128 protein-coding genes and 20 pseudogenes (2 of these 148 running past the window's edge) are annotated in these 112,260 nt (G+C 43.3%); 25 read left to right on the top strand and 123 right to left on the bottom strand.

Going from position 1 to position 112,260, the window contains the following annotated elements:
• Positions 1-795: the 3' portion of a cation:proton antiporter gene (locus JCM10519_RS03495; RefSeq protein ID WP_347843019.1), read on the top strand. Its footprint begins 276 nt before the window's first position; the window shows 795 of its 1,071 coding nt (coding positions 277-1,071); its start codon lies beyond the left edge, outside the window; its stop codon occupies positions 793-795.
• Between the two features lie 98 nt (positions 796-893).
• On the opposite strand, the gene JCM10519_RS25975 is transcribed toward JCM10519_RS03495, so the two are convergent.
• The 10 genes and pseudogenes from JCM10519_RS25975 to JCM10519_RS03465 all read right to left on the bottom strand — a co-directional run bounded on the left by JCM10519_RS25975 (position 894) and on the right by JCM10519_RS03465 (position 7,351).
• A complete protein-coding gene (locus JCM10519_RS25975) occupies positions 894-1,427 on the bottom strand; it encodes a TIM barrel protein (protein ID WP_347843207.1) in 534 nt (177 codons plus the stop codon).
• Positions 1,384-1,725, bottom strand: a complete 342-nt coding sequence (locus JCM10519_RS25970) for a hypothetical protein (RefSeq protein ID WP_347843018.1) — start codon at positions 1,723-1,725, stop codon at positions 1,384-1,386. The genes JCM10519_RS25975 and JCM10519_RS25970 overlap by 44 nt, the downstream gene beginning before the upstream one ends.
• 14 nt (positions 1,726-1,739) lie before the next feature.
• On the bottom strand, positions 1,740-2,558 hold the full coding sequence (locus JCM10519_RS25965) for a glycosyl hydrolase family 28 protein (protein WP_347843017.1): 819 nt from the start codon (positions 2,556-2,558) through the stop codon (positions 1,740-1,742).
• Positions 2,539-2,763, bottom strand: a complete 225-nt coding sequence (locus tag JCM10519_RS25960; RefSeq protein WP_347843016.1) for a glycosyl hydrolase family 28 protein — start codon at positions 2,761-2,763, stop codon at positions 2,539-2,541. Before JCM10519_RS25960 ends, JCM10519_RS25965 begins: the two co-directional genes overlap by 20 nt.
• Positions 2,696-3,292: a glycosyl hydrolase family 28-related protein gene (locus JCM10519_RS25955; protein WP_347843015.1), complete on the bottom strand. Its 597-nt coding sequence runs from the start codon at positions 3,290-3,292 to the stop codon at positions 2,696-2,698. The genes JCM10519_RS25960 and JCM10519_RS25955 overlap by 68 nt, the downstream gene beginning before the upstream one ends.
• 146 nt (positions 3,293-3,438) lie before the next feature.
• On the bottom strand, positions 3,439-4,290 hold the full coding sequence (locus JCM10519_RS03480) for an ABC transporter permease subunit (RefSeq protein ID WP_054737962.1): 852 nt from the start codon (positions 4,288-4,290) through the stop codon (positions 3,439-3,441).
• Between the two features lie 5 nt (positions 4,291-4,295).
• Positions 4,296-5,197 (bottom strand): annotated as a pseudogene (locus tag JCM10519_RS03475) (sugar ABC transporter permease).
• Positions 5,198-5,201: 4 nt separating this feature from the next.
• Complete coding sequence (locus JCM10519_RS03470) at positions 5,202-5,870, bottom strand: hypothetical protein (protein WP_054737961.1); 669 nt, start codon at positions 5,868-5,870, stop codon at positions 5,202-5,204.
• A 96-nt stretch (positions 5,871-5,966) separates the two neighbouring features.
• Positions 5,967-6,368, bottom strand: coding sequence for a hypothetical protein (locus tag JCM10519_RS25950; protein ID WP_347843014.1), 402 nt, complete (start codon positions 6,366-6,368; stop codon positions 5,967-5,969).
• 41 nt (positions 6,369-6,409) lie between these two features.
• Positions 6,410-7,351: an ABC transporter substrate-binding protein gene (locus JCM10519_RS03465; RefSeq protein ID WP_347843013.1), complete on the bottom strand. Its 942-nt coding sequence runs from the start codon at positions 7,349-7,351 to the stop codon at positions 6,410-6,412.
• Between the two features lie 230 nt (positions 7,352-7,581).
• Between JCM10519_RS03465 and JCM10519_RS03460 the strand changes: the two genes are divergently transcribed.
• Complete coding sequence (locus JCM10519_RS03460; protein ID WP_054737960.1) at positions 7,582-8,274, top strand: AraC family transcriptional regulator; 693 nt, start codon at positions 7,582-7,584, stop codon at positions 8,272-8,274.
• 239 nt (positions 8,275-8,513) lie between these two features.
• Here the strand turns inward: JCM10519_RS03460 and JCM10519_RS03455 are convergent, their stop codons facing one another.
• From JCM10519_RS03455 to map, 14 genes and pseudogenes are all read right to left on the bottom strand, one after another.
• Positions 8,514-9,650, bottom strand: a complete 1,137-nt coding sequence (locus JCM10519_RS03455) for a glycoside hydrolase family 88 protein (RefSeq protein ID WP_054737959.1) — start codon at positions 9,648-9,650, stop codon at positions 8,514-8,516.
• Between the two features lie 238 nt (positions 9,651-9,888).
• Positions 9,889-10,861 (bottom strand): annotated as a pseudogene (gene pfkA, locus JCM10519_RS03450) (6-phosphofructokinase).
• A gap of 65 nt (positions 10,862-10,926) precedes the next feature.
• Positions 10,927-14,412 (bottom strand): annotated as a pseudogene (locus JCM10519_RS03445) (DNA polymerase III subunit alpha).
• A 202-nt stretch (positions 14,413-14,614) separates the two neighbouring features.
• The gene (locus JCM10519_RS03440; RefSeq protein ID WP_024291282.1) at positions 14,615-14,872 is read right to left on the bottom strand and encodes an HPr family phosphocarrier protein; all 258 of its coding nucleotides are present in this window, start codon (positions 14,870-14,872) and stop codon (positions 14,615-14,617) included.
• Positions 14,873-14,900: 28 nt separating this feature from the next.
• Positions 14,901-15,869 (bottom strand): DNA-binding protein WhiA, encoded by a 969-nt coding sequence (gene whiA / locus JCM10519_RS03435; protein ID WP_054737958.1) that lies wholly within the window; start codon positions 15,867-15,869, stop codon positions 14,901-14,903.
• Positions 15,870-15,871: 2 nt separating this feature from the next.
• Positions 15,872-16,754, bottom strand: a pseudogene (rapZ, locus tag JCM10519_RS03430) (RNase adapter RapZ).
• Positions 16,755-16,773: 19 nt separating this feature from the next.
• Positions 16,774-17,685, bottom strand: a complete 912-nt coding sequence (gene murB / locus JCM10519_RS03425) for a UDP-N-acetylmuramate dehydrogenase (RefSeq protein ID WP_054737957.1) — start codon at positions 17,683-17,685, stop codon at positions 16,774-16,776.
• An 8-nt stretch (positions 17,686-17,693) separates the two neighbouring features.
• Positions 17,694-18,626 (bottom strand): HPr(Ser) kinase/phosphatase, encoded by a 933-nt coding sequence (gene hprK, locus JCM10519_RS03420; protein ID WP_054737956.1) that lies wholly within the window; start codon positions 18,624-18,626, stop codon positions 17,694-17,696.
• Positions 18,627-18,689: 63 nt separating this feature from the next.
• Positions 18,690-20,490 (bottom strand): annotated as a pseudogene (gene uvrC / locus JCM10519_RS03415) (excinuclease ABC subunit UvrC).
• 78 nt (positions 20,491-20,568) lie between these two features.
• Positions 20,569-21,147, bottom strand: coding sequence for a DUF1653 domain-containing protein (locus JCM10519_RS03410; protein ID WP_347843012.1), 579 nt, complete (start codon positions 21,145-21,147; stop codon positions 20,569-20,571).
• A 3-nt stretch (positions 21,148-21,150) separates the two neighbouring features.
• The gene (locus JCM10519_RS25945; RefSeq protein WP_347843011.1) at positions 21,151-21,369 is read right to left on the bottom strand and encodes a hypothetical protein; all 219 of its coding nucleotides are present in this window, start codon (positions 21,367-21,369) and stop codon (positions 21,151-21,153) included.
• 41 nt (positions 21,370-21,410) lie between these two features.
• Positions 21,411-22,369 (bottom strand): annotated as a pseudogene (locus JCM10519_RS03405) (putative glycoside hydrolase).
• Positions 22,370-22,796: 427 nt separating this feature from the next.
• Positions 22,797-23,361: pseudogene (locus tag JCM10519_RS03400) on the bottom strand (DNA-3-methyladenine glycosylase I).
• Positions 23,358-24,230 carry a type I methionyl aminopeptidase gene (gene map, locus JCM10519_RS03395; protein ID WP_054737955.1) on the bottom strand — a complete coding sequence of 291 codons (873 nt, stop codon included), beginning with the start codon at positions 24,228-24,230 and terminating at the stop codon, positions 23,358-23,360. Before map ends, JCM10519_RS03400 begins: the two are co-directional and overlap by 4 nt.
• 208 nt (positions 24,231-24,438) lie before the next feature.
• Here map and JCM10519_RS03390 point away from each other — a divergent pair.
• Positions 24,439-25,916: pseudogene (locus JCM10519_RS03390) on the top strand (DUF1846 domain-containing protein).
• A 115-nt stretch (positions 25,917-26,031) separates the two neighbouring features.
• Here JCM10519_RS03390 and JCM10519_RS03385 read toward each other — a convergent pair.
• From JCM10519_RS03385 to JCM10519_RS25935, 7 genes and pseudogenes are all read right to left on the bottom strand, one after another.
• On the bottom strand, positions 26,032-26,538 hold the full coding sequence (locus JCM10519_RS03385) for a CarD family transcriptional regulator (RefSeq protein WP_054737954.1): 507 nt from the start codon (positions 26,536-26,538) through the stop codon (positions 26,032-26,034).
• Positions 26,539-26,819: 281 nt separating this feature from the next.
• Positions 26,820-27,487 (bottom strand): annotated as a pseudogene (gene deoC / locus JCM10519_RS03380) (deoxyribose-phosphate aldolase).
• A 17-nt stretch (positions 27,488-27,504) separates the two neighbouring features.
• A pseudogene (locus JCM10519_RS03375) lies at positions 27,505-28,831 on the bottom strand (pyrimidine-nucleoside phosphorylase).
• Positions 28,828-29,270, bottom strand: a pseudogene (locus JCM10519_RS03370) (cytidine deaminase). The pseudogenes JCM10519_RS03375 and JCM10519_RS03370 overlap by 4 nt, the downstream one beginning before the upstream one ends.
• Before the next feature lie 109 nt (positions 29,271-29,379).
• Complete coding sequence (locus JCM10519_RS03365) at positions 29,380-29,715, bottom strand: cyclic-di-AMP receptor (protein WP_013271785.1); 336 nt, start codon at positions 29,713-29,715, stop codon at positions 29,380-29,382.
• A 138-nt stretch (positions 29,716-29,853) separates the two neighbouring features.
• Complete coding sequence (locus tag JCM10519_RS25940; protein WP_347843010.1) at positions 29,854-30,054, bottom strand: hypothetical protein; 201 nt, start codon at positions 30,052-30,054, stop codon at positions 29,854-29,856.
• Positions 30,041-30,406 carry an NUDIX domain-containing protein gene (locus tag JCM10519_RS25935; RefSeq protein ID WP_347843009.1) on the bottom strand — a complete coding sequence of 122 codons (366 nt, stop codon included), beginning with the start codon at positions 30,404-30,406 and terminating at the stop codon, positions 30,041-30,043. Before JCM10519_RS25935 ends, JCM10519_RS25940 begins: the two co-directional genes overlap by 14 nt.
• 93 nt (positions 30,407-30,499) lie before the next feature.
• Here JCM10519_RS25935 and JCM10519_RS03355 point away from each other — a divergent pair, with 93 nt between their 5' ends.
• Positions 30,500-30,943, top strand: a complete 444-nt coding sequence (locus tag JCM10519_RS03355; protein WP_347843008.1) for a hypothetical protein — start codon at positions 30,500-30,502, stop codon at positions 30,941-30,943.
• Between the two features lie 208 nt (positions 30,944-31,151).
• Here JCM10519_RS03355 and JCM10519_RS25930 read toward each other — a convergent pair whose 3' ends face one another.
• From JCM10519_RS25930 to JCM10519_RS03340, 5 genes are all read right to left on the bottom strand, one after another.
• The gene (locus tag JCM10519_RS25930; RefSeq protein WP_347843007.1) at positions 31,152-31,403 is read right to left on the bottom strand and encodes a hypothetical protein; all 252 of its coding nucleotides are present in this window, start codon (positions 31,401-31,403) and stop codon (positions 31,152-31,154) included.
• Positions 31,384-32,331: a hypothetical protein gene (locus JCM10519_RS25925; RefSeq protein WP_347843006.1), complete on the bottom strand. Its 948-nt coding sequence runs from the start codon at positions 32,329-32,331 to the stop codon at positions 31,384-31,386. Before JCM10519_RS25925 ends, JCM10519_RS25930 begins: the two co-directional genes overlap by 20 nt.
• Positions 32,332-32,446: 115 nt before the next feature.
• Positions 32,447-33,070, bottom strand: coding sequence for a hypothetical protein (locus JCM10519_RS25920; RefSeq protein ID WP_347843005.1), 624 nt, complete (start codon positions 33,068-33,070; stop codon positions 32,447-32,449).
• A 359-nt stretch (positions 33,071-33,429) separates the two neighbouring features.
• A complete protein-coding gene (locus JCM10519_RS25915) occupies positions 33,430-33,744 on the bottom strand; it encodes a hypothetical protein (protein WP_347843206.1) in 315 nt (104 codons plus the stop codon).
• Between the two features lie 22 nt (positions 33,745-33,766).
• Positions 33,767-33,994, bottom strand: a complete 228-nt coding sequence (locus JCM10519_RS03340; RefSeq protein ID WP_054737952.1) for a hypothetical protein — start codon at positions 33,992-33,994, stop codon at positions 33,767-33,769.
• Between the two features lie 717 nt (positions 33,995-34,711).
• On the opposite strand from JCM10519_RS03340, the gene JCM10519_RS03325 reads away from it, so the two are divergent.
• From JCM10519_RS03325 to JCM10519_RS03290, 7 genes and pseudogenes are all read left to right on the top strand, one after another.
• Positions 34,712-35,488, top strand: coding sequence for a TRAP transporter substrate-binding protein (locus tag JCM10519_RS03325; RefSeq protein WP_347843004.1), 777 nt, complete (start codon positions 34,712-34,714; stop codon positions 35,486-35,488).
• Between the two features lie 94 nt (positions 35,489-35,582).
• Complete coding sequence (locus JCM10519_RS03320; RefSeq protein ID WP_054737948.1) at positions 35,583-36,110, top strand: TRAP transporter small permease subunit; 528 nt, start codon at positions 35,583-35,585, stop codon at positions 36,108-36,110.
• A 1-nt stretch (position 36,111) separates the two neighbouring features.
• Entirely contained in the window at positions 36,112-37,446 is a 1,335-nt protein-coding gene (locus JCM10519_RS03315; RefSeq protein ID WP_054737947.1) for a TRAP transporter large permease subunit, read from the top strand.
• 4 nt (positions 37,447-37,450) lie between these two features.
• Entirely contained in the window at positions 37,451-38,470 is a 1,020-nt protein-coding gene (locus JCM10519_RS03310) for an alcohol dehydrogenase catalytic domain-containing protein (RefSeq protein ID WP_054737946.1), read from the top strand.
• Between the two features lie 241 nt (positions 38,471-38,711).
• Positions 38,712-39,089, top strand: coding sequence for a GntR family transcriptional regulator (locus tag JCM10519_RS03300; protein WP_038284718.1), 378 nt, complete (start codon positions 38,712-38,714; stop codon positions 39,087-39,089).
• Between the two features lie 2 nt (positions 39,090-39,091).
• Positions 39,092-39,954: pseudogene (locus tag JCM10519_RS03295) on the top strand (ABC transporter ATP-binding protein).
• Positions 39,951-40,607, top strand: coding sequence for an ABC-2 transporter permease (locus JCM10519_RS03290; protein WP_054737944.1), 657 nt, complete (start codon positions 39,951-39,953; stop codon positions 40,605-40,607). The pseudogene JCM10519_RS03295 and the gene JCM10519_RS03290 overlap by 4 nt, the downstream one beginning before the upstream one ends.
• Here the strand turns inward: JCM10519_RS03290 and JCM10519_RS03285 are convergent.
• Together JCM10519_RS03285 and JCM10519_RS03280 are read right to left on the bottom strand one after the other, a co-directional pair.
• A pseudogene (locus JCM10519_RS03285) lies at positions 40,567-41,092 on the bottom strand (8-oxo-dGTP diphosphatase). The gene JCM10519_RS03290 and the pseudogene JCM10519_RS03285 overlap by 41 nt on opposite strands.
• Positions 41,082-41,987 (bottom strand): LysR substrate-binding domain-containing protein, encoded by a 906-nt coding sequence (locus JCM10519_RS03280; RefSeq protein ID WP_054737943.1) that lies wholly within the window; start codon positions 41,985-41,987, stop codon positions 41,082-41,084. Before JCM10519_RS03280 ends, JCM10519_RS03285 begins: the two are co-directional and overlap by 11 nt.
• Positions 41,988-42,111: 124 nt before the next feature.
• Here JCM10519_RS03280 and JCM10519_RS03275 point away from each other — a divergent pair, with 124 nt between their 5' ends.
• The 4 genes from JCM10519_RS03275 to fdhD all read left to right on the top strand — a co-directional run bounded on the left by JCM10519_RS03275 (position 42,112) and on the right by fdhD (position 45,049).
• Entirely contained in the window at positions 42,112-42,837 is a 726-nt protein-coding gene (locus tag JCM10519_RS03275; RefSeq protein ID WP_347843003.1) for an AzlC family ABC transporter permease, read from the top strand.
• Positions 42,830-43,135: an AzlD domain-containing protein gene (locus JCM10519_RS03270; RefSeq protein WP_054737941.1), complete on the top strand. Its 306-nt coding sequence runs from the start codon at positions 42,830-42,832 to the stop codon at positions 43,133-43,135. Before JCM10519_RS03275 ends, JCM10519_RS03270 begins: the two co-directional genes overlap by 8 nt.
• Positions 43,136-43,378: 243 nt before the next feature.
• Positions 43,379-43,984: a response regulator gene (locus JCM10519_RS03265; protein ID WP_054737940.1), complete on the top strand. Its 606-nt coding sequence runs from the start codon at positions 43,379-43,381 to the stop codon at positions 43,982-43,984.
• Between the two features lie 255 nt (positions 43,985-44,239).
• The gene (gene fdhD / locus JCM10519_RS03260; protein ID WP_054737939.1) at positions 44,240-45,049 is read left to right on the top strand and encodes a formate dehydrogenase accessory sulfurtransferase FdhD; all 810 of its coding nucleotides are present in this window, start codon (positions 44,240-44,242) and stop codon (positions 45,047-45,049) included.
• 22 nt (positions 45,050-45,071) lie between these two features.
• Here the strand turns inward: fdhD and JCM10519_RS25910 are convergent, their stop codons facing one another.
• The 52 genes and pseudogenes from JCM10519_RS25910 to JCM10519_RS03040 form a co-directional block, all read right to left on the bottom strand.
• Positions 45,072-45,521: a substrate-binding domain-containing protein gene (locus tag JCM10519_RS25910; RefSeq protein ID WP_347843002.1), complete on the bottom strand. Its 450-nt coding sequence runs from the start codon at positions 45,519-45,521 to the stop codon at positions 45,072-45,074.
• A 38-nt stretch (positions 45,522-45,559) separates the two neighbouring features.
• The gene (locus tag JCM10519_RS03255) at positions 45,560-46,978 is read right to left on the bottom strand and encodes a molybdopterin biosynthesis protein (protein WP_347843001.1); all 1,419 of its coding nucleotides are present in this window, start codon (positions 46,976-46,978) and stop codon (positions 45,560-45,562) included.
• 27 nt (positions 46,979-47,005) lie between these two features.
• Complete coding sequence (locus tag JCM10519_RS25905) at positions 47,006-47,251, bottom strand: hypothetical protein (RefSeq protein ID WP_347843205.1); 246 nt, start codon at positions 47,249-47,251, stop codon at positions 47,006-47,008.
• 75 nt (positions 47,252-47,326) lie between these two features.
• Positions 47,327-48,156 (bottom strand): annotated as a pseudogene (locus JCM10519_RS03250) (molybdopterin molybdotransferase MoeA); the annotation flags it as partial.
• A gap of 65 nt (positions 48,157-48,221) precedes the next feature.
• Entirely contained in the window at positions 48,222-48,449 is a 228-nt protein-coding gene (locus JCM10519_RS25900) for a hypothetical protein (protein ID WP_347843000.1), read from the bottom strand.
• A gap of 423 nt (positions 48,450-48,872) precedes the next feature.
• Entirely contained in the window at positions 48,873-49,559 is a 687-nt protein-coding gene (locus JCM10519_RS03240; protein WP_054737937.1) for an ABC transporter permease, read from the bottom strand.
• On the bottom strand, positions 49,496-50,047 hold the full coding sequence (locus JCM10519_RS25895; RefSeq protein WP_347842999.1) for a substrate-binding domain-containing protein: 552 nt from the start codon (positions 50,045-50,047) through the stop codon (positions 49,496-49,498). The genes JCM10519_RS03240 and JCM10519_RS25895 overlap by 64 nt, the downstream gene beginning before the upstream one ends.
• A gap of 11 nt (positions 50,048-50,058) precedes the next feature.
• Entirely contained in the window at positions 50,059-50,256 is a 198-nt protein-coding gene (locus JCM10519_RS25890) for a substrate-binding domain-containing protein (RefSeq protein WP_347843204.1), read from the bottom strand.
• A gap of 5 nt (positions 50,257-50,261) precedes the next feature.
• Positions 50,262-50,522 (bottom strand): hypothetical protein, encoded by a 261-nt coding sequence (locus tag JCM10519_RS25885; RefSeq protein ID WP_347842998.1) that lies wholly within the window; start codon positions 50,520-50,522, stop codon positions 50,262-50,264.
• A 29-nt stretch (positions 50,523-50,551) separates the two neighbouring features.
• Complete coding sequence (locus JCM10519_RS03230) at positions 50,552-50,788, bottom strand: hypothetical protein (protein WP_054737936.1); 237 nt, start codon at positions 50,786-50,788, stop codon at positions 50,552-50,554.
• A 168-nt stretch (positions 50,789-50,956) separates the two neighbouring features.
• Positions 50,957-51,505: a hypothetical protein gene (locus JCM10519_RS03225; RefSeq protein WP_054737935.1), complete on the bottom strand. Its 549-nt coding sequence runs from the start codon at positions 51,503-51,505 to the stop codon at positions 50,957-50,959.
• A gap of 175 nt (positions 51,506-51,680) precedes the next feature.
• Positions 51,681-51,854: a hypothetical protein gene (locus JCM10519_RS25880; RefSeq protein ID WP_347842997.1), complete on the bottom strand. Its 174-nt coding sequence runs from the start codon at positions 51,852-51,854 to the stop codon at positions 51,681-51,683.
• A 40-nt stretch (positions 51,855-51,894) separates the two neighbouring features.
• A complete protein-coding gene (locus tag JCM10519_RS03220) occupies positions 51,895-52,314 on the bottom strand; it encodes a PIG-L family deacetylase (RefSeq protein WP_054737934.1) in 420 nt (139 codons plus the stop codon).
• A gap of 27 nt (positions 52,315-52,341) precedes the next feature.
• Complete coding sequence (locus tag JCM10519_RS03215; RefSeq protein ID WP_054737933.1) at positions 52,342-52,710, bottom strand: hypothetical protein; 369 nt, start codon at positions 52,708-52,710, stop codon at positions 52,342-52,344.
• Positions 52,700-53,041, bottom strand: a complete 342-nt coding sequence (locus tag JCM10519_RS03210; RefSeq protein WP_054737932.1) for an NAD-dependent epimerase/dehydratase family protein — start codon at positions 53,039-53,041, stop codon at positions 52,700-52,702. The genes JCM10519_RS03215 and JCM10519_RS03210 overlap by 11 nt, the downstream gene beginning before the upstream one ends.
• A gap of 14 nt (positions 53,042-53,055) precedes the next feature.
• The gene (locus JCM10519_RS25875; RefSeq protein ID WP_347842996.1) at positions 53,056-53,220 is read right to left on the bottom strand and encodes an NAD-dependent epimerase/dehydratase family protein; all 165 of its coding nucleotides are present in this window, start codon (positions 53,218-53,220) and stop codon (positions 53,056-53,058) included.
• 43 nt (positions 53,221-53,263) lie between these two features.
• On the bottom strand, positions 53,264-54,049 hold the full coding sequence (locus JCM10519_RS03205; RefSeq protein ID WP_347842995.1) for an efflux RND transporter periplasmic adaptor subunit: 786 nt from the start codon (positions 54,047-54,049) through the stop codon (positions 53,264-53,266).
• Complete coding sequence (locus tag JCM10519_RS03200; RefSeq protein ID WP_054737930.1) at positions 54,009-54,584, bottom strand: biotin/lipoyl-binding protein; 576 nt, start codon at positions 54,582-54,584, stop codon at positions 54,009-54,011. Before JCM10519_RS03200 ends, JCM10519_RS03205 begins: the two co-directional genes overlap by 41 nt.
• A gap of 184 nt (positions 54,585-54,768) precedes the next feature.
• The gene (locus JCM10519_RS03195; protein WP_347842994.1) at positions 54,769-55,359 is read right to left on the bottom strand and encodes an FtsX-like permease family protein; all 591 of its coding nucleotides are present in this window, start codon (positions 55,357-55,359) and stop codon (positions 54,769-54,771) included.
• A gap of 22 nt (positions 55,360-55,381) precedes the next feature.
• On the bottom strand, positions 55,382-56,776 hold the full coding sequence (locus JCM10519_RS03190) for an FtsX-like permease family protein (RefSeq protein ID WP_054737928.1): 1,395 nt from the start codon (positions 56,774-56,776) through the stop codon (positions 55,382-55,384).
• A 165-nt stretch (positions 56,777-56,941) separates the two neighbouring features.
• Positions 56,942-57,649, bottom strand: a pseudogene (locus JCM10519_RS03185) (ABC transporter ATP-binding protein).
• Positions 57,650-57,662: 13 nt separating this feature from the next.
• Positions 57,663-58,361 (bottom strand): 4'-phosphopantetheinyl transferase superfamily protein, encoded by a 699-nt coding sequence (locus tag JCM10519_RS03180; RefSeq protein WP_054737927.1) that lies wholly within the window; start codon positions 58,359-58,361, stop codon positions 57,663-57,665.
• 6 nt (positions 58,362-58,367) lie between these two features.
• Positions 58,368-58,829 (bottom strand): flavodoxin domain-containing protein, encoded by a 462-nt coding sequence (locus tag JCM10519_RS03175; protein WP_347843203.1) that lies wholly within the window; start codon positions 58,827-58,829, stop codon positions 58,368-58,370.
• 90 nt (positions 58,830-58,919) lie between these two features.
• Complete coding sequence (gene rfbB / locus JCM10519_RS03170) at positions 58,920-59,906, bottom strand: dTDP-glucose 4,6-dehydratase (RefSeq protein WP_054737925.1); 987 nt, start codon at positions 59,904-59,906, stop codon at positions 58,920-58,922.
• 63 nt (positions 59,907-59,969) lie between these two features.
• A complete protein-coding gene (locus JCM10519_RS03165) occupies positions 59,970-61,136 on the bottom strand; it encodes a beta-ketoacyl-[acyl-carrier-protein] synthase family protein (protein WP_347842993.1) in 1,167 nt (388 codons plus the stop codon).
• 17 nt (positions 61,137-61,153) lie between these two features.
• Positions 61,154-62,254, bottom strand: a complete 1,101-nt coding sequence (locus JCM10519_RS03160; RefSeq protein WP_347842992.1) for a 3-hydroxyacyl-CoA dehydrogenase family protein — start codon at positions 62,252-62,254, stop codon at positions 61,154-61,156.
• Positions 62,255-62,261: 7 nt separating this feature from the next.
• Positions 62,262-63,659 carry a cobalamin-dependent protein gene (locus JCM10519_RS03155; RefSeq protein ID WP_054737923.1) on the bottom strand — a complete coding sequence of 466 codons (1,398 nt, stop codon included), beginning with the start codon at positions 63,657-63,659 and terminating at the stop codon, positions 62,262-62,264.
• Positions 63,660-63,674: 15 nt separating this feature from the next.
• The gene (locus JCM10519_RS25870) at positions 63,675-63,959 is read right to left on the bottom strand and encodes a hypothetical protein (RefSeq protein WP_347842991.1); all 285 of its coding nucleotides are present in this window, start codon (positions 63,957-63,959) and stop codon (positions 63,675-63,677) included.
• A 72-nt stretch (positions 63,960-64,031) separates the two neighbouring features.
• Positions 64,032-64,787, bottom strand: coding sequence for a hypothetical protein (locus JCM10519_RS03150; protein WP_347842990.1), 756 nt, complete (start codon positions 64,785-64,787; stop codon positions 64,032-64,034).
• Between the two features lie 138 nt (positions 64,788-64,925).
• The gene (locus JCM10519_RS03145; RefSeq protein ID WP_347842989.1) at positions 64,926-65,243 is read right to left on the bottom strand and encodes an enoyl-CoA hydratase/isomerase family protein; all 318 of its coding nucleotides are present in this window, start codon (positions 65,241-65,243) and stop codon (positions 64,926-64,928) included.
• Complete coding sequence (locus JCM10519_RS03140; RefSeq protein ID WP_054737921.1) at positions 65,188-65,559, bottom strand: enoyl-CoA hydratase-related protein; 372 nt, start codon at positions 65,557-65,559, stop codon at positions 65,188-65,190. Before JCM10519_RS03140 ends, JCM10519_RS03145 begins: the two co-directional genes overlap by 56 nt.
• Complete coding sequence (locus tag JCM10519_RS03135; RefSeq protein ID WP_054737920.1) at positions 65,556-66,179, bottom strand: hypothetical protein; 624 nt, start codon at positions 66,177-66,179, stop codon at positions 65,556-65,558. The genes JCM10519_RS03140 and JCM10519_RS03135 overlap by 4 nt, the downstream gene beginning before the upstream one ends.
• The gene (locus tag JCM10519_RS03130) at positions 66,169-66,603 is read right to left on the bottom strand and encodes an acyl-CoA thioesterase (RefSeq protein WP_347843202.1); all 435 of its coding nucleotides are present in this window, start codon (positions 66,601-66,603) and stop codon (positions 66,169-66,171) included. Before JCM10519_RS03130 ends, JCM10519_RS03135 begins: the two co-directional genes overlap by 11 nt.
• A gap of 19 nt (positions 66,604-66,622) precedes the next feature.
• The gene (locus tag JCM10519_RS03125) at positions 66,623-67,156 is read right to left on the bottom strand and encodes an enoyl-CoA hydratase-related protein (RefSeq protein WP_054737918.1); all 534 of its coding nucleotides are present in this window, start codon (positions 67,154-67,156) and stop codon (positions 66,623-66,625) included.
• A gap of 41 nt (positions 67,157-67,197) precedes the next feature.
• Positions 67,198-67,359 (bottom strand): hypothetical protein, encoded by a 162-nt coding sequence (locus JCM10519_RS25865; RefSeq protein ID WP_347842988.1) that lies wholly within the window; start codon positions 67,357-67,359, stop codon positions 67,198-67,200.
• A gap of 2 nt (positions 67,360-67,361) precedes the next feature.
• Positions 67,362-67,626 (bottom strand): annotated as a pseudogene (locus JCM10519_RS03120) (phosphopantetheine-binding protein).
• Positions 67,627-67,731: 105 nt separating this feature from the next.
• Positions 67,732-68,346, bottom strand: a complete 615-nt coding sequence (locus JCM10519_RS03115) for an indolepyruvate oxidoreductase subunit beta (protein ID WP_054737917.1) — start codon at positions 68,344-68,346, stop codon at positions 67,732-67,734.
• Between the two features lies 1 nt (position 68,347).
• Positions 68,348-70,079: pseudogene (iorA, locus tag JCM10519_RS03110) on the bottom strand (indolepyruvate ferredoxin oxidoreductase subunit alpha).
• A gap of 7 nt (positions 70,080-70,086) precedes the next feature.
• Positions 70,087-70,506, bottom strand: a complete 420-nt coding sequence (locus JCM10519_RS03105; protein ID WP_054737916.1) for a hypothetical protein — start codon at positions 70,504-70,506, stop codon at positions 70,087-70,089.
• Between the two features lie 23 nt (positions 70,507-70,529).
• Positions 70,530-71,042 (bottom strand): hypothetical protein, encoded by a 513-nt coding sequence (locus JCM10519_RS03100; RefSeq protein ID WP_054737915.1) that lies wholly within the window; start codon positions 71,040-71,042, stop codon positions 70,530-70,532.
• Entirely contained in the window at positions 71,039-71,476 is a 438-nt protein-coding gene (locus JCM10519_RS03095) for a GNAT family N-acetyltransferase (RefSeq protein ID WP_054737914.1), read from the bottom strand. The genes JCM10519_RS03100 and JCM10519_RS03095 overlap by 4 nt, the downstream gene beginning before the upstream one ends.
• Positions 71,477-71,500: 24 nt before the next feature.
• Entirely contained in the window at positions 71,501-71,728 is a 228-nt protein-coding gene (locus JCM10519_RS03090; protein ID WP_054737913.1) for a hypothetical protein, read from the bottom strand.
• A 23-nt stretch (positions 71,729-71,751) separates the two neighbouring features.
• Positions 71,752-72,168, bottom strand: a complete 417-nt coding sequence (locus JCM10519_RS03085) for a 3-oxoacyl-[acyl-carrier-protein] synthase III C-terminal domain-containing protein (RefSeq protein WP_054737912.1) — start codon at positions 72,166-72,168, stop codon at positions 71,752-71,754.
• Between the two features lies 1 nt (position 72,169).
• The gene (locus JCM10519_RS03080; RefSeq protein ID WP_054737911.1) at positions 72,170-72,721 is read right to left on the bottom strand and encodes a hypothetical protein; all 552 of its coding nucleotides are present in this window, start codon (positions 72,719-72,721) and stop codon (positions 72,170-72,172) included.
• Between the two features lie 23 nt (positions 72,722-72,744).
• A complete protein-coding gene (locus JCM10519_RS03075) occupies positions 72,745-73,398 on the bottom strand; it encodes a nucleotide disphospho-sugar-binding domain-containing protein (RefSeq protein ID WP_347842987.1) in 654 nt (217 codons plus the stop codon).
• Entirely contained in the window at positions 73,317-73,952 is a 636-nt protein-coding gene (locus tag JCM10519_RS03070) for a hypothetical protein (protein WP_054737909.1), read from the bottom strand. Before JCM10519_RS03070 ends, JCM10519_RS03075 begins: the two co-directional genes overlap by 82 nt.
• Positions 73,953-74,036: 84 nt before the next feature.
• Complete coding sequence (locus tag JCM10519_RS03065) at positions 74,037-74,690, bottom strand: sugar phosphate nucleotidyltransferase (RefSeq protein ID WP_054737908.1); 654 nt, start codon at positions 74,688-74,690, stop codon at positions 74,037-74,039.
• A gap of 140 nt (positions 74,691-74,830) precedes the next feature.
• On the bottom strand, positions 74,831-75,202 hold the full coding sequence (locus JCM10519_RS03060; RefSeq protein WP_054737907.1) for a hypothetical protein: 372 nt from the start codon (positions 75,200-75,202) through the stop codon (positions 74,831-74,833).
• Between the two features lie 24 nt (positions 75,203-75,226).
• The gene (locus JCM10519_RS25860) at positions 75,227-75,358 is read right to left on the bottom strand and encodes a hypothetical protein (RefSeq protein ID WP_347842986.1); all 132 of its coding nucleotides are present in this window, start codon (positions 75,356-75,358) and stop codon (positions 75,227-75,229) included.
• A 25-nt stretch (positions 75,359-75,383) separates the two neighbouring features.
• Positions 75,384-75,599 carry a hypothetical protein gene (locus JCM10519_RS03055; protein ID WP_347842985.1) on the bottom strand — a complete coding sequence of 72 codons (216 nt, stop codon included), beginning with the start codon at positions 75,597-75,599 and terminating at the stop codon, positions 75,384-75,386.
• Between the two features lie 156 nt (positions 75,600-75,755).
• Positions 75,756-76,673 (bottom strand): aldehyde ferredoxin oxidoreductase C-terminal domain-containing protein, encoded by a 918-nt coding sequence (locus JCM10519_RS03045; protein ID WP_347842984.1) that lies wholly within the window; start codon positions 76,671-76,673, stop codon positions 75,756-75,758.
• Positions 76,624-77,283 (bottom strand): aldehyde ferredoxin oxidoreductase N-terminal domain-containing protein, encoded by a 660-nt coding sequence (locus JCM10519_RS03040; protein WP_054737903.1) that lies wholly within the window; start codon positions 77,281-77,283, stop codon positions 76,624-76,626. Before JCM10519_RS03040 ends, JCM10519_RS03045 begins: the two co-directional genes overlap by 50 nt.
• A 775-nt stretch (positions 77,284-78,058) precedes the next feature.
• Between JCM10519_RS03040 and JCM10519_RS25855 the strand changes: the two genes are divergently transcribed.
• The 3 genes from JCM10519_RS25855 to JCM10519_RS03025 all read left to right on the top strand — a co-directional run bounded on the left by JCM10519_RS25855 (position 78,059) and on the right by JCM10519_RS03025 (position 82,125).
• Entirely contained in the window at positions 78,059-79,312 is a 1,254-nt protein-coding gene (locus JCM10519_RS25855) for a glycosyl hydrolase family 18 protein (protein ID WP_347842983.1), read from the top strand.
• Positions 79,313-79,384: 72 nt separating this feature from the next.
• Entirely contained in the window at positions 79,385-80,188 is an 804-nt protein-coding gene (locus JCM10519_RS25850; protein WP_347842982.1) for a carbohydrate-binding protein, read from the top strand.
• 254 nt (positions 80,189-80,442) lie between these two features.
• A complete protein-coding gene (locus tag JCM10519_RS03025) occupies positions 80,443-82,125 on the top strand; it encodes a S8 family serine peptidase (protein ID WP_054737901.1) in 1,683 nt (560 codons plus the stop codon).
• A gap of 115 nt (positions 82,126-82,240) precedes the next feature.
• Here the strand turns inward: JCM10519_RS03025 and JCM10519_RS03020 are convergent, their stop codons facing one another.
• The 6 genes from JCM10519_RS03020 to JCM10519_RS02990 form a co-directional block, all read right to left on the bottom strand.
• The gene (locus JCM10519_RS03020) at positions 82,241-82,849 is read right to left on the bottom strand and encodes a phosphate acyltransferase (RefSeq protein WP_347843201.1); all 609 of its coding nucleotides are present in this window, start codon (positions 82,847-82,849) and stop codon (positions 82,241-82,243) included.
• On the bottom strand, positions 82,849-83,094 hold the full coding sequence (locus JCM10519_RS03015) for a hypothetical protein (protein WP_054737899.1): 246 nt from the start codon (positions 83,092-83,094) through the stop codon (positions 82,849-82,851). The genes JCM10519_RS03020 and JCM10519_RS03015 overlap by 1 nt, the downstream gene beginning before the upstream one ends.
• A 73-nt stretch (positions 83,095-83,167) precedes the next feature.
• Positions 83,168-84,196 carry a butyrate kinase gene (buk, locus tag JCM10519_RS03010; RefSeq protein WP_347843200.1) on the bottom strand — a complete coding sequence of 343 codons (1,029 nt, stop codon included), beginning with the start codon at positions 84,194-84,196 and terminating at the stop codon, positions 83,168-83,170.
• Positions 84,197-84,529: 333 nt separating this feature from the next.
• Complete coding sequence (locus tag JCM10519_RS03000; RefSeq protein WP_054737896.1) at positions 84,530-85,129, bottom strand: bile acid:sodium symporter; 600 nt, start codon at positions 85,127-85,129, stop codon at positions 84,530-84,532.
• Positions 85,130-85,285: 156 nt separating this feature from the next.
• Positions 85,286-85,981: a hypothetical protein gene (locus JCM10519_RS02995; RefSeq protein WP_054737895.1), complete on the bottom strand. Its 696-nt coding sequence runs from the start codon at positions 85,979-85,981 to the stop codon at positions 85,286-85,288.
• Positions 85,902-86,444: a hypothetical protein gene (locus JCM10519_RS02990; protein WP_054737894.1), complete on the bottom strand. Its 543-nt coding sequence runs from the start codon at positions 86,442-86,444 to the stop codon at positions 85,902-85,904. The genes JCM10519_RS02995 and JCM10519_RS02990 overlap by 80 nt, the downstream gene beginning before the upstream one ends.
• Positions 86,445-86,696: 252 nt before the next feature.
• Here JCM10519_RS02990 and JCM10519_RS02985 point away from each other — a divergent pair, with 252 nt between their 5' ends.
• On the top strand, positions 86,697-86,879 hold the full coding sequence (locus JCM10519_RS02985) for a MerR family transcriptional regulator (protein ID WP_054737893.1): 183 nt from the start codon (positions 86,697-86,699) through the stop codon (positions 86,877-86,879).
• Between the two features lie 4 nt (positions 86,880-86,883).
• Complete coding sequence (locus JCM10519_RS02980; protein ID WP_054737892.1) at positions 86,884-87,498, top strand: cupin domain-containing protein; 615 nt, start codon at positions 86,884-86,886, stop codon at positions 87,496-87,498.
• Positions 87,499-87,820: 322 nt separating this feature from the next.
• Here the strand turns inward: JCM10519_RS02980 and JCM10519_RS02975 are convergent, their stop codons facing one another.
• From JCM10519_RS02975 to JCM10519_RS02940, 12 genes and pseudogenes are all read right to left on the bottom strand, one after another.
• Complete coding sequence (locus JCM10519_RS02975; protein WP_347842981.1) at positions 87,821-88,819, bottom strand: GHKL domain-containing protein; 999 nt, start codon at positions 88,817-88,819, stop codon at positions 87,821-87,823.
• A 1,322-nt stretch (positions 88,820-90,141) separates the two neighbouring features.
• A pseudogene (tnpA, locus tag JCM10519_RS02970) lies at positions 90,142-90,648 on the bottom strand (IS200/IS605 family transposase).
• A 430-nt stretch (positions 90,649-91,078) separates the two neighbouring features.
• Positions 91,079-91,156 (bottom strand): hypothetical protein, encoded by a 78-nt coding sequence (locus JCM10519_RS25845; protein WP_347843199.1) that lies wholly within the window; start codon positions 91,154-91,156, stop codon positions 91,079-91,081.
• The gene (locus JCM10519_RS25840; protein WP_347842980.1) at positions 91,140-91,880 is read right to left on the bottom strand and encodes a hypothetical protein; all 741 of its coding nucleotides are present in this window, start codon (positions 91,878-91,880) and stop codon (positions 91,140-91,142) included. The genes JCM10519_RS25845 and JCM10519_RS25840 overlap by 17 nt, the downstream gene beginning before the upstream one ends.
• A gap of 2 nt (positions 91,881-91,882) precedes the next feature.
• Entirely contained in the window at positions 91,883-92,158 is a 276-nt protein-coding gene (locus JCM10519_RS25835; protein WP_347842979.1) for a hypothetical protein, read from the bottom strand.
• 33 nt (positions 92,159-92,191) lie between these two features.
• Positions 92,192-92,386, bottom strand: coding sequence for a hypothetical protein (locus JCM10519_RS25830; RefSeq protein WP_347842978.1), 195 nt, complete (start codon positions 92,384-92,386; stop codon positions 92,192-92,194).
• Between the two features lie 1,242 nt (positions 92,387-93,628).
• Positions 93,629-94,225, bottom strand: a complete 597-nt coding sequence (locus JCM10519_RS02960; protein WP_054737890.1) for an accessory gene regulator B family protein — start codon at positions 94,223-94,225, stop codon at positions 93,629-93,631.
• A 3-nt stretch (positions 94,226-94,228) separates the two neighbouring features.
• Complete coding sequence (locus JCM10519_RS25825) at positions 94,229-94,372, bottom strand: cyclic lactone autoinducer peptide (protein ID WP_347842977.1); 144 nt, start codon at positions 94,370-94,372, stop codon at positions 94,229-94,231.
• A 377-nt stretch (positions 94,373-94,749) separates the two neighbouring features.
• Positions 94,750-95,226, bottom strand: a complete 477-nt coding sequence (locus JCM10519_RS02955) for an LURP-one-related family protein (RefSeq protein WP_054737889.1) — start codon at positions 95,224-95,226, stop codon at positions 94,750-94,752.
• The gene (nth, locus tag JCM10519_RS02950) at positions 95,223-95,771 is read right to left on the bottom strand and encodes an endonuclease III (protein WP_347842976.1); all 549 of its coding nucleotides are present in this window, start codon (positions 95,769-95,771) and stop codon (positions 95,223-95,225) included. Before nth ends, JCM10519_RS02955 begins: the two co-directional genes overlap by 4 nt.
• A gap of 183 nt (positions 95,772-95,954) precedes the next feature.
• A pseudogene (locus tag JCM10519_RS02945) lies at positions 95,955-97,191 on the bottom strand (endonuclease Q family protein); the annotation flags it as partial.
• Positions 97,192-97,214: 23 nt separating this feature from the next.
• Positions 97,215-98,175: pseudogene (locus JCM10519_RS02940) on the bottom strand (YafY family protein).
• A gap of 151 nt (positions 98,176-98,326) precedes the next feature.
• On the opposite strand from JCM10519_RS02940, the gene JCM10519_RS02935 reads away from it, so the two are divergent.
• The gene (locus JCM10519_RS02935) at positions 98,327-98,554 is read left to right on the top strand and encodes a hypothetical protein (RefSeq protein ID WP_054737888.1); all 228 of its coding nucleotides are present in this window, start codon (positions 98,327-98,329) and stop codon (positions 98,552-98,554) included.
• Positions 98,555-98,612: 58 nt separating this feature from the next.
• On the opposite strand, the gene JCM10519_RS02930 is transcribed toward JCM10519_RS02935, so the two are convergent.
• Together JCM10519_RS02930 and JCM10519_RS02925 are read right to left on the bottom strand one after the other, a co-directional pair.
• Positions 98,613-99,137, bottom strand: a complete 525-nt coding sequence (locus JCM10519_RS02930) for a DUF1266 domain-containing protein (RefSeq protein WP_054737887.1) — start codon at positions 99,135-99,137, stop codon at positions 98,613-98,615.
• Positions 99,116-99,295: a hypothetical protein gene (locus tag JCM10519_RS02925; protein WP_054737886.1), complete on the bottom strand. Its 180-nt coding sequence runs from the start codon at positions 99,293-99,295 to the stop codon at positions 99,116-99,118. The genes JCM10519_RS02930 and JCM10519_RS02925 overlap by 22 nt, the downstream gene beginning before the upstream one ends.
• 601 nt (positions 99,296-99,896) lie before the next feature.
• Between JCM10519_RS02925 and JCM10519_RS02910 the strand changes: the two genes are divergently transcribed.
• Positions 99,897-100,856 (top strand): hypothetical protein, encoded by a 960-nt coding sequence (locus tag JCM10519_RS02910; RefSeq protein WP_054737883.1) that lies wholly within the window; start codon positions 99,897-99,899, stop codon positions 100,854-100,856.
• A 47-nt stretch (positions 100,857-100,903) separates the two neighbouring features.
• On the opposite strand, the gene JCM10519_RS02905 is transcribed toward JCM10519_RS02910, so the two are convergent.
• The 3 genes from JCM10519_RS02905 to JCM10519_RS25815 all read right to left on the bottom strand — a co-directional run bounded on the left by JCM10519_RS02905 (position 100,904) and on the right by JCM10519_RS25815 (position 102,696).
• Positions 100,904-101,326, bottom strand: a complete 423-nt coding sequence (locus JCM10519_RS02905; RefSeq protein WP_347842975.1) for a GyrI-like domain-containing protein — start codon at positions 101,324-101,326, stop codon at positions 100,904-100,906.
• Positions 101,327-101,469: 143 nt separating this feature from the next.
• Positions 101,470-101,694 carry a hypothetical protein gene (locus JCM10519_RS25820; protein ID WP_347842974.1) on the bottom strand — a complete coding sequence of 75 codons (225 nt, stop codon included), beginning with the start codon at positions 101,692-101,694 and terminating at the stop codon, positions 101,470-101,472.
• A 228-nt stretch (positions 101,695-101,922) separates the two neighbouring features.
• Complete coding sequence (locus tag JCM10519_RS25815; RefSeq protein ID WP_347842973.1) at positions 101,923-102,696, bottom strand: MFS transporter; 774 nt, start codon at positions 102,694-102,696, stop codon at positions 101,923-101,925.
• Positions 102,697-102,811: 115 nt separating this feature from the next.
• Here JCM10519_RS25815 and JCM10519_RS25810 point away from each other — a divergent pair, with 115 nt between their 5' ends.
• Complete coding sequence (locus tag JCM10519_RS25810; RefSeq protein WP_347842972.1) at positions 102,812-103,873, top strand: AraC family transcriptional regulator; 1,062 nt, start codon at positions 102,812-102,814, stop codon at positions 103,871-103,873.
• Here JCM10519_RS25810 and JCM10519_RS02895 read toward each other — a convergent pair.
• The 5 genes from JCM10519_RS02895 to JCM10519_RS02880 form a co-directional block, all read right to left on the bottom strand.
• On the bottom strand, positions 103,860-104,612 hold the full coding sequence (locus JCM10519_RS02895) for a PfkB family carbohydrate kinase (protein ID WP_347842971.1): 753 nt from the start codon (positions 104,610-104,612) through the stop codon (positions 103,860-103,862). The genes JCM10519_RS25810 and JCM10519_RS02895 overlap by 14 nt on opposite strands.
• Positions 104,613-104,639: 27 nt before the next feature.
• Positions 104,640-104,855 carry a hypothetical protein gene (locus tag JCM10519_RS25805; protein ID WP_347842970.1) on the bottom strand — a complete coding sequence of 72 codons (216 nt, stop codon included), beginning with the start codon at positions 104,853-104,855 and terminating at the stop codon, positions 104,640-104,642.
• A gap of 200 nt (positions 104,856-105,055) precedes the next feature.
• On the bottom strand, positions 105,056-105,610 hold the full coding sequence (locus JCM10519_RS25800; RefSeq protein ID WP_347842969.1) for an SIS domain-containing protein: 555 nt from the start codon (positions 105,608-105,610) through the stop codon (positions 105,056-105,058).
• A 40-nt stretch (positions 105,611-105,650) separates the two neighbouring features.
• Positions 105,651-107,096: a putative basic amino acid antiporter YfcC gene (locus JCM10519_RS02885; protein ID WP_054737882.1), complete on the bottom strand. Its 1,446-nt coding sequence runs from the start codon at positions 107,094-107,096 to the stop codon at positions 105,651-105,653.
• Positions 107,089-108,663 carry an amidohydrolase family protein gene (locus JCM10519_RS02880; protein WP_054737881.1) on the bottom strand — a complete coding sequence of 525 codons (1,575 nt, stop codon included), beginning with the start codon at positions 108,661-108,663 and terminating at the stop codon, positions 107,089-107,091. The genes JCM10519_RS02885 and JCM10519_RS02880 overlap by 8 nt, the downstream gene beginning before the upstream one ends.
• A 269-nt stretch (positions 108,664-108,932) precedes the next feature.
• On the opposite strand from JCM10519_RS02880, the gene JCM10519_RS02875 reads away from it, so the two are divergent.
• Both JCM10519_RS02875 and JCM10519_RS25795 read left to right on the top strand, forming a co-directional pair.
• Positions 108,933-109,421 (top strand): GntR family transcriptional regulator, encoded by a 489-nt coding sequence (locus tag JCM10519_RS02875; protein ID WP_347842968.1) that lies wholly within the window; start codon positions 108,933-108,935, stop codon positions 109,419-109,421.
• The gene (locus JCM10519_RS25795) at positions 109,402-109,668 is read left to right on the top strand and encodes a UTRA domain-containing protein (RefSeq protein WP_347842967.1); all 267 of its coding nucleotides are present in this window, start codon (positions 109,402-109,404) and stop codon (positions 109,666-109,668) included. Before JCM10519_RS02875 ends, JCM10519_RS25795 begins: the two co-directional genes overlap by 20 nt.
• Positions 109,669-109,788: 120 nt before the next feature.
• Here the strand turns inward: JCM10519_RS25795 and JCM10519_RS02870 are convergent, their stop codons facing one another.
• The 5 genes from JCM10519_RS02870 to JCM10519_RS02845 all read right to left on the bottom strand — a co-directional run.
• Entirely contained in the window at positions 109,789-110,007 is a 219-nt protein-coding gene (locus tag JCM10519_RS02870) for a hypothetical protein (RefSeq protein WP_054737880.1), read from the bottom strand.
• 6 nt (positions 110,008-110,013) lie between these two features.
• A complete protein-coding gene (locus JCM10519_RS02865) occupies positions 110,014-110,277 on the bottom strand; it encodes an ROK family protein (RefSeq protein ID WP_054737879.1) in 264 nt (87 codons plus the stop codon).
• On the bottom strand, positions 110,277-110,918 hold the full coding sequence (locus tag JCM10519_RS02860; protein WP_054737878.1) for an ROK family protein: 642 nt from the start codon (positions 110,916-110,918) through the stop codon (positions 110,277-110,279). The genes JCM10519_RS02865 and JCM10519_RS02860 overlap by 1 nt, the downstream gene beginning before the upstream one ends.
• Before the next feature lie 308 nt (positions 110,919-111,226).
• The gene (locus JCM10519_RS02850; protein ID WP_347842966.1) at positions 111,227-112,132 is read right to left on the bottom strand and encodes a TDT family transporter; all 906 of its coding nucleotides are present in this window, start codon (positions 112,130-112,132) and stop codon (positions 111,227-111,229) included.
• Positions 112,125-112,260: the end of a C-GCAxxG-C-C family (seleno)protein gene (locus tag JCM10519_RS02845; RefSeq protein WP_054737875.1), read on the bottom strand. Its footprint extends 365 nt past the window's final position; the window shows 136 of its 501 coding nt (coding positions 366-501); its start codon lies beyond the right edge, outside the window; its stop codon occupies positions 112,125-112,127. Before JCM10519_RS02845 ends, JCM10519_RS02850 begins: the two co-directional genes overlap by 8 nt.

Raw genomic sequence — 112,260 nt, 5'->3', positions numbered from 1 at the left:
GTAGCTGCACTCGATGACGCTGTGTGTCTTATCGCTTTCAGCTTAGCCTCTGCTTTTGTTAATGCGGAAGCCGGAGCAGGTATTTCCGGCTCTGAAATCATATTGCCTGTCATTTATAATATTGGTGCATTGGTAATCGGTTTTATAAGCGGAGTTTTATTAAGCAGGCTAATGACTCCGGCAAGGAGTGAAGATAACAGGCTGATTTTAACAATTTCACTTCTTCTTGGAATTGCGGGTCTATGCGCCTCCGTAGATATTTCACCTTTACTTTCCTGTATGCTCTTTGGCACAACTTATATCAATATGACGAAAGACAAAGAATTATACAGGCAGGTTGAAAGGTTTACTCCGCCTATTTTATCCATGTTCTTTGTTGTATCAGGAATGAGTTTGAATATTCGCTCGTTTGGAACTCTGGGGATAATTGGAGCATCCTATTTTATAATACGAATTGCAGGAAAATACCTTGGTGCTTTTGGGGGTTGTATGATAGCTAAAACAACAGCAACAGTACGAAACTATTTAGGGTTAGCCTTGATCCCACAAGCGGGTGTTGCTATTGGCCTTGCTTTTATGGGTAAAAGAGTTTTGCCCGATAGTATGGGTAATATGTTGCTTACGATAATATTATCCTCTTCGGTTTTGTATGAGTTAATTGGACCAGTCTGTGCTAAAATCGCTCTAATTCATTCTGGATCCATAAAAACAGAAAAAGTTGAAGCCTGTAACCATAAAATTGAACAAATAACCGATAGAACACAAGAGAGTCAAAATGTTATAAACTTGACATAGTTATGGGAAATAATAAGTTCATTTAATCAGCAGAGCAAACAAAACGGTGAGGACAAAAGCCTCACCGTTCTCTTCTGCTGCATTTTTAAGTTATCTTTTCAGCAACTATAATTCTCAAGAAATTTTCTTGACCACTCTGCATTATCCGGCTTACTATCCTCAATGGTCATCTGAATGTATGGCTTTTCCTCTTTCACAAAATCCATAATCACGTCATATTTCATGGCTCCTGTCCCAGGAGCACCGGAAACGATGCGGCCGTCTTCCACCTTAAAGTCCTTCATATGAAGAACATCTGTATACCCGCCTAAATCCTCAATGGCTTCCTTTATTACCTGTTCGTAATGATCACTGTTTTCCACTGACAAAAGATTTACCGGATCCAGGATGATCCTTAAATTAGGAGAATCAATGGCCTTAAGTACCTTCAGAGCCTGTTTGGAATTGTATACAATGTGGCTCCATACCGGTTCAATTGCCAGAATCACACCGAATTTTTCTGCGCACTCTACTACCGGACGCAGATTTGCAATAAATGTTTGAAGGGCTTCCTCTGTATGGCAGGCCGGTTCATAACAATATTCCTTATTAGGTGCGCCGGTTTCCGTTCCTACAACGCTGCATCCTAATATAGAAGCAAAACGCAGATGAGCATAATAACGCTCCTGGATTTTTTTTGATTTCTGACCGGTCTGGATGGGCCAGATTCAGATAACAGCCCAGGACTGCGATATCCACATCATGTTCTGCAAATTTTTTGCGCAGATACGCAGCATAGCCTGGCGTCAGGGCGGAATTCTCCACGGAATGTTCTTGTACGGTCTTTGCCAGGGCCAAATGGGCACAGGCAAACCCTTGTTCATGGGCGATCTTCACCCGTTCCTCCAGGGTCCCAGGTGCGATGTCGTGCAACCGGATTCCGATCTGCATAGTAAACTCCTCCTTTATCTCACTTTATAATGATTGATGCTGCTCAGCTCAAAGGCTTCCCCTTCCTGGCCGGAAATCTTCACATGATCGAAGATCAGGGTGTCCACATTGCTGATGAGAAACCCTTTTTTCCTGCACTCTCCCACTCCGGACAGCATGGCTGGGACTCCTGGGGTCGCCTGGTCCCCAAAGGAAATATCAACGTTTTTAAATTCAACGCGCTCAATTTTCCTCTCCGGAAGTCCATAGAGGAAGGCTGCAGCTACATGGCAGTTTTCTGCCTTAATGTTGGTAAAGTACAGCCTCTTGATCTCAGGGGTCCGCTCATCCACGGTCAGGGCATCACGGCACTGTACATAATCGGATTTTCCATCAGGATCACAGAAATAAAAACTGTTTACAACAAATGGCGTCATGACATGATCCATGTGTATGTGGTCAAAATAAATCTCAGAGAGCACGGAGTCCTTTCCCCTGCCTCTTCTGGTCTTGATCCGAAGGCCCCTGTCCGTATTGGAAAACAGGCAGCGTTCCACGCGGATATTCTTAACGCCAGCCCCCACTTCGCTTCCCACAGTAACCGCACCATGACCGTTTTCCATCAGGCACTGGCGGATCACGATGTTTTCTGAAGGAGTCTTATACCTGCGGCCCATATAGATTTTTCCGGACTTGACCGCGATGCAGTCATCCCCTAAAGAAAAGTGCAGGCCCAGTATTTCCACGTCCTTGCAGGATTCCGGATCCAGACCATCGGTGTTGGGGGAATCGGCCGGATTACTAATATCCAGATTCAGGAATTTTAAGTTCTGGCTAAAATATGGATGAAGCACCCAGGCAGGGCTGTTTTTTTAATGAAAAGCCCTGAAGGGCCACATTTTTACATCTCTCTAAAAATACCAGACGGGGACGGAATGCTGCCTTCATCTGGCGGACATCATCCCACCAGTTATCAAAGGAAGCCTGACCGTTAATCAGGCCAGGTCCATAGACCACCACATCCTCTACATCGATTCCGGTTATGATTCCAGCAAACATTGGGAGAGGATTTCCTTCCCATGTACAGATTGTAATCCTCTTTTTCATCGTAGCTTTCGATCATTCCGGGAAACCTGGGATATTTATACCGGTCCGTATCTGCCAGAAGCTCCGCCCCCTCAGCCAGTTCAAGCCTTAAATGACTCTTTAAAAACAGGCTGGTGATCCGGTACCTTCCCTTTGGAATCAATACCCTGCTCTCCTTTGGGCAGGCCATAATCGCCGCCTGGATAAAGGCGGTATCATCCTGGATTCCATCGCCTCTGGCTCCCATATCTTTTACATTTAATGTTACAAATTCATAGTCGGTATGGAAACTGGCTTCCGCCCTTTCTCCATTTCTTTTCAGGGAAATATTATAATCCATATCCGGCTTTAAGTTAAACAGCGTAAAGACGACCCGGTTCGTTTCTCCAAAGGCTTTTCCGTTTACCAGAATCTTTCCCGGTGTTTCAAATGCATAGATCTGTTCCGTCACCGTCTCCACGGTCACGGACCGTGCCGTTTTAAAGACAATTTTTAATTCCATTCTGACTTTACCTCACCTGTAAAATTTTCCTATTAGATAAAGAGTCTGCTTTACTGACTCTTGCGCCGGAGCGCGGCTGCTTTAGCAGCCATATTTCCTATGATATAAAAAGGGCGCAGCAATTATTTACCGCGCCCGTCTTTTCATTATCCTTTCACGCCTCCTGCCGCGATACCGTCAATAAAAGCATCCTGGGCACAGAAGAATACGATCAGGGAAGGAATAATGGAGATTAAGGACATCGCCAAAATCCGGTTCCACTGGAATCCTACATCACCGTCCATGGACATGCGCAAATAAATGGAGTTCGTGTATTTGGGCATATCGGAAACGTAAATAAGCGGTCCCATAAAGTCGTTGGAGGTCCACATGAACTGGAACAGTGCAACAGATACCAGGGATGGCTTTAACATGGGAACAATCACGTGCCATAAGGTTTTAATGGAACTGCAGCCATCAATTTTGGCGGCTTCCTCCAGCTCCTTGGGCACGCCTCTTAAAAACTGGATCAGCATGAATAAGAAATAGGTATCACCTGCAAACAGGGATGGAACCACCAGGGGTAAGTAAGAATTGTCCCAGCCCCACTTGTTGAACATAATATACTGGGGTGCATTTAACACTACCTGAGGCAGGAATAAGGTGGAAATCATAAGAGAGAACAGAATTCCTTTTCCCTTAAATTCAAACCGGCCAAAGCCATAAGCCGTAATAGTGGCTGATACGACTGTGAAAAGTACCTTTGGCACAACAATTTTATATGTGTTGAGCATGGATTTGATCAGGTTGATCTTTCCGCCGTAGTCTACAAATGCGTTGGCATAACCATCTGTCACAGGCTTTTTAGGCCAGAACCATGCGCTGGTGAAAATCTCCGAGTTCGTCTTAAAGGTAGCACCCACCATCCAGATCAGGGGGTATACCATAATAAAGCCCACAAGGATCAGTAATGCATAGCGGATCATTGTGCTGATCTTTCTCTTGGTCTCTTTCGTCATGTCATTTACCTCCCGTCCTCATCTGAATAGTAAACCCACTTTTTCTGGCTTACAAACGCTACTACCGTAAAGGTCATAACAATAAGGAACAGGATCCATGCCTGTGCACTTGCCATACCCATTTTATGACGCAAGAATGCATTGTTGTAAATCAAGATTGAGATCAAAGTGGTTGCTCCGTTGGGTCCGCCCTTTGTTACAAGGAATGGCCCGTTGAATTCCTGGAACGCCTGGCATAACTGCGTAATCAGGTTATAGAAAATAACCGGCGTAATTAAGGGAACCGTAATTTTGAAAAACTGTGTCCACTTTCCAGCCCCGTCAATGGAAGCCGCTTCGTATAAATCTACGGAAACTCCCTTTAAGGCTGCAAGGAAGATCACCATGCAGAACCAAACTGCCAGACCCTTAACAGTACGATAACAGTCAGAGCACCGCCTCCGGTCGCCATCCAGTTGATTTTTTTCAACACCAAATGCGCCAAGAACGGTATTGATCAGGCCGTCTGTATTGAATACGGCTCTCCACAAAATCGCAATGGCAATGGAGCCGCCCAGGATAGACGGAATGTAATATGCAGTCCGAAAGAAATTAACTCCTTTTAGCTTAAAATTCAGAATATATGCAATAAACAAAGCGAATATAAGCTTTAAGGGCACATCAAAAATTGCATATTTAAATGTAACAAAAAAAACGCCTTCTTAATATCGGAATCTGTGAAAATCTTATTATAGTTCATCATACCTGTCTTCGTTATGCCGTTAAACAGATCATAGTTTGTAAAGCTATAGTACAGTGAAGAGGCGAAGGGATAAACTTTAAAAAGTATAAATCCAATCAGCCATGGTAAGATGAAAAAGAACCCTGCATTGTCTGCCAGGACCTTACGGATACCCTTTGACTTCATTGTCTTATTCCTCCTGTTTTTTTAAGATTGTATATTGCGCTTTCAGCATTTCCTGTAAGCCTGCGCATGTATTTTTATCGTTGCTTTCGATCGTTTTCCATATAAATTCCCCGTAATCACTGTATTTCTCTCTTTGAAGCACGCCCATATTACATGCTTTTAAGATGGAATAACCGATTTCCAGAGCTTCAGAAGAATCCGGGAGCGCCTTTATTTTCTCCCTGACTGTGCTTTTAAACAAATCCTTTAATTCCCTGTAATATTCATAGATTTCTTCTGACATCTGTCCAATTGTTTCTATGAGAGCTATCAGATCATTTCCTGTAAGTCTCTCTTCTCCCCGGAATAAAGCTGCAATCTCATTATAATGTTCTTTTCTTTTATACCTGGTCTCGTATGCTGTTACAAAGGGCATAAAATCCAGGGTCCAATCATTCTGCCTGATCAGTGACTGGATCATCTGTCCGTATTTTTCATTTCCAGTCTGGTCCAGAGCAAAAAAGCAGGCCAGGCTATCCTGTATCGGCAGACTTTCTGCTAGCCTTTCCGGAGCTTCTATCCTGCTCAGACAGGTTACTGCAAAATCCTTATAGACCTCCCCGCCGGTAGCTTCATACATTTGTATTGCCCCCATCAGCTGGTATGGCTTCCATATCTTATTTCTGCATTCCATAACTTTTGTCTGCCCTTTTCTTTATGGGAGCCGCCATAAAATTATGGCGGCTCGTATGAAATATGTATCACTTATTCAAACTATCTGAAATCTTTATTAATTCTCAAGAGTTTCGGTAATGCCCTTAATCAGCTCACTTGCTGCCTGCCTGGAATCAATTTCTCCTGTGCTTAACTTACCAAATACTTTATAGTAAACACCGTCTGGATTTGCTTTTAAATCGTTATGCTCAAACTTGCTGTCCAGGTTGAACTTGCTGTAATTCATAACCTTTGTATTAGCCTCAATGGTCAGAGAATCGCCAAGTCCGTTGGCCTCAAGAAGCTTTAAGCCCTCTGTGGAGCAGGGAATGCCTCTCTCTGTGGAACAGATCTTAACACCTTCCTCTTCATTTAACAGGAAGTTGATCAGCATTGCTGCTTCCTTTGGATGCTTGGAATTTCCTGCAACTGCAAATGCCATGGAAATCTTTGTAAAGCCTCCGTTGTTATCGCCCATCTTAACGAACTCGCCGACTGTGAACTCCTGGCCTGGCTTGTTTACACTGCCTTCCAGTGCACTCTTAAATTTGGAAGCAGAGGAATCCCACTCAAAGATACCTGCATACTTGCCGTCGATCCATTTTGCGTTCTTATCAAGAGAGTCAGCATATCACCCTGAATGGTTGCCAGCGTTGGAATGACATGCTTTGCTTCCAGCTCTGTAATGAAGTCCATGCCGTCTTTTACTTCATCTTCTGTGTAATTGACCTGGCCTTCTTCAACCCAGTTTCTGCCGTACTTGGATTCCAGATAATAAACCATTAAAATCATACGGTCATATTCACCAAGGGCTAACGGATACATATCAGGATCCTTGGCTTTAAATGCTGCACCTGCTGCATACAGAGAATCCAGGTCAGTAGGAATGTCGCAGCCTGCTTCTTCAAATGCAGTCTTATTCCAGTAAAATACACGTCCTGTTAAAGAAATCGGAACAGCCATTAACTTTTGGTCAACCTTGCAAAGATCAAGGCTTTCCGGTGTAAACTGCTTTAAATCAAGAACATCGGAGTAATCTTCCAGGTTTGCAAAAGCTTTTCCTCCCTGGCTGTAGGATTCGATCCAGTTCCAGTTGATCTGCATAACGTCAGCAGCATTTCCGCCTAAGATATTTAAGGACTGTTTCTCTTCCCAGCCGGTCCATGCGCCATACTCAGGAGTTACCTTGATGTTTGGATATTTCGCTTCAAATGCCTTAATAGCTTCTTCTGTTGCAGCATGTCTGCTGTCACCGCCCCACCAGGAAAACTTAAGCTCTACCGGTTCACCTGAAGTACTTGGTGCTGGTGCTGCTGTTGCCGCCTCATCTCCTGCTGCTGAAGTGGTCTCTGCTCCTGTAGAAGCTGTCTCACCTGTGCTCTTGCCTCCGCCGCAGGCGCTTAAGGACACTGCCATAACAGTCGCTAACCCCATCGCAGCCCACTGTTTGATCTTTTTCATATTTCTCTCTCCTTTTTCTATCCCTCATAAATGAGTTCTTTAAAGCCTGTGTAAGTATTTTCACTTTTTCTACATTTTTTTGACTCCTTTGCGTAAGCGCTTACACTTTGCTTTTTTCTTATTATAACATCCAACAAACCATAATTCATTTCAAATCCGGCACAAAACATTGCAAATATTGACATCCTATGGTATAGTTCTAGTATAATCAGATAAGGAATTTACGTTTTATGAAAGTACTTACCACTTTTTCAGAAGGAATTGAACACTGCATGGCCTCCCGGTATTTCTCCATTGTACATCTGCGCAGGGATACAGGAGTTTTAAGCATGCACAGCCACCTCTGCCATGAATTTTATTTTTCCTTAAGCGGAGGCTGCACGTTTATGATAGACGACAAAAATTACCGGGTCGAACCGGGGAGCTTATTCATGGTCAACCAATATGAACGGCACCAGCTGCTGCAGATGGATACCTCCATCCCACAGGAACGGTTTGCCATATTCATAGATCCCTCCTATCTGGAAAGCATTTCCACGCCACGGACGGATCTGACCTACTGTTTCACCCACAGGCCGAAGAATTTTTCTCACCGCATTGTTTTAAGCCATGGACAGCAGCGTCGTTTCATTTATTATTTTAATAAACTGGCTGCGGAAGAAGGATTTGGCCAGGATGTGGAAGAACGCTCTGCCTTTGCCGAGTTCATGGTTTTCATTACAAAACTGGCCACAGAGGCCTTTCATGGAAGGGAATCAGAAGAACAGAGACAATATTTCAGCAGCAAAGTGACCGATATCATCACCTATATCCATCACAACATTGATTCCCAGTTAAGCATCGGAGATATTGCGGCCCATTTTTATTTAAGCACCTCTTACCTGTGCAGGCTTTTCAAAAAAAAGTACCGGTACCACCATTAATTCCTACATAATTTCCCGCCGCATTGAACTGGCCCAGAAGCTTTTGTCAGCCGGCTACAGTGTCAATGAGGTCTACAGCATGTGCGGATTTAATGATTACAGCAATTTTTTTTAAAGCATTTACAAAAAAAGGTGGGGATTTCACCGAAGAAATATGCACAGAACAGCTTGAGATGATATGTTTTGGGGATTGGTGCCCAGTGATCCTGGCCCCAATCCCCATATATTTTCCTGTTTCGTTATTGATTATATGTCCAGCCAGTTCTTCTCATTTCCGTATAAGCTAAGAGGAAAGGCCCTACCCCCTTGGCATCATCCTTTACAACTTTCTCGGACATGTAATAGTCGTAAGTTCCATTTCTCTTATCTTTGCCTCCAAGTCCGGCCACCAGGCAGATCCCTCCCAGACTCATATTTCCCTCTTCCAGGTGAAGATAGGTATCACAGATTCCCTGGAAAGCCTTTTTGCCATACTTGGAATAGGATTCGGGAAGATAGCCTAAACGGACTCCCTTTAAAATGGCATAGGAGAAAATGGCGCTTCCGCTGGTCTCCAGATAATTCCGTTCCATGCCGCCCAGGTTTACCACCTGATACCACATACCGCTTTCATCCTGGTATTTCAGCATGGAGTCTATCAGGTCACAAAACGCTTTCCCCATCTCCTTTATGCTTTCCCTGTCCGACGGATCAGACTTGTCCATGGTATCTAAAAGGGCCATGGCATACCAACCTAATGCTCTCAGCCAGAAATTCTGGGACAGCCCTGTCACCTTATCACACCAGAACATCTCTCTGGAGGAATCATATGCATGGTAGTAAAGGCCGGTTTCCGTATCCCTCATAAGCTTCACCACATTGGTGAACTGGCTGTAAATATCCCCGCAGTTTTTCTTATGATTGAACCGGGTTTCGTATTCCATATAAAATGGCTGGCACATGTACAGACCGTCAAGCCAAACCTGGTTTGGATAGATATTCTTATGCCAGAAGTTCCCTTCTTTTGTCCGCGGCATCATTCCGATCTGGCTGTAGACCACATCAATGGCTTTTCTGTATTTTTCCTTTCCAGTCAGATCGTAAAGCTCGAACAGGGTTTTTCCCGCATTGACATTATCAATGTTTCGTTCTTCCACATCATAGCCGTCAATGGACCCGTCTTCTTTCACTCTGTAATCGATAAATGTATCGGCAAAATCCAGATATTTTATATCTCCGGTAATGGCATACATTTCCAAAATGGATTTGATCATACAGCCGTCTATGTAATTCCATCCAGCCTTCTCTCCCTGAAGCAGCTTCTCAATGTTCCATACCGGGCGGTCCGGTGTGCTCTTTTCCATCAGTTCATTGATATACTTTTCAATTGCATCCATGCTCTATCTCTCCTTGTTTCCTGTCCCTTTTTGAGCCCTGAGGCGCTTGTTTTGCTGTGGTCATTTTCATACAAGCATAACCGGAAAAGATCCGGTTGTCAAATCCCCTTAAAGAAGTATCCTATAAAAACGGCGGGAAGCAGCCGGGAATTTATTAAAAATCCCGTTTGCTCCCGCCAATTTTAATTTATGATTGATCACTGCCGTTATGAGGCCAATGCTTAGATATCTGACCTGATTATCTTACAAGCATCTTGCTGATCTGATACTGGTCTTCAGGGATGTCCTTTGTCATGCTGAGAGCTTCCTGAATATCTAAATCCTGGAATTCTCCATGCTTATAACCTACGACACGGTTGCTCTTTCCCTCACAGAGAAGCTCTACTGCCCTTGCGCCCATAATGGAAGCATAGACACGGTCCTTGCAGGTAGCGCGCCGCCTCGCTGCATGTGGCCCAGGATGGTTGCCCTGGTCTCAATGCCTGTGGCAGCTTCGATTCTCTTAGCCATAGAAGAGGAATGTCCGATGCCCTCTGCATTGATGATGATGTGGTGCTTTTTGCCCCGCTTTCTATTCTCAATGATACGGTTAATGAGGGCCTGCTCATCGCCGTCATAGCGCTCCGGCAAAAGGATATCCTCGGCGCCGTTTGCAAAACCGCACCAAAGGGCAATATAGCCTGCATTACGTCCCATTACCTCAATGATGCTGCAGCGTTCATGGGAAGTGGATGTATCACGAACCTTATCAATGGCCTCCATGGCTGTATTAACAGCGGTATCAAAGCCAATGGTGTAATCGGTACAGGCAATATCCAGATCAATGGTTCCGGGAAGTCCAATGGTATTGATTCCAAGTGCGGAAAGCTTACCGGCTCCCCGGAATGAACCATCTCCTCCGATGACCACAATGCCGTCAATATTATGCTTTTTACAGATCTCGGCGCCTTTTTCTGCCCTTCGGCAGTTGTGAACTCCTGGCATCTGGCTGTATATAAAATGGTTCCTCCGCGGTGAATAATATCTGATACGCTGGTACTGGTCATATCAACGATTTCTTCCTGCAGAAGGCCTGCGTATCCCCTCATGATCCCCTTTACTTCCAATCCTTTATGGATTGCAGTCCTGACAATAGCACGGATCGCAGCATTCATACCTGGTGCATCACCGCCGCTGGTTAATACACCGATGGTTTTCACTTGTTTTGCCATAGTAGCTTCCTCCTGATTCACGGATATCTGTTTTAGTAAGTTTCTCATTGCATACATGTTGTATTCTAATTCATTTTACCAATCTTTTCAAGTTTTTTTTCTATTAGTTTGACATTTTTTTCACCAAGTTTTTTGACCAGGGCATCTAAGAGTCCGTCTGCCGCATTTACGTTCCGGTTTGCCGGCAGAACCTTTCTGGCCCGTTCTTTTTCCAGATAAATGATGACTGAATCATCACCCTCTGATTCTTTTAAATCATTTAAGATTTCCCGTTCAACCGCCATATAGGATTCCTTATCAGGGAATTTCAGCCACAGCTCCTTTGGCAGGGCTGCAAAGGTCGTTACACGCTCACAGATCAGCTTTCCTACCGGATCCTCTCCAACCGATACTCTTCCTTGTATAAAGACCTTGGAATCTTCCACAAAAAGCTCCCTCTTGCTCTCATAGTCCTTTGGAAATACAATGACTTCCACGGATCCTGCCAGATCCTCCAGGATGATGAATGCCATCATCTTGTTGTTTCTAGTAGTTTTTACGGTCTTTCCCGTAATCATACCTCCAATGGTCACATAGGAACCATCGGGAACACCGGCTTTTCCTGTTTCCTCGTCAACAATAAAATCTATGGTTGTTGCAGTAATGTTATTTCTCCAGGTGGTTTCATAAGCTTCCATGGGATGACCGCTTAAATAGATGCCAAGAGTTTCCTTTTCAAATGCCAGAAGGTCTTCCTTTATAAATTCTCCTACATCTGGGAAAGTGACCTGAAAATGGCTTTTTTTCTTCCTCCCCTGCAATATCAAACAGGGTCATCTGGCCTTCCATGGTATTTTTCCGTTCCTTGGCTCTCTGTTCTAAAAGCTCCGGCGCAATTAAAAGCTTCTGCTTTCTTGTACCGGGAAGAGTGTCCAAAGCTCCGGATTTTATGAAATTTTCAAGAGTTCTTTTATTGACCTCCTTATTGCTCATCCGGTCAATAAAATCTTCCAAATCATGAAATGCCCCGTTTTGCTCCCGTTCTGCAACAATAAGCTCTACCACGGACTTGCCCACGCTCTTAATGGCCGACAGGCCGTAACGGATGGATCCTCCGGAAACGGAAAACCCGCTTTCTCCCTCATTAATATCCGGCGGAAGGATGGAGATCCCCATCTGCCTGCAGCTTAAGATGTATTCCGATACCTTTGATACGTTATCCATGACAGAGGTAAGAAGGGCCGCCATGAATTCCTGTGGATAATAATATTTTAAAAAAGCGGTCTGATAGGATACCACCGCATACGCTGCTGCATGGGATTTGTTAAAAGCGTATTTGGCAAAATCGATCATTTCGTCATAGATATGGTTTGCCGTTTTTTTCATCGATCCCATTGGAGATGCATCCTGCTACATCCTCCTCTGGATTTCCATAGACAAAGTTCTGCCGTTCCTTTTCCATGACAGAGGTCTTCTTTTTGGACATGGCCCTGCGGACCAGATCGCTGCGGCCCATGGTATATCCGGCCAGGTCCCTGACGATCTGCATTACCTGTTCCTGGTATACGATACAGCCATAGGTAGGGTCTAAAATGGGTTCCAGCTGGGGACATTCATAGGTAATGGAACTGCGGTCGTTCTTCCCCTTTAAATACTTGGGAATAAAGTCCATGGGGCCGGGACGGTAAAGGGAAATACCGGCAATAATATCTTCCAGGCTTTCCGGCTTCAGCTCCTTCATAAAGCTCTTCATGCCGGAGCTTTCCAGCTGGAACACCCCGTCATCCTTTCCGGTTCCTATGGAATTTAAGACTGCTTTGTCATTATAATTGATTTGGTCCATATCAATGGTTAACTGCCTGTTTTTTTTCTATGGCCTTTACTGCATTTTGGATGACCGTCAGGGTACGCAGCCCCAGGAAATCCATTTTCAAAAGTCCCAGTTCTTCCAGAGTGGTCATGGTAAACTGGGTGGTAATGGTTCCGTCGGCTGCCTTGGAAAGGGGAACGTATTCATCTACGGAAGTCCGGCTGATCACGACTCCGGCAGCATGCATGGATGTGTGTCTCGGCAATCCTTCCAGACGCATGGACATATCAATGAGGTATTTGACCTCAGGATCTTCCTGGTATGCGTTTCTTAAGTCAGGGCTTTGCCTTAATGCCTTCTCAAGGGTCATGCCAAGGTCTCCGGGAATCATCTTTGCTATGGTGTCACACCGGGCATAGGGCATATCAAGGACCCTTCCCACATCCCTTACCACACCTTTGGCTGCCAGGGTACCAAAGGTCACGATCTGGACCACCTGATCCTTTCCATACTTCCGGACCACATAGTCAATGACCTCCTGACGCCGTTCAAAGCAGAAATCCACGTCAATATCAGGCATGGAAATTCGTTCCGGGTTTAAGAACCGCTCAAACAAAAGGTTGTAGCGGATGGGATCGATGTTGGTGATTCCCAGACAGTAGGATACGATGCTGCCTGCCGCAGATCCCCGTCCCGGCCCAACGATAATATCCTGGGACCTGGCATAATGAATGAAATCCCATACAATCAGGAAATAGTCCACGTATCCCATGGTATGAATGACATCCAGCTCATAGTCAAGCCTTTCCTTTAATGTTCCGTCATCCTGGGGATAATGGCGATCAAAGCCATCCAGGCAAAGCTTGTTTAAATAGGACCAGGAATCATACCCTTCCGGCACATCATACTTGGGCAGCTTGGTCACACCAAATTCGATCTCCACGTTGCAGCGCTCTGCAATCCTGTGAGTGTTGTCAATGGCTTCTTCTGCGTAGGAGAAAAGCTTCCGCATCTCCTCTTCCGTCTTGCAGTAATACTGGCCTCCTTCGTAGCGCATGCGGTTCTCATCCGCCACCTTTTTTCCGGTCTGGATGCACAGCAGGATGTCATGAGGCGTGGCATCTTCTGCATAGGTATAGTGGATATCATTGGTGGCTACTAATTCGATTCCTGTTTCATGGCTCATTCTTAAAAGGCTCTGGTTTACTGTGCTCTGAGCCGGTATTCCATGATCCTGAAGCTCCAGAAAGAAATTTCCCTTTCCGAATATATCCTGATAGCGAAGGGCAGCTTCCATGCCTTTCTCATACAGGCCGCGGCTTACATGCCTTTGTACCTCTCCTGCCAGACAGGCGCTTAATGCAATGATTCCTTCGCTGTATTCCTTTAAAATCTCATAATCTACTCTTGGTTTATAATAAAATCCATCCACAAAACCTTTTGAGACGATCTTCATCAGGTTCTGGTATCCCTGGTTATTCTCAGCTAATAAGACCAGATGATAGTAACGGTCCTCTCCGCCTGCGGTTTCTCTGTCAAACCTTGATCCGGAGGTCACATATACCTCGCATCCGATGATGGGCTTTATTCCTGCCTCTCTGGCCGCCCTGTAAAAATCAATGACGCCATACATCACACCGTGGTCTGTGATGGCCATGCTGTCCATTCCAAGCTCCTTTGCTCTGGACACAAGTTCTTTTATTTTACAGGAGCCGTCCAACAGACTGTATTCTGTATGGACGTGTAAATGTGTAAATGCCATCTGTTCCTCCTTTCTTTATTCCTTTGTATGTAAGTTCATAGTGGGGACCTGTCCTGTTTCGCACTGCTCATTGCTTTCGTGAATAGTATACCACAAAACCCTCCCCCAGAAAACCTTTTGCATAAGATTTCAGCAGCACACATAAGAGGCGGAGCCTCTTGTGTGAGAGCCTCCGCCTGAAAAAAACAATATTCTTTAAATATTACTCATGGTTGCTTAAATATTTTTCGATTTCGGCAATTGCCTGCTCTTCATCGGTTCCATCCGCAGTGATCGTAATCTGTTCTCCCGCTGCAAGTCCCAGAGTCATCATGCCCATAATGCTCTTGGCATTTACTCTCTTGGATTCGATTTCAACATAAATGTTGCTTTCATACTGGCTGGCAACCTGAACCAGCATAGCAACTGGTCTTGCCTCTAAGCCTGATGCAAGTTCAACGGTGACTGTTTTTCTTACCATAATTATCCTCCTCAATCCTATGAACGGATTAATCCATTCCGCTGCTAATGCCTGTCCCCCGCAGCCGCCCTGCCAGGTCGCCAAGCTTTCTAAGTCGGTGGTTCACTCCTGATTTGCCTACAGGAGGGTCAAGAGCTTCTCCAAGCTCTTTTAATGTTGCTTCCGGCCTCTCCAATCGTTCCCTGGCAATTTCACTTAGATTGTCCGGTAGATTATCAAGTCCGATTGTATCTCTGATATATTTTATATCTTCTATCTGCTTTACCGCAGCTGATACCGTTTTATTAATATTGGCAGTCTCACAGTTCACCTGCCGGTTCACACTGTTGCGCATATCCTTTAAGATCCTGATATTCTCAAGCTCCATTAAGGCCACCGGGGCTTCCATAACATTCAGGATATCTACGATCTGGCTTCCTTCTTTTATATAAACCACAAAATAACGTTTTCTCTTCACGATCTTTGCTTCAAGATCAAAGGTCGCGATAATGGACTTTAGCTGCCTGGCTTTATCTTCTGTCGCACAAACGATTTCAAAATGGTAGAATTTCTCAGGGTCGCTTAAGGACCCGGAAGAGAGAAATGCACCCCGGATGAATGCCCTCCTGCAGCAGGACTGCTGGATGACCACATTCTGTACAAGATTTAAGTTTTCCCCTATTTCTCCGTTTTCATCAAGAAGCTTTGTGGCGTGTAAAACACGGATCGCTTCCTCATGTTCCCGGATCGTTACCGTATAGGTACGGTTTTTATTTAAATAAGCATTTCTTCTAATCGACACATCAGTACTTATATTAAATGTTTTTTTCAATAATGTAAAGTACTTTCTTGCAACTGCCACATTTTCCGTATTAATTTTAATCGTATAGCGGTCGTTTTCCGATATGATTATTTTTCCGCAAAGGCTTATGATCGCTGCCATCTCTGCGATCTGGCAATGCCTTGCCGGACTGATCTGCCTGGATAGCTCTTCTTTTAATTTGGAAGAAAATGACATGTCTAGACCATCCTTTTCCGTATATTATCCTTGTCGATGTCCCGGTGCTCGATCTTTATCCCGAATTCTTCCCTGGATTTAAACCTGTCATAAACAGACCTGGCAATGGTAACCGACCGGTGCTTGCCGCCTGTACATCCAATGGCAATGACCAGCTGGTTTTTCCCCTCCAGAACATAATTGGGAATTAAAAATTCCAGCATATCGTTAAGCTTGTCTAAAAACAGGGCAGCGGTCCCATGCTGCATCACATAGTCCCGCACTGCTTTTTCCTCTCCGGTTTTAGGCCGCAGGTCCTCTGAATAGTAGGGATTAGGCAGGAATCTTACATCAAAAACCAGGTCTGCATCCGACGGAATCCCATACTTGAACCCAAAAGAAAGAACAGTAATATACAAATTCCGGTAGGATTCCCGGTTTATAAATATTTTTTTCCAGCTCCTGCCTCAGTTCCTTTGTAAGGAGCCGGCTGGTATCGATGATATAGTCCGCTTCTTCCTTTAAAAACCCGAGCTTTACCCGTTCTTTTTCAATCCCGCTGTCGATCCTTCCGCCTGCCGCCAGGGGATGGGCTCTCCTGGTTTCCTTATAACGCTTAATCAGTGTTTCGTCACCTGCATCAAGGAAGAGTATTTCAAAGGGCACCCTTTGTCTTGACCACTCATCAAAAATCCGATTTAAAACCGATAAATCCTCCCCGCTGCGGATATCGATCCCCAAAGCTGCATTCCTGATCCCTCCATGATTGCTTAAGGTCAGCTCCGCAAACGTTTCAATCAGGGGAATGGGAAGATTATCCACACAATAGAATCCCATATCCTCCAGCATCTTAAGCGCCTGGGTCTTCCCTGCGCCTGACATGCCTGTTACAATTACAAGCCTCACGTTATTCTCCTTTGCACCGTTAAAACTTCCCTAGTGTCTTTACCTCCATCTCAAGGACTACTCCGGATTGTTTTAATACCCTTTTTTTCACCTCTTCACACAGGTTTCTGATATCAGCCGCAGTAGCGCTGTCTTTGTTAATAACAAATCCGCAGTGCTTCTCCGATACCTGGGCGCCGCCCAGGGAAAAACCTCTTAAGCCTGCCTCCTCTATGAGCTTGCCGGCAAAATGCCCCTCCGGCCTCTTAAAGGTGCTTCCCGCGCTTGGATATTCCAAAGGCTGCTTTTCCTTTCTCCTGCGGGCCAGTTCATCCATCCGGTTCTTAATAGAGACCTCATCTCCATCCCTCAACCGGATCCTGGCTTCCAGTACAACATATTGCTTTGGTATAATGCAGCTGGTCCGGTATCCTAAGGAAAGCTGGTCAGCAGGCAGCTCCTTTACTTCACCCTGAGGCATTAAAACTTTAACAGACTTAAGAACCTCCTTCATCTCCGAACCATAGGCTCCGGCGTTCATCACCACAGCCCCCCCAAGAGTGCCCGGTATCCCGGCCGCAAACTCAAAACCGGTCAATGAAGCCCTGTATGCTTCCTGGGCGATCCGTGCCAGGGACGCTCCGGCTCCGGCCTTTACGATCCCTGTCTCCTTATCCGCCTGGCAGCTTTTAAAGCAATCCATGGAAACGACCACCCCGTCAAATCCTTCGTCTCCAACCAGAAGATTGCTTCCATTCCCCAGTATAAAAAAAGGTACCTCTTCCCGGCGGCAAAGAGCCAAAACAGCAGCAAGCTCCTTCTCATCCTGCGGAGTCACAAAGCAGGCAGCAGGGCCGCCCACCCGGAACGAGGTATGCTTTCGCATCTCTTCCCCAACTTTTATATGATCTTTATCGGCTGCACCAAGAAGTTTTTCATAAAATCCAGTCATCAGACACCTCAATCATCCTGTTTTCTTGAAAGGTTTGCCTGAACGCGGTTATATAATTCCTGAGCCGCGTTGTACCCCATCTTCTTTTGTCTGTAATTGACAGCAGCAGATTCAACGATAATTGCCAGATTACGTCCCGGACGCACCGGAATGGAATGGCATACCACCCGGTTTCCCAGAAATTCCGTATACTGGTCTTCGATTCCCATTCTGTCGTATTCCTTATCTCTATCCCAGTCCTCCAGTTTAATCACCATATCAATGGCCTGGGTATCCTTTACGCTTTCAACGCCGAACAAAGTCTTGACATCAATGATGCCGATGCCCCTTAATTCAATAAAATGCCTAGTAATTTCCGGGGCGCTTCCAATCAGCGTTTCATCGCTTACCTTGCGGATCTCCACCACATCATCGGTTACAAGACGGTGGCCTCGTTTGATCAGCTCCAGTGCAGCCTCGCTTTTCCCGATGCCGCTCTCTCCCATAATCAGCACGCCTTCGCCGAACACATCAACCAAAACTCCGTGAATGCTGATGCAGGGCGCCAGCTTCACCTTAAGCCAGCGGATGATCTCCGCCATGAGATCGGAAGTGGTCTTATCTGATACAAGGCATGGTACGCCGTAATGATTACAAAACGCCAGCATATCCTCATCCGGACTCTGGCTCCGGCTATATACGAGGCACGGAATCTGGCTGGACAAAAGCTTGTCGTACATCTCAAGCTTTCTCTCATGATTCATCTGATGAATGTATTCCTGCTCCACATAACCGATGATCTGCACCCGCTCGTTGTCAAAATGATCGTAAAATCCGGCCAACTGTAAAGCCGGGCGATTGACATCCGGATGGCTGATCACAATTTTTTCCGCGTCAATCTCCGGAGTCATGTTCCGGAAATTCATCTTCTTTATCAAATCTGTAATAGCTACTCCATGCATGGCGAACGCTCCTCTTTTCCATCTGTTTTTTTCATACTAACACAGATTTCGTATTTTGAAAAGCTATATATGGAAGAACTCGTAAACGCTCTTCGCAGCCCGGGCATTCATGCCCGGTACTTCGGACAGTTCCTCCACGGTCGCTTCCTTTATGCTTCCAGCCCTTTAAACTGGCGCATCAGCGCCTTTCTCCTGTTAGGCCGATGCTGGAATGTCGTCAAGAATGGATTTCACCTGTCCTTTGCTTCTTAAGCTTCTATGGTATTCGATAGCAAACCGGTGGGCTTCATCCTGGATCCTGGTGATCAGCTTGAATCCTTCGGAATGCCTGTCAATGGGAATCTCCAAGTTATGATAGTAAAGCCCTCTGGTTCTGTGATTGTCATCCTTTACCATACCACAGACAGGAATGGAAATATCCAGTTCCTTTAAAACCTCCAGGGCAATGTTTACCTGCCCCCGTCCTCCATCCATCATGATTAGGTCAGGGAAACGGGTAAAGCTCCCAAGCTCCTCATCCACGCCTTTTTCCCTTAAGCTTTCCGCTTCCTTAAGGCCATGGGAAAACCTTCTTGTGAGCACCTCGTTCATGGAAGCGTAATCATTGGCCCCCTTGACCCATTTGATCTTAAATTTCCTGTAATCATTTCTCTTGGGCTTCCCGTCCTCATAGACGATCATGGAGCCCACAGACTCAAAGCCGCTTATGTTGGAAATATCAAATGCCTCAATCCGTTTAATGCCGGAAAGTCCCAGCCAGCCGCCCACCTCATTCATGGCGCCGATGGTGCGAAGCTCTTCCCGCTTTATCTTTTCCTTATCCTGAGAAAGTACCAGCGCGGCATTTTTCTCCGCCAGCTCCACCAGGCGCTCCTTCTGGCCTTTCCGGGGAACCACGATCTTGACCTTCTGGCCTCGTTTCGCAGAAAGCCATTCCTCTATGACGCCTTCATCCTCAAGACCGGTCTGGACCCACAGCTCTTTCGGAACAAAAGGCGTTCCTGCATAGAACTGTTTGACAAAGCTGGTCAGGATCTGCTTATTATCCTCTGCCGTTGCTATGCTTACGTGGAAATGCTCCCGGCCAATGAGCCTGCCTTCCCGGACAAAGAATACCTGGACAACCGCATCCTTCTCATCCTTTGCCATGGCAATGATATCCCGGTCTTCCATGCCGCTGTCCGTGATCTTCTGCTTCTGGGCGATCTGCTTTACGCTGTTTAACAGATCCCGGTACTCAATGGCCTTTTCATAATCCATTTCTTCCGAAGCCGCCTGCATCTTCTCTTCCAGCATATGAATCACAGGGCCGTATTTTCCGCCTAAAAATTCCAGTGCCCTGTTAATGGATTTCCAGTATTCTTCCCTGCTGATATAATCCTGGCACGGTGCCGAACACTGCTTGATATGGTAATTTAAGCAGGGGCGTTCCTTCCCAATATCCCTTGGCAGGTTCCGGTTGCAGGTTCTGATCTGATAAAGCTTGTGGATCAGCTCAATGGTATTCTTTACCGCTCCTGCGCTTGTATACGGTCCAAAATACTTGCTTTTATCCTTTTTCATATCCCTGGAAAATAAGATCCTTGGATAATCCTCGTACACGGTTACCTTGATATAGGGATAGGTCTTATCATCCTTTAGCATGGTATTGTAACGGGGACGGTGTTCCTTAATGAGATTGCATTCCAGCACAAGGGCTTCCAGCTCAGAGTCTGTTATAATGTATTCAAACCAGGCGATCCTCGATACCATTTGTTCAATTTTTGACGTCTTATTTCTGCTGCTTTGAAAGTACTGCCTGACCCTGTTTTTTTAAGCTGATGGCTTTTCCCACATAGATGATTTCGTCCCGCTTGTCGTGCATGAGATACACGCCAGGCTGGGACGGCAGTTTTTTTAATTCTTCTTCTATATTAAATGACCTGTGGTCCACTGAAACAAATCACCTCAATCTTGATCCCTCGTATTTATTCTGCAGCTCCAAATACCTTTTCACCGCATAGTATTTCTCTTCAGGTTCAGAATCCGGCCTTCCGATCTCCATAATCTCGCAGATGGCCAGAAGCTCTTCTGCTGAAAACCGGTCCTTCCGATTCTCAAGAACCTCCAGCTTCTCATGATACGTCCCTGCGTCAAGAAATGCAAGAAGATTCTTATTATTGTGTGAGCAGCCAGCCGAGGGCAGGCTCTCCTGACTTTGACGGCTGCACACAGAGCTTTCTTCATTCTCTTCTTCCGGCTTCTGGGGACAGACTTTTACCACAGGCTGTTCAGAATCCATATCCACCCTTTCAAACCTGTATTCCTGGTTTACCTCCGGATACTTTTCATGATCCACCTCACTGATGAACATGGAAAGCGGGCGGACATACGTTCCGAAGGTTCCATACAGAGCCTGATACACAACCATCTCTTCTCCTGTTTCGGAATGAACCGCAACGGTTATCACCTGGTACATCTTGTCTTTAAAATGCCGGTAGAAATCTCCTGGTCTGGGTGTTCTGTCCATGGTTTTCCTCACTTCCTAATCTCCCTGGCCGCCTGTGGTCACGATGACGACATCAGGCTTTATTCTGGTTTTCTTTTTATTTTCCTTCTTCGTCTCCTGTGACCCTTCTGCTGCCGCTGTGCTTCCCTCAAGGCTCTTTTCTGTCTTTTCTTCTTTGCCTTCCGTCTGTGCCTCAGATGATAAATCCTTTGTTTCGGCGGCAGACGGGGAAGCGGTCTCCAGCCTTTGCCTCACGCTGGCAAGCTTTTTTGCTTCCTCTTGCGCTGCCTCAAGACTTAAGAGGCCTTCCCAGGTATACCGGTTGGATGCGCTCCAGAGGATCCACTCATCATAACCCGAATCATAAACGCCTGAATCTGTGCCCTGACTTCCCCTGCTCCATAGGGAATATGGTGCTTCAGATAGGAAGCCGTAAAATCCTGGAGCCAGGGACGGACAATGGCCTGATGCTTCCCAGCCTGTCCGGCAGATTCTAAATCCTGCCTGGAAAGCTTAAGCGCCGCACGGATGGTACGGTAAGGCTCCATATCCGGATGATCGATGCCAAAGTTTCCGTCTCCGTAATGGGATGGATAGATCATGGGACAGATATAATCCAAATGGCATGCCATATCACTATAGATCTGTCCCACTGCCTCCGCATCCACCTTGCTTCCGATGATGGTACCAAACACATCTGCCGAAACAAAAATTTTCTGGGAAGACAGCTTTTCATATGCATACTGGATAAATTCCGTAATAATATCCGTTTTGGAACGGCCCATAGTATCCTTTTCGTCAAATACCACCTGTTTCATGGAGCTGTCCGTGGAAAAACGAATGTAATCAAATTGAACCTCATCAAATCCGGCCTTGGAAGCTGGGTTCCCACCTCCACCAGATAGTCCCATACTTCTGTCCGGTAAGGATTTACCCAGGCCAGTCCCTTGTTATCCCGGTGCATGCTTCCATCCTTATTCTTAAGCGCCCACTCCGGCTTTTTCTCAGCCAGATAAGGATCCCTGAATGCCACCACCCGGGCAATGGTATAAAGCCCCCTGGACTTTAACTGAGCCATGAGACTGTCAATATCCTTGATGTACTTTTCTGTGGCACCGATTTCATTCACCGTAGGTGCATCCTCCATAGCAAAGGTGATCCGTCCGTCGTCATTCTTCACGTCAATGACAACCGTATTGATCTCCGTACCCTGGATCTTGTCCAAAATCGCCTGCAGCCCCTCAGAGCCGGCCATATAGCTGGAAATATAAATTCCCTTTACCTTAACCGGCTTCTTTCCCGGTAAAACGGAAACTTCCATGGGAAGCTGCCCGGATTCTTCTGTGCTCTGCTGAGATTCATCTGTTTTGCTGTCTGTTTCTGAAGGTTCGGAAATTCCTTTGTACCTGCTGCATCCGGAGGCCACCAACGACAATGCAATTACTGCCAAAAGCCATCTTTTCATAATACTCCTGTTCACTTTCTTTATGGTTTCAGGTGTTTAATGTAATAAATATTTAACATTTTACCATAATTTGTAAAATTTTCCAATAATAAAATTACATTTTCCGGATGCAGCCGTATTTAATCAGGTTAGCCTCTCATTCCATAAGCTATGTATTCTTTCCCCAAATAATGCCCCCGCTTTTTCTTTGCATTATCTACCTCTGTTTCCAGCCCTTTTAACTGCCTTCCCGGCAGAAGCAGGACAGCTCATGATCATTGACCACGCCTATTGCCTGGAGATAGGAATAGATGGTAACAGAACCTACAAAAGCCATTCCCCGCTTCTTTAAATCTTTTGAAACCAGATCGGACAGCTCCGTTTTTACAGGGAAGCAGTCATCCTGATTGATGATGACCTCATTGTTTGTGAATCCCCACAAATACTTTGAAAAAGAGCCGAACTCCCCCTGGATCTTTAGGAAGACACGGGAATTGTTCACAGCAGCTTCTATTTTTCTCCTGTTTCTGATGATGCCCCTATTCTCCATTAAGTCTTTTATTTTTTTCTTCTCCGTAACACGCCACTTTTTCCACATCAAAGCCATCAAAGGCTTCCCGGAAGGACTCTCTCTTTCTCAGTATGGTGATCCAGGAAAGTCCTGCCTGAAAGGTTTCTAAAAGGAACATTTCATAAAGCTTTTTATCATCGTAAACTGGAATTCCCCACTCTTCGTCATGGTATTTCGTATAAACCGGCGAGGATTCATCCACCCAAAAACATCGTTTTTTTTCTCCATTTATCTTGACAGTATCTCCGGCCCTTCCTCTGTAATCAGAATCGTATATTCCCACTGGGCTGACAGGCTTCCATCCTTTGTGTAAATGGTCCAGCCGTCATCGTCATCCTGTACTACATCTGCTTTTCCTGCATTAACCATAGGCTCAATGGTAAATATCATCCCAGGTACAAGAAGCATATCGGTTCCTCTGGTGCCGATATGACTGACCCATGGCTCCTCATGGATATCCAGCCCCACACCGTGTCCGCCGATTTCCCTTACTACCGTATAGCCATTGGCATAGATATACTCCGAAATAGCTGCTCCGATATCTCCCAGATGGCCCCAGGCTCTGGCTTCTTTTACTGCCAGATCCACACTCTCCCTGGTTACCTGGACAAGCTTCAATGCCTCGTCCGATACCTTTCCGATGCAATACATTCTGGAGGCATCGGCATAGAAGCCGTCTACAATGGTGGTCACATCCACATTGATAATATCCCCTTCCTGCAAGATCCGGTTAGGATCCGGGATTCCGTGGCATACTACCTCATTGACCGACGTGCACACACTTTTTGGATATCCTTCAAAATTAAGAGTGGCGGGGATTCCTCCCAGCCTGACGGTAGTCTCATGTACCAGGGTATTGATATCTTCCGTACTCATGCCCGGCTTAATATTCTCATCCACCTGATCAAGAACCTTGTTGTTAATCACTCCTGCACGGCGGATTCCTTCAATCTGTGCCGGTGTTTTTATCATATAGTGCTCCGGGACCTCAACTCCCATGACCGCATAATTTTCAATCTTTTGGTCAAAAGGCAGGTGACAGTTTTTATATTTCTTTCCGCTTCCGCACCAGCATGCATCATTTCTTCCTATTTTAAGCATTTCTATCCTCCTTCTTACTACAACGTTTTAACACGTTTAAAGCCAGTTGTAAAGGGTTTCAGGAAAAAGAAGGGGGCAGGAAAAAATCCGTGGCAATTTCATAATTAATATGATACAATTTATAAGTACTATGGTCAAAAAGTTCGTGCATGCGTTATGGTTCGTTGGTACCATTGCTGAACCATAAGCACACATCATGGAGGGACAAATGAAATTTGGATTTGATAACAATAAATATTTAACCATGCAGTCAGAGCACATCAGGGAACGAATCAGCCAGTTTGGCGACAAGCTCTATCTGGAATTCGGCGGCAAGCTGTTTGACGATTACCACGCTTCCAGAGTGCTTCCCGGATTTGAACCTGACAGTAAGCTCCGCATGCTGATGCAGCTTTCAGACCAGGCAGAGATCGTAATCGCCATCAATGCTGCAGATATTGAGAAGAACAAGATCCGCATGATCTGGGCATCACTTATGATGTGGATGTTTTACGGCTGATCCAGTCCTTTACGGATAAGGGGCTTTATGTGGGAAGCGTTGTTATCACACAGTATTCCGGGCAGAAGGCGGCTGATTTATTTAAAAGCAAGCTGGAAAAAATGGGGATCAGAGTATACCGCCACTATATCATTGACGGTTATCCAAGCAATGTTTCTCTCATTGTCAGTGACGAAGGATACGGCAGAAATGATTATATAGAAACCGCAAAGCCCCTTGTTATCATTACGGCTCCGGGACCTGGCAGCGGAAAGATGGCAACCTGCTTATCCCAGCTTTACCACGAGAACAAACGGGGAATTAAGGCCGGATATGCGAAATTTGAGACATTCCCCATCTGGAACATCCCATTAAAGCATCCGGTAAATTTAGCCTACGAGGCCGCTACCGCAGATTTAAACGATGTGAATATGATCGATCCTTTTCACTTAGAGGCCTATGGAAAGACCACTGTTAATTACAACCGTGATGTAGAGATCTTTCCTGTATTAAGCGCTATCTTTGAGGGAATTTACGGAGAATGTCCTTACAAATCCCCCACCGATATGGGCGTTAATATGGTTGGCTTCTGTATTGTGGATGATGAGGTATGCCGGGAGGCTTCCATGCAGGAAATCATAAGACGTTATTACCAGGCCCTTTCCCGGCTGGCAAGAGATATGGGTTCCAAAGATGAAGTCTATAAAATTGAGCTTCTCATGAAGCAGGCGAAAATAACCACCGACATGAGAAAGGTAGTGAATGCCGCCAAGAACCTGGCCGAAATAAAAGGCTCTCCGGCTGCTGCACTTGAATTAGAGGACGGAACCATTGTCACAGGAAAGACTACCAACTTATTAGGTGCTTCTGCTGCCCTTTTGTTAAATACAGTCAAGGTTTTAGGAAATATTCCTCATGACATTCATCTGATCTCTCCCTCTGCCATTGAGCCGATTCAGAAATTAAAAATCAACTATCTGGGCAGCAAAAATCCCAGGCTTCATACGGATGAGGTTTTAATTGCACTGTCCGCCAGCGCTGCGACTGATCCCAACGCCCAGATCGCGCTGGAACAGCTTCCGAAATTAAAGGGATGCGATGCTCATACTTCTGTACTGTTATCCGATGTGGATGTTAAGATATTTAAGAAATTGGGCGTAAACCTGACTTGCGAGCCCATTTATGAAGAGAAGAAAATTTATCATTAATTAATAAAAATGCGCTTTGGTTTGTGATATCACATTCCAAGGCGCATTTTTTGCAATAATCCTAAATGATTTATGGCTTCCGGACCGGATTAAATCTTTCGGATCCCAGTTCTGATCACTCAGCCTTCACCCGCGTAACCACCATGTCTTTCACCACGGCCGGCTCCATTTCTAAAGCTGCCGCAAGTTCATAGTAAAGCAGATCTTCCGCCATCTTGAAATAAGATTCATCCTTTGCCGAACATTTCTTTTCATCTGCCGCCGCATTTTGTTTCTTTAAATAAAGGGTCTTGATGATCTGGAGCCAGCCCGTGCACTCATTTTTCACCATGATTTCCTTATAGATCCCTTCACGCTGTCTTTCATCAAACACCCACATGGTCGGAGTATCAGGAATCTGGTTAATCAGTTCTATGGCTTCTTCCCTGGTAGATGCAGCTCTCACGGGCGCTTTTAGATTGTCTACAGGCGTGTAAACAACACAATGCTGTGCCTCATTAAGAGGCTTTAGCGTATAGTAAAGGCGGTCTTCATCTGCCGAGGACATGTCGAGTCTTCCTATCGCCTCTACCCTGCATATTCCATGGGTTCCGAATACTACTAGATCATTTACCTGAAACATAACAATACCTCCTGCCTGAATGCCAACACGTTGATACATAAATTTACTTCTATATCTTAAGTTTAACACTTCAATAGCTTGTTTGTCAGTTTTTTTTGTATATTTAAACATTTTCGTGAAAAATAGCCAGAAATGACTTTACTGTCATTTGTGGAAATTGTATAAAAAAACATGTAAAAACGCCCCAAAAGGCAGACACTTATAAAGAGTCTCTTTTGGAGCGCTTAAATTATATATTATCGAAAGGAACGAGCACTTTCGATAATCAGATGAATTGGCTATTATTTTCCGGAAGCAGCATTCTCCTTTTCCGCCGCCAGACTGACAGCTGCACTGGCCCCCACACGGCTGCAGCCAGCTTCAATGTAAGCCCTTAAATCCTCCAGGGTTCTCACCCCGCCGGCCGCTTTTATCTTTACATTGGGACCGATGTGCTTTTTAAATAGCTGGATATCCTCCAGGGTCGCTCCGCCGGTTCCAAATCCGGTGGAGGTCTTGATATAATCAGCTCCGGCTGCCGTAACTGCCTTGCACATGGCAATCTTCTCTTCTTCGGTCAGATAGCAGGCCTCAATGATGACCTTTAAGATGTTTTCGCCGGCCGCTTTTTTTCAGTTCTGCGATTTCCTTTTCTACTTTGCCGTAATCTCCATTTTTCACATCGCTGATATTCACTACCATATCCACCTCAGAGGCTCCGTCTTCAATGGCTTTCTTTGTCTCAAGGACCTTTGATTCAGCTACGCTGTAGCCAAGAGGGAATCCGACCACGGTACAGATATTAAGTCCCGGGAAATTTTCATGTACGGCTGATATAGCAGGGAGGGATGCACACGGAAGCAGTTTTATATTCCACGGCTTCCTTACAAAGCTCCTCAATGTCTTCCCATGTGGCAAACGCCTTTAATTGGGTATGATCTACGTAACTTAACATTTCTAAATCTGTCATTATTGTTTCCTACCTTTCTATTCTGTCAGGCGCTTTACGCCTTCTCTGGTAACGCTTGCATAAATCAGGGGCTCTGCCGCCGGCTGTTGTCCGCTGATGGTGACTGCTTTTAAAAATTCTTCCTCAGCAGCCGCAAACAGCTCTTCCTTTGAAGTATACAGCACGGCAATGGTCTCTCCCTCTTCCACCTTCTGGCCTGCTTTTTTCTTAAGGGCAATTCCCGCCGTATAATCGATCACGCTCTCCTTTGTGACTCTTCCGGCGCCCAAAAGTGAGGAGGCGATCCCGCATTGCTCTGTGTTCATATGGGTGATATAGCCGCTCTTTAAGGCTTCACTTCTCTTTCAAAGGCTGCTTTGGCAAAAAGCGAGGTGTCCCTGATCACCGAAGGATCCCCTCCCTGGCTTCTACCATGGCCATAAGCCGTTCCAATGCGCTTCCATCGGCAATGGCTCTTTCTGCCAGCGCCCGGCATTCCTCCATGCTGCCTTTTCCTGCCAGATAGAGCATACCGGCAGCCAGGCTTAAGCAAACCGACTTTAAGTCTTCAGGTCCTCTTCCGCGGAGGGTTTCCGCTGCCTCAATGACTTCCAGGCTGTTGCCGATCAGGCTTCCCAGCGGAATATCCATGTTGGTTATAAGAGCCATGGTCCTCTTTCCTGCATGCTCCCCGATGGCCACCATCTTTTCTGCCAGGGTGATGGAATCTTCCAGGGTCTTCATAAATGCTCCGCTGCCGGTTTTAACATCCAGAAGAATGCAGTCATTTCCTGCTGCCAGCTTTTTGCTCATAATCGAAGCGGCAATTAAGGGAATGCTGTCCACGGTTGCAGTCACATCACGAAGGGCATAAAGTTTTTTATCCGCAGGAGCCAGATTTCCTGACTGGCCGATAACGGAAAGGCCGGTGGTATTGACCACCTGAAAGAATTCTTCCTCTGTCAGCATAGTCCGCATACCGGGTATGGATTCCATTTTGTCAACGGTTCCTCCTGTATGGCCTAAGCCCCGGCCCGACATCTTTGCAACCTTGACTCCACAGGCAGCTACAATGGGCGCAACCACCAGAGTCGTCTTATCTCCCACCCCTCCGGTGGAGTGCTTATCTACTTTTACTCCCTGAATCGGAGATAAATCCACCATATCGCCGGAATGGGCCACCGCATCGGTAAGAATGGCTGTTTCCTCATCACTCATACCTTTAAAGTAAATGGCCATCAGCATGGCAGACATCTGGTAATCAGGAATATCCCCCTTTACGTAGCCGTTTATCATGAAGCGGATCTCTTCCTCTGTCAGAGTTTCTCCGTTCCTCTTTTTTGCAATTACATCGTACATTCTCATGACACACCAAAACCTCCCTTTTGCCTCATCAGGAATTTAAATTCTTTTTTTGTGAATCCCAAAGGAAGCAGCTCCTTTAAGGTATACACGGAAGTTTCCTCTCCCGCTCCCAGAATGATCTTAAATTCCTCAGGATCACAGAATTCCGCCATTACCTGCCGGCAGACTCCGCAAGGAGCACATATATCTCCCTTTTCTCCCTTTTTATTCCCCACAATAGCAATGGCATCAAATTCCGTGACTCCTTCTGAGACCGCTTTGAAAAACGCGGTGCGCTCCGCACAGTTAGTGGGTGTAAAGGCTGCATTTTCAATGTTGCAGCACGGTAGACCTTTCCGTTCTTTGCAAGCAGGGCCGCTCCCACGCAAAAATCCGAATAAGGCACATAAGCCATCTTCTGGGCTTCATATGCCTCTGCCACCAGCATATTTTTAGTTATCTCATCCAGTTTCAAAAACACACCTCCTGTCATTTTTTTACTTTTCCTCCGGCCTGTCAATTCCAACAGTTGCGAAAAGGGATTGCTCTGCAATCCCTTTGCTGATTTCTCAAATCTTCTCGAATCGTTCTACGTCGGTTACAAATATAGTAGCTCCGCCAAGTTCCACTGTCATCGGCATCATCATATATCCGGCTGATACAGACGCGATATTCGGCGCCGGAACGTTGCAGGTAATCTTTTGGCGTTTTCCGCAGGTATCTTTAATCAGAGTGATGACTTCTTCTACCTGTCCGTCATCCGTACCGATCATTAATGTAGAGTTGCCCTTCTTTAAGAAACCACCTGTTGTGGCAAGTTTTGTCACGCTGAACTGGTGTTCATTCAGCACATCAGTCACCCTGTTTCCATCATCTGAGCTGACGATTGCATAAATAATCTTCATATCTACCACCTCGCTGTCTTATTTGGCAAAACTTTATCTGTTAGATTCCTCTATTATAAATCATTATCTGGAAAAATAAAACAGTAAAATGGAAAATAGTTATCATTTTTTTGTTAATATCTTATATTTCTCATCTTATTAAGCAGTTTCCGGTAAATCCGTTCCCTCATCCAGCTCATTGACTGACGTTAAGCATTCTTCCAAACCAAACCAGCCTACCCCACTGTTTTCATCCGCTTTCTTATGAAGGGCCTCCCTGTCATCTGCTTCCAGAAGATAGGTCACATTTAAGTGAAGGTGGGAGGAAACATAAGCTCCCCTCTTCTCATGTCCGTCCACCGTAAGCACCTCCAGAGAAAAAAATATCCTCTGTAACCGGCCTTACCTTCGTAATCCCGGTCTCTTCCATGGCTTCCCGGATTGCTACCTTGAGCAGGTCCATTTCCCCGTCAGCGTGGCCTCCGGTCCATGCCCAGGAATCATAGATGTTATGGTAGGCCATAAGAACCTTATCATGGGACTGATTTACCACCCAGGCCGATGCTGACATATGGGCGCCTAAACTTTCACGGGAAAATATAGATTCCCCTGACGAGAGATATTGGAGCAGCATCTCCTTATCCCTTTCTTCCTGCTGGTTAAACGGTAAAAAATCTTCCACTGTTTTCTTAAATTTTTCTTTACAGTCCATGTCCTTGGTTCCTCCATCTTCTTGTGTTTTTAAGTCATACTATACCATCTGGCGGATATATTTAAATAGAATAAATTGAAATGAGGGTATTATATGGATTTATCTGCTCTTGTTTTTTCAGGCAACGATCCCTGGCCTCCCATAGAGATCCTTTCTCAAAATAAGCGGTATGCCGCAGCCATGCTTTCAAACATAGGCGACTGTAATTCCGAAATGTCCGCAATCAGTCTTTATACTTACAACAGCATGATTACCAGAAATTTCTTCTTTGATATAGCGGAATGTTTCCATAAGATCAGCATTGTTGAAATGCATCATTTAAATACCTTTGGAGAATTGGCCATCATGCTGGGCGCAGATCCCAGGCTTTGGAGCTATAAAAACGGGCGCTTAAAGTATTGGACTCCCGCCTGTAACCGCTATCCCACCCGGATCGGTCCCCTGGTCTCCAACGCCTGGCAAGTGAACTGGAAGCTATCCGGAAATACCAGGACCAGGCAGAGTGGATCGATGACTGTAAGATCAAGGCGATCTTAAACCGGATCATTGCAGATGAGCTTTGCCATGTACAGATTTTCCGGCTCATCCTGGCTGAGCTTAACGACGAACTTTTTATTCCGCCTCCCAGCTGTTAAATTCGCGGAGAGGAAACCTGGCCTTAAGGCCACATCTCCTAAGATACATAAAATTATAACATCATTTCAAAGAAGGGGGCCATGTACACCAAGGCTCCCTTCCTGAAAAATCATTCCATTCTTATCTCCAGCCCCTCCTGATATCCCTTTTCCATCTTATGCCTTGCTTTTCTGTTTTCCACAGTATCAAAAATTATGGAAAAATCATAATCCTCCGGGTATAGCTCCTCTGCGGCGACCAAAAGCTTTACCCTTTTCTGGTTGACCCAGATTTTCTTATCCGGCATCTGGACCTGCAGCACTCCCTTTTCATTGACTGGCCTGCATACAATTCCCTTTTTCTTATCCGGATAAACATACACACTGTCCCCGATGGTAAACTTTTTTTTCTGTGAGATTTTTATTCACCACCGTTTTTTTCAGTTTTTCAATTCTGGGACCGCTTAAGCTTATGCCTTCGGCCTTCTCTGTTAATGCATCCGGCTCCTCCTTACGGAAGTCTTCCGGCTCTCCATAAGCGTATCTTCTGGCCCTCCTTATCATGGCCTCCGGCATTCCCAGCCGTTTGGCGATATAAAGAGCGCAGCTTTCTCCGGCTTCTCCGATTTCCATGCGGTAAAGAGGCCTAAGGGTTTCTTTATCAAAAGCCATACGTGCATTGGTAATTCCCTCCGCCTCCTTGGCATATGTCTTTACCTCAGGATAATGGGTGGTTGCCAGGAAAAGGCATCCGTTGCTTCTTAACTCTTCCAGTATGGCAATGGCGATCCCCATTCCTTCCGCCGGGTCTGTTCCTGATCCCAGCTCATCTAAAATAACCAGGCTCTCCGGGCCGGCTGCCTTAAGAATCTTCATTACATTGGTAATATGGGCGGAAAAGGTGGATAAGTTCTCTGTAATGTTCTGACCGTCACCAATATCGCAGAGCACCTGGCTGTTCATACAAAGCTCGGCTTCCCCGCAGGGCAGGTGAAGACCGCATTGGGCCATAAGGGAGAAAAGTCCCACCGTCTTAATGGATACAGTTTTTCCTCCTGTATTAGGCCCTGTAATAACGATTCCCCGTTCCTTCTTTCCCAGTTCAAAGGTCAGGGGTACCACGGTTTCCGGGTTCATGAACGGATGGCGGCCATTTACGATCTTTATGATCCGGTCCGTATTGATATCTGGACGAATGCCGTCCATGGAGGCACTTAAGCTTCCCTTTGCAAACAGGAAATCCAGTTTTTCAAGAAGGCGTTTATTCCCTTCCAGAATCTCTAAATTTTCTTCCACTGAGGCAGTGAGCATATACAGGATCCTTCTTGCCTCATTTTCCTCCTCGATCCTTAAAAGCTCCAGTTCCCCGTTAAGCTCTGTAATGGCTGCCGGTTCGATAAAAAGGGTGGAGCCGGTTGCGGACTGGTCAATGACACTGCCAGGGACCCATGTTCTGTAATCTTTTTTTCACCGGAAGGCAATGCCTGCCGTTTCTTAAGGTCACATAAGAATCTGAAAAATACTTTTTGTTTCCCCTTAAAATGGCTTCTGCCTTAGCCCGCAGCTTTTCTTCCAGTCTGGCCACATCCTGACGGATGCCTTTTAAATACTTGCTGGCACTGTCCTCTACTTTGCCGTTTCTGACGCTTTCATAAATCTCCCTTGCCAGATCCTCCAGCGGATTTAAGTCCTGCTCATAATAGGGCAGGCCAATCTCCAAGTATCTGCTCCGGTTTAAAAAGTCCTTAAACCGCTTTACTGCGGTGAGCATTCCCCCTGTCCGCTCCAGCTCTTCAGCAGACAGGCAGCCCCCCTGCCTTACTATGTTCATGATCTCCTGCAAACCATTTAAGCTGACTGCGGGAGGAAGCCCCATCCGGTCAATGATGATCCTGGCCTCTGACGTATCACGAAGGCTCTTTTTCACATCGCCTTCCTTCAGGCTCGGGGTCAATTTTCTAATTCTCTCCTTCGCTGCTTCGGTGTGTGCAAATTCTTCAAGTTTTTCTAAAATAAGATTAAATTCTAAAATCCGAAATGTATGTTCCATGTAATTCTCCTCGTTCCTTGTGTCCTTCCAACTGGTTTCCTGAGGTCCATGGAGCATTCGGGCAGGATGCAGGCATATTCATTAGGCTCATTGCTCACGCAAAAAAGCCTGTAAGACAACAAACTGACGTCTTACAGGCTTTCAACCTTATTCTGTCTGTTTTGTATCCCATGGGCAAAACAGGTACACGAAATAGAGGAAAGACCTGCAGCCTTCCTGTCCCGACTCCTGCTTTTCATATAAAATTGCCTTATGCTCCATGTTTTAATACAATTAACAAACACACACATCCTATCATTTATAATATCATCAATATACCACGGATAGAAAATCCGGTCAATCTTTTTTTCGTCAGAAACCTATTTAAGCTGTGACAGAAAATCCTTTGTAAAGATATTTTCCGCAGGCTCATTGGCCTTTAAATCCCCCTCAAAAAGCTCCGGATACTTGGAACGCAGCTCCAGCTTGTCATTGTCCACCTTCATCACATGGTCGCGGACGGCTTTTTTCAGCGCATCCTTGTCCTTTTTCAGGAACAGCCCCACCATGTCCTTGTGCTCCTGAATGGAGCTGCTTACTACCCGGTTTTCCGTGCAGGTGAGAAGGCGGAGCCGGTTGTAATGGCCGATGCTGTTTTGCAGAAGATTAAAGGAAAATTCCTTATCTGTGCGCAGATAAAGATATTTGTGAAACTCGTCATCCTGCTTTAAAAAAAATGCGGATATCGTGATCCTGAATCACCTTTTCCTGGGTTTTGATATAGTCTCTCAGCCTGGAAATATCCCTTTCATTGCATAGATCCGAAAACAGGGAATAAATTTCCTCTTCTATGGTAATGCGGAGAAAGCATTCTTCATTGGCCTGCTTTAAATTGATTTTAGAAACCAGGGTGCCTTTGTGGGGCAGGGAGGTAATCAGCTTCATGCTCCAGGCGTATCACTGCATCCCGAAGGGGGATCTGCTCACCTTTAAATGCTCGGAAAGCTCTTCTAAATTTAAAGGCTGTCCGGGCTTTAATTTCATCCCAATGATGCTGTCATGTAAAAATCGTAAGCCAGGCTTGCGGCTGATTTTTCCGAGGTACGAGTACGGTTTGCCATGTTTAAGTGTCCTTTCTATAATGAAAATTTCTCTTATTGCCGGATTGCAGGGTTTTACCTCTGTCAGGTGGAGCAAGCAGGGCCGCGGATTGCAAATATCCGCTTAACTGAATACTCCCTCTGGCTCTGTTAAAATATTAGCATGAAATAATGCAGAAAAATATATCTAATATGTACAAAAAGCAAAATAAAGAATTGTAAATTTTTACGCTTGCGATAATTAATATATTAACAGTAAAATATTAATGTAAAATATTACACAAATACATAGGAGGGTTTATCAAATGAGGAAAAAGAACTGGTTTTTTGGAATCATGGCTGCCTGTATCCTGGGAGCAGTCTTAACGGCATGCAGCAGCCAGGCGGCAAATAAGCCGGCAGCAGGGGACACAGCAAAAGAAGGGGACACAGCAAAAGCAGGCGATGCGCCGGGCGGAGCCACCGCAGGGGCCGATGACAAGGCGGTGAGCCTGACCTTAGGCGACACCTGGGCAGAAACCCACCCCATGCAAGGGCCATGGACGAGGTATTTAAAAAGCAGGTGGAGGAAAAATCCGGCGGTTCCATCACCGTCAATATTTCCCATAACGGGCTTCTGGGCAATGAAGCCGATCTTTGGAGCGGTGTGCGTTCCGGAACCATTGATATGGCAGTGGTCGGCACGGTCATGAACCAGGAATACACGAAGATGCTCATTGCGGACTGGCCCTTCCTATATCGGGATATTAACCATGCCAAATCCGTATGGACCGGCGAGATCGGTGATGAGGTGGCTGCAGAATTCCATGAAAAATTCCCTACCACCTACTTACTTGGCTGGGGTCCTAACTCCACCCGTACTTTCAGCTCCAGCAAAAAGCTGGAAACCGTAGAAGACTTTAACGGCTTGAAGCTGCGTATGCCCAATAACCCCATCCATATCGGCATTGCGGAGAACCTGGGCGCCAGCGCCCAGACCATTCCCCTTGGGGATTTGTATTCCGCCCTGGAAACCGGTGTGGTTGACGGCCAGGACAACGGCATGGTGACTATCTTAAGCCAGAAGTTCGAAGAAGTGCAGAAATGGGTCTATGAGACAAACCACATCATTGCCACCCTCCAGATCGTTGTCAATGCCGATCGCATGGACGGCTTAAGCGAAAACCAGCAGAACATCATCAGGGAAGCTGCAAAGGAATCCTCCGCCTGGGCATGGGACGAGTACATAAAAAGTGTGGATCAGGACAGAAAGACTTTAAAAGAAGCCGGTGTGACCGTAACAGCCCTGACTGCTGAAGATCAGGCAAAAATCATAGAAAAAAATCAAGCCCGTGTATGACAAGCTCTATTCTGAAAATGACTGGGCAGAGGATTTGGTAAAAAAAATTCAGGACGTAAAATAACGGAAGCTTAGAATAGAGGGGTGACTGACAATGAAAAAATCCATTGATGCCCTGTTTAAGGGCATAGAGGTACTGATTTCCGTGTGCCTTGCCATTATGATCCTTCTGGTCTTTTTAAATGTGATCCTGCGCCAGTTCCGTTTAGGCTCGGCCGCAACCGAGGAGATCGCCAGGCTCTGCTTCATTTACCTTGTTTACATGGGTTCCATTCTGGCTATGCGGGACAATAAGCACTTGCTCATTGAAACCCTTCTGGTACGCCTGCCAAAGGGCGGGGCAAGGGCAGTCTTTGTGGTCCTTCAGGTCATCATCATCTGGCTCATGTATCTGGTAGCCAGGGGAACCTTTGACTATATGTGGATGATGAAGGCGGACAAGCTGGTGGCGACCGGCACGCCCATATGGATCATGTATTTGCCCGGACTGATCATGGGAATCTCCATCATGATCCTGTCTGCGGTGAATATTTACAAAGCCGTCTGTACCAAAGCCACACTGCTGGAGTTGATTATGCCCCATGACGAAGACGAAGCGGAACCGACCGCAAAGGAGGCGTGACATGTTTGCAGGACTTGCACTGTTTGGCTCTGCCAAACTGACCATTATTATCGTATTTTTTGCCATACTGCTCATTGCACTGGCCTTTGGGCTGCCCATTTCCTTTTCCCTCATTTTATGCGCCGCAGGAACCGGTTATCTGCTCCTTGGCGGCGGAAATGCAAAGCCCCTGCTCTATGCCCAGCAGCTTATGCGGGGGACGGACAGCGTGACCATGATGGCACTGCCCTTCTTTGTGGTGGCAGGGGAGCTGATGAACCGGGGCGGCCTGACCGACCGGATCATCAAATTCTGCAACATTTTCGTAGGACGGATTCCGGGAGGTTTAGGCTATGTGACCATTCTGGCCTGTCTGCTCTTTGCCGCCCTGGTCGGTTCTGCCGTAGCTTCTACCGCGGCGCTGGGAGCCATTTTAATCCCCATGATGGCAAAATCCGGCTATGACCGGGCAAAATCCGCAGCCCTGGTGGCAAGCGCCAACTTAGTTGCCCCCATCATGCCCCCGTCGATTCCCTTTATTATCTATGCCATTTCAGCAAAGGTGTCCGTAAAATCCATGTTCATGGGGGGAATCGCACCGGCCATTTATTTGACCATTTTAATGTCCGCCTGCTGGTTCTTCATTTCCAGAAAGGATTGTCCGCCGGTGGACGGCATTCCGAAGATGACCTTGAAAAAAATCGCAAAGACCTTTACCTCCGGACTGTGGGCGTTGCTCCTTCCCGGAATTATCCTCTTCGGGCTTCGGGGCGGCATGTTCACCGCAACGGAAGCAGGAGTCATTGCCGTGGTCTACGCACTTCTTGTAGGAGCCTTTGTCTATAAAGAACTGAAATTCAAGGACTTCATTTCCGCTATGGTTTCCAGCGCGAAAATGTCCGCAGTGGTCATGTTTCTGGCGGCAACGGCACAATTGGCGGCCTATACCATGACCGTAGCCCATATTCCGGAAATGATGACCGAGGGGCTTTCCGGACTGGTGGCCCATCCAATTCTTTTAAACTTTACCCTGATGATCATTGTCATTATCGTGGGTCTGGCTATGGACGTGGTGCCCTGTATCCTGATTTTAACGCCTATTTTCCTACCCCTGATCACAGAAGCGGGGCTGGATCCGGTAGCCTTTGGCGTGCTGTTCTGCCTGGCCAATGTTCTGGGCCTGACCTCTCCTCCGGTGGGACCGGTGCTCAATGTGGCATGTGCCACGGGAAAGGTGACCATGGAGGAAATCATACCGCCTACCATGCCCTATTTTATCGCCCAGTGCGGCCTATTGCTTGCCCTGGCCCTCTGTCCCGCATTGATTGAGGTGCCGTTGCACTGGTTTGGAGGTTGATGACATGAAAGTAAGTCTGATAAAAAAACCGGGAGTCCTGGTTCTTGAAGACCGGAAGGAGCCGGATCTTGTAAATCCTACGGATGTAAAAATGAAGGTTAAATGTGTGGGAATCTGCGGAAGCGACATGCACATCCTTCACGGAACCAATGCCTTTGCCGTGTATCCCCTGGTATGGGGCCATGAGGCTGTGGGCGAGGTCGTGGAGGTAGGAAGTGCCGTCACAAAGGTAAAGCCGGGCGACCACATCGTCGCGGAGCCGATCCGCTACTGCGGTGTTTGCTATGCCTGCAAAAAGGGGCGGCACAATGCCTGCCATCATTTAAAGGTCATGGGGGCGCACATCGACGGAGCGGCTCAGGAATATTTCGTACTGCCGGTGCAGAATGTCTTTCTGATTCCCAGAGAAATCCCTTACGATCAGGCGGTGCTCACCGAGCCATTTACCATCGGCGCACAGGCCTGCCTTCGGGGAAGGGTGGAAGAAGGGGATACTGTATTAGTCATGGGAGCAGGAACCATTGGCCTGACTGTTTTAGTCAATGCAAAGCTTTTAGGGGCAAAGGTGATCATTTCCGATATCTTTGACGAAAAGCTGGAATATGCAAGGAAGCTGGGGGCGGATGTCTGTTTAAATGCCAAGGAACAGGATGTAATAAAGGAAGTCTTAAAGCTGACCGACGGCTACGGCGCCAACGTGGTAGTGGATGCGGTCTGTACGGTTTCCAGCTTTGAGCAGGCCATTGACGTTGCCGGGGCAGCCGGAAGAATCGTGGAAATGAGTTTTAACGCAAAGCCGTCGGAAATCGCTCCGGTCAAGCTTGCGGCAAAAGAGCTGACCGTCTTAGGCTCCCGCCACCAGACCAACCGGTTTTTGCCGGTCATCGAATACTTAAAGGCTGGAAAGCTGCCGGTGAAGGAGTTCGTCACAAGGAAATATCCGTTGTCAGAGGTGGTCGCGGCATTTCATTATGCAGAGAAGAACGCGTCGCTGGTGCGGAAAATTCTTGTGGAGATGGAATGATTTGTTTGATACAAAATAAGAAAAAAAATAAGAAAACAGGCTTCTTGCACGGATTTTTGCAAGAGGCCTGTTTTGGGCTTGGAGAATGCATTGAGAGAAATATGGGGATCCCGTATATTTTGCCATATATATTTGAAAGTCAAAGACATATGGTAAAATGTTCCCTATTGACATGGCAAAATACATCGCATATAATGTACTTGTTCAACAAGTACACTATACAACACTAAGGAGACCTACTGTGGAAATTATAATCAGCAGTAACACAAATAAGCCCATTTATGAGCAGATCACTTCGCAGATAAAAGCGCTGATTATGAGCGGAGAGCTGCAGACCGGCGACCCTATCCCGTCTATGCGGGCATTGGCTAAATCCATTCATGTCAGCGTCATTACCGTACAAAAAGCTTATGAAGATTTACAACGGGACGGCTTCATTGAAACAACCGTTGGGCGGGGCAGTTTTGTATCGGCACAAAACAAAGATTTCTTTCAGGAAGAACAGCAGCGAAAAGCGGAGGAACATCTGCAGGAGGCAGCTGATATTGCCCGGACCAGCGGAATATCACTGGGCAAGCTGATTGAACTTTTGACTATGTTTTACCAAGAGGAGGAGTAAAAATGGAGCCGATTTGCAGGTTGGAAAATCTGACGAAACAATATCCTGATTTTAAATTGGATCATGTATCATTTTCCATTCCCAAGGGTGCTATTATGGGATTGATCGGTGAGAACGGTGCCGGTAAAAGCACTACAATCAGTGCTATCCTTGATCTTATCAAAAGGGAGGAAGGGATGGTTAAGTTTTGGGGGAAGGAGCTTTCTTCCGATCCCAAAAATATCAAAGAAAACATAGGAGTCGTTTTTGACGGCATCAACTTCTATGAGACTCTTACGCCGGCTAAAATCGGCAGGATCTCGGCAGCAGCTATAGGCAGTGGGATGAAACCGCCTACGATAACTATTTGAGAAGATTCCAGCTTCCTCCCCGCAAAGAGATCAAAACATTTTCCAGGGGAATGAAAATGAAGCTTGGCATTGCCGTTGCGCTTTCCCATAAACCGAAGCTTCTGATTCTGGATGAAGCGACCGGCGGGCTTGACCCGGTCATGCGTGACGATATGCTGGATTTGTTTCTGGACTTTGTACAGGATGAAGACCATTCCATCCTGATGTCATCCCATATTTCCACGGATCTGGAGAAGGTGGCAGACTACATTACTTTTATTCATAAAGGGAAAACCCTATTCTGCAAAGAAAAGGATGAATTGCGCTACCAATATGGCATTATCCGGTGCAAAACGGATCAGTTCCACGCCATTGACAAATCAGAGATCCTTGCTTACCGGAAACGCGACTATCAATGGGATGTGCTGGTGGCAGACAAGGAAAAGGCCCGCCGTAAATACAAGACTGCAGTGGTAGATAATGCCTCTATTGACGATATCCTTCTTCTCTATGTGAAGGGAGACCAGGTAAAATGAAAAGTTTAATTTTAAAAGATTTATATAACATCGGGCATAATGCCAGGTCCATGATTTTTATACTGCTGATTTTAGCGTTCTCTCTTATTCCTTCCATGGGATTGGAGGGCTATATCATTATGAGCGGCATTCTATGCAGCTCAATGATCATCACTACATTCAGCTTTGATGATCATTCCAAATGGATGAAATACGCCATGGTTATGCCGGTTACAAAAAAGGACATAGTGATCAGCAAATTTATTGTTCTTCTGATTTTCTCAGCGGTTGGCGCTGTCACCGGGCTGGTAATTGGCACTATAGGCGGCATCATTGCACATAAGGATATTTTCAGCAGCATCAATAACATGATTACTCTGCTGTTTACCGGTGTAGCGAGCCTGGCAATTGCAGAAATTGCGGGAAGCATGTCAATCCCTCTTCTGTTTAAATTCGGCGCAGAAAAAGCCCGTATTTTATTGCTTGTTTCCTGTTTGGTTCCCGGCGCCATCTTCTTTGGTATCTATAAGCTTTTCACCCTCCTCGGTGTTTCGTTTACAGATCACCTGGTCTTTATCCTTCTGTGCTGCTCTCCCTTTATAGCACTGGCATGGAATCTGTTGATGTATAAGATCAGCTATGCTCTCTTTTCGCGGAAGGAACTTTTGGATTAGCAGGCAAAAGCGCCAATGGCTTGCCATTTAACAAAGCGTCTGCCAGATGGTCCCCTGTATACACAAGCTTTAAGGAGAAGAAAGGAATATCCGTGAGTAACAGCTCAAAGAAAATACGGTCTCCTTCCCAAAGAGAGAGGCCGCCTATTTCTTCCTTTGGTATCCATTTAAGCTCTCCTTCCGGACATTCTGTCAGGGTCCCTTCATATCCGTCAGCAGTGTACAAAAACATGTATTCATCGGGATACTTGTCTGACACAAAGGTAATAATGCCCCTGAGCCGGTAGGAATGCAGGGATAATCCGGTCTCTTCCTTTACCTCCCGCAAAAGACATTCCTCCGGACTCTCCCCTTCCTCCAAATGGCCTCCTACCCCCAGCCACTTGTCCTGATTCATATCGTCTTTCTTTTTTTATCCGGTGGAGCATCAAATAGCTATCTTCCTGCTGGATATAACAAAGTGTTGTTAAATTTTTATGCCCCATTCTTTTCTCCTCCATAGTTATGATTTAGTTCCCCATATTCCTCTGTGAGATATTCCAGAAATTGCCTGCTGGCAAAGGGGATAGTTTTCTTATCCTTAAAAACAACGCCAATGGTCCTGGCTAATGGCGGTTCTATCTCTCTGACAGCAATATTATAATCCACACGGTTTAATATAAGCTCCGATAAAATTCCGGCACCCAGCCCCTTTTCGACCATAGCCATGATCGTATAATCATCGTGAATGATATACTGGATATTCGGCTCCATCCCATGGTCGCGAAAGAATTCCATGGGTTCATTTAAGCTTCCTTCCTCCAGAAGAATAAAAGGCTCTGATGCCAGTTCCTTCAGCACGACCTTCTCATTCCCTGCCAGGGGATGGGAAAGGGGAAGGACTGCCAGCATGGGATCCTTTTTTAATGGAATGGTCTTAAGCTCCTGATCCCGAACTGCCTGGGGATTAATGAGTCCAAAATCCACGCTTCCATCCTTTACCAGCTGTTCAATGGCTGTATAATCTCCCTGGTAGAGTTCAAAGCTGACCAGTGGGTACTTCTCCTTAAACGTCTTCATTAATCCCGGCAGCCAATGACAGGATACACTGGCAAAGGTACCGATCCGGATGGTTGCATTCTGGATTCCTTCCATCTCTTTTCTCTTCTCCGTAAGCTCCCTGTAAGCATGGTATATATTCTTTATGTAGGGTAAAAGCTCTGCTCCGTCAGGAGTCAGTACCACTCCCTTTTTAGAACGGACAAACAGCACTGTGCCAAGCTCTTCCTCTAAAGACTGCACCATCTGGCTGATGGCGGACTGTGTATACCCAAGCTCTTTAGAAGCCCTGGTAAATCCCCCTGTTTCCACAATCTTCATAACTGCCCGGTACCGCTTCATGTTCCCAGCTCCTTATCATTAGTTTTTCTAATGTTTTCATTATAAACATTTGTTTTACTGATGTAAAGGTTCATGGTATATTTTATAAATACGATAAGGGCGGTTACGTCCTATGAGGAGGAGCATGATGAATACCAGCAGAGAACAGCTAAAATCCGGGATAAAGGATGGAATCCCCATCTTTCTTGGTTATATTGCCGTATCCTTTACCTTTGGAATTATAGCATTAAAGTCAGGACTGTCACCATGGCAGTCCATTGTGATGTCCCTTACCAACTTAACATCAGCAGGGCAATTTGCGGGCCTGGGCCTTATCACAGCCGGCGCTCCCTTTGCAGAAATGGCCGCTGCCCAGTTAGTCATTAACCTGCGTTACAGTCTCATGTCCTGCTCCCTTTCCCAAAAGCTTGACAAAACACCCTCATTTTATCACCGCCTGCTGATCGGCTACGGAATAACAGATGAAATCTTCGGTGTTTCCGTGTGTAAGCCGGGTCCCTTAAATCCATGGTACTGCTACGGCCTGTTTCTGCTTGCCATTCCGGGCTGGACACTGGGAACCGCAGCCGGCGCTTACTTTGGACGCCTTCTGCCGGAAAGAGCTTTAAGCGCTTTAGGCGTGGCCCTGTATGGGATGTTTCTGGCAATTATCATCCCGCCTGCAAAGAAAAACCGTGTTCTGGCAGGAGTGACCGCCTTTTCCATGGCCTTTAGTCTTTTGTTCTTTCTGATTCCGGCACTGCACAGGATTTCTTCCGGATTCAGACTGATCATACTGACCGTTGTGATTGCGGGAGCTGCTGCAGCCTTGTTCCCGGTACCTGATACTATGGAGGTTTCTCATGAATAACCGAATCTATCTTTACATACTGGTCATGGCCGCCGTTACCTATTTGATCCGCGTCCTTCCCCTGACCCTTATCCGGCGGGAAATAAAGGTTCCCTTTATCCGGTCTTTTCTTTACTATGTTCCTTATGTGACCTTGTCGGTAATGACCTTTCCTGCCATCCTTACAGCCACGAAAAGTATATGGTCCGGGGCCGCGGCACTTTTGACGGCTGCCATTCTGGCTTATAAGGAAAAAAGCCTGTTTCAGGTTTCCATAGCCGCCTGCATGGTGGTTTTTGCAATGGAATTCTTCCTGTGAGCATCTTTTTGTACAATCAGCTTATAGGCCTTAACATATTTCAGCTTCTCTTTTTTTTCTTTTCTCTGCTTCTTTTGTTATGTTCCATATTGCCGGCACATAATATTCCCTGGCCCGAAATGTCTTTGTCCAGCTATTTACCATTTTTGGATATTCGTTATTTTTTTACATTTTTAACACTTTTTTTATTTCCTTATGATAAAATTAGATCAAGTTAAAGAATGGAAGGAGACAGAGACATTCATGATTGAAATTGCTATCTGTGATGACGAACCTGTGTTCATTGAGCAGATCAAAACCCTGATAGAAAGCACACTATCAAAGGCACATATCTCCTACTTAATCGATTCTTTTACATCTGGGGAGGAGTTATGCGAAAAACTAAAAGGCGGTACTATTTATGATTTGGCTTTTCTGGATATCAGTATGAACGGTATGAGCGGAATCGAAGTTGGAGACAAGCTAAGATATTATTTTCAGATCAAAAAAACCATTATTATCTATATTTCTTCTTATGATAACCGTGCAAAAGAAGTTTTCTGCTTAGACACCTTTCGCTTTTTGTCAAAGCCCATTGATCGTAAACTTTTTAAAAAGGATCTTTTAAGTGCCTATAAACGGATAAAGGAATTCCAAGATAAAAACTTTGGTTTTAAGGATATCGACAGAGGACAATGCAGTATTCCTATCGAGGATATTATTTATTTCGAGATATCCAAAGGTCACAAAATCAATATAATTACGAAAAACAGCCGGTATATTTTCTATGGGAAACTGAAGAGCGTATTTGAAAAATTAGAAGATCATGGTTTTTTATTGATTCATCATTCTTTTTTTGGTCAATTATGACCATATCCGGCAGATCTCCTATGAGAAGGTTCTTATGTCCGATCAGACGGAATTGACAATCAGCGGCCCAAAAAGAAAAGAAATCAGAGCAAGATATTCTCAACTCAGGAGAAAAAGAGAGATGCCATCATTGATTCCTGGTTAGGTACCTATCCGTCTGTGGGAAATACCTGACATTAATAATGAGGATCATACCCACAGGCAGTAAATACCGATGCTCCCTGACGACCTGATCGATCCGCAAAGGAGAAACACATGCCAGATAAAAACCACATCAGTAAGAAATATAAACTTCTATTATGCAGCAATGAAACACAGTCGGAAGAATCCGAAGAAATTCTCATTGAATATAAGTTATCGGTTTATGTGAACGACATTCGCTATGTAAACCTTATTTGCACCCATAAGAATTTATATGAATTGGTTCTTGGGAATTTATTTTCGGAAGGAATTATTCATGGGATGGATGAGATAAAATCCATAGAAATCCTGGAAGACGAAGGCAAAGCCTTTGTAAAATTAAAGACCAGTGATGTATTTAAAGATGTCATCAATGCGACAGAAGGAATACGTACGGTCACCACCGCCTGCGGGAAACAGCACTCCATCGCTTATTACCTTATGAACGACTGGGATTTAACTGCATTGGATTACTCTTTTACCATCAAGTTTTCAAAGATTTTATCTTATATGAATGAATTTCAAAAAAGCAGTGATATCTACAAATTAACCAGAGGAATCCATTCCTGTGGCTTATATGATAACCAGGGTTTACTGTATCTAATGGAAGACATTGGAAGACACAATGCGGTGGATAAGATACTGGGCTGCTCCATGGACCAACGGATTGATTTATCAAAAACCGTTCTCATCACCAGCGGCAGAGTGCCCAGTGATATGATAACCAAAATCATCAAAGCAAAAATCCCCATCCTTGTTGCCCGCTCAGTTCCCACAGATGTGGCTATTGAGATGGCGAACAAATTCAATATTACTTTAGTGGGCTCAGCAAAAGGAACCCGACTAAATCTGTATTCTAATGAACAAAGGCTTCTTTTTGACTAAGTCTGGCTCTTTATAACGTATCTTACAGATATCGGATTTCTCCTGCCAGATTATACTGGTACCCTCCGATCTGTTCCATACGCCGGTGGAGCTCTTCACTTTTCAGTACCCGAATAAAGGATATCATCTCAGGAAGATCCAGATATTTGACCGGAACTGCAAAATCATACTCTTCTTCCCCGATTGCAAGAAATTCCAACCCCAGGGCATTTGCAGCAGCAAGTATTCCCATGCCTGCATCTGCACTGTTGCTGGCTACTAACGCAGCTACTGCCATATGAGTAGCTGCTTCTCTTTCATAACCAGAAATGAGAGAAGGGTCGATCCCGCCAAGCTTTAACTTATAATCAAAGAGCACACGGGTCCCCGCTCCCCTTTGTCGGTTCACATAACGGCATCTGGTCAAATCTTCAATGCCTTTGATATTTAAAGGATTTCCTTTTTGAATGATCAGGCCCTGAATTCTTTTCACTCCTTTTATGATGGCTATAGAATCCTGAAACATGCGGGTTAAAAAAAAGGGATATTATAAACTCCTGTTTCCTCATCCAAAAGATGAACAGGCACCATATGTGCTTCTCCCCGCTTTAATGCCATAAGCCCGCCCATGCTCCCCACATGGGTGCTTGACATGTAGATTCCCGGATCATGAAGCGACATTAGATCCCCAATGAGATCAAGGATGAGATCATGGCTTCCAATCGAAACCAGAGTATGTCTGATCTCTGATAAGTTTCTGTATAATTCCACAGTTACGGATTCTCCGGCTTCCACCCCTTCGCTATTTTGCCCGATCACGCAGAAACCGTCTGCCCGCACAAGACTCATAGCCGCTCCTGCTCCCCTGGCAAGAGGGGAAGCCACCAGCCTTCCTCCTACCTCTCCTACTTTTACCCGAACATATTCCTTGTGTTTTAAGGAAGAGACCAGCCGCTTTGAGATTACGGCCTCTACCTTGTTACTTTCATATCCGTGTTCTCCGGTGAACAAAGACATCACAGGCTTTACGAAATTCTCAAAGCCAATGTAAGCCGACACCGGATAACCTGGAAGTCCGATTACCGGCTTATCTTTTACAACCGCAAGTATCACCGGTTTTCCGGGCTTTATGGCAACACCATGGACCAGAACTTCTCCCAGTTCTCTTAAGATATGAACGGTATAATCTTCTGTTCCTGCACTGGAACCGGCATTTACAATTACCATATCATATTGGTCAAGGGCAGCAGATACCGCCTGCCTGATTTTTTGATAATCATCTTTAATGGGCGGAAAGCGGTGGGCAATTCCCCCGTAAGAAACTGCCATGGCCTCAAACATCCTTGAGTTGGATTCTAAGATATCACCTTCCCCCGGCTCGTTTCCCGGTTCTATGATCTCAGTTCCTGTGGGAAATATGGCGATTTTCGGCAGTTTTACTACCTTGATCTTTGTAATTCCCCCTGAGAAAAGAACTCCAATGTCAATGGGACGGATCTTGTGCATACTGGCTAAAAGCATCTCTCCAGCTACAATGTCTTCCCCCACCGGCCTGATATGCTGCCAGGGGGCGGCGGCCTCCAGAATCTTTACCGTGCTGTCATCAATCTCCATTACATCTTCTGCCATAATAACTGCATCATAAGGATATTTGATAGGATCACCTGTGTCTACTACAAGAAAATCCTCCTGCTTTTTCAGCTCCAAAGGTTCCCGCTCCGAGGCTCCTTTTGTCTTTTCAGCAATAACTGCGATCCCATCCATGGCTGCGGCGTTAAAAAGAGGAGAAGAGCATAATGCAAATACAGCCTCTTTTGTAATACGGCCTAAGCTCATTTCTGTGGGAATCTCTTCATATTGCATATTAATCCGCTCTTTGAGGGCATTCATATAAATAGATCGCGCTTCCTCTACCGGGGTATTATTCAGATACAAATTCCTTTTTCCCATAACTTCTGCCTTTCCATGGGTATTTTATCATAAGTAGAATACTTCCACCTGTTCGTCCTTTTTTAATCCTTCCTGGTTTTGTCCGATCATCAGATAACCGTCTGCTCTTGTTAAAGTAGTAATAAGCCCGGATTTCCCATAAACGGGTTCCGCATAGTACTGGCGCTCCTTCTTTATCAGTCTCACCAGCTGGCAGGTAGCTCTGCCAGGCGCTCCGGCCAGATTAGTAGTGATCCGGGCAAAGAGAGAATGGTCCTGCGGCTGATTGGTCATATGCTTATAAAGCCATACAATGAGAAGTTCAAATACCAGCATGGCCGCAACCGGATGACCGGGCAGCCCTGCGACCAGGGTGCCGCTTGACCGGTCATACCCAAATATGGCAGGCTTTCCCGGTTTTAAGGCCAATCCGCGAACCAGGGTGTGACCATCTGTCACCTCATCAATAATCTGGCTGGTGACATCTTTCTTTCCTTTCGAGCTTCCCCCTGATAAGATTACAAGATCGCTCTCTTTCATGGCACAGCTTACCATATCTTTCAGCTTTTTTTTATCATCTTTCTGGACCATAAGGCCCTGTATCTTAAGGCCGTATTTTTCTGCCTGGGCACCAAGCACATAGGAATTAATGTCTCTTATCTCTCCTGAATCCGGTACAGCAGAGGGAGGAACCAGTTCATCTCCGGTGGAGATGATGGTTATGGTCCACGGGCGATATCCCCTGACTTCAAGGATTCCAAGACTTGCCAGGGCACCGATCTCCTGAGGACGAATTCCGGTTCCTTTTTTTAAAACCAGCTCTCCCTGATGGATATCTTCTCCTTGGGAAACAATATCTTTTCCATAAGCCACCGGACAATAGACGGCCAGATGATTGTCATCAAAGAGCTCACAATATTCCGCCATAACCATGGCATCAGCCCCTTCCGGATCATTCCCCCGGTGGGCACGCAGGCACACGTTCCTGCTTTCAGGCAGCAAAGAGAAGGAGCCCCCATGGATACCTCTTCCACCACTTCTAAAAACACAGGCAGACTCTCTGATGCTCCCGCCGTATCCTTTGATAAAACCGCATACCCGTCAACCGTGGAACGCCGAAAAGAAGGAACTGACTCTTGCGCTATGACATCCTGGGCCAGAATATAGCCCTGGGATTTTAATAAGTCTAACCGGATCATTTCAGGCTTCTTTTCCTGCATGGCATCTGCCAGCTTCGCTCTTGCTGACTCTATGGTATCTACGTTTAGTAACTCCATTGTTTTTCATTCCTTCCCCTCATAAAGTTTCCCGTCTCTTTTGGTGTTCCTGAAAAAAGATGGTGTCCTGCTTCCATAATATGAACCTCCTGGCAGAGGTTATCGATATGGGTAGGCTGGTGGCTTACGATTACCCAGGTAATAGGATCTTCTTTCTGGATCTCTGTAATGATTTTTTCAAATACCCTGACACTTTCCAGGTCCATATTTGCCATGGTCTCATCAATGAACACCAGTTTAGGCTTAAAGATAAGGCTCTTGCAAAGGAAAGTTTCTGGCGTTCCCCACTGGAAAGGCTGGGGGCAAATTGCTTTTCCTTTCCTGTGAAACCGCAGCATTCAAGCCATTTTTGAATCTCTTCTTTTACAGGTATCTGCTTTCGGATCTTTAATGGATAGATCAAATTATGGTAAACAGTATCATGAAGCATATAGGGCCTTTGGGCAGTAAACGTAATGTCTTCCCTTCCAAGAGAGCCAAGATCAATGCTCCCATGATCGGGCTTCATCAGCCGGTGATGAGTTTAATCAGGGTGGATTTTCCGCTTCCGTTATTGCCGATCAGGCCATGTACTTTTTTCTCCTGAAAAAAACAGCCTCTTAATATTTAATTGAAAACTTCCTATTTCCTTTTCCAGTTCAATAATTTTCACCATTGTATTCATACCTTCTTAACATATCGATCAACGTCTGAATTAAAAATGAGAGAATTAAAAGAATCACCCCCATGGTGATGGCCTCACTGTAATCCCCTTTGTTTCTCATTAATGAAATTGCAGTAGTCATGGTTCTTGTCTTATACTGAATGTTTCCTCCCACGATCATGACGGCACCCACCTCACTGATCGACCGTCCAAAACTGGTTACCAATATAAAATAGATGTCCTGTTTCATCTCTTTTATTAACAAAAAAAAAGTCTGGCCTTTGCTGGCATTCATACTTACGGCAAACGTCCTTATCTGAGGTGCTGTATTCTTTGCCGCAGTGTAGACCATTCCACTGATAATTGGGATGATAATGAATAACTGGGCGATGACCATTGCATGGAAGGAGAACAGAAGTAAGAGATCGCCCAAAGGGCCTCTGCGCATCAAAAGCAGATAGACCATAAGGCCCACCACAACTGGAGGAAATCCCATAAGCGTCCGGTTAATCCTTAAAATAATCGCCTTTCCAAAAAAATCCCCTCTCTCCAGCAATATACCAAGGGGTATCCCCAGCAATGCGGAAAGAGAGGTTGACACAAGCCCCAGCTTCATGGTCAGCCATATGATATCCATGATTTCTTTATTAAAAGCCAGATGGAGTTTTGTGAGAAACTGCATAAGATTATGCCCTTATTTATTTGCCCGGCGTTAGGGGTAAATAATGACTGTCCATATTCTTCTACTCCATAACTGCCAATTAGTGCCTGGGTATCATCAGAAAGAATCCAGTCTACAAAATCCTTAGCTCCCTCGGCATTGATTTTGGGATTTAACTGGGGATTAACAGCAATGACTCCATAATAATTGAGAAGCTGTGTATCTTTTTCACAGATAATATCCATGGCAGTCTTCTCTTTTGTTGTCAGCCAGGTAGCGCGGTCGGACAGGGTATATGCTCCCTTTTCATCTGCCATAAGAAGGGTGGCTCCCATTCCCTGGCCGGAATTTATGTAATTGGGATTCTGGCCGGGTGTGATACTCAAATTCTTCCAGATCGACAGCTCTTTTGTGTTAGTTCCGGAATCATCGCCTCTGGAAACAAAAGGATACTGGTTGTCAAAGATGGTCTGAAATGTTGTTTTCGCGTCCTCATTCTTTTCAATCATTCCAGTAGGACCTACCACACAAAATCGTTATACATCACATCATATCGTTTCACTCCAAAGCCGGTTTTTATATATTCCTCTTCTTTTGCTTTCGCATGAACGAGGAGCACATCTGCCTCTCCATTTTCCCCCATCTTTAATGCTTCCCCAGTGCCCACAGCTACCGTATCTGCTTCCCAGCCTGTCTTCCTGGTAAAATCCTGGAGAATTACGTCTAAAAGCCTGAGTCCTGGGTACTGGTGGTGGTCGATAATATGATTTTACCTTTTACCGGTACTGCCTGGGTATCCTTGTCTATGGCGGTAGTTTCCTGGGTTTTGGTCTGTGCCGTAGTTTGCAGCTCTTTGGCGGTGCTGCACCCCATTAATAAAAGGCTCACCATAAGGCTTAAAAGTATCATTCGTACATATTTCATTTTCTGTTCCAGCCTTTCTCTATTATTTATAGTTGCCCGCATAGGGGCTAATTTCTCCATACTTCTATGTTTCCCCATAATTTTCCCAGCTACCCCATAAGCGCTTCCTCAAAGGATTGATTTGCGATCATCTTGTTTACGGTATCAAAGGTATCAAAACGGCAGGTATCTTCTATTGATCGGGAGATTTTCGTCAGTCCTTTCCCCAGTCCTGCCTCAATAAAATTCCTGGTTCCGGACTGGGAGAGAAAGCTAATGGACTCTCCCCACTTCATAGTGCTGTACATATTCCGTACCAATTCATCAGCAGGTCCCTGGATTTCCATCGGAGGTTTTGATCAATACTGGATACAACCGGAATCGGTGAATCTAAAACCGTTATCTTTTCTACGCTTACTGACAGATCCCTCTCTGGCTTATGATACAGGGGAGTGTGAAAAGCAAATTTGGAATCAATAGCATAGATATTGAGTGCGCCTCTTTGTGCCGCCTCCTCACATACTTTTTTTAACAGAATGCTGATATCCTGAGATTCCAAAACAATAGGGATTGTTTTCACAGGCAATAAAGACCCGGTCCTCACACTGGCAATCGTTTATGATCCGGCTGAGTTCCTCCCGCTCAAAACCAATGATTGTTGCCATTCCCTCTTCTTCCTCACACACTTTATTGTTGATTTGACAGAGCAGGAAGGCTCCTGCTTCAAAGGTAATGGAATGGCTGCATGCCAGTGCAGTTATAAGTCCCATGCTGTACCCGATCAGATAATCCGGCACAATTCCCTGGGCAGCATACCATTGGTAAATCGCATAATCACATGTATAGATACTGAGCCAGTTATAGAAATTGTTTTCTGTATCCGGACATTCTCCCTTAAGATAGGCTTCCACATCCAGTTTATATATGTCTTTTAGTACAGCGGATAACTCACGGATTCTTCTTCGTTCCTTTTCAGGAAGCTTTTCTATTACTTTCCGGTAATCAATACCGATTCCTGCAAACATCATAGCCATACTTTTTTTATATTCAATCTTCCGTACCATGGCCTTCTCCCGTGCTCCTGTTATTCAAACTGCTTTTATAATAAATCCTGTTTACCCTCCTGTACCGTGTGAACCAGATAACGTTGGATAAAATTGCAGCTATAACACACATAGATAATAGTTTTATTCCTTTCCTCATGCAAACCACGCTCCTTTCTGATAACTGCAAATTCCTTTATACAATTTCCCGGTATACATAAAAAGCTTCTGCATAGGCCGTACTGATTTCTGCTCCCCGGTATCCTGCCACCAGTCTGGTGGTTTCCATGGTTCGGGTCTGAGCGCTGTTTTCTGTAGTATAAACAGAAAGAGCCGCCAGTTTTTCCTCTATCTCATTGCTGATATCCACGTAATAATTGGGATAAAACTTCTGTGTGGAAGCAAAGATTTCATATAATAATACTTTTCTTAAAAAAAGGGGTCTTTGAGGGTCTGCACCAGACCATGGCCGCCTGAGAGACGATCCGATGATCCGAATTCATATCTGCATCATAATGGCAATATAAAACTTCTGGTTTTATCTCAAAAATAATACGCTCCAGAGATGTCACAATGTCAAGCTGGGGAACCGTATCTAACATGATTAAGGGATGGTCTGCGAAGAATATCTCCTGGATACCTAACACCTTTGCTGCTTTTTTTGCATGTGACTTTCTGGTGTTAATCAGTTCTACGTTAAAACGCTTCGAGGATTGGGAACTGATGAACACTACAGAAACTTCATCTCCTGCTTTTGTGTGCTTCTTTATGGTTCCGCCGCACCCTAACACTTCATCGTCAATATGAGTTGCAATTACCAGTACTTTCATTTTCCCATTCCTCCTGTCTGTAAAGAGTTATATGTAATTGTTCTTACGTTCTTTCAGTGATAACCAGTAATCCATTAATATATCATTCATGGTCTTAGATGCCTTCCAGTGTAATTTCTGGCCTGCTTTTTCTGCATTTATAACAGAGGGAGCCTCTTTTCTTTCTTCCCTTAAGACCAGTAAAGACCTGGAATCACATAACTCAAGGATCCTGTTTACCAGCTGAAGCATGGTCATGGAATCCTCATGGGCTAAATTAAAGATCCCGCTGCCGTGGAAGCAGAGACACTGGCTGATGGCCTGGGTAAAGTCCGTAACATCAAGTAACTGCATGGTCTTTGAAGGAGATACAAGCAACTCCAGTGCATCATGGTTTCTTGCCTGCTCAAAGAACACGGGTACTGCGGCGATCTTCTTTTGCCCGGCACCGATAAGGTTGACGGGGCGAAGAATGATTAACTTTTTTTTCAGGAATCAGGCTTTGGCAGAGAAGCTCCGCTTCATATTTGGTTTTTGCGTAATTTCCCGCTGGTGCTATGGGGGATTCTTCTGTGATGACCTCACGTTCCCTGGAGTAGACGGCAGCAGTGGAAATGTAAATAAATTTAGAATATCTACAGGAATGAATGAGATTTCTTGTTCCCTTCACATTTACCTGGTGAAAAATCCGGCTGTCAATGTCCGTTCCAATCGTGGTACGGTTCAGTGCCGCCAGATGGATGACCACATCAAACTCTTTCTTTATCTCAAATTTTTTTTCGTAATATCCACCTGATAATATCCGTCCGGAAAACAGGAAGAAAATGCCTCCTTTCCAAGTCCGTAGATCTTATTCTCAGGAGACTTAAGTCTGGAAAAGAGATGCCTTCCTACAAAACCGTTGATGCCCGTAATCAACACATTCATACTTTTTCCTCCCGATACCCAATGAAAATCCCATAGATTTGGATCAATTGTACACTTTTAATCCTTCATAAATCTCTTCTGAATCAACATTTGTTATAATCTTATCTCCTTCTTGTAAACCTTCTGAGATGACTGCCTGATCTGAAGAACGATATTTTACCGTTACAGGTCTTTTCTCAGTACGCCCATTTACAATTACAAAAACATAATCCTGATGATCAAAATTAAATAGTGTATTTAGGGGAACTACTAATTGGTCACTCCCTTCATAAAGAGTAAATTGCAAATTAAACCCATAACCTGGTTTTAGTGGAATATCCTGCTCCGGGTCCACCTTTACTTTTACACGCACACGGTACTCATCTAACCCCAAAGCAGAGGTTCCCTGAGTCGCAAATCCATAAATCTCACGAATTGTTCCGGAATAATTGTAATCTTGATTTCTCAGCTTCTGGGTTAAAACTACAGGCGCACCCACTGTTAAATAGGGTTCTATACTTGTTAAAACATCAGCCTCTATTATGGGTTCCTGAAAAGAATTGATAACAGCCACAACCTGCCCGGCCTGAATCATTGAACGCTCCTCACCAGGTAATGATTTTATAACCCCATCACATTCAGCAACTATCCTGCAATCCCTGATCTGATCCTCTAATTTTGAGATGGTGGTTTTCTCAGATTGAATGAATGCCTGAAGCTGACCGCTTATACTTTCATAGAAGCGGCTGTTCAATGTATCTTTGTCAATTCCCTCTTGATTAAGGTTTTCTAAAAATTGCTGGCTTTCTTCATAGCGGTTTTTTTGCAGCATCATAAGCCGACTGGGCACTGTGATACTCTGCCTGGGCCTGCTCCCACTCCATTTTGGAAACACCGCCTTCCCGGTATAATTCCCCATTGGCATCAGCTAAGGTTTTTGCAGCTTGATATCGGGCCTGGCTGGCAGCCATGTCCTGCCTGATAGAAGCCAAATATTCCTCAGGTGATGCGGACATAATCTGATTGATTTTACTTTGCTCCAGCTGCGCCTGATATCCCAAAAGAGTGCTTTGATGCAGCTCCTTTTCATAGCTTAAATCACGGTCACTGATTACGAGAAGCAAATCACCCTTTTTGACTTCCGTATTTTCACTCACTTCTACTGACTCAATAGCACCTGTGATTTTTGAAATCACCTGATACTCAACGCCTGCTTTTAAAACGCCCTCTTCTGTGTAATAGTCATGCAGCTCTCCTTTAACCACTGTAACTGCGTTTACCTTTACGCCCCTTGTTCCTGCTATAAGCTGCAATAAAACCAAAAGAATAATGCCCCCTCCTAATAGGCCAAAGAAACATTTTTTCCTGATTTTTATTATTTTCATCAATCTTACTCCTTGTCTTTCAAGATATCCACCGGCAATATCTTATTCACTTTACGCATTACAGCAATACTTGAGCCAACCAGGATAATCAAACAAATTAGAAACGATTCAATATACGCCATTGGGAAAACCGTCATTTTAATTCTTATGGAATCTGCTGCCATTGTGTTTTCAATTACCCGCTTTACCCCTTCAAGAATGGGAAAACCAAGAATAATACCGAAAAAGAAGTAAATGCATTGTTCAAAAAAAAGATCATATTGCGAAATTCTTTGGCAGTAATTCCAAGAACCATAAGTGTCCCATACTCCACCCGCCGTTCCCTGACATTAATCATCAAAATGTTATTAATGAGTATCATACCGCAAATCGCTGTTGCAACAGCAAACATTGTCATCATCTCCACAGTTGCTTTTATTTGTTCACGATACGATCTTCTGATCCGGTCATTGTCGACCATGTTGGTAACCCGGCTGGTCTTTAAGACCTGCTCTTTTACATGATCCAGCTTACCGCTTTGAACCTTCAGCAATATCATATCCGATATCATATTTGTATTGAAATACTTGCTGATCCCTTTAGCACTTAAGTAACATCCGCCTCCAAAACTATCATAAATCACTCTGTTTATTGGGATTTGAATCGCCACAGGCGCCAGCAAAGCATTATAGACTTCAATAAAATCCCCTTCTTTTACCCGCAATTTGTCAGCTAATGTTTTGCTAAGAATGATTCCATCATCTGTTGGTCTATAAAAAACTTTTCCCCAATCCATAATTTTATATAGCTCTGAATCGCTATCCATCCCCATAAGTATGGCATATTGTATTAAGTTGTCCTTTTTTTAATTGAACTCCTATAGATGTGACGGACTCACTCTTTACTACTCCTTCTAACTGAGCTCCGGCAGCCTCTGCCTTTGCATATGGTACATAATTGTCTAAAAAAATCTGCAAATCATAGATCTGGACTTTCGTAAATTGATTCATGAACGCCTGATCCAATACCCCCTCAAAAGAAAGTAATGCAGACGATACACCAAAAGGAAATGCGATTGCCAGTACAATTACAAAGGTCCGAAACGGACTTCTTACCATCGAACGCAGTCCGATCTTATGCATTACATATAAACGCCGGTTAATCCACTGTGGAAACTTGATGATTCTTGCAGCAGCAGGCTCAGACAGCCTCATGGCTTCTGCGGGAGTTATTTTTGCAATGCTTCGTATACCTGTGCAGACAGCAAATATGCTTGTTAATACCGAAACAAGAGTACCGATTATTCTTGTTTTCCAATAAAAATGGAATACCGCATTGGGAAGATTATAATAGACGCTATATCTGGAAAACATAACATTACCAAATGGAATTGCTAAAACTCCGGCCAATACTGCTCCTAAAAGGCCAATCCCCACTCCCTGCTTTATGTATCCCAGCATTAATTCTCCGGTATGGAAACCAAATGCTTTCATCGTACCTATCATTCTTCTGTCCTGATCAATGATCTTTTTCAGTACCACATATAACATAAAGACTGATATGCTCATAAACAAAATCATGAAAAATGATCCTAATACTACCTGTGTATTAACTTCCCCTTCCACGAAATCATAACTGGTCTGATCCGTTCTGTCATATAACGACTTTACCCCGTACTGTTTTAAATGTTCCATAAGCTCATAACGTACATCCTCAAACGTATAGCCCGGTTCCAACGTAAATCCCAGTTCGTTTACATAACCTGGCATCCCCATTAATTCCTCCAGATAATCTTTATCTACACATGCGATATCATAAAGCTCTGGATCCGGCACACGCCCCCCGGAAGGCGGAGTTACATAAATATATTCAGCAGAATGACAGAAACCCGCCAATTTAAAATTTACCACCCGCCCTTTAATCAACAACTGCAAGGGCTCTCCAACCGAATAATTATATGCTTTGAGCATTTTATTACCCAGATAAATATCATCTCGGGTCAACTTTTTTTCAGGTGTAATATGGATAAAATTCAATCGGTCACTTTTTGAATAAGCCATTAAGCGGACACTTACGATTTCGGTCTGATTACCTATTAAGACCCTTGCCTCCTGAGTCAACCGTCCATAAGCAGTATCAATCCCCGGGATCGTTTCAAGATCATCAAGCTTTGTTTGGGGAAACGCTTTAACGTCTGCAAATACTTCGGCCATGTTTGACTGCTGATAGTATAAATTCAGTTGATCCTTTAGATTATAAATTGCATCCATCATGCCTATGTATATAAGAACACCGAATGCAATGATACAAGATGCCCCTATATAAGCTCCCCAATTTTTTTCTGGCAGCCCGCAGAATGTTTCGCCAATACATCTGCATTACCAATTAACCTCCTCTGGCAGAGCCGGATTTTCATTGCGCTTTATATCTGCTAAACAACCATCCTTAAAATAAAATACCCGATCTGCGATCTGAGCAATTTCAAGATTATGAGTAATGATAATTACTGTTTTACGGTACTGTTTTTTTTGAAATTTACTAATAAAGAAAGAATCTGAGCCCCGGTTAAAATATCCAGAGCTCCGGTAGGTTCATCACAAAGGAGCAAATCAGGATTTTTACATAATGCTCTTGCAATTGCGACACGCTGCTGCTGTCCTCCAGACAACTTGCTGGGGTAATGGTCTTCACGATCTCCCAATCCCACCTGTTCCAACAGCTCCCTTGCATTTAAGGCGTTACTGCTCATTTCGGTGGAGATTTCGATATTCTCAAGTGCCGTAAGATTTGGCATTAAATTATAAAACTGAAATACAAACCCTACATGGGTTCTCCGATAGTTCGTTAACTTCCTCGAATCTGCCAGATGCAGTGCTGTATCCTGGTAATAGATCTCGCCTGCACTTACAGTATCAATCCCGCCCAAAATATTTAAAAGTGTACTTTTCCTGATCCGCTGGGCCCCAGAATCACCACCAGCTCTTCCTTCTCTATATAAAAAGATATGTTTTTTTTAAAGCCTGAATGGTTACTTCTCCTAATACAAAATCCTTTGATATATCTTTTGCAGTAATCAATGGTCTCATCAAAAGTCCTTTCTCATTCAATGCTTTCCTCACAATATGCAATTCCTATATATTTATCAGCGTGACGGATAAATTCTATCTGCAGGTTTTGCCGGTATACTATAAGTGGAAGGCTGATTATTTTATCAGTTTCTATCACTGGAAGGTCTAAACTATTTAATTCAACCGTTAATCCAATTCCTAACGCTTTTAAAACCGCTTCCTTCACAACCCATGTACGGCAAAAGATCTCAAATTGATCCGGTTTAGGCAGCATACAATACCGTTTTAATTCGCCATCACTATATAACCCTTTTAATGTGTGAAAATTTCTTTTATTAAGTGAACTGCAGGTTTCAATATCAATTCCAACCGCCCTGTCAAAGTCAAAAATGACAATGATATCATCACCGCTGTGAGAAATATTAAAATTACTGTTAACGACAGGATTTATGATACCTGGTTTTCCATATTCATTTTTTTGAAAGCTGATTTTATCTGGCGGGAAATCCAGGTAATAGCCTAAAATTATTCTCACTAATGCGAGACGCAGTAAAACCCGTCTGCGGGATTGCTCTGTTCTAATACTTTTTAACCGGTCTTTATCATGAGGGGAAATAAATTTCTCCCAGAATGAATTCTCAGCTGAGCAAAGTTTTAAATCCGCCAATATAATATGATCCTTTACCGGGAAGACCCAGCCTAGAAAAATCAGCTCATCAAGCACCTTCACGACAACTCAAAAACGTTCTGCCAAATCCCGGATATTCTGATGCTCCAGAGTATTGGCATTATGAGGATCAAAACCATTCTTCTTTCCTAATTCAATCAACAGCTTTCTGATAATAAAATTTTGAGCTGCTAAATCTAACTTACCACCTAAATAGACACAATTATAATTTTCTTTATCCAAATACTTTGAAACTGCATTGTCAATAATAGTCTGGTATTCCTTTTGGGAAATAAGGCCATGTAAAAAGAATGTAACCGGTTTTTTTATTAATTCGTTCTTATGTTTTGAAATATACTTTGCCACTGGCTGGGGTATCCCTCCGGCATAGATTCCGGTACCAATATAAATATGTGAATACCCGGATAAATCAAGGTTACCAGCATCAGTAATCTTATAAGTATCAAGCGGATTCTTTGAATTTTTCTTTATTAATTCCACAGTCTCTTCAGTCGTGTTATTTTTGGATATATATAATATTAGATTTTTTTACCATAAATTCTCCCTGCTTAATTCCTCTTTATAAGCTTATCACCTCATGCTGTTAATTCCAAAATCCTTTCATATATCTCTCATCCATATTTTTTTCTTAATTTTTTTCCAATATTGCGGATTGTTTACATACCACTCAACTGTATGCTTTAATCCCGATGTGATATCAAACTGCGGTGTCCAGCCTAACGCTTTTATTTTATCTGTATTTAAACTATATCTGAAATCATGACCGGGACGGTCATTGACATAACGGATTACCGATTCATCCTTCCCCATCAATGCCAGTATCTTTCTGGTGAGATCTAAATTGGTAATTTCCTGATTGCCGCCAACATTATAAACTTCACCATTTACTCCCTCTTTTATAACGCAATAAATTGCGCTGCAGTGGTCTTTCACATAGAGCCAGTCACGGATCTGACTGCCGTCACCATATATCGGAATCGGATCTCCCTCCACCAGATTTGTTACAAACAATGGAATCACTTTTTCAGGATATGCAAACGGTCCGTAATTATTTGATGCTCTCGTAATGCAGACCGGCAAATCATATGTGGCAAAGTAGCTGTATGCCAGACGGTCCCCTCCTGCTTTTGAAGCAGAATATGGATTTCTGGGTTTTAATTCTGAAGTTTCATAAAAGCTGCCTTCATAAATATGCCCATAAACTTCATCGGTTGATATCTGAATGAATTTCTGCAAGGTATCTTTATCTTTTAACGCCTGTTCCAATAAAACATATACCCCAATTACATCTGTCATTAAAAAGCTCTGTTTATGATCAATTGACCGGTCCACCGCCACTTCAGCAGCAAAGTTAACCACTACATGAATCCCGGCCATCAGCTCTTCCACCAGACCAGCATCACAGATATCTCCTTTTACAAATTTAAAATCTTCCCGATTAACCACCTCAGCCAAATTATCCATATTTCCTGAATAGGTAAGCTTATCCAAGACCGTTATGTGAATATCTGTTTCATTTTCATATAAATACTTTACGAAGTTAGAACCTATAAATCCGGCACCTCCGGTAACCAAATATTTTGTCATATTTATTCTCCCTTGTATTTTTTATATAATATGCTGGCATTATGCCCTCCAAAGCCAAAGGAATTAGAGATTGCCATCTTCACCTCTTTTTTTGACTGGAAGATTAGGAACATAGTTTAAGTCCAGTTCCGGATCCGGCTCTTTATAATTGATGGTGGGAGTAATCACCCCCTGGTTCATGGTCAGAACCGTGACAATCCCCTCAATAACCCCGGATGCACCGACTGTATGGCCAATCATGGATTTTGTAGAGGATACGTAAAGATTCTTTGCATGGAGACCAAAACAGGATTTAATGGCCATAGTCTCATATTTGTCATTGAGATAGGTGGAGGTGCCGTGGGCATTGATATAGTCAATGTCCTCCGGTTTTACGCCTGCCTGCTTTATAGCAATCTCCATGGTCTTTGCCATCATAACGCCATCCGCCTGGGGTGCGGTAATATCTCCCGCATCACTTGTGATGGCACAGCCTCCTGCTTCTGCATAAATTCTGGCATTCCGTTTCTTTGCATGTACTTCTGACTCTAAGATCATGATGCCGGCACCTTCTCCCATGACAAATCCATCCCGGTTCCTGGAAAAAGGACAGCAGGCAGTTTCCGGGTCTTCATTTTTGACTGACAACGTCATGATCTGGTTAAAACCTTTGATATACTCTTTTTGTATGTGAGAGTCGGCTCCTCCTGCAATAACAACATCGGCAAAACCGGAATGGATCAATTGCTGCCCTAATGCAATGGCATAAGCAGAGGATGCACATGCGGTAGATACATTAAAGTTAGGTCCTTTGAGTCCATATCGAATTGAGATCCAGGCACTGGGGGCATTTGGCATGGATTTGACGATACTGTTACTCTCTGATTGTTCTTTTTCCACATCACTGTAAGCGGTCGTCACGATTCCCATAATCACTGCCACCCGGCTTTTATCACAGGATTCAAAATCAATGCCGCTGTCTTTCACCGCCTCGTCTGCCGCGACTAATGCCATCTGGGTCAGGCGGGTCATCTTGCCCCGTTCTCTTTTCTTTATCAGCTCTTTGGCTTTTTCTAAAAAGCTGTCATCCACCTGGGCAGCGATTTTTGTCTCTAATTCAGAGGGATCAAACAAGGTGATCTTTTTTACTCCTGAAACGCCCTCCAGCATCTTCTTAAAACTTCCTTCCATGGTATTTCCCAAAGCATTTATCATTCCCATACCTGTAATTACCGTCTTATTTTCTTTCATGGATACCTCCTTATGTATTAAAGGAATACATTAAAATCTGCTGGGAGAAACAGCGGATCACAAGTCTTTTTATATACTTCCTTTAAGGTTTTTATTATTGTCTCTTCCTTAAGTTCACCATATAAAGACTTTAATGAAACGGATAAGCCTAATACTTCCTGTATGCTTTCTTCAAACTGCTTTTTATCCAAAAAAGGGTCTGACATGTACTGTGCGGTTTCGTTTAGCAGGAACACCAGAAATTTTACTCCATAAGCTTCATGCCGGTCTTTTCTGCCTTCTTTAAAAGTGCCCTCTTCCTTGCTGAAATCTTCTATAGAAAGAAGTCCCTGCCCCGTTCTTGAGTCTTCTCCCTGTTCCATGAGGGCCTTCACCCGTGAAAGAAGGGGCATATAAAGCTTAAGATGAAGTTCATCCGGTAAGTTTAAAAGACACTGGGAGATGATTGGAAAGCCTGTGGAATCCACCATCTCAAAGATTCCAAAGAGAAGTACCTGCTTTGTGATCTGGTCAAGTTCTCTTAGCGTCAGTTCTCCTTCCAGGGACAGGTTGTAGGTATATGCCGCCAGTGAAATCAAAAGCTTTGACAGCACCAGGCGGTTCCCTCCTCTTAGTACCAGCGGTTTCCTCCCAATCAGAGTAAGAAATTCAACCAGCCCTTCAACGGCTTCCTTCCCGGTGTCCGGGCCTGCATTAACTTCTGCTGTATGGATGACTTTTAACGGATAGAAAAAGTGAAGTCCCAGGCATCGCTCTTTGACTTTCACATGTTCAAAGACCTTTGTCACGTCAAGAGAAGAGGAATTGGTTGCAAAGATACAGGTATCTTTTGTGATCTCTTCCAGATTCTTAAAGATCTCCTGCTTAACTTTCAGATCTTCTATTACAGTCTCAATAACGACGTCACAATCAGCTAAGTCCGTAAGCCTTCCGCTTATGATCAGAGTTTCATTCTCAATAAGCTCCGGATTTCTTTTTAATATCTTCTGGGTTTTCTTTGTGATCTGTTCTATCTGCCCGAGGTTTCTGCAAACAAGTATGGCATTGCATTCACACCCAATCAGGGAATAGAAAAGATCCTGTCCCATTCTTCCTGATCCAATAATTCCTATTGTCATTGTTCCCCTATTCCACCAGTAAGTCGCTTCCGTATTTATGAAGATAATCATCCCCTGCGATTTTACTGGTTTTATATAGTTTTCCAACCTGCTCATAAAACTTTGGTTCCGGCAATACAGTTTCCACCACTGCATTAGTTAAGTTGTAGTAATCCAGATCATGAATGACAATGTCTTTTTTCATGGTCTCATAAAGATCTGTCCCGGGAAATGGGGTAAGCACCGTAAAACCTGCATGATAGATGGGATTGTCGCTGACAAACTGCGCCACCCGGTCAAAATCAGATTCCACATATTCCGGCCTTACAATATAATTTCCGTTGACTAAAATCCCAAGACTATTTAAAAACTTTAAGGCACTGGAAATGTTCTCAATGGTATTTTGTTTGTTATAAGCCTCTAATTCTTCATTGCTGGTGGCTTCTAATCCACAGATCGTGATCCGAAGTCCTGCTTTTACGGCCAGTTCAATAATATCCGGGTTCCGGATCACCGTATCCGTCCGTACATCAGCCAGATAATAATGATGATTTAACCCTTCTTCAATAATTCTGTTAAATAAAAGCCTGGCTTTTTTAATATCGCCAAAGGTATTGGCATCGCAGAAACGGATAATGGGGTATTCATCCATGGTCTTTAATTCCCGGATGATACATTCCACATCTTTATGGAAATACCGTCCTCCCGTAGTCTGCCAGATGCTGCAAAAGTTGCATTTGTGAGTGCAGCCCTGGGAGGTACTGATATAATGGATCTTTTTATTCATCTGCCGAATGGTGTAATTGTATTTATCCGTCAGCTTTCGGTTTGGCATAACAGCGTCTAAAATGTGCTGTTCCTGGATCTCCTGAGTGGTAAGGCTGCAGATGGACTGGGTATAGAAAAGGCTTGTCCCTTTATTCAGGCCGAGTCCCGGAATCTTACTGAAATCCGCCTGCCAGCCGTCTGCCTTAAACAGCTCAATCATCTTCTTAAAGCTGTATTTTCCGATGCCCACCGTAACAAGATCGGCTTTGGAGCCTGTAAAGGAGTCTGGGCAAAGAGTTGGATGTATGCCACCTACCATGGTTAAGATGTTCTTATTGTATTCTTTTGTAATATTTAAAATCTTTAATACGGAATTATACTGGGCAGTAATGCAGGTGACACCCACAAAATCAGGAGAGAATCGTTTTAGTTCTTCGATATAAGCCTGGACAAAATCATAGCCCTCTATATTATCCTCTTCTGTCTTCTGATCCAGGATCACCACTTCATCGTCAGGTACCATGCTTGCCAGTTCATTAAGAGCCAGAGGCGGACCCACCATGACTCTTCTTCCAAAGGATCGTTTCACAGCATCGTCAGCAAAATCAAACATACGGAAAACTCTGGGAATAGGAGGATTTACCAATAATATTTTCATGTCATGCCCCTCACTTTATATTTTTCTTAATGTAAAACCTGCCTGCATAAATTTGCTGACTTCCATGACAAAGCTGAAAATCAGATCTCCGCTCTCATAAGTATGTTCCTTTAACAGATTGTCAATAGAAATAAGGGCTGCGGGAGGGCCGGCATAGCCAACGTCTTCGATGGCACTGTAAAACTGGTCCTTTCTGATCCCAAGGCCAAGGCACTCTTCGATAATCAGTTCTCTTACAAATTTTGAGGGCATATTTACCACAAAATGTTTTAAGTCCTTTAAATCAATGTTTTTTTCCATTCAGCATACGAACCAGGGCATTGTAAAAAATGGATTTTCCATTTTCCTCCATGGCATAGTCCCGCATCTCATTTAAGTATATCTGACGAATATGATGGCAGCCGTTCTCATAATCTTCCCTGGGATTCGTCCAGTGATAGGGATAGCTGTTTCCCATGGCTGACTGCTTTTTGCTTCCCGTGGATTCAAAGTAGGTATCTTCCAGATAAAAACCTTCTTTTTCGTCTTTTGCCGCGGAAAAATCATGGCCCCGGCACCGTCGCAGAGATACCAGCGAAGGAAGATGTCTTCTTTGGTAATAAGGGCCTGATTATAAAATTCCGGAATAAAACAGGAACTTGCCACACTGGAGGAGATGATCAGGGCATTCTTATATTCTCCGGAGGCCAGCATGGTATGGGCCAGCTTAATGGCTTTATAGATGGATGTGCAGTTGGAATGAATGTGAATCTCTCCGCACAGGCCGATTCCCAGTTCTTCCTGTATTCTGGTGGTAATGGGCGGAATCTGGTGGGAAAATGCACCGCCATATATTAAAAGATCAATGTCCTTTGCCAATACACCCGCATCTTCCATAGCCTTTTTGGCGGCTTTGACAGACATGGTCAAATTGTCATCGGTAAATGTCCTTGTCTGGTTGTCAAATGCATAGTAGCAATGGTTGATCCCAAGCATCTCTTTAATAATGGGCTGGACTCTCCCAGCCCAGTTTTTGATCTTCTGGGGCGCCTCATGAAATTCTCCCAGATAATGATTGATCTCGTCAAAATCAATCGGATTTCCCGGAAGGTATGTACCTACGCCGGATAATTTTACATTAATAGCCATCAAATCAGCTCCCTTCTCTAACTAAAAATAATATGGCTTCGTCCATCCGATTATCGAAAGTGTTTCTTACCTTCGATAATATTTTTAAACGCATCTAAGAAACAGAACCGATTGGCAAAATTATAATCACAACTAGTTTCACTTAGAAAGGCAATAAACTTTTTTTGCACAATCCAACGAGTTTTTTTTCGGAACGAGAAGGTCTACCACTCCCAGCCGTTCTGCCTCTTCGGAATCAATTAAGTTTCCTTTTATGATCATCTCGTAAGCATGAAAAAAACCTGCTTCTTCGGAAAGCCGTAAGATTCCGTTTATCCCCGGCAAAAGCCCAAAAGTGGCTTCCGGCAATCCAAGTCTGGCACCGGTCTCGCAGATTCTTATATGGGAAGATAAGGCCAGTTCAAGCCCTGATCCGATGCAGAATCCTCCAATAGCACTGACGATTGGAATCTTCATGTGAAAAAGTTTTTTTTAAGCTTTCTTTACAGTCCACATACCAGTCCGGATACCGGATCACTGCGCCTTTATCCACTGTAGTATGGGCACTTATAAAATCCAGCAGCTCCCCAATATCCGCTCCAGAACTAAAGTGCCTTCCGCTTCCGAAGATGATGATTCCTGAAGCTTTTGTGGGAAGGACATATTCCTTTATAACCTGTGAAACCTCCGTTAAAAACTGAGATACCATCTTATTGGCCGGAGGCATGTTAATGCGGATACAGGCAATACCTTCTGATTCTTCATATATGATTGTCTTAAACTCTTGTCTCATCTCTTCTTATTAACCTCGGTTTTTAAAAGGGCCAATTTGCAGAAATATCCGGTTTCCAGATCAGTCAGAGGCCTTTCTCCCAACAGGCACCAATCTTTATAGGTGTTCATGCAGTCTTTAATCCCATGAAGCTGTTCCTTCGTTCTATCAAGAGTAAGGCTTAAAATCTGTGATTCCAGATCTTCATAGAAGCTGTCTTTCCTTAAAAGAACATTGACAAATCCATGGCTTATGAGTTCCTTATATTCCATAATCCGGGCTTCTTCTCTCACAAAATACTTTGGAGCAAATAACAAACGCAAAAACCGGAGGGCCGTCCTGTTATCCGGGTCATACCGTAAAGCCCCATGCTCAGATACACAGCATAAATCAAACACATGCATCTTCTCATAGAGACTCATGGAAACTTCACAGTCAATGACAAGGACCGATAATACATAAGGATCACGAAGTATCCCCTTTATCTTCTCAAATTCTATCTCTGGTATTGTGCTGAAACAGTCTTTCTTTAAATGCAGGATTATAATATCTCTCTCCCGGTTTTCTATGGTTCCGCCTGCAAATGATACCAGATCGTCAACATCTCTGACCTGGCACATGAACATATGGTTATATATCAAAGCCTTCCCCCCTATGGGCCATGACCGGTTCTCCGGACAAAAACATTTCTTTTATATGAGGCGGAATGTCATGCACAATACGTTCCCCGGATACCAGCAGCATCTTAACTTTTGCTTTCATCATGGTTATTTTGGGATCTTTATATACTGCTTTATGGTCAGATACGATATAGTTGTTCTCAATCCAGTAACGGCTGATTATGACAAACTGATCAAACATCCGCAATTCTTTTAAATATTTAATATTCACTTCAATGACCACCGGATATAACTTCTCTCGTTCCAAATCCTTCATCATGTTATATTCCTGAAAGAACTTCCATCGCACAGTTTCCAGATAGTTTAAATAAACGGAATTATTGACATGTTTGAAAGAATCCAGCTCATACCCCTGGACCTCAAACCAACACTCATTGGTTAAAATAAAATCATCTCCTGTCCGGTCAGATATCCATAGTCTTCATCAGATCTGCAAAATATCTGCTTTCTTTTTCATGCAAGGGCCAACAGTTGGCCCTTGACTGATTCATGATGCTGAATAAGTATGCAATTTGTTTGACAGAACGGTTGTCCGTTAACTCCCGTATCAGCTCTACGGCTTTTGGGAATACTTCTTTTTTTCCGGCCACCTCATCTGCCAGTCCCAGACGGAGGGCCTCTTCACTGGTTATGATATCTCCTGATAAGATCAGCCTTTTTGCAGCTCCCTGGCCGATTAAGGCAGGAAGCCTTACCGTTCCTCCAAACCCAGGCAAAAGTCCGAGGGTTGCTTCCGGGAAGGAAAACATGGCATTTTCCGCTGCCAGGCGGTAATCGCAGCTAAGGGCAATCTCAAGCCCAGCCCCAAAACAGGCTCCCTGAATAACGGCCACAGTTACAAGTGGAAGTGATTCTATGTAGGACAAAATCTTCTTTCCCTGGTCCAGTTCTTTTTTTAGAACCTCTTCGCGTTCTTTATAAGTCCTGATCTGTTCCACATTCGCGCCCTTGCTGAAGTTTCTTCCATTTCCGGTGATGATCAGCCTTTGAACCGGTTTTCAAGTAACCATTGCTCCAACTCAAAAATATCAAGAAACACCCCATGATCCACCTTATTATCCCTTCCGTTATGAAGTCTTAAAACCCCAATGGTTTCCCCAGCAAAATCATACTCCACCATGAGACTGGACTCTGTGTTCATGGTTAAAGCGCCTCCACGATATCATTTTCCTTTTCATAGACCAGCCAGGCAGTCTCAACCACTTCTCTTATGGTGTTTGCCGGGTTTTTAAGAAGATACTTTCCGATATTCTGCATCTGGATGTTTAAGCCGTATTTCTTTTTTTAACTGTTCGATCATTTCAACAAACATGAGGGAATCTCCGTCTAAATCATCAATAACCGATAGATCTTCTTTAAGCTCTGTTACGGAAACCTCACACTCATCGGCTAAAAAATCGTATACCATATCTTTGATCTCTTTTTTTGGTCTCTTTGTTTAATTGTCTCATACAATTTCTCCTTTTTCTTTTCATCATTCTTTAATACTTTTAATTATAAGTAAAGGCGTCCCTCAGGATTCCTTCTGGAAACACAGATCCTTCTTAACCACATCATGGCAACTGCCTTTTTTATATCCAATTTCAAACGCTTTTAAATTAATTTCCAACAGTTTTTCCGGCACGGCTTCTTTTATTGCGTTATGCCATTTCTCTTTTTCCATGTCCATGGCTGCTGCCAGGGCTCCGATTAAAACTACATTGACGGTCTTTTGACTGCCGGCTTCTTCGGCATAGGTATTGGCATCGATTGTCTTATAATGGATTGGCAAATTATAAAGCCGCTCCTCTAAATTCTCCGGATACCCTGCCGCACCAGTGATTACCGGCATGGGATCAATTCTTTGTCTGCTTGTGATTAAGATGCCTCCCTGTTTTAACCATTCCACATATCTTACCCCCTCTAACATCTCAAAGGCAAGAATAATATCTGCGGTTCCTTTCTCTATAATAGGGGAATTGATTTTTTCACCAAATCTTACATAGGTGACCACGCTTCCGCCTCTTTGTGACATGCCGTGTACTTCCGAAACTTTTACATCAAGCCCACTGTTTTGAGCCATTTTCCCAAGAATTCTGCTGGCGAGCACTGCTCCCTGGCCACCCACTGCTGCTATTAGGATATTCATCTCACACCTCTTTCTTAATTGCATCAAATTTGCATATTCTGGTGCAGAGGGCACATCCTGCGCAAAGTTCTTTCTTAATCTCTGCCCTGCCACGGATAAAGGATATGGCAGGACATCCAAGCTTCATACATGCTTTGCAGCCTTTGCAGCCGGTAATGGCAAGTGGCTCATGGATAAGAGAGGTTTTTTTAAGAAGTACACAGGGCCGTTTGGTGATGATGAGGGAAGGCTCTTCTGCCTGAGTCTCTTCCATAACAATTCTCTCTAATTCCCCAATGTCGTAGGCATCTACGGTCTGAATTCTTTTTATACCGATGGCTTGTGCCAGAGCAGTAAAATCAACGGGCCGGCTCTTTTCTCCTCCGATGGTACAGCCAGTTCCCGGATGATCCTGGTGTCCGGTCATAGCTGTGGTGGAATTATCCAGTATCATAACCGTGGTATTTCCCTGGTTATATACCACATCAATCAAGGCCGTGATACCGGAATGAATGAAGGTGGAATCGCCGATCACTGCAACGGTCTTCTTTGAAAATTCTTTTCCTCTGGCTTTCTCGAACCCAAATGCCATTCCAATGCTGGCCCCCATGCAAATGGACGTATCCATTGCATTTAAGGGCGCAAATGCTGCCAGAGTATAGCAGCCGATATCTCCCGAGACATGAAGCTTCAGTTTATTTAAGACGTAGAAAATGCCTCTGTGATGACAGCCCGGACAAAGAACAGGAGGCCGGATGGGAATCTCCTTTGCCAGTTCCGTCTTCACTCCATCTATGGTTTCCGAAAGTACCGAAGTCCTGATAATCTCCGGATTTAACTCTCCGATAACAGGAATCACATCTTTGCCAATGACAGACAGCCCCCAGGATTTAATCTTCTCTTCAAAGATTGGTTCCAGTTCTTCGATAACATAGACAGTCTTACAGCTTTTAACAAATTCCGTAATCTTTTTCCTGGGAAGGGGATAAGAAAGGCCTAGTTTTAAATAAGAGGCTTCTGGCAGCACTTCTTTGGCATATTGATAGGCCATGCCGCTGGTAATGACTCCGATCTCCCTGTCTTTATATTCCACAGTATTAAGCTTCGTGGTTTCTGCAAACTCTTCAAGCCTTCTTAACCGTTCCTCTGCAATGACTCTCCTTTTTTTCGCCACTGCAGGAGCACAATGTACTTGCCCGGATTCTGGTCATACTCTTTTAACTGGCAGGCCCCTTCTTCGTTCAGCTCCACCATACTTTGTGAATGAGAGACTCTTGTGTTTAAACGAAGAATAACCGGTGTGTCAAATGTCTCGCTGATTTCAAGCCCATATCCTACAAAATCTTTGCATTCCTGCTGTCCGAGGGTTCCAGTACCGGAACTTTTGCCGCCATTCCAAAGTACCTGGTATCCTGCTCATTCTGAGAACTGTGCTGACTGGGATCGTCTGCAACTGCAAGCAGCAGACCTGCATTCACGCCCGGATAGGAAACTGACATGAGAGGATCAGCCGCTACATTCAGTCCCACATGTTTCATGGAAACAATAGTTCTTGCTCCCGCGATGGAAGCTCCGATCCCCACCTCTAAGGCTACCTTCTCATTGGGGGACCATTCTGTGTTAATGGTTTTATAGTTTGCGATATTTTCCGTGATTTCCGTACTGGGAGTACCTGGATAGGCAGTAGCCACTGTTACGCCAGATTCAAACGCACCTCTTGCAACTGCTTCATTTCCTAAGAGTAAATTTTTCATACATTTATCATTTCCTTCCAAAATGTTTTTGGAGATTATGAATATCATTTACAACCTTTTGGAAATGCATCTCCCGTTCCCGGCTGACCACACCGGCCTCTTCCATGGAAAAGTCCACGGATATGCCTTCTTCGGTCACTTCAAATGTAAAAGTGCCTACCGGCGTATAGGGGCCGTTTAAGAGCACAAAAGAAATCTTTCTATACCTGTCACATTCCAGGATTTTATAATCCGCTTTAATGACCCTTGTGGGAGGGCCATACATCTCCTGTAAGAACAGGGTACCGGCACCAATGGTTCCTTCTGACAAATATTCTACAGATTTCACACCGGGCCGCCAGTTCTTATTATTTCTTCCATCCAGGATAAATTCAAAAATCTCGTCTAATTTCCCGTATAACACGGCGTTTGCTTTTGCATATGCCACTTTTGTATCTCCTTATTTGTCCGTTATTCTAAAAAAACTTCATTATCGCCCATGACCAGATTGCAGGTATTTCCAAAAGAAACCGGATCGTTTGTCAGTGGGGTGTATGCAATGAGGTTGCTGTATTCCAGGCTTTTTAAAAAAACCTGCATGGAAAAAAAATAATCCGCATATATGGTAGAGCCTAACACGTTAATAAGGGAAACCGATTGTTTTATGGTGCCTGCAGCCTTTAATAATTCCTGGAAAATGGTCTCGTTTTCTGCTTCCATGTCAAGGATATGTATCCGGTTAAAAGGCTGGTAATATTTATACACTACATATCCTTTCACCGTTCCTTCCTCCTGATAAATAAATGGTCTGTAATCCCCTGAGGGACGTTCCAAATACCGCCAGGAGAAGTAATCTTCTCTTTTTATGATGGAAAATGACCTTCCAGCAGCAATCTTGCGGGTAAATTCTGAAAAGGCTTTTTTTCCAGAGGGGAAAATTAAGGGAATCAATGGATATGATCCGGTCGTTATAATCCGGCTCATCGAAAATCAAGTCCTCTTCTCCCTTCCTTTCCAGATAATAATTCTTTGAAAAAAACACTCCACCCTGCTCTCCGGTGTCCGGGAAGAGCCTTTTCGTTGGGCATTCCAATTAAAATCCCCATCTCCTGTTCCCTGGCTTTTAAAAGCACATGGCGCCCCAGTTTTGTAAACAAATGACAGCCCTGATATTCCGGCGTAACAAATACATTGTTGCACAACCCGCTTATTACAGGCTGCCCCTTAAAAACGGCCTGACTTTGCAGCAGACAATACCCGGCTGCAACAACGGTTCCGTCAACGGCTCCGTATACGTGATTCCGCGGATCAAAGATCCAGTCATAATCCTGTTTTTCAAAAGACCGGCTAAATGCATGTTCCCACCCATTTATAAAACTAAGTTTCTCAGAGCCTTCAGTCAGAAGTCTGAATTCCATGGCACACACCTCATATCATTGGTTTTACTTAGATAATTTCTTTGCTTCCAGGCTCTTTGCGACTTCTGCAAATGTCATGGTTTTCTCCACTTCTTCATCTTCAATGTCCATTTCCAGAGCCTCACTCAGTTCAATTATGAATTGAACCAGATTCATGGAATCAAATTTCTTTGCTTCTTCCAGTCTGGAAGAAGGCAGGATATCATCATCCTCAAAAATATCTGTGGCAAGCGTCATGATCAGATCCAGCATACTTTATCCTCCCTTTTTCTATTCTATTTATTTGGTATGGATTTCTTTAGATAGCACCCTCCCCAGGAAAGGCCTCCTCCGAAAGCCACGAGAAAGACATTATCTTCCTTTTCTGCTTCTTCCGTCTCCAGATATTCGTTAAGTGCAATGAGAACGGATGCTCCAGCGGTATTGGCATATTTCTCCAGATTAATGAAGAACCTTTCACTGGGAATATTCGTGCGTCTGGCAATCTCTTTAATGATATTTAAATTGGCCTGATGGGTGATGATCCGGCCGGCCGCGGCTGAATTCCTTTTTGCCAGAGTTTCAATCATTTCGCTCCCTTTTTCACAGGCAAAACAATAGACACTTTGTCCTTCCATAGAAAAGTAATAGTCCCGCTCTTTTTTTACAGCTGAAGCTGGAAGCATGCTTCCGCCGGCAGGAACCTGGATCACATCACATCCGCTCCCGTCGGAAAAAAAGCAGGATATCTTTAAGCTCATAGATTCCATGATCTGACAAAAGGACAGCAGCAGCTCCATCTCCAAAATAAGGAAACGTTGCAATATCTTTAGGGTTTAATAACCTGCTGTATACCTCGGCGGCCACCACAATTACATTCTTTAACCCATCTTTTATGAGAGATGAGGCAATCTTTAGCCCATAGATCCCCCCGCTGCAAACAGAATTAAGATCAAAAGCAAAGGCGTTTTTTAATCCGCATTTCTCCTGAATTCTTGTAGCAGTGGCAGGCTGAATCCGGTCAGGAGAGGAAGTTACACAGACGAGCGCATCAATCTCCATTGGATCGATTCCCGTTTTATCTAAGAGCTGCCTTACTGCCAAAGCCCCAATATCCGAAGTACACTCTTTCATTACGTGCCTTCTTGCCTTAATTCCGGCCTTTTCTTCAATGAGCTGCCGGTATTTTAATGGAAACTGCGTTAAATCTTCATTGAATATTTCATTGTCAGGCAGGTATTGCGCCGTATTTACGATAAAAGCCATAATCCATCTCCTTCATAAATTTATCAAAACAACTCATAATCCCGGCCTAATTCATCAACAATCTTTTTAAAACCGGGAGATTCTAAAAAGGACTTGCGGTATTTTGATAAATTCTTTTTCATACCAGCATCATTGATTACCTGAATAATCAGTGCCTTCAGGTTCTCTTTTCGAAATTGTTCGGTATTTGCAATGAATAGTTTTCCACATCCATCCTCTTCCACCACTCTTCCGTTGCTGGCCTGCTCTGCATGGCCAGGGCATATGATAAGAGGGGTCTCATATAGAATGGAATCACTGATACTATTAAAACCTCCGTGTGAAATAAATAATACAGACCGTTTTAATACATTACGGTATTCCTCTAAGCTTAAGTTTTTATAAATCTTCACGTTATCCGGCAATCCGGCTGCATTTACCTTATTATTCATGTTTCCGCCAAATGATACCACTACCTGGTAGCCCAGGTCCTTGGAAGCATCAATACAGATATCCCAGTAGGTATCGCTAAAGCAGATGGTTCCAAGACTGATGAATATGGTATCTTTTTCTTCGGTGAGAGGCTCATGATCCACAAAAGCGGGGCCTACGAATTTTACATTGGAAGGATATTTATATCCGCCAGGGTGAAAATCTTTCGATGTGACCACCATGGTGTATTTTCCTTCCGGCTCCATGATATTCCACGGTTTATCAACAACCTTGCCATACTGCTTTTCCAGCCGCTTAATAATGGTGGAAATTTAAGGATATAGGGAATGGAAACTGCCGCGCTCTTTACAAGACTTAAGGTAAAAGCAGGGGTTTCTTTCATCATGATCTTATCTCCCATAAAACTGCTTACAAAATATACATAAGGGATATGATAATATCGGGCTGCAATCTTACTCCAGATGGCTAAAGTATCGCATATAATAAGATCCGGCTTTTCTTTTTCCACCTCCCTCATCATGAAAGGAAGGAGTTTTTCTGTAAATGTATAAAATACATAGAGCAAATTCATAAACTGGGACTGAAGCTTCTCATTTGCTGCAAGTTTATTGTAATAATGATAAAAATCATCTGGATATTTCCGCAAATCCACCCCGTCCATATCGTTAAACTTGTAGAAATACTGTTCAAATGTATAATAAATAAGGTTCACATTTCTCTGGGACAATTCCTTACACAAGTTGAGCTGAGGGTTTACATGACCTGACACCGGAAGACTGATAAACATGATCTTTTTCAATTTCTTTTTTTCTCCTTCTCCTCTAACTCTTTCATTAAAACAGTAGCCTCATATAACTGCTCAAATGTTCCGGCATCAGTCCATTTAGAGGTCAAAATTCCATAGGTAAGTTTTTTTCTGTTTTGCATATAGGTGAAGAACATCGGTAGTTTCATATTCATTTCTTGCACTTATTTTCATTTCTTTTAAAAGATCAAATACCTCTGGTTTGAAAATCCATAAACCAGTATTAACGTAATTGGAGAAAGGAACTTTGGGCTTTTCCACCAGTCTGGTGACCCTATTTTTTTCAAATTCAACAACACCGTAAAGCTTTGGATTTTCCGACTGAGTAATGAGAATCTTGGCACTGAATTCTTCTTTTTCCTTTTCAAAATCTTTTACAAAAGCTGTCAGGTCTTCGGTCACTATATTATCTCCAAGAATTACCATAAACTCGTCTGACTTTGCAAATTCTTCCGCACATAATAATGCCGCTCCTGTTCCCTCATTTCCTTCTTGAATCTCATAATGAAGCTTTACCCCAAACTCTTCCCCAGTTTTTAAAAGCCGGTAAAAATGCCCTAAGTATTCACCGCTTGTTACGATGAGGATATCATCAATTCCCACTTTGGCTAAGGTTTCTATGGGGTAATATATCATGGGTTTTTTATAGACCGGAAGCAGATGTTTGTTAGTAATAATTGTTAGTGGATTTAACCGCTTTCCATGACCTCCTGCTAAAATAACACCTCTCATAAACAGCACCTCTTTATTAAAGTATTTTTTTTGTTTTTTCCAGTTCTCTCCTGATTCGCCTTTTTAAAACAGAATACCTCCATTTCATAAAAACCAGGTGATTAGGCACCAGACAATAGACATAATATTTATGGAAAAACTTATTTTTTTCCAGATAGTACATGAATGTTTTCCAAGACGATCCCGTCCTTTGCGGGATGGAAATTAAAGTATGCCTCCCCCCTCATCGGACCCCCTGCTCCTTTAAGGACAATCGATTTCCCAGGTATTACTTCTGTGACTTTTAATTTGTAATAAAACAGAGGCATGGTAAAGTAAATCCTTCCAACACATCCTGCTTCCATCTGCTTTTTATCAAAGCTGATCCAAAGAGCGGGAATGACGTTAAACCATTTGCGAAACTTCTCTCTATTATATACATGATCGAAAACAATTCCTGCATTGTTCTGGGAAACAGGAATGAAAACCGATGACCGTATTTCTATCTTCTCTTCATTATTCAACCAAACCATGGAATCTCCGCCTTTGTGGAATGCTTACTCGTTTTTCATGTGACTCAGTGCCTTTTTATCCTGCTTTGTCATCAATTTACAAATCAGAGAGCTCATAAAATTATTGATCCGGTTTTCTTTTGGAGTCAGTTCTGCATTCAAATCGATCTCTTTCAATAAATCTTCCATTGATAAAACATTGTCAATATCTTCGGCATCTGCCTTTTTTTATGTATTGGGAAATTCCCAGTTCCTTAAAACGGCCTATGGTAGGAGTCCCTTCTGATGTCAATCCTCTGTACCGGAAGTACTCCGGCAGCATTCCTTCTTCCCCGCCTACCTTAATTGTGGTGCCCTTAATGAATTTATCTTTTACATCTTCTTCTTTTTTTCCGTTCAGGCCAGTGATAATCATCAAACTTTAAGCCGCATGCCACATTAAAAGCATTTTGAAGCTGATAAATCCGGTCTCCGGCAGAAAACATCTCTTCATCAGTCAAATCCATATCCAGCACTGCATTGGTAATCTCCGCAAATTCATTAAAATAGGCGGCTCCCGCACTTGGGAGCGCAGTTACAGCAAATAAACACAGGCCCAGGCAGTCAACCACATACTTATAATTCTCATGCCAGCACACCACACGGCCTTTTTGTTCTGCTTTTGCAAAATTTTCTCTGCTTTGGTTTTAAAAATATGTTTTGAAACTACTTCAGAGAAAAATCCACCAAAGGCTGCAGTAAATACATATCCTTTCAGATGATCTCCCCCTCTGGTAGAGGTAAGATAGCTTAAGGACTTAGCCAGATGGGAATTGGAATGAAGCCCGGCAGAAGATTTGCGGATACAAAATGCATACTTTTCAGCATGTAAAACAAGAGAAGCCCGGTAGGCGCCTTCTGCTGCAATATCGCCGATCCCTTCCCGGCGGCAGATCTTATACATCAATTCTTCTACGTCGTCTGCATTTCCAAATTCATAGGTCTTTTCCGGATCTTTTATCAGACCTCTCTGGTAACACTCTAAGATAAAGCCAATGGTAGAACCGCCCTCAATGGCATCAAAACCCAGATTATCACTGAGATTTTTTAGATGAAGGATGCTGGCCCAATCAAAGATTCCGTTGTATGGCCCTATACCGGCTACAGCACCGTAGTCAATACGGTCTCCCTTTTCTCCTTTATGCTTTCCTTCTTTGATCTCGTATTCTCTGGCACATCCAACCGGACAGTATATACATGCCTTTCGTTTGGTTTCGTGTTTGTATAAGAATTTCTCGGGGTATAGGTTTTTGACCATTTTATCATCGGACACCTGATAATTGCGGATTGGTAAGGCGCCCTGTTTGTGATACCGTTTGATTAGCATTAAGGTTCCCTGAATGTTTCCTGACTTTAAAATGACTGATGCACGGCATTTCTTGATCCACTCATCCCGGATCTCCTTAATTTTTTTCCGGGTTGTATACCTTAGGTTTTCCAATCTTTTTTTCAACTACAATGGCTTTCAGCTTCTTTGATCCCATGACACATCCCATACCGGTCCTTCCGGCCACATGGCATTTTGACATGATGACACTTGCAAAGCGAACAAGATTCTCTCCTGCCGGCCCTATGCAGCACACTTCCGAGCCTTTCCCATGGCGTTCAATCAACAGTTCCGTGACTTTTTCCGTATGCATTCCCCAAAGGTCAGTGGCATCTAAAATCTCAATTTCTCCCTGGCTTTTTATGAGAACATACACAGGATGATCTGATTTCCCGGAAAACACCAGATGATCGATTCCCATGGTACGTAATCTGATATTAAATTCTCCGCCCAGATTGGAATCTCCATATGCATCGGTTATGGGACTTTTGGCGGTTATGGTACACCGGTTACTGGCTGGAAGTCCGGTACCCACACTGGGTCCGATACCAAAGATCAATAAGTTCATTTCTGAAAGCGCATCATTTTCTGCTGCATCGGAATCATATAAGATTTTTGTATTGATTCCCGGCCCGCCTATGTAGTTCTTTCTAAGTTCTCTGGTGATTTCCTCTAATTTCACTTCACCCGCAGACAAATTGATATAAGCAATCTGATTGTCATGAAATTTCCCCACGAATACCAGCCTCCTTGCTGTGTTTACTTCTCTTTGCCCAATAACATATCCAAAAAAGCAACAGTAATTATAAATTAATTTTGCTTAGTATAGCATGATCCATTTTTCTGTAAAATAGTTTTTCATTTTCTCCTATAAAAACCGCAAATTCTCGTATTTTTTTAGTTTATTTTGGCGAAAGGATGGAATGCATCGCTTCTTTGTGTTGAAATAATTTTGTGTGTAAATTCATGCAGTTTTTCTCGATTCAGCAATTACAATTCTTTTTTTAATTCTGTTTTTTTATACCTTAGACGATATGTACCTTCCCCGGAAAATGGATAATATAAAATCTCCAAACTGAGGTGATTTTACCTTACATCAGTGTGGAGATTTTATAATGTTTACAGCTTCTCTTATTCCATTGAAATAATGGCTTTGCGGACACTTGCCGCTTTTTTTATCTGTATATTCAAAGACTTGGTGAATTTTGTTAAAAGGAAATTCTGCATCGGCAAGCTTGACATTGCAGCTCCCGGCTTTGAGCTTCCCTGTGCAAGTCATAATAGAGTGCCATAAAATGTATAAAACTTTTTTTATTTTTGCCGTTCAAAGCTTATTTTCTTAGGGACCACCTTTGTTTTTAAGAATTATTTTCAAAACATAGTATATTTTGTTAAACTTTGTCGTTCAATTATTAAAAATACATCAAATTGATAGTTTACTTTTTCATTTTTTTATACCTTATTATATTTATGTAATCAATTGATCAAGCACCATAGAAAGGAGATTTAATATGAAACGAACCCGTAAAAAGAATGCATTACTCTCAGCAGTGCTTATACTTGCCCTGGGGGCAAGCAGTTATGCCACAATACCTGTCTGCGCCGTAGGCAATGAAAATGCTGTTGAATACACAAAAAATAGCGGCAGGCTTAAAAATGTTATGTATTATGGAGACTGGTCGATTTGGGGAGGTCAAGGTAATTTTTACCCTAAAGGAATTCCAATGGATCAGCTTACCCATTTGAACTTCGCATTTCTTGATTTCGATTCAAATGGGGAACTGGTATTCACTGACAAAGATGCAGCAGTTGGAGCACCCGTTGGCATGGAAGGCGCACAATGGGACGCACCGGGATCCGGCATTCTGTCCGCCCTGCAGGATTTACGAGCACAATATCCCAATGTAAGGCTGGGAGTTTCCATTGGCGGTTGGTCTAAATCAGGAGATTTTTCAACAGTTGCAGCGAATCCAGCAGTCCGGCAAAACTTTGTAAATAACGTTATGAAGTTTATCCGTTACACAAATATGGATTTTGTGGACCTGGACTGGGAATATCCTACTTCTGTCCGCCAGCCCGATCTGGTAGATAACAAAAATGATGAAGGAACCCCTTTCGCCATACCGGCGGATAAGCAAAACTACATCACGTTGCTGCAGGATTTAAGGGACGCTTTGGATGAACAGGGCAATGAATTAGACAGAGTGTATGAACTTTCGGTGGCTCTGCCTGCTTCCAGAACTCTTTTAGAAGCAGGAGTTGACATTCCTGCCTTATTTAATATTGTGGACTTTGCCAATATCATGACCTATGACCTCCACGGCGCCTGGGATACATTCAGCAGTCATCACACTGGTCTCTACACGAATCCCAACGACCCAACAGAAGGTGAAGGCCTATCTGTAGACGCTTCCGTACAGTATCTTCTGTCTAAGGGAGCTTTAGCAAATAAGATCGTAGTCGGCGTCGCTTTCTATACCCGCGGTTGGGAGCAGGTATTAAATGACGGGCCAGATCAGAATCTCCCCGGACTTTTTGGCAGTGCCCAACAGGTGGCAAAAGACGCAGATCAAACACCCAGCAAAGGTGCGAAAAATGAAACTGCCCTCGCTTCCGGAGATGGAGGACGCAGAAGCGGCGTATGGTCTTATCGTAATCTGGACAGTTTAAAAGCAGCTTATCCGGGATTGACAGAGTACTGGGATGACTATGCAAAAGCTCCTTACCTTTACAATGAACAGACGGGAGCATTTTTTTACCTATGATAATATACAGTCTATACAGGAAAAAAACCGCCTATGTAAAAAAACAACAACTTGGGTGGAAATATAAGCTGGATGGCTTCGCAGGACGCGGAAAAATCCACAGGAAAACGGGATAAACTGACAAGTGCAATAAAAGAAGGTCTATTTGGTCACGCAAAGCTTCCAGAGTATACTCTTTCCGAACCAGAACTTAACTTAACTGCAACAATCAGTACATACAATGATTATGGCACTAAGGGCTATGAAATAACAATCGCAAACAATGAAACTTCTGACGAGAATAATGCTGTACTGGCAGCTACTGAATTGTCTTATGAAACAGTTAAAAATCCAAGAGTCTATATTTCCACTTACAGTGGGGCTGTTTTATCCAGTGGCGGATACGGTTCTGGCAGCGTAACAATGAAAGATGGCGTTGCAATTGCTGATTTGTCCAATGTTTATGCTTATAAAACTTTAAAACAAGGTGATACGGCAACATTCAAAATCAGTACGAATGGCATTGCGGATATAAATGATATCAAATCAATAGAAATATCTCAGCGCATCGTTTCTTCCAGTGTAGAAATCAGCCGACAGAAGATATACGAAGGCACTGGAGCAATGAATCCCGGCACTGAACCTTCAACTGAAACAGTGACTGAACCAGAAACTGTACCACCGACTGAACCACCGACTGAACCGGAAACTGTACCACCGACTGAACCAGAATCCGACATAGATACTGGTACAATCAGCGAATACTCTCCTGACGCGATATACGTACAAGGAGATTTAGTAATGTACCAGGGAAACATTTACCAGGCAAAATGGTGGACACAGGGAAATATCCCCGGAACAGAACAGTGGGGACCTTGGGAATTAGTACAGCAATGATATTTCATGTAATAAAACAGGCTTTCCGCCAGATGACGCATAATTAATCTCACAAGCTCAAAAAAATGAACGTGTTACAATTAAATAGTACAACTTTAGTATAACAGAAAAAGAATTCTGCAGCCACAGATTTTGCTTATGGGAATCAAACAAACTTGCAAGGGAAAAGAGGATTTCTGTACTTCTTTTTCGCAGTGCAGGTCCCTCCAAATATAATTTATAATAGACACGATGTAAAACAGGTGATGACGAAAATGAAAAAAATTCTAGATAATAACTATTATGATTTAATCATCAGCAATACCCAGGCTTCTTCATACACCACCGGAGACAATGTCATCTATGTAAACAAGAATAATTCCTTGCTTCATGTTCCTGTTAACGGAAATGACCCCTGCGATTTAGGCAAGTCTTCTTACAACAGCTTTCCCAGCTTATATACACTCACGTCTTCCATCAGCCTGGAAAAATCCGGTATCGCTGCCGTACAGAGAAATCCTTCTCTGGCTTTATTCGGCCAGGGCGTTCTGGCAGTTATCATTGATACCGGAATTGACTATCAGCATACTGCATTTCAATATTCGGATGGATCATCCCGTATCCTTTCCATATGGGATCAAACGATACAGGACGGTACGCCACCTGAAGGCCTCACATTCGGTACTGAATACAGCAGGGAACAAATCAATAACGCATTAAATTCGGATGATCCTTTCTCCATTGTCCCAACTATGGATTCAGACGGACATGGCACCGCCATTGCAAGTATCACGGCCGGGACTCCAGATGATGAACAGAATTTCAGCGGTGTTGTCCCTATGGCAGAACTGGTCATCGTAAAATTAAAAGAGGCAAAGGAAAACTTAAAAAGAATCCATTTTGTTCCTGAAGATGTTGTCTGCTATCAGGAATCTGACATTCTTTTAGCGGCCCACTATGCATATATTATTTCCACACGATACCGGCGCCCAATGGTAATATGCATTGCAATGGGAACCAGCCAGGGCGGACACAACGGTCTCGATGTTACCAGCAGATATTTAGACTACCTGGCACTTCTGCCGGGAATCGGCGTATCTGTTTCTGCTGGGAATGAAGGGAACCGTCAAAGACACTATTTTGCTTCTGCACTCCAATCTCCCTACTATCACGACATGGAATTAAGAGTCGGAAACAGGGATAAAATGTTTTCACTGGAAATCTGGTGCCATGCCATGGAAAAGCTTGCAGTTAATATATTTGCTCCGAACCAGGAAACTACCCATCCGGTTTTTTCCGAACTGTCTCCCTGCAGAAAATTCACATTCATACTTAACCAGACTGCACTATGGGTGAACAATACAATTTTTGAAGAAGAGACCGGAGACCAGCTTATATTGATCCGTTTCAGCAATCCCACACAGGGCATATGGCGCCTGAGGCTTGAAAGTCCCAAAAATGAATCCTTTTCTTTTCATTCATGGCTTCCCTCGGGAGACATGATTTCCAATGAAACTTACTTTGTTCAATCAGATCCTGATACTACTATTACCGCACCGGGAAATGCCCGGTCTTTATTAACAGTTGCCGCATACAATCACTGGTATGACAGTATCCTGGCTGAATCAGGAAGAGGTTACATGAGAAACAATCAAATTAAACCAGATATTGCTGCTCCAGGTTACCAGCTTCCCTGTGCCGTTCCCGGCAACCGGTATGGAACTGCAACAGGTACGGGGGCTGCCGCTGCTCACGCTGCCGGTATCATTGCCATGCTGTTTGAATGGGCAGTTATAAAAGAAGTTTATCCGAGAATGACCGGAAATATTGCGAATCATCTTTTAATACGCAACGCCATCCGAAATCCATCAAGTGCTTATCCAAATAGAGTATGGGGATATGGCCAGGCAGAAATAAACAGAATATTCGAACATCTGAGCAGCTACCACCAATCATAATAACGAATCTGCAAATCAGTAAAATTACCATGCAGAAGTATTTTCATTTGAAACTGCACATCAAAAAGAGAGGACTTACAGAGCCATTTAAAGGCTCCCAGTCCCCTCTTTTCGTTTAAATCTGATTCTGGTTATAGTAACAGGTTACAGCAATGGAATTAAGTTTATTCTCAATTGCATCCGTCCTTGATGTCATGACAAAAGGCTGTTCCGTACCCATAATCACAGAGGCGGTGGCAAATCCGGCATAAAAATGCAGGGATTTACTTAAAGTATTTGCCTCCTGCAAGCTGGAAGCGATTAAAATATCTGCACGGCCGGCTACTGGACTGTCAATTCCCTTTCTTTGTGCCGCTTCCATAGAAATAGCATTGTCCAAAGATAAGGGACCGTCAATCACACAGTCTTTTATCTGTCCCCGCCTGTTCATCTGAGTAATGACAGCACTTTGAACGGTATCAGGCATGCTTTCATTGACAGTCTCCACTGCTCCTAAAAGCGCAACCTTCGGGCAGTCCACCCCCAGAGAACGGGACAGGGTTACCGCATTTTTTATGACGTCCAGTCTGACGGACAGTTCAGGAGAAAGATTGACCGCACAGTCTGTCAGAAAGGTAATTCCGTTGTTTTTATTTTCAAATAAAGTAATCTGACTGATTCTGGAATTTGTCTTTAAGCCGCTTTCCCTATTTAAGACCGCTTTCATGAAAACGGAGGTCTGGATCAGCCCTTCATGGGAATATCCGCAGCTCCTTGTTTTGTAAGCGAAACCGCCAGTTTTGCTGCTTCTGTTTCCGTATTTGACGAATATATTTCAAATAAATCATGATTTACAGATAATTCTTCTATCATCAGAGAACGGATTTTTTCCGTATTTCCGATCAGAATAAATTCAGCAAGTCCCAGGGAGGACGCCTGTGCTGCCAGGCGGACTTCCTCTCTGTCTGTGCCGGCAATGGCAATACGCACTTTTTTTCCGGTTTTTCAGCCAGTCGTACATTTCATTAAAATGAGTGATCTGCATCATCTGCCTCCAAGTGTCTTATTCATACTGCTGGATAGGAACTTCCCCCTCCAGAGCTTTTTTTACAGTCCCATAAAGAGCATCAATTTCGTCAACCTCAGGTAAAACATAGACGGGGCATATCCATGAGATGTACTCCTTTATATAAGTAATGAAGCGTTTGGAATTTGCAAGTCCTCCTGTGATTCCAATGGCATCGGGCCTTTCCCCGCAGGCAAACGAGGCTGCGCCCAGAGCTTTCACCACTTGAAAAGCCATCGCCTGATAAACCTCTTCTGCAAGTACATCTCCGCTGTCAATACGTTTTTCCACTTCTTTTGCGTCATTGGTTCCCAGGTGGGCCATAAGGCCGCCGCGCACATTCAGCATTTCATTTAATTGAGCCTTACTGTAATGATCCGACAAAATAAGATTCATCCAGTCCGCCGCAGGAAGGGTCCCTGTCCGGTCCATGCCAAAGGGAGATTCCCCTCCTATACCATTGGTAATGTCAATTACCTGTCCTTTCACATGAGACGCTACGGATATCCCACTTCCCAGATGAGTAATGACCAAAGAAAGTTCCTCATATCTTTTTCCCAGCCGGTTTGCGATTTCCCTGCCCACGGCCTTATGACTTAAAGCCTGAAAAAAACTGTGCCTAGTAATTTGCGGGAGGCCTGTATACCTGGCTATGGGTATTATTTCATCCACACAAGGTAAATCTGCTGTTAAAACCTTTGGTCTGGAACCATCTTTCTTATGGACGGATATGCTGTCTGCCAGTTCTTTTCCAAGAACACAGCCTAGATTGCAGACATGGATTCCGTATTTTCCCGATCTGGCATCAGAAACCATGGCGTCGTTTACCTCAAAAACACCAGAAGGGACAGGCTTCACAGACGGACCTCTTACAATTATTAAATCAATAGAAGAAAGGGAAATATCATGTCTTTTCAAAAAAATCCAGGATTGTGTCTTTCCGAAAACTGTACTGATCCCAGATCTGTGTACAGCCTTCCATTTCTTTCGGATTATGCCGAATTGTTTCCCGAATAAAAGAAGCATCATGAAAAACTGCTGCTTTTGTAGATGTACCGCCTAAATTAAGAATCAATCCATTCATACGGCATGTTCCCCATTTTCATCCTTTTTATGCCAGATGTTTGCAATTACCGGACCAATAATGGAGGCCAGCAAAGCGACAATTATCCCTGGGAGAGCGGCTCCCGGAAGATCCGTGAAATTAGCTGATGCAAGGGTGGAAGCCAGAATCGAATTTTTTTAATGAGGTTTCTATGGCGATGGTTCTGCTCTGTACAACGGAAATTCCTGCGATACGGCTTGCATAGTAACTTCCCACAAGAGGAAGCAGGATATAGAGAAGGCAAGCTGCAAAAATCAGGACATTGCACGTAAACAGAGCTTTTCCATTTCTGCTACGATTGCGCCAATAATCACACTTAAGGACAATAAGGAAAGAAGGGGGGCAGCTTCTTCCACCTTTTTTAGCTTTTCTTTCATAACAGCTTTTAAAGATAAACCAATGAGCAGGGGAAGGACAACGGATTTAAACATGGAGACCATCATACTTACCGCATCCACTTCCGTCCATTTTCCTACCATAAGAAAAGCCAGGGCAGGTGTTACAATAGGTGCAATTATCGTTCCTATGGAGGTTAGGCCTACGGATAAAGCCACATCGCCGTTGGCAATAAATGTCATGACATTGGTGATTACACCTCCAGGGCATGCCGCGCAGAGAATCAGGCCGACGCTTAAGTCCATAGGCAGATGAAGCGCCATGACTGCCACATAGGTCACTACGCTGGACAGCGCATAAACCAGAAAGATACCTATAATGGTTGCTTTGGGTTTTACAACCAAAGCTTTAAAATCACTGGCGCTCATTGTCATGCTCATGCCGAACATGACAATCCCCATGAACAGCGTGGTATGGGGACCCGCCCAGGCAAAAAGACCAGGAAAAAAAATAACCAAGCGCCGCTAACACCACCGTAAAAATTGCAAAGTTCCCCTGTATTACCTTTGATACTTTCAGTAAAGTTTTCATACGTGCCTCCTGTATCGGATTCTATTCCTGAAATTCACATGCTACGCTGATAAATTCTTCCTCATCCAGTGTTTTATGTTTTTTCAATGATAATTCCTTAAGAGCCAGAAGAAGGGCTGGGAACTTCTCTTCCGGAACCTCCATATTGCATTTTTTTTCAACCACACTTTTAAATTATCTTTTCCGCTTTTTTTGCTCATCAGCAGCTGGGGCTCCGTCTGGCCGATAATATCCCAATGATAGGGAAGCATAATCAAAGGATCTGTGTCTTTACAGTTTGTCCAGAGACTGGAAGGCAGACCGGTTTCCCAAAGGAAAATCTTATCTCCTACAATAGGTTTTGTTGGAGGAATGGGAATGCGTGAGCATTCTGCCACAAAATCGGCTAAGGATTTGAATTTTGACATGTCAACTCCTGTATCAACTCCATACAACGCAGCAAGTCCAAGGGCTATTGCTTCTAATTGTGCACCGCCTGCCCGTTCTCCAATTCCATTTACCGTTACATGAGCTACTTCCGCTCCTGCTGCAAGGGCTGCGATAGAGGTGGAAACTCCCATGGCAAAATCATCGTGGAAATGAACTTCCACGGGAAGATCTGGAAAACGTTCTTTCATCTTTCTTACCCGATGGCTGGCTCCCTCAGGAGAAAGCACCCCAAATGTATCTACCAGGGTTACAGAATCAATGTGTCCTTTCTCATAAATTTCCTGTACAAAGTCCAGCAGATAATTTAAGTCTGCCCGGGAAGAATCTGCAGGAAAAAAAGGTAATATCAAGTCCCATTTCATGTCCTGCCAGAGTAGCTTCCACACAACTGTCAACCGCCCGCTTGTATTCCCATTTCTTTCCAAATTTCAGAAGATGCTCGCTGCCGATCATTTCTGCGATAACGCCGTTTACCCCGCATTTCTTTGCCAGCTCCATATCTTTGACCATGTTTCTTACAAAGGCATAGATTTTAGAATTCAATCCCAGGCTGCATATCTCGCGGATAGCGTCCTCATCTTCTTTTAAGACTGCCGGAGTTCCGGCTTCGATTCGGTGCACCCCTGCTTCTGACAGTTTCTTTGCAATGGCGACTTTTTCTTCTTTTGTGAAAATAATACCTGGCTGCTGCTCTCCATCACGCAAGGTTGTGTCTAAGAATTCTACCCTTTTAGGAAAACGGAATTCTTTTGTCACCTCCGGATCATAGTTGCTGGGGCTTACCCACCATTTGTGTTCTTTGTGAAAACTCATGCTTTTTCCTCCATTCTTATTTTTCACATCATTATAAAATGCTTTTATAATGTTTGTATTTTTATTATATTCTTTTTCATAACATTGTCAATATGTTTTTCAATGTTATGAATATTTTGTACAAAATATATGAATATTTAAAGAAAAATTTATAGAGACTGCCAGCCTTTTTGTTGGTTTGACAGGGTAGGAAGTTCTTGTTATACTTTAGGATAAATGATGATTTAAGATTCAGCAGCATTGGAGGAAATAATGGACAAGGTTTTTTTTAATATTAAAGAAGTTGCACAAAAGATAGGCGTGGTTCCTGCCACGATTCGTAATTGGGAGAAGCAGGGGCTTTTTGAAGTAAAGCGTAGTGAGAATGGCTATCGTATCTTTGATTATTCGGATATTGAAAAATTACAGGAAATAAAGGAATGTTCAAAAAAATAAAAACATGGGAATTGAGGCTATCCGCATGCTGTATGGCAACCAGAACGAGCACAATGCGGCTTTTTCCGGGGGAAGCGTATCTAGGCAGCTTTTGAGTGAAAAATGGAAAGAACAGCGTCTTTTAAAAGGCTATACTCTGGAAGAAGTTGCTGATGCAGTAATGGTTTCCCCCGCCCATTTATCGAAAATAGAAAACATGCAGACGAATATTTCTATGGATGTGTTAAACCGTCTGGCTGATTTTTACGGTACAAATGTACTGTATTATCTGGAGGATGCGAAAGAAGACAGGCCACTGGTGAAAAAGGGGGAAGGGGAAGAAATCGGTATCGGAATCGAAGGAGTAAGCATCCGTAATCTCCTGGCCCGCAAAACCCATGGAATGTCCTGCCTTTTATACCGGATAGAGCCAGGAAGCAGAAAACAGACGGTGGCGGAGCATGGAGGAGAGGAATTCATTTACCTGCTGTCAGGAGAAGTTACATTTTTTCTTGGGGATGAGCGCTACCTCCTTCATCCTGGGGACAGCCTTTCCTTTTCATCCAGCAAACCTCACAGGTGGGAGAACAACGGAAGAACCTTTTCTGAAATTCTGTGGTTGTACCATCCTGTGAAATAGAATTTTGATGCAAAAAGGACTGCTGCAAAAGCAGATGGAATCATCTGCCGGAGCAACAGTCTTATTCTCTTGTTACATGTTTACTTTTTTCCAAACATAGCCTTATAATCTACCTGGAATTTTGCAATCCCCTGAGTGGTAATGGAAGGATTTACTGTCATAATACATTTGAATTGATTTTGAAAAGACAAAACATAATTTTTTATGAGGTTTATTACTGGTACAGTAAAGCTTGTACGATAAAAAAAATTCTTCCCGTTTTCTTCAGAGGTAAAATATTCAAAAACCCCTTTATATTTTTCTACAGTCTGTTTTACATTATTTAAACCGATACCGTGCCAACCCTGATCTTTTTGGTAGAATATATTTTTCCATCACGAATATCAATCGATTGTACATGGTAAGGATTTCTGATCTCAAGCGAGAGTGCTTTATGATGATAGCTAATATCAACCAGGATAAGGCGTTCCTCTACCGGAAGTTTTATACAAGCTTCTAAAGCGTTATCCAGTAAATTACCTAAAATAATAGTAATATCCATTTGATTGATATGCAGGATATCAGGAAGTTCAATGTGGAGTTTTAGTTTTGTATCCTGTTGTGAGGCCAGGTACAATTTGCTGTTAACTATGGCATCGATTACAATATCACCACAGGCAATTCCTGATTCAGTAATGTGAGTAAATTCAATAATTCCATTTACATACTCTAATAATACTTCTATCTGCCTCTGTTCAGCCAATGTTTTAATAACGGATAAATGATGCTTCATATCATGCTTCTGTCCACGGATATCATCCTGGAACTTGTGTATTAATTTTGCCTGCTTCTGAAAAGCATCATTTTGTTGTGTCAATAAAATATTTTCATATTTTATTGATTCTTCTTTAATAAGATTATTATATAAATAAAAAATCAAAAAGTTGATTACTAATAAAATCAGGATAATGATTTCAATTGATAATAATTCCTTGACTTTTTCAGAATAAATTTGTGTAACCAGGACATGCAAAATGTAAGTACTGCTTGCAGGAACAAGAAAAACCGCCAGCCAATAAGAGCGGGGCAATTTTGAATCATAAGTATCTGGCCGTTTGAATAATGAGCAGTTTATTAATTTTACAAAACCAAGCATTAACAGCGTTGAAACAATAATACCTGGTATTAACAAATCAATCTTACTGATTGCAGCAGAAATAGGCGTTTGAAACAAAAAGCCTATGGCAGCAGCCGTATAATATTCGCTGGCAATGGATAATATGTAGATAAAAGATGTAGCGAGCAGCCGCTTGTAAAATACCGTTTTGTAAAATAAGGCCATAACAAAACCCATAAATAAATTGAAGACTATGTTCAGAGATGGGTTAATTGTCAAATTCGGAGGTGAATTTATAAAATTGACATTAATGAGAATAGTGAGAAAATAATAAATACCATAAGCCATGATTATGACACGACTGGTGAATCGCTTTTTTTGAAGAAGATTACCAATAAAGCAGTAAATTGAATAAGTACGAATCATATTTGTAATCAAATATGTGATTATAATAGTCATCTAAAACCAGCCTTTCATTTCTCATTTGAAATATTTTTATCTGACTTTTTCTTTCTTTAGCATGAGTATCGTAAGAGAAGACATAAATTGATACCGTTTTTTGGATTGAAACATAATTTTTTTATCTTATTACCCATGTTAATTCTGCTCATTTCCCCATTTTATTATTTAAGTAAGCAATGCCGTAGAAAACCTAAGCAGTAGTTTTATATGGCATACAAAAAAAGGTTCATCATCGCAAATAGTAGTTTGTATTTTTTCATAAGGTTTTCTTTTAATAAAAGTTAACATATTTGCTGTTTTGATAAAATTATAACATAAAATCCTTATATTCTTAATACTTTTTTCAAATATATAATAATTCAGTTTTTCTATTCAACCGTTTTTTAACAATTCAATGAATTCTCCAGACATAGCAGAGGCTTTCCCATTCCATAAAATCCAAACTCCTTTTCTGCTTCCATTTATGTTTTACAAACGAAATTTTTATACTTTTATTTACATACTACTAAAGTTCTCTTTTTTTTCATATGCCTCACTTTGAGGTATTTTAACCATAAGAATATAGCGTCCCCTGATAAATGGCACACTTTTACAACACCGGAGATAGTTACGCGCACATTAATATCCTGATAAATCCTAATCAGGGTGTAATTTCCCTTGTTATCATATCCGATAATAATAGGCAGCTACTTGTCAAACCTGTCCTTCAGCTCAAAGCGATCATGGACACCTGGATTCAGAACAGTATCACCTAACCTTTTCTATAGCCTTCTCATACCTATGTTTTGTCAATACAATTATTTTTTTAATTATAGCATATTTTTCTTTACCAATTAATTCCCCAAAAAGCAGTAATTTTAATCAACTACTTGGAAAATAAATCAAACTTCTGTTCATCAGACCGGAGATTTGCACTCGTTAAGGCGTCTGCTCCCCAGACACACAATAAAAGAAAACACCTGCCGGCAAATTCGGCAAGTGTTTTCTAATAAAGGAGGAGTACATAAATGATCATTATGCTGCGGTGCTCTTTACAATATTAAAGTATAAAAAAATAATTTGTCCTGTGACTATCTCTAACAATTTTATGCAATTACCCTTTTCCCGACATGTCCATTTTCTGACTCAAAAGTTCTGTATATGTCACTTACTGACATCTTTGAATCTTTAAGGCTGCCGGCTAAGCAGGTGGCTTGTTCTGCCCCTATAAGGGGATTCTGGATATATGCTTTGATTGCAGCTGTATTCTTCCCTACTGTATCGACATAATATCCACGACACCAGAAATGACGTTTTCCATACTTATACTTTAGATTCGCATGCTTCTCAAATATCATGAGCGAACTTTTTCCTTTTAAGTACCCCACTATCTCTGATACCTAATACTTTGGTGGAATGCTTACCAACATATGTACATGATCCGGCATGCACTCCGCTTCTATTATCTCGATTCCTTTCCTTCTGCATAAATTTCCTAGAATTTGACCTACATCTGCCTTTATATCCTTATAGATTATCTGTCTCTGATATTTAGGTGCAAAAACAATGTGGTACTTGTATTTTTTTGTATGGGCTAAACTATTAGTGTCCATCTTGGACCTCCTGCGCTTTTATATTTGTAGTTTGCAGACATACATCTATTCTAGCACAGGAGTTACTTTAATCTAAAGAACTTTCCTCCCCCTTCATAGCAGGGGGGTTATTTTTACTGTGACTCCATAAAATCTTTCGTCAATCATCGCCGAAAGGGGTATTATGGAGTGCTTAATGGATACAAGATTGAACTATTTAAGAATATCACTTATTTATTCTAGCTGCAATAGCGCATTTTGTGGTATTTTTATACTTCAACGGATTTCAAATTGTCTCGGTATGCCTCTTGATCTTTTTACTGTTTTAGCATGGATTCATTCCAGGCTGATCATTGATTCTACGACTCTAAAAGATCCTGAGCCGGATCCATTTTTAGTTAAATTTATCAAAAGGTTCTTTATAAATGAATCTGTCATGAAACGGATTGTTTTATAATGACATCATCCTGTTATCAACAACCCTTCTGGCCTTCCCTTCGCAACGCTGGATGCTATTTGCCTTTAAAATATTTATATTGACAGCGATTCCAATTACACTTTCTATTTTTTTTAGAAATAGAATTTTTGATTTTCCGCTGCTCATCTTCATTGCCGAATATCTCCTCATCGAATAACTCAAAGTCAACAGTCAGACGATCCAAATTATGTACTCTGTCAACTACAATCTGATAATACGGGCTGGTTTCGGAAAAATTTAACAATGCTGACTCAATTTGTGTAGGAAAAATATTCACGCCACGAATAATTAGCATATCATCTGTTCTTCCTTTCAGTTTTGTCAATCTGGCATGAGTTCTTCCGCAATTACATTTTTCATGTGATAAACTACAAATATCACCGGTTTTATATCGTATCAATGGCAGACCTTGCTTATTAATTGTTGTAATTACTAAATTTCCCAATTTTCCATCTTCCAGGACTTCTTCTGTTTCCACGTCTATAATTTCCGGGATAAAATTGTCCTCCCATATATGCAAACCATTTTGACATTCACATTCCTGAGCTATGGAAGGCCCCATGATTTCACTTAATCCATAGATGTCATATGCTTTGATGCCCAATCGTCCTTCAATTTCCCTTCTCATTTCTTCTGTCCAGGGCTCGGCACCAAAAATGCCTGAAGTTAAATGCAACTCGTTTTTCTTAATACCAGCTTTATTTAATGTATCTGCAATATAAAGCGCATACGAAGGGGTACAGCATAAACAGGTGCTCTGGAAATCTTTCAGCATATTTATCTGTCTTTCCGTATTACCTGTAGAAGCGGGAACGCTGCTGCTCCAACCAGTTCTACTCCATAATGGACACCTAACCCACCTGTAAATAACCCATAACCATAGCAAATCTGGACTTTGGAAGCTTTGCTTACTCCCGCCATTACCAGACAGCGCGCCATATTTTCTGACCATGTACGAATATCATCCTTTGTATACCCTACCACAGTCTGTTTTCCAGTGGTTCCACTGGAAGCATGTATTCTTACAATATCCTCCATTGGTGTTGCAAACATTCCAAATGATAGGTGATCCTTAAATCTTCCTTATTAGTAAATGGCAATTTTTTTTAAATCGGCCAAAGAAGCTATATCATGGGGATCTATTCCTAAATCATCCATTTTTTTTGCATAGTACGGCACATTTTCATAAATTTTGTTAACAGTATCTTTTAGCCTTTTTATTTGAATTTCCTTCAACTTTTCTTCTTTTATGCATTCTATAGCAGGATTCCAATATTCCATATTTGCATTTCCTTTTCTCATTCTCGTAATATAGTTAGTTAATCTCAATTATTTCTCTTATCAGTACCGGAACGGAATCCGGGTCCCTGTCTCCTCCTCCGTATCCATATGTCTGTTTCTGATAGCAGTCTCTTCATATATGCCAGCTCATAGTAAATTATCCTGCTGATAAAGCTGGCTATCATCAACTGTAATATTCCTTTTTACCTGTGTATCAGCAAATTTCTCCCAGCATAATTATCTTTTCAGCAATTTCCGCCTGATAAGTCATCCATAAACAAGCGGCATTTATATTATTAACAAGAACCATCATTGCAATTGAATTCATAATCACTCTTACGCTTATTTTAGACAATTTTTTTCTTACATTTGTTCATAACACCTTTCCTCCTCAAATTTTTTATACATATAGAGTCGTTTGCGAAACACTACACGCCACTTAATCAAGGCTTTTTTTCTTTCCTAAAATAACACGACTTTACAACTTTTATAAATGGTAACCTTGTTGCTGAATCAGCTGTTTTAGGGCTTTGATAGGAGCAGTGGATTTTATACTGGTTTCGATGTTTCTGAGTTTAACATAATTAAACCTTTTTCACAGTATTCTTTCAATTTCTCTCGTAAAAAAAACAAAAACTCGCTTTTTCCCATTACATTAACAAAGTGAAAAAAATTAGATTTTATTTTTGTTATAATCAGGTGACAATCAGGCAGTATTTACTATATTCTTTCACTCCTGCTCTCTAATTCTTATCATTCTTCTAAATGAAAAAAAGCGTCCGATTGTGTTATAAAAGCAGGGATAAACATATATCTTCAAAAGGAATATAGGTTTTCAAATAACTTTTTCTGGTAATTTTAACTGATAATAAAGCGGAACCCTAAACCATGTGAGACTTGAATGAGGCCTGGTAGAAAAACATAATAAAACAGAACTATGAATACATACAGCTTGTAATACAAAAGGTACAAGCATAGACTGTTAAGCTCAGTAAGGTCACTAAGCTAATGAACTTTATTAATAACAAAGCAAGAGACAGTCTGAATGGATGCACTCCACTAAAACTGTCTCTTATCCCCTTAATCATTATTACAGACCACTGAATTACATTTTTTTTAGTTTAGAAAACCGGAAGCAAATTCTGTGTTTTCATGCATTATGCCTTTTTATAAAAGTTACTTCTTTAATAAGCATCAACGATAATATCTTCGCTTTTTTTCTGGCAGGAATCCATCTTATTCTTACGTTTCATCAGTACGATGATGGTAGTTATTTTGTATTTTTCCTGACAGTACCGTTATTGCTACAATAAAAAGCGTAAGTGTTACAAGCCAACTCAACTTATCATAAGAAAAATAATGGCATATGATTGAAATAAAAACTTCAATCGTTAAAATCAAACGGGCAAGTTTTCCATATATCTGTATCTCATCTGATTCAAGAGGCTTGTTTATATTTTCTACAGGAGCAAGTATAGTAATTACTGCAGAAGAACAAAACATCAATAATAAATTAATATCATATCTCATCACCTTTGGAGATAGCCGTACAAGCAGTAATGCAGCAACCATCACAAAACAAGATACTAAATAACAATAAAAAGAATTTTTAGCATGATAACCTCCGGCATAGGACCGCAATGGGATAAATAACACTAAAAACAAGAAACATTCAAATAACTGTCCCAAAGCCATACCTATCACAATAGCTGTCGCCAGATTAAGAATATTCATAAATAATAGTTCAAATCCATAAACATAAATATCTTTATCCTGACGGTCAATCGCTTCTGTATTAACTAAATATTCAATCAGCAAACAAATTAAATTTTTAGTCATTTTCTAAACTTTTTTTAATTTTTTTGCTGATTCCGGAGCTTTAGGCTGATAATAAATAGATCCACATGCCATATTAGTCGTTAAACTTGCAGTAACAAGAGCTAGTGCTGCAATGATATGCCCATATTTACATAAAATTTTTTTCATTCAAATACACTCCTCACCTATTTTTTATCAAAGACTGCCCGCTTTTCTTTGGTAAAAAAAGTATAACATAATCAGACCTTTTTAGCAGTATTCTTTCAATTTCTCTCATAAAAAAAGCAAAAACTCGTATTTTTCTTTTTATGACCTCAACAAAGTGAAATACAAAGTTGGATTCCAGCTTTTTGATTTTTACATGGGTACACAATAAAAAAAACGCTTACACCTACATTTGTTTGCAGATATAAGCGTATAATTTATCTTAACTTAATGGCATTGACTTTAGAGGGATCATATCATTGTTCTAAGAATCCGCAAAAAAAGCCGTATTCTTATTGTTTCATGGATTTCTGATTAGAGACCTATAGAAACTAAATCCGTCAGCCTTTGTTTTGACTGCATTTAATCGCATCAATGGCAAGAACCACCATTAGTGCCAAAAGGCTGTCCTGCCCATCGGCCACATCGATCAAATATGTATCGGTAAAATGAAAAAGCTGCTTTTCAATCCGTGCAACAACACTTCCGGTTTGGGAAAGAATGGAGTAATCCCATTCCATGAAACTGCCTTCCACATGCCAGCCATTGCAGTCAACGGAAAAAGAAGGTTTGAAAAAAGTAAACTCTTTTGTGATGGTTCCCACCGTTTGGCCGTCGATCTGGATGGCAAACCGGGGCAGGAAGGTAAGCACCTGCTCCCTTAAGGTGGCCAGGTGATTGCCGCTGTTGTCATAGATTTCCAGCTTGTGGCCCCAGGCGGGCCTTCCGCAGACCGTGTATACGGCAGCACCACTTTCATCATATATGTCGTAGCTGTCAAACCAGGAAAAAAAACGCTGTTTAAACATAAGCTTCATGATATCTCTTTATCTCCTTTTCCGTCTTTGTCCATCATCTGCCCACACCATTCCCTTAGCATGCATTCCCCGCACCTTGCCTTCCTTGCCGTACAGATTGCCCTGCCATGATAAATAAGCTGAAAATTGATCCGGTTCCAGTGGTCCTTTGGAAGTATCCTCTGCAGTTCCAATTCTACCTCTGCCGGATTTTTCCCGGAAGCCCAGCCCAGCCGCTTAGAAATGCGGAATACATGAGTATCCACTGTGACCCCGGGTATTCCGTAGGCATCTGCCAGAAATAGGGTGGCAGTCTTTCTGCCCACTCCGGCCAGATTTAGAACCCCGTCAATATCCCTTGGGACCTCGCCTCCATATTCCTCCGCGATCTGACTGCAGCATTTTTTCAAATTTCTTGCCTTATTCTTATAAAGTCCGATGGAACGTATGGAATCCTCAATTTCCTCCAGGGGCGCTTCCGCCATCTGCTCTACGGTCTGAAAACGCTGAAACAACTGGGGAAGCACCTCCTCCACCTGTTTGTCCGTGCTTTGGGCGCTGAGCATGATGCCGCCAAAAGCTGCCAGGGCTGCTGATGGTAAAAACCTTCCTTTGTCACACCGTAAACCTGGTCCAGTTTTTCAAGTATATAACTGACATTTTTCTTTCTCATCGGGTGTTTTCCAACCTCCGTCACTGTATTGTATCTGCTTTCCCTTTCAGGCTCAGCTGTTTTTCCCCCGCTTGCTAATTTCCTCCGGCTCAAACAGCCGGATGATCCCATATTCCCCGTCATATCCAGGAGAACACGTGACCCTTCCCTGTCTTAACCGCCTGATTCCCTCTGAAATCATATCACCGGAAGCATGCCTGATGTCCTCCAGGGGCAATTCCCGAAGGATATGAAATTCCGGCCCTAAATCTCTTATCATGGATTCATACTGGTTCTGGACCTTTTTGCTTGCAACAGTATATCCTATAGAAGCCGCAATCACTTCAGAAAGAGGGACCAGATTCTCAAACGGCTTTCCGCCGGGAAGAATAAAGCCCTGGCTGCGGTCAGCCAGCTGATCGATCCGGTGAGACACTCCGGTGGTCAGCTTACGGCCGCATACCGGGCACTTGCCGGAATACTGCTTTGCTTCTGACGGGGAGAGGCAGAGGCTGCATTTCCGGTGGCCATCATAATGGTATTTCCCCTCTTCCGGAAAAAAACTCTACGGTCCCCTCTAATCCCTCTCCCTTTTGTATGGCATTCCAAAGCCCGGTATAAGACAATTCAATATCCAGAAGATTGGCTTCCCTGCCCAGCTTTGATGGGGAATGGGCATCTGAGTTGGAAACCAGCTGAAAACGGTCCAGGGCCGACAAACGCCATATCATAGGAGGATCAGAAGAAAGCCCTGTTTCCAGCGCATGGACATGGGGAGTCAAATCCTCAAAACACTCCTCAATGGAATCAAAACCGGAAAATGCCCCGAACAAAGAAAAATGCGGCGTCCAGATATGAGCCGGAATGTAAATGGCCCTGGGGCATAATTCCAGCGTGATTTCCAGAAGGTCATGACAATTCAGTCCCAAAATAGGCCTGCCGTCTGAATGAAGGTTCCCAATGGTTTCCAGTTTTTTTGAAAGCAGTTCTGCCTCCTCAAGGCCCGGAAGGAGAATGACGCTGTGAACCTTTCTCACTTTTCCATTCTTCTTATAAATAGAACTGATCTCTCCGGAGATCACAAACCGGGGAGTCCTGTCTTCCGGCCCGGTTCCCTTGTCCACCCGGTATTCTTCTTTTAATGTGTAAAGCCCTTCCTCTGCAGGAATCAGCTTATCCTTTAATTCCTCACGCCACGCCGGGTGGGTAAAATCACCGGTCCCCAGGATACCGATTCCCTTGCGCCTTGCCCATAAGTCCAAATACTCCAGTGAACAATCCTTACTGGTCGCCCTGGAATAATGGGAGTGGATATGCAAGTCTGCTATATACATAAATTTCACCTGCTTCTATTAATTTATGTTTTATTATAGCCTTCTTTGGCGCTCTCTGCAAGAAGCAGGCCCTTCCTTTTCCCGGCATATTTTTCATAAATTCCCATAGCCAGCTCTTCCATGTCTTTTCTGAATTCCTCTGGCTCCATTAGTTCAACCTGATCTCCCATGCTTAAGAGCCATCCAAGCAGATTATCCTTGTTGGAAAAGCCTGCTTCAAACAAAAGCTTTCCATCCTCCCTCTCTTTAAAACAACCGATTCCAAACTCTTCGATCAGACGCCACTTTATCCCTGGCTCGCAAACCGCAGTGACTTTAAAACTAACAGGGTATGGATCTTCCGGAAAGCACTCAAAGGGGGAGTGGGAAGTCTTTCACAATGTTCACCGGTATCTCCAAGCTCCTGGATCCGGTTCAGCTTGAACATACGGAAATCCTTCCGGTCCCTGCAGTATCCCCACACATACCAGGAGGACCACTGGAATACCAGCAGATAAGGGTCAATGATCCTTTCCGTCTCACCGCCGGGAGCATAATAATGGAATTTTATGGAATGGCTGGCTTCAATGGCTTCCTGAATCAGCTCTATCTTTGGGGAAAGGGAAGATTTATACCAGGAGGACAGGTTAATCATGATATGGTTTTCCGGGACCTGTACCGATGCCTGGTCCACTGACAGCTTTTTCATTAACTGCTGATACCGGCTGGTTCCCGCCACACTGTCCAGACTTCTGAGTCCGGTCAGTATGGATTGCATTTCAGAGGATGTAAGCACTGTCCGGTCGATCCGGTAGGCAGGCATGATGGATATCCCTCCATTCTGCCCCTGGGAAGTTGCAAGGGGAATTCCCGCCCTTAACAGGCTTCCACATCCCGGTTTATGGTCCTTCTTGAAACCTCAAATATTTCCGCAAGATAAGATGCCGTTACCTTTTCCTCCTGAAGCAAAATGGACAAAATTCCGATAAGTCTGTCAATCTTCATAGGCAATCCTTTCTTTTATATCCCATTATACCATGAGAACAATGAGCAGGGCACCGCAAAGCGGCATTTGTCAAATGCAACACAATAATTGACTCCTTTTTCCATTTATGCTAGGATGTGCCTAACAATCAAGAAAGAAAGGATCAGTTAAATGAACTTAATGAACCTGATGCAGTTAAAGGAATCCTGGGCTGTTTTTAAAGATAACCATCCTAAATTCCCTCTGTTCCTGAAAGCAGCCTTAAAGGGCCCGTTAAAAGAAGGAAGTGTGGTGGAAATCCGCATTACATCACCGGAAGGAAAAGACCTTACCACTAATTTAAAAATTAAGGCTTCCGACATGGAACTGCTTGAACATTGGAAAGACTCCTTTGTATGATACTAAAAAGTCGGCAGGCTGCCGACTTTTTTAACACTCCAAGACCCCTATGAAATGATTATTTGCTTTCAGCCAGCGGAAGGTTCCAATCCAGCAGGTAGGGACTGTTATCCCTTGTTTTGATATCTTCATAGACTTCGCGCCGGGCATCTCCGCTTTCATATGCCCAATATTCATACCCTCTTAAGTAACTGTCCATCATTTCATCCCATGATGAAAACCTTTTCTGAATCGTCTGTGCTATTTCAAGGGACTTGTCCAGTGCCTCCTGTTCCGTATAATATCCGGCAATATAATACCAGCCGCACAAGGATGCAGCACGGCAGTAATCCCAACCGTCAATAGCCCCTGCTCCGTATTTTATGTAGTCGTCATATCCTTTTGCAAGATAAAAGGCTTCATTTTCATCACCTGTAACATCACTAAAATATCCAACCAGCTCCGCCTGTTCCAGTTCCGATGCACCGTCCTCTTCAAGCGACTGCATCAGCGAAGCATAATCCGTCCGGTGCCCTTCGTCAAGCAGCCAGTTTAAATTTTCGTCTGCGCTGGCTCTGTCCGTTACACTCCACCATTCCTCCAATGCCCCAAGCTCAAGCTGTTTATTGCTTCATTCGCCTTCATTCCCCCAAAGAGCGTATAATCTCCGCCGTTAAGCTCTGTTAAAACAGCATATGTACCGTTGATCCAAAGAATTTCCGGCTGTACTTTTTTTCTGCGGTACACAGCCGGCACATCCACACAGGATGACCCCTATGATGCCAAGAAGAACAGCATTTTTTTGTAAATTTTTGTTTATTCATGTTTTGTTTTACCTTCCATAAATTTAATTCATTTCATAAATCGTTTTATAATGTTATCATCATCTATGGCAAAGAACCGGAGTACATACCCGGCATTCCTTGCAAATCTGAAGAATCTTGCTGCCATTATCCTGGCTGCCTGTCATTGCCGTCTGAATTGGGAAACTGCCATGCCCTCAACCTCAATTGATGTTTTACAGACAATCAAGATATTTAAGATGGCCGGGCCGTCCATAATTGCAGCGGCAACCCGTTTACTTTCCTCTGCTTTTCCTCGTATCACCCCTTCCATATTTTAACATATTGACAAATATTAATCAATCATTATTGGGAACAGTAAAATCTTCATTGAACATAGGAAACAGCATTTTCTTGTTGTAATTACCAAAATATGGTACAATAAATAAATCAGTACAATAACCGGAAGCTTTGTCCAAGCCTTTCTCACCATAAGGGCGAAAATAACAAGCAGGAGGAATGAAAAAGCATGAAAAAAAATCATAAAATTATTTGCAGTTGCATCGCTTCTCTCCATATCCATGGCATCAACCGCCCTTGCGGGAGTCTGGAAGCAGGATAGCATTGGCTGGTGGTGGCAGGATAGAGATAAATCCTATCCATCCTCCGCCTGGAAATGGATCGATTCCGACGGAGACGGAACAGCAGAATGCTACTATTTTGATGAAAACGGTTATCTTCTGACCGAAACCACTGCCCCCGACGGCAGCACGGTCAATGAATCCGGCGCATGGACCGATCAGGGCATTGTCCGCCAAAGGGCATCAAACCCGTCTGCAGCGCGGATCATCAACCAGAAGGGGCTGGAGCTTTACCAGGAAGCAGACCAGGAGAGTTCCGGGCTGCCGGGCCTTGATATCGCGGCAGACATCCAGATGAACCTATCCTATGAATGGCTGGAGATTCCTGTCTCCATGAATATGCTGCTTCAATACCATGACTTAAATACTCCCAACATGGAATTTCTCTCCCAGACCAGGATGGATATGCTGGGGATACGCAATTTAGAAACCTCTTTCTACACCAACGGCTGCTATTATCTGGATGCGGGGATGTATGAAAAATATAAAATGAAAATCGGATATGAAGATATGACCAGAAATATCACTTTAGGAGGGCTGACCGGGCAGTTTGGAGCTTTTCTGGATAACGTACAGATTGCAGACGATGACGCCGGAAATAAAATTCTTTTGTATTCCAGCAAAACAGAAGGACTGGAAAAGTACCTCACCGATTTCTACGATGAAATATGGCCCACCCTTTCTGATTCCAATCTTAAGATCAACCGGATTGACGGAAAAGCAGTCATCAGCCCGGAAGGCTATTTTTCCAAGGAGGCAATCTCCATATACATGACCATAACCGAAGAGGACGAAACCATGGGTATGCTCATGAATATGAATCTGGATTACAACAATCCAGGGAAGGCTGTTTCCATTGAATTTCCTTCCACAGAAGGATATCAGGAAGTCATCTATTAATAAACAACAGGAGGGAAAACCGCTGGCGGCTCCCTCCTGTTCTTTTATTAATCCTTTAAACCGACATAAATATGAACCAGTGCATCCTCCATATCCCCGTTCTGATATTCTTCAAAATCGCAGACAAAGGCTCTTGGCAGATCTATCTTCCAAAGCTCCTGCCAGAATTCTGCCACTGCCGTTATCATGTTTCCCCTTACCACAAATTTTGCATACGTTCCCGCCGGAATGGTCCTTGCCACCGTGCCATCCGGGATCTCTTCCACAGCCTCTACTTCACAGGCTGTTATCACACTGTAATCGTCCATTTCCCTTCCTGCATAATCTGTATAGATCCCCAGAGCTTTATCATTGCTCTTATTTTTAATGGCAGAATAAATACCCTTTCCGTAAAAGCCTTCCCACAGGCCGCCGATCACTTTTCCCATATCCGGTGATGCGTTGTTTGTCCGGGCCAGCAGCCCAACCACCTTTTTTTTCTTTCAGTTCAACCCTCTCAAAATCCATTTTTCTTACCTCTTTTCCTCTTTCTCGCCTGTTTTGCGGCATAATGGTATATCTGCAAGGTATTTCTTTCTCTGATAAGAGGATTGTAACATACCGAATATGACAACTATATGTCACAATTCATCTGTTCCTGATTATTTTTCATAAAAATCTCTGTTTTTCTGTCTGATTTGTTAAAACGGATCAGAGTGAAAACCAGAATGACAGGAAACAGTACCGCCACCAATATCCCGGTTTTTAAATTGTTCTCAAAATACCCGGAAACAATACCTACAAAGGTAGGCCCTCCGGAACAACCAAGGTCCCCTGCCAGCGCAAGAAATGCAAACATTGCGGTACCTCCCCCTCGTATGGAGCAGAAGCCATGCTAAAGGTCCCGGGCCACAAGATCCCAACAGACAGGCCGCAAAGCCCGCAGCCCAAAAAGCCCAGTACAGGAAAAGGAGAAAGGGAAATCAGGAAATAAGAGCTTATGCATAGGATTCCGCTTGCAATCATCAGCTTTTTTTTAAATTTATCTTTTCTCCGTATTTTCCATAGGCAGCCCTTGAGATTCCCATCATCGTGGCAAAAACATGGGACCGGCAAGATCCCCTATGGCCTTGCTCACTCCCATACCTTGCTCTGCAAAAGCAGAGGCCCACTGACTTACCGCCTGCTCGCTGGCTCCGGCACATACCATAAGAAGCATAAATCCCCAGAACATCCGTTTTCCAATGAGTGCCCTCAGGGAAAGGCCTTCATCCTCTTCCACAAGAGGAGCAATGGGTACTTTAAAAAATAAAACCATGTTAACAGCCGGGATCAGCGCCCAAAAAAGCGCCAGCAGTCTCCAGTTTTTCAACCCGGCAATACTGAAAAACACAGTGGACACAAGGACAACTCCCACATGGCCCCAGCAATAAAAGGAATGGAGCATACTCATGGCCTTTTCCTTGTTATCCGTGGGACAGGCTTCTACAATGGGGCTGACTAAAACCTCCAGAAGACCCCCTCCTGCTGCATAAATGACCACTGCTGCAAAAAGACCGGCCCAGGCCTGGGAAAAGAATCCGGGCAGAATGGTCAGGGACACCAGCCCTATGGCTGACAATATATGAGCCGTTATCATAGAAGCCCGGTACCCGACCCGGTCAATAATGCCTGCGGACAACAGATCCACCAAAAGCTGAATTCCAAAATTCAGAGTTACAAGCATGGTAATCCTGGATAAGGAAATGCCGTACTCCAACTGAAACGTAAGAAATAAAAGAGGTACAAAATTGTTAATGATCGCCTGTACGATGTAACTCATAAAACAGGCACGGACGGTTTTCTTATAATCTTTATTCACTGTGAATCACCTGCTGTTCATTTTTTTGTATTATACCGCATATTTTTTTCAAGTTGTTGTAAATTACTGCCAGTTTATGATACAATCTAGCCAATCAACCAAAGGAGAACGCTCTATGCAAAGCACAAAAATACTTACCGACGAATCCATGATGGAGCTTGTCTCCCACGGCTCCTCTACCTTTCCATTTCAATATTATTATGAAGATGTAGGAAAATTCGATAACCAGTGCATTGACTGGCACTGGCACAGGGAATTTGAGCTGGTGTCTGTAACAGAAGGAGTCCTGCAATGCTCCATCGGCAACATCAATTACTTACTGGAGGCAGGAGATGGGGTTTTCATCAATTCCGGAGCCATTCACCGTTTTCTCTCAGCAGGGACCGCAGTTATCCCCAATGTTTTGTTTGCATCCGATTTCATTGCCCCTGAAAACAGTTTTATTTATGAAAAATACATGCTTCCCTTTCTCACTTCAGGCATTTCCCATTTTGTCTTAAAGAGCAGCATTTCCTGGCAGAAAGACGTTCTTACCTCTCTTTCAAGGCTATATGATTTATGCGAAAATCCCGGTCCGTCCTGGGAGCTGGAGGCCCATATCATCGTCTGCCAGGTCTGGACCAGCCTGTTTGAACACAGGCAGGAATTTGCGACCATGGAAAATACGGGGGTAAGCAGGATTACTCAGGCCCGATTTAAAGGCATGACCTGTTTTATTGAAGAAAATTACTGGAAAAAGATTTCACTAAAAGATATCGCTTCATCAGTGGGCGTAAGTAAGCGTGAGGCCCACCGCTGTTTTCAATGCTCCGTCCCTTTATCACCCATAGAATATTTAAATAAATACCGGCTCCAGCAGGCATGGAAGCTTCTTCTTCATACGGACCGCTCCATAACCGACATTGCGGAGCATACGGGATTTGAGAGCACCAGCTATTTTGACCGCCTGTTTAAAAGAGAATTTCATATAACACCCAGGAAGCATCGTGACAGTGGAGAAAAAAAAGGCACCAGCAGAAGAATAATTTCTTTTACTGGTGCTTATCGTTTCATTCTCTTATTCGTATATTTTACCGTATCCAAATGCGCCGCTGATTCCGCAGATTTTTGCTGCAAAGCCTGCTGCTTTCTGCAGGCTTTCTGTAATTGCACCAGCATCTGCCTCACCTTTTTTTAAGATGAGCAACATAACCAACCATGAAGGAAGTGATTAAAGAATCTCCGGCACCCATGGTATCCACCACTGTTTCAACAGGTGCAGCCTTTTGCATGAAGAAACTTTTTCCATCGTACAGGATGCAGCCGTCAGCACCTCTTGACGCCACTGCCAGCTTCGGGCCGTAGGAAGCCACCTTTTTCAGATGCTCTTTTGCTTCTTCATTAGTTCCGTCAAAGGAGCAGAAAGCAAAATCAACGTCCGGAGCCACCTTTTGGTAATATTCCTCTGTAGAGTCATCTGAAAAATCAAAGGAAACAAGGATCCCTGCCTCACGAATCTTATGAAGTTCTTGTTCCATAAAGCAGTAATTTCCTGAATGAACCAGGTCAAACTGTTTTATATACTCCAGATCAAAACGGTCCAGAATAAAAGGAGTTTTTCCCCTGATACCGCCTTCATTAGAACCTAGAAATATACGGTCCCCATCCATGATAGTTGCTTTTGCACAGCCATTCTCACCTTCCAGCTGCTCACATTTAATCATTTCTATTCCGATTTCTTCTAAAGTGTCAATTACATGCTCAGCTTCTGCATCATCTCCGAAGTATCCCATATAAGCGCTTCTTTTTGCTCCAAACATATCTGCATATACTGCAAAATTCACGCAGTTTCCGCCTGGATACATCGTCTTGATATGCACATATTTATCAACCACATTGTCACCAAATCCCAGTACACTTACATCATATTTGTCCATGATCCGCACCTCGCCATTTTATTTATTTTAGTACTCTACAATCCCCATGTAACGTCTCATATCTGTTGGATGGCATCTTTTATCCTGAAGCGCATTTCTGTAAGCAACGCTCATTGCGTAGAATACCATCGGGTTGAAATATTCAACACAGCTGTCATCGATCATGTCCAGGCCTAATTCATCCGCATCAATTACTTCGTATTTTTTTTCCGTATTTTTCAAGGAAGGCAAGACATCTTTCATCCATGATACGGTTTCTTCCTCTGCTCATCAGCAGGATGTATAGATGCTCCTCATCGGTCACCTCGAACGGTCCGTGGAAATATTCTGCCGAATTTAAGTAGCAGCAATCCATCCATTGCATTTCCTGAAGGGAACAGATTGCAAAACCGTAAGCTGATGCATAGGAAGCACCGGAGCCCATAATATATAGAAAATCTTCCTTATAATATTTTTCTGCAAAAAGCCATGTACGGTTTTTTTACCTTTGTTATGGCTGCACGGACGATTTTATCTGCTTTTTCCAGACCGTCTTTTATTGCACCGTATTTTATATAATCCGGCTCCTGAGCTTTCATGAGTTCATTTAATACACGGAGAACAATTCCCTGTGGTTTTTCCTTTTCATTCACATGATCTGACCAGTCATAAATGACCGGCATCATAGAATCATCGTTACACGCAGAATCAGGATTGTGCGTCATTGTGATTACTGCGGCGCCCAAGTCTCTTGCCATATAGGCGGCTTCGACGGTTTCTTTTGTATTCCCTCCATGGGAGCAGATAAATACAAGACTGTTTTTTCCAAGGTGGGATGGAGGAGTTACCACAAATTCCTTGCTTGTAATCCAGTCAGCATGCATTGTTTTGGACTCACTGCGTACAAAATAATATCCTGGGTACAGATCCACTAAGGAACCTCCGCATGCCACAAAATAAACATTCTCTATTTTTTCTCTGCCAGATAAAATTGCTTTTGTCATTTCTTTTTCGTTCATGATTTTTCGTTCACCCTTTTTATTTATTTATAATTATTGCTTATCGGTTTTTCTGCAGGCATTCATCACTTATAAGATTGCTGATACCGTGCAAAATACCAAAGCTAATATGGTTACTGCCATAAAAAAATTTCCAGATCGTCTTCCACCACTGTCCGAAAGAAATCCTGCACACTGCAAGTCCTGCTACGGTCATACCTGCGGTTGGACTGATCATATTGGTCAACTGGTTCGCAAACTGCAATACGGTTACACTCGCCTCCGCATTCACTCCCTGCAGATCACATAGAGGTGCCATAATCGGCATGGTCAATGATGCCAGCGCAGAAGAAGAAGGTACCAGGAAGGACAGGAGTGACTGAACCACATACATCACTGTAGTAAATGCCACACTGTTAAAGCTTGCAAGGCTGCTTGACAGTGTATTTAAGATTGTATCAATGATCATACCGTTTTCTGCAACCACCAGAATACCGCGGCAAACACCGACTACAACTGCTGCAAATGCGAGGTCTTTTACACCAATTACGAATTCTTCTGCGATTTCTTTTTCTTTCATTCCTCCTACGATTCCCATAAGAATACCCATAACCAGGAAGATTGCAGAAATTTCATCCATATACCAGCCATATTTTAAAATTCCAAAGATAATAGTTGCCATTCCCAGGCCAAATACAACAAGAACAAGTTTGTCACGGAGCGTAAAGGATGTATCGCCTTCATCCATTGCAAATTCCTGCTTTTTCAGAATATCATCTTTATAAGTAATAGAAACCGAAGGATTTTTGTGTACCTTAGCGGCATAGCGCATTACAAAAGCAACAGATACAGCCATCATGATGATCCACCATGCAAAACGGTAAATGAGCTGTGGATTCCCCTGAATTCCCGCTACACCCTGAGCAATTAATACATTAAAGGGGTTTGTTGTAGACGCTGCATAACCGATCTGCGGACCTAAGAATACAACCATGAATGTCGTCATGGAATCATATCCCATAGCAAAGAAGATTGGCATAAGCATGATATAAAAGGGAATGACCTCTTCCGACATACCAAACGTAGTTCCTCCGATTCCCAAAAGAATCATCATAATAGGGATCAGCAGCCTCTCTTTCCCCTGAAGCTTGCGAATGACCTTTCGGATTCCCCTGTTCATGGCATTTGTTTTTGTAAGTATCTGGAATGTACCCCCAATTAAAAGGATAAAAGCCACTACGTCCGCAGCTGCCTGAATACCTCTTGTAGGCGCCATCAGTATTTCCAGAATGCCCTGGCGCAGATCCCCTCCGTCTGTCACCTTGTCAACCACCTGATAAGTACCTGAAATTGCCACCTCACGTTCACCTGCCGGTGTATCAATCAGCTTTCTTTCAAATTGTCCGCTTGGCACTACCCATGTCAAAACGGCAAATACAATAATCAGAATAAATGCAAGAGTATAAACGTGCGGCAGTTGAAGTTTAAATTTCTTTTTTTCATTCATATTCTGTTCTCCCATTATTCTCGTATACAACTTCTCCGTTAACTATCGTCAAAGAAACTTTTACGTCTCTCATCTCCTCCATTGGTACTTCAAATACATTGCGTTCCAAAACCGTGATATCTGCCAGCTTCCCTTCTTCCAAGGTACCAAGTTTTTCCTCCATACTTATATTCATCGCACCACCGCAGGTCCATGCTTTCAGCATTTCTGAAACCGTAATCGTGTTCTGCTTATTAAAAGGCTGTCCACCTTCCGGGAAGTAACCGCCGCATCCATGATAGATAGCTTCGGGAATATCGGTAATCATAAGCGGTAAGTCTGTGGCCCCTGAAAGTACCGCACCGCTGTCCAGCATTTTTCTCCGGTTCCAGTAGTATGTTCCACGCTTCATACCAATGGTCTTCCCAATGTTTTCCTTAACCGCATCTCCGGGATCAAGGGACATAATCTGGAAATAAATCTCTCCTGTCACACCGAGCTCTCCCATTTTCTCCAAATCTGCCGGATTGGAAAATTCCAGATCAGTGACCGCATGCCGGTTCACTAGCTTACCATTCTCTTTCTTACATTTTCCGAAAATCTCCATCACTTTATGCACCGCCCCGTCTCCCTGTGCATGGAGGGAATAACGAAATCCATTTTCATCTGCCAAATGTACTTCCTTCTCAATTAAGTCATAGTCAATGTCGACTCCGCAGCAATAATCCTGCCCTTCATATGGCTCTAACAGATCCCCTTTATGGCTTGCCACCGTGCCGTCCGTCATACGGTTATAACCGGAAAATCTCACAAAATCCCCTGTAAATTTCTCCCGCATCTGAATGCCGTGTTCAATGTTGATTTGCTCTCCTACCGGCTGGGACATGAAGAAGATTCGCATGGTCAGTTCTTTATTTTCCTCCTTTTCCTTGAGAAAATTATCAAAGCCATAATAATCATCAAAGCCCATTTCCTTAACTGTCGTTACACCCCTGCTATTCATCAACTTCATATAATCTGAAAATTCTTTATGGATGAAGCCTCTGTCATTGAGATACTCTCTCATGATTTTGTAGTAAGCCTCCGGATAGCATTTCTCCGGTGTAAATCCGTAGGTATTCCTGGCATGGTCATTCATGATGCAGGTGCTTCTGTCCGCCGCGAAGATAATAACGCTTCTATCTGGATAAGCCTTGTTTAAATATCGTTCCATTTCTTCTGCCGGAAATCCCTCCGGCTTCCAGCCATGTCCGAAAAGCGTATCCTTTGCGCCTTTTTGTCCGGCGTGGATCTTCAGGCGTTTCATACACTCCTCCGGTGTCTCTGCACCAGCCATGTCCATACCGATATGAAAAATAGCGTATCCGGTGAAAAAGGTATGAACATCAATAAATCCAGGTGTTACCAGTTGTTCCTTCAAATCCAATATTCTCGTCTTTTCTCCAACCAAGATTTGATAATCATTGTTGGTACCAACTTTCAGTATCTGATTACCTTCAATAGCGACATAGCCCTTTATCAGCTCATCCGTAAGTCCAGTAAAGATGTTGTCAGAGAATAAAAGAATATCTGCTGTTGTATTGGTCATTTCTTATCCCTCCTTGTCATTATTTGTTACTTATGTTATAACATAATATAACGTTATATTCAATGGTTATATAACGTTATATTATCTTTTCTACGTTTTATCCAATTTTACAATCTATTTTTTTTATTGATTTTTACCAAACAAAAAAAATCCTATCATTATTCTTACCAAAGACAGGATAATAAAGTCATTTTAATAAAGGCTTTGACCCTTATAGCACAACTATAGTATAATAAAAATAACGAGTATGAATTAAAGGAGTATGTATTATGAAATTAGACGTAGGTAATGAAATTCCACTTTACCAGCAACTAAAAGAAGAATTAAAGACGGCCATCAAGGATGGCACTTTTCCATATGGACAGAAAATTCCTACTGAAACAGAGTTAAGCAAGCTTTTCAATGTAAGCCGTATTACTGTGCGGCGTGCAGTGGAGGAGTTATGCCAGGAGGACTTTTTATCAAAAAAACAAGGGAAGGGTACCTTTGTTAAGCATGCAAAGGTAAAACGAAAAATTGAACATCTATTAAGTTTTGGACAGGCATGTGAAGCCAACGGCATGGTGCCCTCGCGCCTGGTTACCAAGCGGGAGGTTATCTCTCTGCCTTCGGAGGATGCCACTGCCATGGGCGTACTTACGGGCAGTCCGGCAATCTCTATTCAGCGTGTGAATATGGCGGATGGGTTTCCTATCATGTGTGAAAACAACCTGTATCCTTATGACCGGTTTTCTTTTTTTGTTGGAGGAATCTCTTGACGGCCCTCTTTACAAGCTTCTTGAAAATAAATACCAGATTAAGGTCACCTATTCCACTGACTCTTACCTGGATATTGTACGAGCCGGGGGGGACGTAGCCAAACTTCTTCAGGTATCCAACGGAGAACCTTTGTTTTTCCTTTACTGCCAGATTTACGACCAGAACCATGAGCTGATTCATATAGGCAAACAGTACATTAATGGTGACCAGTACCGTTTCTATCTGGAAGACTATAAGGTTCTATAAAAGCAACGAGCAGGAAATTATTAACCAGAAGCCAGGCCCAGCCCCATAAACCAGAAAATAAAGAATATCAAAAAGTACACGAGTACCGCCAAAAGACAAATTTCACCTGCCAATCGGTATTTAATTAACCGAAAGCCTTTCATCCATTGATAGAAATAATAAAAAAATCAAAGCAATTCCCAACGCTCCAATAAGGATTGGAAGCCAGGCCATTAAAAGAAAGATAAGATTCATCGCATTACTCCCCAAAACCGTCCTGTTCTTATCTTCCCCTCTTTCTTCCTCTATTATAAGCAAAGAGCTGACCGGAATTGCCTTTTCTCCATAATCTTCCTCCATATTTCCCTACTCTATGTCAATCTTTTCTCCGTACAGGTGATAATATAAGGCTCCATACAGATTCGCCCTGCTGCCGTTTGTACAGGCCGTGATCCTCGGTATCAGATATCCCTGCCGCTGTCCTTTTAGCAGGGAAACCACTGTCTTCTGGATCCGGTCAATGATTCCGGGATTACTGCTGATCCCACCGCCAATTGCAATGAGTTCCGGGTCAAAGGCAAATTCCAGGGTTATGCAGCCCATGGCCATCCAGTAGTAGAATTCCTCCATCAGTTCTTCTGCCAGAATATCCCTTCCCGGGAAAGCTGGTCCAGCCTTATCCCATCAATGGGGCGCTCTGACGGCTGTTTTCTATCATTGTATTTTTGTGCTTGCCTTTCCAGGGTATAATTGCTCCAGGAAAGGAGAACGCCGTCCTTAAAGCCTCCCATGGGAAAATTCCCGAATTCTCCCCGGTTCATGGTCACTCCCATATCAAGCTTCCCGCGTTCGATCACTGCTCCCCCGATACCGGTACCGCAGATCACAAACACTACACTTTGACATTCCTTTGCTACCCCTTTCCAAAGCTCCCCCATGGCAGCGCAGTTGGCATCATTGGCCATGGTAACGGGAAGTCCGCCAAACCGCTCCTCCAATATGGACTTTAAAGGGATCTCATGAAGATACTCTACGGCACTGATGCCTTTTATTACCCCTTCCCTGCTGTGCACCTCTCCTGGAAAGCTGAATGCCACGCCGTCAATATTGTGTTCCCTGACGGCCTTTTCAAAAATACTTCCTGTCACCTGCAGAAATTCTCCCACATCTTTTTTCGGTGTAGGTACCGAATCCGTGAAAGAAAAATTACCCTCCTCATCTGCAACGCCGAATTTCACTGACGTTCCGCCTACATCAAACACCAATTTCACTCTGATTCCTCCTTACATTTATAGATATAAGTCCTATTCCCCTGTATCAGAAGCTTAGCCTGTCCGCAGGACTTTACGGTATTGCCTGTCAAAAGATTCACAAGCTCCGTTTTTCACCGCTTCTGCGGTCATGACTTTCATGATTTGATTATAAGACAAGAAATACATAATTACAACCGGTAAGGTGGAAACAACCAGTGCCGCCCTTTCACCCTGTAAATAAAAAACAAGGGGCACCGCAAAATCAATGCCATCAGGTTCTATCTAATGACATTGATTTTACAGCACCCTCTTAGTATAAGTACTGCCTATTTGCTAAAGAAAAATTTCATATAGCGGATAAATACGTAAACCACCAGGCATACTGCAATAACGGTTTCAGCAAGCACTATGACCGGTAAAATTCCTACGGCATATCCCACTTTTGCCAGGAACCCTGTTGACATCTTCATTGCAATGGCACTGATCACTACCGGAAATGTGAAGGCCGCATAGCTTGGATAAAAAGGCAGAGCAAGGAACCTTGGCAGGTAAACCAGCACGGTTACATACAATATCCCGGCTAATACCATGAGCAGGATAACCATTGACACGGATTTTGTTTCCGCGGACTGAAGGTATCCAGCCAGGCAAAGGCTCACCGGAGCCGTATAGATGCAAAACAGCGGTCTTGCCGGCTCTGCAATTTCCCTGTATTTCACATACCGGGCCGTAACAAGAACCAGTAAAATCAGGCAGCAGACCAGACCGAACCAGAAAATTCCAAGCCCCAGGGCTGTGCGTCCAAATGCAGGGGCCGTCACACTGGCCGTCACAATTCCCACATACACGATGTAATAGCTGGCAAAGACAGCTTTCATATTCAGCTTATAAAGAAAACGTGCGGTAAAATACACCATGAGAAGAACGTGCAGAGCGATCCCCAAATACCAGATATAGACCGCACCATCTCCAATAAAAGGCTTGGCATAGGCGGACAGAAGAATCACCGCCATGGAAAAGGTCCCTGATACGCTTGCCATCACCGGATTTTTCATATCTTCTTTTGCCATATCAAAATGAAAAATACACTTACATAAAAACAAAATCGCCAATACAGCGGATATGGCTCCGCAAACAAGGCGGATGGTTTCTGAATAGCTTTGAAGAAGATTGCCCAAAGCCGCAAACCCAAGGGAAAGCCCTGCCATGGGAATGGGAACTTTTTTAATCATTTTTTCCCTCCGCAGATTCCAGCTCATCGGTATTGGTAAGACCGTATTCCCGCACCACGATCTCAGCCACTTTTCTGGCTACCAGTCCTGTGAAACGAATGCACTGTTCCTTGTGCTCTCCTTTTCCC

Source organism: Clostridium sp. NkU-1 (genome assembly GCA_001312405.1).
Note: the sequence above shows the minus strand (reverse complement) of the source record. Positions and strands in the feature narration are given on the sequence as shown.

What these genes read in the sequence shown, in the direction of transcription:
- JCM10519_RS03355 (WP_347843008.1), top strand. Translation starts at nt 30,500, where the DNA reads ATGGATTTATCTGCTCTTGTTTTTTCAGGCAACGATCCCTGGCCTCCC.
- JCM10519_RS03255 (WP_347843001.1), bottom strand. Translation starts at nt 46,978, where the DNA reads ATGGGAAAAAGGAATTTGTATCTGAATAATACCCCGGTAGAGGAAGCG.
- JCM10519_RS03340 (WP_054737952.1), bottom strand. Translation starts at nt 33,994, where the DNA reads ATGAAGCTGATTACCTCCCTGCCCCACAAAGGCACCCTGGTTTCTAAA.
- JCM10519_RS03465 (WP_347843013.1), bottom strand. Translation starts at nt 7,351, where the DNA reads ATGAAAAAGATCAAACAGTGGGCTGCGATGGGGTTAGCGACTGTTATG.
- JCM10519_RS03155 (WP_054737923.1), bottom strand. Translation starts at nt 63,659, where the DNA reads ATGAAAATATTATTGGTAAATCCTCCTATTCCCAGAGTTTTCCGTATG.
- JCM10519_RS03095 (WP_054737914.1), bottom strand. Translation starts at nt 71,476, where the DNA reads ATGGAATTCAGACTTCTGACTGAAGGCTCTGAGAAACTTAGTTTTATA.
- JCM10519_RS25810 (WP_347842972.1), top strand. Translation starts at nt 102,812, where the DNA reads ATGCAAAGCACAAAAATACTTACCGACGAATCCATGATGGAGCTTGTC.
- JCM10519_RS03385 (WP_054737954.1), bottom strand. Translation starts at nt 26,538, where the DNA reads ATGTTTCAGGTAAATGATCTAGTAGTATTCGGAACCCATGGAATATGC.
- JCM10519_RS02875 (WP_347842968.1), top strand. Translation starts at nt 108,933, where the DNA reads ATGAAATTAGACGTAGGTAATGAAATTCCACTTTACCAGCAACTAAAA.
- JCM10519_RS03315 (WP_054737947.1), top strand. Translation starts at nt 36,112, where the DNA reads ATGTTTGCAGGACTTGCACTGTTTGGCTCTGCCAAACTGACCATTATT.
- JCM10519_RS25900 (WP_347843000.1), bottom strand. Translation starts at nt 48,449, where the DNA reads ATGGCAAATATGGACCTGGAAAGTGTCAGGGTATTTGAAAAAATCATT.
- map (WP_054737955.1), bottom strand. Translation starts at nt 24,230, where the DNA reads ATGCTTAAAATAGGAAGAAATGATGCATGCTGGTGCGGAAGCGGAAAG.
- JCM10519_RS25955 (WP_347843015.1), bottom strand. Translation starts at nt 3,292, where the DNA reads ATGGAATTAAAAATTGTCTTTAAAACGGCACGGTCCGTGACCGTGGAG.
- JCM10519_RS25840 (WP_347842980.1), bottom strand. Translation starts at nt 91,880, where the DNA reads ATGCTGAAAGATTTCCAGAGCACCTGTTTATGCTGTACCCCTTCGTAT.
- JCM10519_RS25800 (WP_347842969.1), bottom strand. Translation starts at nt 105,610, where the DNA reads ATGAACGAAAAAGAAATGACAAAAGCAATTTTATCTGGCAGAGAAAAA.
- nth (WP_347842976.1), bottom strand. Translation starts at nt 95,771, where the DNA reads ATGCTCAGCGCCCAAAGCACGGACAAACAGGTGGAGGAGGTGCTTCCC.
- JCM10519_RS03455 (WP_054737959.1), bottom strand. Translation starts at nt 9,650, where the DNA reads ATGGATGCAATTGAAAAGTATATCAATGAACTGATGGAAAAGAGCACA.
- JCM10519_RS25875 (WP_347842996.1), bottom strand. Translation starts at nt 53,220, where the DNA reads ATGAATGTGTTGATTACGGGCATCAACGGTTTTGTAGGAAGGCATCTC.
- rfbB (WP_054737925.1), bottom strand. Translation starts at nt 59,906, where the DNA reads ATGACAAAATATTTGGTTACCGGAGGTGCCGGATTTATAGGTTCTAAC.
- JCM10519_RS03265 (WP_054737940.1), top strand. Translation starts at nt 43,379, where the DNA reads ATGATTGAAATTGCTATCTGTGATGACGAACCTGTGTTCATTGAGCAG.
- JCM10519_RS25950 (WP_347843014.1), bottom strand. Translation starts at nt 6,368, where the DNA reads ATGGGCGATAACAACGGAGGCTTTACAAAGATTTCCATGGCATTTGCA.
- JCM10519_RS03290 (WP_054737944.1), top strand. Translation starts at nt 39,951, where the DNA reads ATGAAAAGTTTAATTTTAAAAGATTTATATAACATCGGGCATAATGCC.
- JCM10519_RS25970 (WP_347843018.1), bottom strand. Translation starts at nt 1,725, where the DNA reads ATGCAGATCGGAATCCGGTTGCACGACATCGCACCTGGGACCCTGGAG.
- JCM10519_RS02980 (WP_054737892.1), top strand. Translation starts at nt 86,884, where the DNA reads ATGGGAATTGAGGCTATCCGCATGCTGTATGGCAACCAGAACGAGCAC.
- JCM10519_RS25935 (WP_347843009.1), bottom strand. Translation starts at nt 30,406, where the DNA reads ATGGACTGTAAAGAAAAATTTAAGAAAACAGTGGAAGATTTTTTACCG.
- JCM10519_RS02850 (WP_347842966.1), bottom strand. Translation starts at nt 112,132, where the DNA reads ATGATTAAAAAAGTTCCCATTCCCATGGCAGGGCTTTCCCTTGGGTTT.
- JCM10519_RS02865 (WP_054737879.1), bottom strand. Translation starts at nt 110,277, where the DNA reads ATGGAGGAATTCTACTACTGGATGGCCATGGGCTGCATAACCCTGGAA.
- JCM10519_RS25820 (WP_347842974.1), bottom strand. Translation starts at nt 101,694, where the DNA reads ATGTTTGCATTTCTTGCGCTGGCAGGGGACCTTGGTTGTTCCGGAGGG.
- JCM10519_RS02910 (WP_054737883.1), top strand. Translation starts at nt 99,897, where the DNA reads ATGGCATCAACCGCCCTTGCGGGAGTCTGGAAGCAGGATAGCATTGGC.
- JCM10519_RS03270 (WP_054737941.1), top strand. Translation starts at nt 42,830, where the DNA reads ATGAATAACCGAATCTATCTTTACATACTGGTCATGGCCGCCGTTACC.
- murB (WP_054737957.1), bottom strand. Translation starts at nt 17,685, where the DNA reads ATGACTGGATTTTATGAAAAACTTCTTGGTGCAGCCGATAAAGATCAT.
- JCM10519_RS03470 (WP_054737961.1), bottom strand. Translation starts at nt 5,870, where the DNA reads ATGGAATGCAGAAATAAGATATGGAAGCCATACCAGCTGATGGGGGCA.
- JCM10519_RS02880 (WP_054737881.1), bottom strand. Translation starts at nt 108,663, where the DNA reads ATGACCAATACAACAGCAGATATTCTTTTATTCTCTGACAACATCTTT.
- JCM10519_RS03195 (WP_347842994.1), bottom strand. Translation starts at nt 55,359, where the DNA reads ATGGATTGGGGAAAAGTTTTTTATAGACCAACAGATGATGGAATCATT.
- JCM10519_RS25885 (WP_347842998.1), bottom strand. Translation starts at nt 50,522, where the DNA reads ATGGAGAAATTAGCCCCTATGCGGGCAACTATAAATAATAGAGAAAGG.
- JCM10519_RS25895 (WP_347842999.1), bottom strand. Translation starts at nt 50,047, where the DNA reads ATGATTGAAAAGAATGAGGACGCGAAAACAACATTTCAGACCATCTTT.
- JCM10519_RS02885 (WP_054737882.1), bottom strand. Translation starts at nt 107,096, where the DNA reads ATGAATGAAAAAAAGAAATTTAAACTTCAACTGCCGCACGTTTATACT.
- hprK (WP_054737956.1), bottom strand. Translation starts at nt 18,626, where the DNA reads ATGCATGGAGTAGCTATTACAGATTTGATAAAGAAGATGAATTTCCGG.
- JCM10519_RS03480 (WP_054737962.1), bottom strand. Translation starts at nt 4,290, where the DNA reads ATGACGAAAGAGACCAAGAGAAAGATCAGCACAATGATCCGCTATGCA.
- JCM10519_RS03310 (WP_054737946.1), top strand. Translation starts at nt 37,451, where the DNA reads ATGAAAGTAAGTCTGATAAAAAAACCGGGAGTCCTGGTTCTTGAAGAC.
- JCM10519_RS03460 (WP_054737960.1), top strand. Translation starts at nt 7,582, where the DNA reads ATGAAAGTACTTACCACTTTTTCAGAAGGAATTGAACACTGCATGGCC.
- JCM10519_RS25870 (WP_347842991.1), bottom strand. Translation starts at nt 63,959, where the DNA reads ATGGAAAAAAACATTGATTTAAAGGACTTAAAACATTTTGTGGTAAAT.
- JCM10519_RS02960 (WP_054737890.1), bottom strand. Translation starts at nt 94,225, where the DNA reads ATGACTAAAAATTTAATTTGTTTGCTGATTGAATATTTAGTTAATACA.
- JCM10519_RS25960 (WP_347843016.1), bottom strand. Translation starts at nt 2,763, where the DNA reads ATGTTTGCTGGAATCATAACCGGAATCGATGTAGAGGATGTGGTGGTC.
- JCM10519_RS03065 (WP_054737908.1), bottom strand. Translation starts at nt 74,690, where the DNA reads ATGAGAGGTGTTATTTTAGCAGGAGGTCATGGAAAGCGGTTAAATCCA.
- JCM10519_RS25855 (WP_347842983.1), top strand. Translation starts at nt 78,059, where the DNA reads ATGAAACGAACCCGTAAAAAGAATGCATTACTCTCAGCAGTGCTTATA.
- JCM10519_RS03060 (WP_054737907.1), bottom strand. Translation starts at nt 75,202, where the DNA reads ATGGTTTGGTTGAATAATGAAGAGAAGATAGAAATACGGTCATCGGTT.
- JCM10519_RS03080 (WP_054737911.1), bottom strand. Translation starts at nt 72,721, where the DNA reads ATGGCTTTTATCGTAAATACGGCGCAATACCTGCCTGACAATGAAATA.
- JCM10519_RS03230 (WP_054737936.1), bottom strand. Translation starts at nt 50,788, where the DNA reads ATGGAAATCCAGGGACCTGCTGATGAATTGGTACGGAATATGTACAGC.
- JCM10519_RS25830 (WP_347842978.1), bottom strand. Translation starts at nt 92,386, where the DNA reads ATGGAATATTGGAATCCTGCTATAGAATGCATAAAAGAAGAAAAGTTG.
- fdhD (WP_054737939.1), top strand. Translation starts at nt 44,240, where the DNA reads ATGCCAGATAAAAACCACATCAGTAAGAAATATAAACTTCTATTATGC.
- JCM10519_RS03240 (WP_054737937.1), bottom strand. Translation starts at nt 49,559, where the DNA reads ATGCAGTTTCTCACAAAACTCCATCTGGCTTTTAATAAAGAAATCATG.
- JCM10519_RS03145 (WP_347842989.1), bottom strand. Translation starts at nt 65,243, where the DNA reads ATGAAGATTCCAATCGTCAGTGCTATTGGAGGATTCTGCATCGGATCA.
- JCM10519_RS03140 (WP_054737921.1), bottom strand. Translation starts at nt 65,559, where the DNA reads ATGAGACAAGAGTTTAAGACAATCATATATGAAGAATCAGAAGGTATT.
- whiA (WP_054737958.1), bottom strand. Translation starts at nt 15,869, where the DNA reads ATGTCATTTTCTTCCAAATTAAAAGAAGAGCTATCCAGGCAGATCAGT.
- JCM10519_RS02895 (WP_347842971.1), bottom strand. Translation starts at nt 104,612, where the DNA reads ATGGACAAATATGATGTAAGTGTACTGGGATTTGGTGACAATGTGGTT.
- JCM10519_RS03075 (WP_347842987.1), bottom strand. Translation starts at nt 73,398, where the DNA reads ATGGAGCCGGAAGGAAAATACACCATGGTGGTCACATCGAAAGATTTT.
- JCM10519_RS02870 (WP_054737880.1), bottom strand. Translation starts at nt 110,007, where the DNA reads ATGGAGGAAGATTATGGAGAAAAGGCAATTCCGGTCAGCTCTTTGCTT.
- JCM10519_RS25835 (WP_347842979.1), bottom strand. Translation starts at nt 92,158, where the DNA reads ATGTTTGCAACACCAATGGAGGATATTGTAAGAATACATGCTTCCAGT.
- JCM10519_RS02985 (WP_054737893.1), top strand. Translation starts at nt 86,697, where the DNA reads ATGGACAAGGTTTTTTTTAATATTAAAGAAGTTGCACAAAAGATAGGC.
- JCM10519_RS03025 (WP_054737901.1), top strand. Translation starts at nt 80,443, where the DNA reads ATGAAAAAAATTCTAGATAATAACTATTATGATTTAATCATCAGCAAT.
- JCM10519_RS03165 (WP_347842993.1), bottom strand. Translation starts at nt 61,136, where the DNA reads ATGAAAGAAAATAAGACGGTAATTACAGGTATGGGAATGATAAATGCT.
- buk (WP_347843200.1), bottom strand. Translation starts at nt 84,196, where the DNA reads ATGCTTCTTTTATTCGGGAAACAATTCGGCATAATCCGAAAGAAATGG.
- JCM10519_RS25920 (WP_347843005.1), bottom strand. Translation starts at nt 33,070, where the DNA reads ATGGAACATACATTTCGGATTTTAGAATTTAATCTTATTTTAGAAAAA.
- JCM10519_RS03365 (WP_013271785.1), bottom strand. Translation starts at nt 29,715, where the DNA reads ATGAAGATTATTTATGCAATCGTCAGCTCAGATGATGGAAACAGGGTG.
- JCM10519_RS25825 (WP_347842977.1), bottom strand. Translation starts at nt 94,372, where the DNA reads ATGAAAAAAATTTTATGTAAATATGGGCATATCATTGCAGCACTAGCT.
- JCM10519_RS25850 (WP_347842982.1), top strand. Translation starts at nt 79,385, where the DNA reads ATGGCTTCGCAGGACGCGGAAAAATCCACAGGAAAACGGGATAAACTG.
- JCM10519_RS03225 (WP_054737935.1), bottom strand. Translation starts at nt 51,505, where the DNA reads ATGGTACGGAAGATTGAATATAAAAAAAGTATGGCTATGATGTTTGCA.
- JCM10519_RS02935 (WP_054737888.1), top strand. Translation starts at nt 98,327, where the DNA reads ATGAACTTAATGAACCTGATGCAGTTAAAGGAATCCTGGGCTGTTTTT.
- JCM10519_RS03320 (WP_054737948.1), top strand. Translation starts at nt 35,583, where the DNA reads ATGAAAAAATCCATTGATGCCCTGTTTAAGGGCATAGAGGTACTGATT.
- JCM10519_RS25805 (WP_347842970.1), bottom strand. Translation starts at nt 104,855, where the DNA reads ATGAAAGATGTCTTGCCTTCCTTGAAAAATACGGAAAAAAAATACGAA.
- JCM10519_RS03440 (WP_024291282.1), bottom strand. Translation starts at nt 14,872, where the DNA reads ATGGTAAGAAAAACAGTCACCGTTGAACTTGCATCAGGCTTAGAGGCA.
- JCM10519_RS02975 (WP_347842981.1), bottom strand. Translation starts at nt 88,819, where the DNA reads ATGGCCTTATTTTACAAAACGGTATTTTACAAGCGGCTGCTCGCTACA.
- JCM10519_RS03280 (WP_054737943.1), bottom strand. Translation starts at nt 41,987, where the DNA reads ATGAAGCGGTACCGGGCAGTTATGAAGATTGTGGAAACAGGGGGATTT.
- JCM10519_RS03150 (WP_347842990.1), bottom strand. Translation starts at nt 64,787, where the DNA reads ATGGCTATTAATGTAAAATTATCCGGCGTAGGTACATACCTTCCGGGA.
- JCM10519_RS03090 (WP_054737913.1), bottom strand. Translation starts at nt 71,728, where the DNA reads ATGCTGGATCTGATCATGACGCTTGCCACAGATATTTTTGAGGATGAT.
- JCM10519_RS25865 (WP_347842988.1), bottom strand. Translation starts at nt 67,359, where the DNA reads ATGAACACAGAGTCCAGTCTCATGGTGGAGTATGATTTTGCTGGGGAA.
- JCM10519_RS03160 (WP_347842992.1), bottom strand. Translation starts at nt 62,254, where the DNA reads ATGACAATAGGAATTATTGGATCAGGAAGAATGGGACAGGATCTTTTC.
- JCM10519_RS03275 (WP_347843003.1), top strand. Translation starts at nt 42,112, where the DNA reads ATGATGAATACCAGCAGAGAACAGCTAAAATCCGGGATAAAGGATGGA.
- JCM10519_RS25905 (WP_347843205.1), bottom strand. Translation starts at nt 47,251, where the DNA reads ATGACCAATCAGCCGCAGGACCATTCTCTCTTTGCCCGGATCACTACT.
- JCM10519_RS03190 (WP_054737928.1), bottom strand. Translation starts at nt 56,776, where the DNA reads ATGGCCGAAGTATTTGCAGACGTTAAAGCGTTTCCCCAAACAAAGCTT.
- JCM10519_RS02955 (WP_054737889.1), bottom strand. Translation starts at nt 95,226, where the DNA reads ATGAAGCTTATGTTTAAACAGCGTTTTTTTTCCTGGTTTGACAGCTAC.
- JCM10519_RS03100 (WP_054737915.1), bottom strand. Translation starts at nt 71,042, where the DNA reads ATGAGCCGGATTATAACGACCGGATCATATCCATTGATTCCCTTAATT.
- JCM10519_RS02990 (WP_054737894.1), bottom strand. Translation starts at nt 86,444, where the DNA reads ATGAGTTTTCACAAAGAACACAAATGGTGGGTAAGCCCCAGCAACTAT.
- JCM10519_RS03115 (WP_054737917.1), bottom strand. Translation starts at nt 68,346, where the DNA reads ATGAATATCCTAATAGCAGCAGTGGGTGGCCAGGGAGCAGTGCTCGCC.
- JCM10519_RS03220 (WP_054737934.1), bottom strand. Translation starts at nt 52,314, where the DNA reads ATGAAAGTACTGGTAATTGCAACTCATATTGACGATGAAGTGTTAGGG.
- JCM10519_RS25925 (WP_347843006.1), bottom strand. Translation starts at nt 32,331, where the DNA reads ATGCTCACTGCCTCAGTGGAAGAAAATTTAGAGATTCTGGAAGGGAAT.
- JCM10519_RS03200 (WP_054737930.1), bottom strand. Translation starts at nt 54,584, where the DNA reads ATGAAAATAATAAAAATCAGGAAAAAATGTTTCTTTGGCCTATTAGGA.